General features: G+C 36.2%; 115 protein-coding genes, 1 tRNA gene and 1 other RNA gene (2 of these 117 running past the window's edge). 48 read left to right on the plus strand and 69 right to left on the minus strand.

From position 1 onward, the window contains the following. Positions 1-761, minus strand: partial view of a methionine aminotransferase gene (locus OQZ33_RS09075; RefSeq protein WP_265798729.1) — the 5' portion only. 385 nt of this gene lie to the left of the window's left edge; the window shows 761 of its 1,146 coding nt (coding positions 1-761); its start codon is at positions 759-761; its stop codon lies off the left edge, out of view. 326 nt (positions 762-1,087) lie between these two features. On the opposite strand from OQZ33_RS09075, the gene serC reads away from it, so the two are divergent. Together serC and OQZ33_RS09085 are read left to right on the plus strand one after the other, a co-directional pair. Then, positions 1,088-2,161: a 3-phosphoserine/phosphohydroxythreonine transaminase gene (serC, locus tag OQZ33_RS09080; protein WP_265798730.1), complete on the plus strand. Its 1,074-nt coding sequence runs from the start codon at positions 1,088-1,090 to the stop codon at positions 2,159-2,161. Between the two features lie 93 nt (positions 2,162-2,254). Next, positions 2,255-3,205 carry a D-2-hydroxyacid dehydrogenase gene (locus tag OQZ33_RS09085; protein ID WP_265798731.1) on the plus strand — a complete coding sequence of 317 codons (951 nt, stop codon included), beginning with the start codon at positions 2,255-2,257 and terminating at the stop codon, positions 3,203-3,205. A gap of 179 nt (positions 3,206-3,384) precedes the next feature. Here the strand turns inward: OQZ33_RS09085 and OQZ33_RS09090 are convergent, their stop codons facing one another. Together OQZ33_RS09090 and OQZ33_RS09095 are read right to left on the minus strand one after the other, a co-directional pair. Next, positions 3,385-3,912: a hypothetical protein gene (locus OQZ33_RS09090; protein WP_265798732.1), complete on the minus strand. Its 528-nt coding sequence runs from the start codon at positions 3,910-3,912 to the stop codon at positions 3,385-3,387. 223 nt (positions 3,913-4,135) lie between these two features. Beyond that, on the minus strand, positions 4,136-4,915 hold the full coding sequence (locus OQZ33_RS09095) for an SAM hydrolase/SAM-dependent halogenase family protein (protein WP_056848893.1): 780 nt from the start codon (positions 4,913-4,915) through the stop codon (positions 4,136-4,138). Between the two features lie 103 nt (positions 4,916-5,018). On the opposite strand from OQZ33_RS09095, the gene OQZ33_RS09100 reads away from it, so the two are divergent. From OQZ33_RS09100 to OQZ33_RS09120, 5 genes are all read left to right on the plus strand, one after another. Further along, positions 5,019-5,978 carry a PhoH family protein gene (locus tag OQZ33_RS09100; RefSeq protein WP_265798733.1) on the plus strand — a complete coding sequence of 320 codons (960 nt, stop codon included), beginning with the start codon at positions 5,019-5,021 and terminating at the stop codon, positions 5,976-5,978. Positions 5,979-6,125: 147 nt separating this feature from the next. Then, a complete protein-coding gene (locus OQZ33_RS09105) occupies positions 6,126-6,404 on the plus strand; it encodes a hypothetical protein (RefSeq protein ID WP_265798734.1) in 279 nt (92 codons plus the stop codon). Positions 6,405-6,527: 123 nt separating this feature from the next. Next, positions 6,528-7,472 (plus strand): phosphoribosylaminoimidazolesuccinocarboxamide synthase, encoded by a 945-nt coding sequence (locus tag OQZ33_RS09110; protein ID WP_265798735.1) that lies wholly within the window; start codon positions 6,528-6,530, stop codon positions 7,470-7,472. A 35-nt stretch (positions 7,473-7,507) separates the two neighbouring features. Next, entirely contained in the window at positions 7,508-7,885 is a 378-nt protein-coding gene (locus OQZ33_RS09115) for an STAS domain-containing protein (protein WP_056848896.1), read from the plus strand. Between the two features lie 69 nt (positions 7,886-7,954). Then, positions 7,955-8,860 (plus strand): ribonuclease Z, encoded by a 906-nt coding sequence (locus OQZ33_RS09120; RefSeq protein WP_265798736.1) that lies wholly within the window; start codon positions 7,955-7,957, stop codon positions 8,858-8,860. A gap of 186 nt (positions 8,861-9,046) precedes the next feature. On the opposite strand, the gene OQZ33_RS09125 is transcribed toward OQZ33_RS09120, so the two are convergent. From OQZ33_RS09125 to OQZ33_RS09135, 3 genes are all read right to left on the minus strand, one after another. Then, positions 9,047-10,000 carry an MlaD family protein gene (locus tag OQZ33_RS09125; protein ID WP_056848898.1) on the minus strand — a complete coding sequence of 318 codons (954 nt, stop codon included), beginning with the start codon at positions 9,998-10,000 and terminating at the stop codon, positions 9,047-9,049. Positions 10,001-10,170: 170 nt separating this feature from the next. After that, positions 10,171-10,947, minus strand: a complete 777-nt coding sequence (locus OQZ33_RS09130; protein ID WP_265798737.1) for an N-acetylmuramoyl-L-alanine amidase family protein — start codon at positions 10,945-10,947, stop codon at positions 10,171-10,173. Positions 10,948-10,967: 20 nt separating this feature from the next. Continuing rightward, entirely contained in the window at positions 10,968-11,831 is an 864-nt protein-coding gene (locus OQZ33_RS09135; protein ID WP_265798880.1) for an N-acetylmuramoyl-L-alanine amidase family protein, read from the minus strand. A gap of 74 nt (positions 11,832-11,905) precedes the next feature. Here OQZ33_RS09135 and OQZ33_RS09140 point away from each other — a divergent pair, with 74 nt between their 5' ends. From OQZ33_RS09140 to trxA, 4 genes are all read left to right on the plus strand, one after another. Next, complete coding sequence (locus OQZ33_RS09140) at positions 11,906-14,563, plus strand: putative LPS assembly protein LptD (protein WP_265798738.1); 2,658 nt, start codon at positions 11,906-11,908, stop codon at positions 14,561-14,563. A gap of 3 nt (positions 14,564-14,566) precedes the next feature. After that, positions 14,567-15,820, plus strand: coding sequence for a competence/damage-inducible protein A (locus tag OQZ33_RS09145; RefSeq protein WP_265798739.1), 1,254 nt, complete (start codon positions 14,567-14,569; stop codon positions 15,818-15,820). 47 nt (positions 15,821-15,867) lie between these two features. Further along, entirely contained in the window at positions 15,868-17,217 is a 1,350-nt protein-coding gene (locus OQZ33_RS09150) for a dihydrolipoamide acetyltransferase family protein (protein WP_265798740.1), read from the plus strand. Between the two features lie 115 nt (positions 17,218-17,332). Beyond that, the gene (trxA, locus tag OQZ33_RS09155) at positions 17,333-17,629 is read left to right on the plus strand and encodes a thioredoxin (RefSeq protein WP_056848903.1); all 297 of its coding nucleotides are present in this window, start codon (positions 17,333-17,335) and stop codon (positions 17,627-17,629) included. Here trxA and pdeM read toward each other — a convergent pair whose 3' ends face one another. The 4 genes from pdeM to OQZ33_RS09175 form a co-directional block, all read right to left on the minus strand. After that, positions 17,630-18,268 (minus strand): ligase-associated DNA damage response endonuclease PdeM, encoded by a 639-nt coding sequence (gene pdeM, locus OQZ33_RS09160; RefSeq protein WP_265798741.1) that lies wholly within the window; start codon positions 18,266-18,268, stop codon positions 17,630-17,632. Positions 18,269-18,331: 63 nt separating this feature from the next. Continuing rightward, complete coding sequence (locus tag OQZ33_RS09165) at positions 18,332-20,809, minus strand: ligase-associated DNA damage response DEXH box helicase (protein WP_265798742.1); 2,478 nt, start codon at positions 20,807-20,809, stop codon at positions 18,332-18,334. Positions 20,810-21,060: 251 nt separating this feature from the next. Continuing rightward, complete coding sequence (locus tag OQZ33_RS09170) at positions 21,061-22,659, minus strand: ATP-dependent DNA ligase (RefSeq protein WP_265798743.1); 1,599 nt, start codon at positions 22,657-22,659, stop codon at positions 21,061-21,063. Next, positions 22,656-23,732, minus strand: a complete 1,077-nt coding sequence (locus tag OQZ33_RS09175) for a ligase-associated DNA damage response exonuclease (protein WP_265798744.1) — start codon at positions 23,730-23,732, stop codon at positions 22,656-22,658. The genes OQZ33_RS09170 and OQZ33_RS09175 overlap by 4 nt, the downstream gene beginning before the upstream one ends. Before the next feature lie 132 nt (positions 23,733-23,864). Here OQZ33_RS09175 and OQZ33_RS09180 point away from each other — a divergent pair, with 132 nt between their 5' ends. Beyond that, positions 23,865-24,476, plus strand: coding sequence for a SatD family protein (locus OQZ33_RS09180; protein ID WP_265798746.1), 612 nt, complete (start codon positions 23,865-23,867; stop codon positions 24,474-24,476). After that, complete coding sequence (locus OQZ33_RS09185) at positions 24,476-25,186, plus strand: DUF3307 domain-containing protein (protein ID WP_265798747.1); 711 nt, start codon at positions 24,476-24,478, stop codon at positions 25,184-25,186. The genes OQZ33_RS09180 and OQZ33_RS09185 overlap by 1 nt, the downstream gene beginning before the upstream one ends. A gap of 211 nt (positions 25,187-25,397) precedes the next feature. On the opposite strand, the gene OQZ33_RS09190 is transcribed toward OQZ33_RS09185, so the two are convergent. From OQZ33_RS09190 to trpS, 15 genes are all read right to left on the minus strand, one after another. Continuing rightward, on the minus strand, positions 25,398-27,569 hold the full coding sequence (locus OQZ33_RS09190; RefSeq protein ID WP_265798748.1) for a S9 family peptidase: 2,172 nt from the start codon (positions 27,567-27,569) through the stop codon (positions 25,398-25,400). Between the two features lie 94 nt (positions 27,570-27,663). Next, positions 27,664-28,347, minus strand: coding sequence for a DUF4412 domain-containing protein (locus OQZ33_RS09195; RefSeq protein ID WP_056848912.1), 684 nt, complete (start codon positions 28,345-28,347; stop codon positions 27,664-27,666). 22 nt (positions 28,348-28,369) lie between these two features. Then, the gene (locus OQZ33_RS09200) at positions 28,370-29,146 is read right to left on the minus strand and encodes an enoyl-CoA hydratase/isomerase family protein (RefSeq protein WP_265798749.1); all 777 of its coding nucleotides are present in this window, start codon (positions 29,144-29,146) and stop codon (positions 28,370-28,372) included. Between the two features lies 1 nt (position 29,147). Further along, the gene (locus OQZ33_RS09205) at positions 29,148-31,235 is read right to left on the minus strand and encodes a ComEC/Rec2 family competence protein (protein WP_265798750.1); all 2,088 of its coding nucleotides are present in this window, start codon (positions 31,233-31,235) and stop codon (positions 29,148-29,150) included. Between the two features lie 3 nt (positions 31,236-31,238). Then, positions 31,239-33,269, minus strand: coding sequence for a helix-hairpin-helix domain-containing protein (locus tag OQZ33_RS09210; RefSeq protein WP_265798751.1), 2,031 nt, complete (start codon positions 33,267-33,269; stop codon positions 31,239-31,241). Then, a complete protein-coding gene (locus OQZ33_RS09215; RefSeq protein WP_265798752.1) occupies positions 33,259-34,059 on the minus strand; it encodes a hypothetical protein in 801 nt (266 codons plus the stop codon). Before OQZ33_RS09215 ends, OQZ33_RS09210 begins: the two co-directional genes overlap by 11 nt. A gap of 164 nt (positions 34,060-34,223) precedes the next feature. Continuing rightward, positions 34,224-36,023, minus strand: coding sequence for a membrane protein insertase YidC (yidC, locus tag OQZ33_RS09220; protein WP_265798753.1), 1,800 nt, complete (start codon positions 36,021-36,023; stop codon positions 34,224-34,226). Positions 36,024-36,043: 20 nt separating this feature from the next. Next, entirely contained in the window at positions 36,044-37,660 is a 1,617-nt protein-coding gene (locus tag OQZ33_RS09225) for a CTP synthase (protein WP_056848918.1), read from the minus strand. Positions 37,661-38,033: 373 nt separating this feature from the next. Next, positions 38,034-39,305: a hypothetical protein gene (locus OQZ33_RS09230; RefSeq protein ID WP_265798754.1), complete on the minus strand. Its 1,272-nt coding sequence runs from the start codon at positions 39,303-39,305 to the stop codon at positions 38,034-38,036. A 53-nt stretch (positions 39,306-39,358) separates the two neighbouring features. After that, positions 39,359-39,898, minus strand: a complete 540-nt coding sequence (locus OQZ33_RS09235; RefSeq protein ID WP_265798755.1) for a hypothetical protein — start codon at positions 39,896-39,898, stop codon at positions 39,359-39,361. A 46-nt stretch (positions 39,899-39,944) separates the two neighbouring features. Next, on the minus strand, positions 39,945-40,508 hold the full coding sequence (locus OQZ33_RS09240) for a DUF3575 domain-containing protein (protein WP_265798756.1): 564 nt from the start codon (positions 40,506-40,508) through the stop codon (positions 39,945-39,947). 56 nt (positions 40,509-40,564) lie between these two features. Beyond that, positions 40,565-41,332, minus strand: coding sequence for a 3-deoxy-manno-octulosonate cytidylyltransferase (gene kdsB / locus OQZ33_RS09245; RefSeq protein ID WP_265798757.1), 768 nt, complete (start codon positions 41,330-41,332; stop codon positions 40,565-40,567). A 2-nt stretch (positions 41,333-41,334) separates the two neighbouring features. Continuing rightward, a complete protein-coding gene (locus tag OQZ33_RS24295; protein ID WP_265798758.1) occupies positions 41,335-41,535 on the minus strand; it encodes a DUF5808 domain-containing protein in 201 nt (66 codons plus the stop codon). Between the two features lie 112 nt (positions 41,536-41,647). Next, positions 41,648-42,262 (minus strand): deoxynucleoside kinase, encoded by a 615-nt coding sequence (locus tag OQZ33_RS09255; protein WP_265798760.1) that lies wholly within the window; start codon positions 42,260-42,262, stop codon positions 41,648-41,650. A gap of 91 nt (positions 42,263-42,353) precedes the next feature. Next, positions 42,354-43,352, minus strand: coding sequence for a tryptophan--tRNA ligase (gene trpS, locus OQZ33_RS09260; RefSeq protein WP_265798761.1), 999 nt, complete (start codon positions 43,350-43,352; stop codon positions 42,354-42,356). 267 nt (positions 43,353-43,619) lie between these two features. On the opposite strand from trpS, the gene OQZ33_RS09265 reads away from it, so the two are divergent. The 6 genes from OQZ33_RS09265 to OQZ33_RS09290 all read left to right on the plus strand — a co-directional run bounded on the left by OQZ33_RS09265 (position 43,620) and on the right by OQZ33_RS09290 (position 46,621). Continuing rightward, a complete protein-coding gene (locus tag OQZ33_RS09265) occupies positions 43,620-44,270 on the plus strand; it encodes a lysophospholipid acyltransferase family protein (protein WP_322975032.1) in 651 nt (216 codons plus the stop codon). Beyond that, positions 44,267-44,557, plus strand: a complete 291-nt coding sequence (gatC, locus tag OQZ33_RS09270) for an Asp-tRNA(Asn)/Glu-tRNA(Gln) amidotransferase subunit GatC (RefSeq protein WP_265798763.1) — start codon at positions 44,267-44,269, stop codon at positions 44,555-44,557. The genes OQZ33_RS09265 and gatC overlap by 4 nt, the downstream gene beginning before the upstream one ends. Positions 44,558-44,611: 54 nt before the next feature. Next, positions 44,612-45,370, plus strand: coding sequence for an ABC transporter ATP-binding protein (locus OQZ33_RS09275; protein ID WP_056848927.1), 759 nt, complete (start codon positions 44,612-44,614; stop codon positions 45,368-45,370). Positions 45,371-45,436: 66 nt separating this feature from the next. Further along, positions 45,437-45,985 (plus strand): cob(I)yrinic acid a,c-diamide adenosyltransferase, encoded by a 549-nt coding sequence (locus OQZ33_RS09280; RefSeq protein ID WP_265798764.1) that lies wholly within the window; start codon positions 45,437-45,439, stop codon positions 45,983-45,985. An 85-nt stretch (positions 45,986-46,070) separates the two neighbouring features. Continuing rightward, positions 46,071-46,292: a DUF2795 domain-containing protein gene (locus tag OQZ33_RS09285; RefSeq protein WP_010603503.1), complete on the plus strand. Its 222-nt coding sequence runs from the start codon at positions 46,071-46,073 to the stop codon at positions 46,290-46,292. Between the two features lie 170 nt (positions 46,293-46,462). After that, positions 46,463-46,621, plus strand: a complete 159-nt coding sequence (locus tag OQZ33_RS09290; RefSeq protein ID WP_131557824.1) for a lmo0937 family membrane protein — start codon at positions 46,463-46,465, stop codon at positions 46,619-46,621. 98 nt (positions 46,622-46,719) lie between these two features. On the opposite strand, the gene OQZ33_RS09295 is transcribed toward OQZ33_RS09290, so the two are convergent. Both OQZ33_RS09295 and queA read right to left on the minus strand, forming a co-directional pair. Further along, on the minus strand, positions 46,720-47,385 hold the full coding sequence (locus OQZ33_RS09295; RefSeq protein ID WP_265798765.1) for a 2-C-methyl-D-erythritol 4-phosphate cytidylyltransferase: 666 nt from the start codon (positions 47,383-47,385) through the stop codon (positions 46,720-46,722). A 71-nt stretch (positions 47,386-47,456) separates the two neighbouring features. Further along, a complete protein-coding gene (queA, locus tag OQZ33_RS09300) occupies positions 47,457-48,506 on the minus strand; it encodes a tRNA preQ1(34) S-adenosylmethionine ribosyltransferase-isomerase QueA (protein ID WP_265798766.1) in 1,050 nt (349 codons plus the stop codon). A 199-nt stretch (positions 48,507-48,705) separates the two neighbouring features. Between queA and OQZ33_RS09305 the strand changes: the two genes are divergently transcribed. Beyond that, complete coding sequence (locus tag OQZ33_RS09305; protein ID WP_265798767.1) at positions 48,706-49,950, plus strand: ABC transporter permease; 1,245 nt, start codon at positions 48,706-48,708, stop codon at positions 49,948-49,950. Between the two features lie 179 nt (positions 49,951-50,129). Here the strand turns inward: OQZ33_RS09305 and OQZ33_RS09310 are convergent, their stop codons facing one another. Continuing rightward, positions 50,130-51,326, minus strand: a complete 1,197-nt coding sequence (locus OQZ33_RS09310) for a pyridoxal phosphate-dependent aminotransferase (protein ID WP_265798768.1) — start codon at positions 51,324-51,326, stop codon at positions 50,130-50,132. 112 nt (positions 51,327-51,438) lie between these two features. Between OQZ33_RS09310 and OQZ33_RS09315 the strand changes: the two genes are divergently transcribed. Both OQZ33_RS09315 and OQZ33_RS09320 read left to right on the plus strand, forming a co-directional pair. Next, positions 51,439-52,425 carry a cation diffusion facilitator family transporter gene (locus tag OQZ33_RS09315; RefSeq protein WP_265798769.1) on the plus strand — a complete coding sequence of 329 codons (987 nt, stop codon included), beginning with the start codon at positions 51,439-51,441 and terminating at the stop codon, positions 52,423-52,425. Next, positions 52,412-52,855, plus strand: coding sequence for an NUDIX domain-containing protein (locus OQZ33_RS09320; protein ID WP_265798771.1), 444 nt, complete (start codon positions 52,412-52,414; stop codon positions 52,853-52,855). Before OQZ33_RS09315 ends, OQZ33_RS09320 begins: the two co-directional genes overlap by 14 nt. A gap of 8 nt (positions 52,856-52,863) precedes the next feature. On the opposite strand, the gene OQZ33_RS09325 is transcribed toward OQZ33_RS09320, so the two are convergent. The 7 genes from OQZ33_RS09325 to OQZ33_RS09355 form a co-directional block, all read right to left on the minus strand. Beyond that, complete coding sequence (locus OQZ33_RS09325) at positions 52,864-53,295, minus strand: SRPBCC family protein (RefSeq protein ID WP_265798772.1); 432 nt, start codon at positions 53,293-53,295, stop codon at positions 52,864-52,866. Positions 53,296-53,318: 23 nt separating this feature from the next. Continuing rightward, on the minus strand, positions 53,319-53,735 hold the full coding sequence (locus tag OQZ33_RS09330; protein WP_265798773.1) for a VOC family protein: 417 nt from the start codon (positions 53,733-53,735) through the stop codon (positions 53,319-53,321). Between the two features lie 89 nt (positions 53,736-53,824). Next, positions 53,825-54,205 carry an MmcQ/YjbR family DNA-binding protein gene (locus OQZ33_RS09335; protein ID WP_265798774.1) on the minus strand — a complete coding sequence of 127 codons (381 nt, stop codon included), beginning with the start codon at positions 54,203-54,205 and terminating at the stop codon, positions 53,825-53,827. Positions 54,206-54,339: 134 nt separating this feature from the next. Next, positions 54,340-55,713, minus strand: a complete 1,374-nt coding sequence (locus OQZ33_RS09340) for an exonuclease domain-containing protein (protein WP_265798775.1) — start codon at positions 55,711-55,713, stop codon at positions 54,340-54,342. A gap of 167 nt (positions 55,714-55,880) precedes the next feature. Next, positions 55,881-56,510, minus strand: coding sequence for an autotransporter outer membrane beta-barrel domain-containing protein (locus tag OQZ33_RS09345; RefSeq protein ID WP_265798776.1), 630 nt, complete (start codon positions 56,508-56,510; stop codon positions 55,881-55,883). A 10-nt stretch (positions 56,511-56,520) separates the two neighbouring features. Beyond that, positions 56,521-56,883, minus strand: a complete 363-nt coding sequence (locus tag OQZ33_RS09350) for a response regulator transcription factor (protein WP_056848937.1) — start codon at positions 56,881-56,883, stop codon at positions 56,521-56,523. A gap of 109 nt (positions 56,884-56,992) precedes the next feature. Next, complete coding sequence (locus OQZ33_RS09355; RefSeq protein WP_265798777.1) at positions 56,993-57,730, minus strand: LytR/AlgR family response regulator transcription factor; 738 nt, start codon at positions 57,728-57,730, stop codon at positions 56,993-56,995. 315 nt (positions 57,731-58,045) lie between these two features. On the opposite strand from OQZ33_RS09355, the gene OQZ33_RS09360 reads away from it, so the two are divergent. From OQZ33_RS09360 to idi, 4 genes are all read left to right on the plus strand, one after another. After that, a complete protein-coding gene (locus tag OQZ33_RS09360; protein WP_056848939.1) occupies positions 58,046-58,324 on the plus strand; it encodes a hypothetical protein in 279 nt (92 codons plus the stop codon). 166 nt (positions 58,325-58,490) lie between these two features. Continuing rightward, entirely contained in the window at positions 58,491-59,378 is an 888-nt protein-coding gene (locus OQZ33_RS09365) for a MerR family transcriptional regulator (RefSeq protein WP_265798778.1), read from the plus strand. 1 nt (position 59,379) lies between these two features. Beyond that, on the plus strand, positions 59,380-60,216 hold the full coding sequence (locus OQZ33_RS09370) for a phytoene/squalene synthase family protein (protein ID WP_265798779.1): 837 nt from the start codon (positions 59,380-59,382) through the stop codon (positions 60,214-60,216). 4 nt (positions 60,217-60,220) lie between these two features. Further along, the gene (gene idi / locus OQZ33_RS09375) at positions 60,221-60,763 is read left to right on the plus strand and encodes an isopentenyl-diphosphate Delta-isomerase (protein ID WP_265798780.1); all 543 of its coding nucleotides are present in this window, start codon (positions 60,221-60,223) and stop codon (positions 60,761-60,763) included. 155 nt (positions 60,764-60,918) lie between these two features. Here the strand turns inward: idi and OQZ33_RS09380 are convergent, their stop codons facing one another. Genes OQZ33_RS09380 through OQZ33_RS09390 form a run of 3 tightly spaced genes read right to left on the minus strand, consistent with a single transcriptional unit; the run spans position 60,919 to position 62,265 of the window. Continuing rightward, positions 60,919-61,662, minus strand: a complete 744-nt coding sequence (locus OQZ33_RS09380) for an endonuclease (protein ID WP_265798781.1) — start codon at positions 61,660-61,662, stop codon at positions 60,919-60,921. Further along, positions 61,655-61,858, minus strand: a complete 204-nt coding sequence (locus OQZ33_RS09385) for a KTSC domain-containing protein (protein ID WP_265798782.1) — start codon at positions 61,856-61,858, stop codon at positions 61,655-61,657. Before OQZ33_RS09385 ends, OQZ33_RS09380 begins: the two co-directional genes overlap by 8 nt. A 26-nt stretch (positions 61,859-61,884) precedes the next feature. Beyond that, the gene (locus OQZ33_RS09390; protein ID WP_265798783.1) at positions 61,885-62,265 is read right to left on the minus strand and encodes a hypothetical protein; all 381 of its coding nucleotides are present in this window, start codon (positions 62,263-62,265) and stop codon (positions 61,885-61,887) included. A 105-nt stretch (positions 62,266-62,370) separates the two neighbouring features. Here OQZ33_RS09390 and OQZ33_RS09395 point away from each other — a divergent pair, with 105 nt between their 5' ends. The 4 genes from OQZ33_RS09395 to OQZ33_RS09410 all read left to right on the plus strand — a co-directional run bounded on the left by OQZ33_RS09395 (position 62,371) and on the right by OQZ33_RS09410 (position 65,774). Next, positions 62,371-62,559, plus strand: coding sequence for a hypothetical protein (locus OQZ33_RS09395; RefSeq protein ID WP_265798784.1), 189 nt, complete (start codon positions 62,371-62,373; stop codon positions 62,557-62,559). 97 nt (positions 62,560-62,656) lie between these two features. Beyond that, positions 62,657-63,448, plus strand: a complete 792-nt coding sequence (locus tag OQZ33_RS09400) for a HipA family kinase (protein ID WP_265798785.1) — start codon at positions 62,657-62,659, stop codon at positions 63,446-63,448. Then, positions 63,426-63,809, plus strand: coding sequence for a DUF3037 domain-containing protein (locus OQZ33_RS09405; protein WP_265798786.1), 384 nt, complete (start codon positions 63,426-63,428; stop codon positions 63,807-63,809). Before OQZ33_RS09400 ends, OQZ33_RS09405 begins: the two co-directional genes overlap by 23 nt. Positions 63,810-63,863: 54 nt before the next feature. Beyond that, a complete protein-coding gene (locus OQZ33_RS09410; RefSeq protein WP_265798787.1) occupies positions 63,864-65,774 on the plus strand; it encodes an AAA domain-containing protein in 1,911 nt (636 codons plus the stop codon). A gap of 527 nt (positions 65,775-66,301) precedes the next feature. On the opposite strand, the gene OQZ33_RS09415 is transcribed toward OQZ33_RS09410, so the two are convergent. Next, on the minus strand, positions 66,302-68,152 hold the full coding sequence (locus tag OQZ33_RS09415; RefSeq protein WP_265798788.1) for a DNA topoisomerase 3: 1,851 nt from the start codon (positions 68,150-68,152) through the stop codon (positions 66,302-66,304). 165 nt (positions 68,153-68,317) lie between these two features. Between OQZ33_RS09415 and OQZ33_RS09420 the strand changes: the two genes are divergently transcribed. Further along, the gene (locus tag OQZ33_RS09420) at positions 68,318-68,761 is read left to right on the plus strand and encodes a hypothetical protein (protein WP_265798789.1); all 444 of its coding nucleotides are present in this window, start codon (positions 68,318-68,320) and stop codon (positions 68,759-68,761) included. On the opposite strand, the gene OQZ33_RS09425 is transcribed toward OQZ33_RS09420, so the two are convergent. Then, positions 68,758-69,537: a murein L,D-transpeptidase catalytic domain family protein gene (locus tag OQZ33_RS09425; RefSeq protein WP_265798790.1), complete on the minus strand. Its 780-nt coding sequence runs from the start codon at positions 69,535-69,537 to the stop codon at positions 68,758-68,760. The genes OQZ33_RS09420 and OQZ33_RS09425 overlap by 4 nt on opposite strands. A 209-nt stretch (positions 69,538-69,746) precedes the next feature. On the opposite strand from OQZ33_RS09425, the gene OQZ33_RS09430 reads away from it, so the two are divergent. Continuing rightward, complete coding sequence (locus OQZ33_RS09430) at positions 69,747-71,195, plus strand: SDR family oxidoreductase (RefSeq protein WP_265798791.1); 1,449 nt, start codon at positions 69,747-69,749, stop codon at positions 71,193-71,195. Positions 71,196-71,337: 142 nt separating this feature from the next. Here the strand turns inward: OQZ33_RS09430 and OQZ33_RS09435 are convergent, their stop codons facing one another. Then, positions 71,338-73,245, minus strand: a complete 1,908-nt coding sequence (locus OQZ33_RS09435; RefSeq protein ID WP_265798792.1) for a DUF3857 domain-containing protein — start codon at positions 73,243-73,245, stop codon at positions 71,338-71,340. 1 nt (position 73,246) lies between these two features. Next, positions 73,247-75,220, minus strand: coding sequence for a DUF3857 domain-containing protein (locus tag OQZ33_RS09440; RefSeq protein WP_265798793.1), 1,974 nt, complete (start codon positions 75,218-75,220; stop codon positions 73,247-73,249). Positions 75,221-75,401: 181 nt separating this feature from the next. Between OQZ33_RS09440 and OQZ33_RS09445 the strand changes: the two genes are divergently transcribed. Together OQZ33_RS09445 and OQZ33_RS09450 are read left to right on the plus strand one after the other, a co-directional pair. Beyond that, complete coding sequence (locus OQZ33_RS09445) at positions 75,402-76,355, plus strand: 3'-5' exonuclease (RefSeq protein ID WP_265798794.1); 954 nt, start codon at positions 75,402-75,404, stop codon at positions 76,353-76,355. Positions 76,356-76,382: 27 nt separating this feature from the next. Next, positions 76,383-78,248 (plus strand): M1 family metallopeptidase, encoded by a 1,866-nt coding sequence (locus tag OQZ33_RS09450; RefSeq protein ID WP_265798795.1) that lies wholly within the window; start codon positions 76,383-76,385, stop codon positions 78,246-78,248. A gap of 35 nt (positions 78,249-78,283) precedes the next feature. On the opposite strand, the gene OQZ33_RS09455 is transcribed toward OQZ33_RS09450, so the two are convergent. The 3 genes from OQZ33_RS09455 to OQZ33_RS09465 form a co-directional block, all read right to left on the minus strand. After that, the gene (locus OQZ33_RS09455) at positions 78,284-78,787 is read right to left on the minus strand and encodes a hypothetical protein (protein WP_265798796.1); all 504 of its coding nucleotides are present in this window, start codon (positions 78,785-78,787) and stop codon (positions 78,284-78,286) included. A 113-nt stretch (positions 78,788-78,900) separates the two neighbouring features. Further along, on the minus strand, positions 78,901-79,410 hold the full coding sequence (locus OQZ33_RS09460; protein WP_265798797.1) for a hypothetical protein: 510 nt from the start codon (positions 79,408-79,410) through the stop codon (positions 78,901-78,903). A 98-nt stretch (positions 79,411-79,508) separates the two neighbouring features. Then, positions 79,509-80,099: a hypothetical protein gene (locus OQZ33_RS09465; protein ID WP_265798798.1), complete on the minus strand. Its 591-nt coding sequence runs from the start codon at positions 80,097-80,099 to the stop codon at positions 79,509-79,511. Positions 80,100-80,244: 145 nt separating this feature from the next. On the opposite strand from OQZ33_RS09465, the gene gatB reads away from it, so the two are divergent. From gatB to OQZ33_RS09490, 5 genes are all read left to right on the plus strand, one after another. Beyond that, positions 80,245-81,702, plus strand: coding sequence for an Asp-tRNA(Asn)/Glu-tRNA(Gln) amidotransferase subunit GatB (gene gatB, locus OQZ33_RS09470; RefSeq protein ID WP_265798799.1), 1,458 nt, complete (start codon positions 80,245-80,247; stop codon positions 81,700-81,702). Continuing rightward, the gene (locus tag OQZ33_RS09475) at positions 81,702-82,814 is read left to right on the plus strand and encodes a TlpA disulfide reductase family protein (protein WP_265798800.1); all 1,113 of its coding nucleotides are present in this window, start codon (positions 81,702-81,704) and stop codon (positions 82,812-82,814) included. Before gatB ends, OQZ33_RS09475 begins: the two co-directional genes overlap by 1 nt. Before the next feature lie 103 nt (positions 82,815-82,917). After that, positions 82,918-83,607: a response regulator transcription factor gene (locus tag OQZ33_RS09480; RefSeq protein ID WP_029274338.1), complete on the plus strand. Its 690-nt coding sequence runs from the start codon at positions 82,918-82,920 to the stop codon at positions 83,605-83,607. A 263-nt stretch (positions 83,608-83,870) separates the two neighbouring features. Beyond that, positions 83,871-84,593, plus strand: coding sequence for an RluA family pseudouridine synthase (locus OQZ33_RS09485; protein WP_056848962.1), 723 nt, complete (start codon positions 83,871-83,873; stop codon positions 84,591-84,593). Between the two features lie 26 nt (positions 84,594-84,619). Continuing rightward, positions 84,620-86,410: a chloride channel protein gene (locus OQZ33_RS09490; RefSeq protein WP_265798801.1), complete on the plus strand. Its 1,791-nt coding sequence runs from the start codon at positions 84,620-84,622 to the stop codon at positions 86,408-86,410. A gap of 58 nt (positions 86,411-86,468) precedes the next feature. On the opposite strand, the gene OQZ33_RS09495 is transcribed toward OQZ33_RS09490, so the two are convergent. The 10 genes from OQZ33_RS09495 to OQZ33_RS09540 form a co-directional block, all read right to left on the minus strand. Further along, on the minus strand, positions 86,469-87,872 hold the full coding sequence (locus OQZ33_RS09495; RefSeq protein WP_265798802.1) for a sigma-54-dependent transcriptional regulator: 1,404 nt from the start codon (positions 87,870-87,872) through the stop codon (positions 86,469-86,471). 406 nt (positions 87,873-88,278) lie between these two features. Then, positions 88,279-88,656, minus strand: an RNA gene (gene rnpB / locus OQZ33_RS09500) — RNase P RNA component class A. 47 nt (positions 88,657-88,703) lie between these two features. Next, positions 88,704-89,126 carry a c-type cytochrome gene (locus tag OQZ33_RS09505; protein ID WP_265798803.1) on the minus strand — a complete coding sequence of 141 codons (423 nt, stop codon included), beginning with the start codon at positions 89,124-89,126 and terminating at the stop codon, positions 88,704-88,706. Between the two features lie 93 nt (positions 89,127-89,219). Beyond that, positions 89,220-89,870 (minus strand): SCO family protein, encoded by a 651-nt coding sequence (locus OQZ33_RS09510; protein WP_265798804.1) that lies wholly within the window; start codon positions 89,868-89,870, stop codon positions 89,220-89,222. Between the two features lie 157 nt (positions 89,871-90,027). Beyond that, positions 90,028-90,483 carry a hypothetical protein gene (locus tag OQZ33_RS09515; protein ID WP_265798805.1) on the minus strand — a complete coding sequence of 152 codons (456 nt, stop codon included), beginning with the start codon at positions 90,481-90,483 and terminating at the stop codon, positions 90,028-90,030. 9 nt (positions 90,484-90,492) lie between these two features. Beyond that, positions 90,493-91,470, minus strand: coding sequence for a transporter (locus OQZ33_RS09520; RefSeq protein ID WP_265798806.1), 978 nt, complete (start codon positions 91,468-91,470; stop codon positions 90,493-90,495). Then, positions 91,433-92,470 (minus strand): cytochrome-c peroxidase, encoded by a 1,038-nt coding sequence (locus OQZ33_RS09525; protein ID WP_265798807.1) that lies wholly within the window; start codon positions 92,468-92,470, stop codon positions 91,433-91,435. The genes OQZ33_RS09520 and OQZ33_RS09525 overlap by 38 nt, the downstream gene beginning before the upstream one ends. Before the next feature lies 1 nt (position 92,471). After that, positions 92,472-93,242: an MbnP family protein gene (locus OQZ33_RS09530; RefSeq protein WP_265798808.1), complete on the minus strand. Its 771-nt coding sequence runs from the start codon at positions 93,240-93,242 to the stop codon at positions 92,472-92,474. Between the two features lie 199 nt (positions 93,243-93,441). Next, a complete protein-coding gene (locus OQZ33_RS09535; RefSeq protein ID WP_265798809.1) occupies positions 93,442-93,813 on the minus strand; it encodes a hypothetical protein in 372 nt (123 codons plus the stop codon). A gap of 250 nt (positions 93,814-94,063) precedes the next feature. Continuing rightward, positions 94,064-95,800: a phospho-sugar mutase gene (locus OQZ33_RS09540; protein WP_265798810.1), complete on the minus strand. Its 1,737-nt coding sequence runs from the start codon at positions 95,798-95,800 to the stop codon at positions 94,064-94,066. A 249-nt stretch (positions 95,801-96,049) separates the two neighbouring features. Here OQZ33_RS09540 and OQZ33_RS09545 point away from each other — a divergent pair, with 249 nt between their 5' ends. Beyond that, positions 96,050-97,363, plus strand: a complete 1,314-nt coding sequence (locus tag OQZ33_RS09545) for an aspartate kinase (RefSeq protein WP_265798811.1) — start codon at positions 96,050-96,052, stop codon at positions 97,361-97,363. 318 nt (positions 97,364-97,681) lie between these two features. Then, positions 97,682-98,836 carry a diaminopimelate decarboxylase gene (gene lysA / locus OQZ33_RS09550; protein WP_265798812.1) on the plus strand — a complete coding sequence of 385 codons (1,155 nt, stop codon included), beginning with the start codon at positions 97,682-97,684 and terminating at the stop codon, positions 98,834-98,836. An 81-nt stretch (positions 98,837-98,917) separates the two neighbouring features. On the opposite strand, the gene OQZ33_RS09555 is transcribed toward lysA, so the two are convergent. The 4 genes from OQZ33_RS09555 to OQZ33_RS09570 form a co-directional block, all read right to left on the minus strand. Next, the gene (locus OQZ33_RS09555) at positions 98,918-99,130 is read right to left on the minus strand and encodes a hypothetical protein (protein ID WP_056848975.1); all 213 of its coding nucleotides are present in this window, start codon (positions 99,128-99,130) and stop codon (positions 98,918-98,920) included. A gap of 49 nt (positions 99,131-99,179) precedes the next feature. After that, positions 99,180-99,860, minus strand: a complete 681-nt coding sequence (locus OQZ33_RS09560; protein ID WP_265798813.1) for a hypothetical protein — start codon at positions 99,858-99,860, stop codon at positions 99,180-99,182. A gap of 173 nt (positions 99,861-100,033) precedes the next feature. Continuing rightward, complete coding sequence (locus tag OQZ33_RS09565; RefSeq protein WP_265798814.1) at positions 100,034-100,414, minus strand: SRPBCC domain-containing protein; 381 nt, start codon at positions 100,412-100,414, stop codon at positions 100,034-100,036. Positions 100,415-100,436: 22 nt separating this feature from the next. Beyond that, positions 100,437-101,627: an acyl-CoA dehydrogenase family protein gene (locus OQZ33_RS09570; protein WP_265798815.1), complete on the minus strand. Its 1,191-nt coding sequence runs from the start codon at positions 101,625-101,627 to the stop codon at positions 100,437-100,439. A gap of 117 nt (positions 101,628-101,744) precedes the next feature. On the opposite strand from OQZ33_RS09570, the gene OQZ33_RS09575 reads away from it, so the two are divergent. Beyond that, on the plus strand, positions 101,745-102,107 hold the full coding sequence (locus OQZ33_RS09575; protein WP_265798816.1) for a dihydroneopterin aldolase: 363 nt from the start codon (positions 101,745-101,747) through the stop codon (positions 102,105-102,107). Between the two features lie 169 nt (positions 102,108-102,276). Here the strand turns inward: OQZ33_RS09575 and OQZ33_RS09580 are convergent. Together OQZ33_RS09580 and OQZ33_RS09585 are read right to left on the minus strand one after the other, a co-directional pair. Then, positions 102,277-102,348 (minus strand) — tRNA-Ile (locus OQZ33_RS09580). 7 nt (positions 102,349-102,355) lie between these two features. Beyond that, positions 102,356-102,517 (minus strand): hypothetical protein, encoded by a 162-nt coding sequence (locus OQZ33_RS09585; RefSeq protein WP_265798817.1) that lies wholly within the window; start codon positions 102,515-102,517, stop codon positions 102,356-102,358. Between the two features lie 337 nt (positions 102,518-102,854). On the opposite strand from OQZ33_RS09585, the gene OQZ33_RS09590 reads away from it, so the two are divergent. Next, positions 102,855-104,153: a DEAD/DEAH box helicase gene (locus OQZ33_RS09590; protein ID WP_265798818.1), complete on the plus strand. Its 1,299-nt coding sequence runs from the start codon at positions 102,855-102,857 to the stop codon at positions 104,151-104,153. Between the two features lie 135 nt (positions 104,154-104,288). Here the strand turns inward: OQZ33_RS09590 and OQZ33_RS09595 are convergent, their stop codons facing one another. The 3 genes from OQZ33_RS09595 to OQZ33_RS09605 all read right to left on the minus strand — a co-directional run bounded on the left by OQZ33_RS09595 (position 104,289) and on the right by OQZ33_RS09605 (position 107,566). Then, positions 104,289-105,569: an OmpA family protein gene (locus OQZ33_RS09595; protein ID WP_265798819.1), complete on the minus strand. Its 1,281-nt coding sequence runs from the start codon at positions 105,567-105,569 to the stop codon at positions 104,289-104,291. Positions 105,570-105,821: 252 nt separating this feature from the next. After that, positions 105,822-106,352 (minus strand): RNA methyltransferase, encoded by a 531-nt coding sequence (locus tag OQZ33_RS09600; RefSeq protein WP_265798820.1) that lies wholly within the window; start codon positions 106,350-106,352, stop codon positions 105,822-105,824. Positions 106,353-106,414: 62 nt separating this feature from the next. Continuing rightward, complete coding sequence (locus tag OQZ33_RS09605) at positions 106,415-107,566, minus strand: galactokinase (protein ID WP_265798821.1); 1,152 nt, start codon at positions 107,564-107,566, stop codon at positions 106,415-106,417. A gap of 73 nt (positions 107,567-107,639) precedes the next feature. On the opposite strand from OQZ33_RS09605, the gene OQZ33_RS09610 reads away from it, so the two are divergent. Then, positions 107,640-108,686 (plus strand): aldose epimerase family protein, encoded by a 1,047-nt coding sequence (locus OQZ33_RS09610; protein WP_265798822.1) that lies wholly within the window; start codon positions 107,640-107,642, stop codon positions 108,684-108,686. Positions 108,687-108,688: 2 nt separating this feature from the next. After that, on the plus strand, positions 108,689-109,084 hold the full coding sequence (locus OQZ33_RS09615; RefSeq protein WP_265798823.1) for a DUF1398 domain-containing protein: 396 nt from the start codon (positions 108,689-108,691) through the stop codon (positions 109,082-109,084). A gap of 76 nt (positions 109,085-109,160) precedes the next feature. Here the strand turns inward: OQZ33_RS09615 and OQZ33_RS09620 are convergent, their stop codons facing one another. The 4 genes from OQZ33_RS09620 to ribD are packed head-to-tail and all read right to left on the minus strand — an operon-like array spanning position 109,161 to position 112,577. After that, positions 109,161-110,021 carry a nucleoside phosphorylase gene (locus OQZ33_RS09620; RefSeq protein ID WP_265798824.1) on the minus strand — a complete coding sequence of 287 codons (861 nt, stop codon included), beginning with the start codon at positions 110,019-110,021 and terminating at the stop codon, positions 109,161-109,163. A 35-nt stretch (positions 110,022-110,056) separates the two neighbouring features. Continuing rightward, positions 110,057-110,671: an IMPACT family protein gene (locus OQZ33_RS09625; protein WP_265798825.1), complete on the minus strand. Its 615-nt coding sequence runs from the start codon at positions 110,669-110,671 to the stop codon at positions 110,057-110,059. Next, positions 110,658-111,524, minus strand: a complete 867-nt coding sequence (locus OQZ33_RS09630; RefSeq protein ID WP_265798826.1) for a DMT family transporter — start codon at positions 111,522-111,524, stop codon at positions 110,658-110,660. The genes OQZ33_RS09625 and OQZ33_RS09630 overlap by 14 nt, the downstream gene beginning before the upstream one ends. After that, positions 111,525-112,577: a bifunctional diaminohydroxyphosphoribosylaminopyrimidine deaminase/5-amino-6-(5-phosphoribosylamino)uracil reductase RibD gene (gene ribD / locus OQZ33_RS09635; RefSeq protein WP_265798827.1), complete on the minus strand. Its 1,053-nt coding sequence runs from the start codon at positions 112,575-112,577 to the stop codon at positions 111,525-111,527. A gap of 80 nt (positions 112,578-112,657) precedes the next feature. Between ribD and prmC the strand changes: the two genes are divergently transcribed. Continuing rightward, positions 112,658-113,539, plus strand: coding sequence for a peptide chain release factor N(5)-glutamine methyltransferase (gene prmC / locus OQZ33_RS09640; protein ID WP_265798828.1), 882 nt, complete (start codon positions 112,658-112,660; stop codon positions 113,537-113,539). On the opposite strand, the gene xerD is transcribed toward prmC, so the two are convergent. Further along, positions 113,514-114,413, minus strand: coding sequence for a site-specific tyrosine recombinase XerD (gene xerD / locus OQZ33_RS09645; protein WP_265798829.1), 900 nt, complete (start codon positions 114,411-114,413; stop codon positions 113,514-113,516). The genes prmC and xerD overlap by 26 nt on opposite strands. 60 nt (positions 114,414-114,473) lie before the next feature. Between xerD and aroQ the strand changes: the two genes are divergently transcribed. Further along, complete coding sequence (gene aroQ, locus OQZ33_RS09650) at positions 114,474-114,893, plus strand: type II 3-dehydroquinate dehydratase (protein ID WP_265798830.1); 420 nt, start codon at positions 114,474-114,476, stop codon at positions 114,891-114,893. An 11-nt stretch (positions 114,894-114,904) separates the two neighbouring features. Beyond that, positions 114,905-115,343, plus strand: partial view of a TlpA family protein disulfide reductase gene (locus OQZ33_RS09655; protein WP_265798831.1) — the 5' portion only. The gene runs 284 nt beyond the window's last position; the window shows 439 of its 723 coding nt (coding positions 1-439); its start codon is at positions 114,905-114,907; the stop codon falls past the right edge of the window.

A 115,343-nucleotide genomic window follows, 5' to 3' on the forward strand; every position in this document is an offset into this window, starting at 1 on the left:
AATTCTTTTGTAAGTACCTCGGGCGCTAAGCAGTAACCTAATTTCCAGCCGGTAGCATGTAAAAGTTTACCGAAAGACGCGATAACGAAGCTCCGCTCACGCAATTCCGGAAAAAGCATTACGCTTTGATGTTTCTGCCCATCATAAATTAAATGTTCATAAACCTCGTCGCTCAAAATCAGAATATCCGTTCCGTTAATTAATTTGATCAACGATTTCATATCATCCGCTGATAAAATGCTGCCAGTTGGATTATGAGGCGAATTTAAAATAATCATTCTGGTACTCGAAGTGAACAGCTTCTTCACCATTTCCCAATCAATAGTATAATTAGGTGGATCCAGTTCGTAAGTTTTTACTAATCCTCCCAAGAGTTTAATAGTAGGAGCATAGCTGTCATAAGCGGGCTCAAAAATAATTACCTCATCACCAGTATTGATTATTGCTGCAAGCGCAGTAAATATAGCTTGCGTACCGCCAGCGGTAACGGTTATTTCTGTATCAGGGTTATATTTAATATTGTATAGGGTCTCGACTTTTTCAGCAATAGTTTCTTTAAGTAAATTATTGCCAGGCATTGGGGCATATTGGTTGAAACCATCTTGCATAGCTTTGTTAACCAAGTCTGTCAGTACTGGGTCGCAAGTATAATCAGGAAAACCTTGTGATAAATTAATGGCATTATGTTCCGCTGCAAGTTTAGACATTACCGAGAAAATGGTAGTGCTTACACCAGGAAGTTTCGATTGTATATTCAACATGTTATAAGCGAAAATAGTAAAAAAAACATTAACTGTGTTAAATGGTATAGGGTAGGTAAAACTTAAAACCTTTGATTGGTGTCATCAAACGTTTCCGATAATAACAATCCTTTAAACAACAGGAGGATGTTTTATCGCAATGTCTAAGAAAATTCTATTCGTTTTAGATTAAGGGTAAACATCGTCTTTGCAAATTGCCAAAACAGCAATAAATCAGCTTATTTGGCTCAATTTTTTAACAAAATGTGATTTTTTTGGATAAGATTTTTTAGGCATAACTGCTTTAAAAATTTTACATTTACCGCCATAATCATTTATATAATAAGATGAAGCATAATTTCGGCGCAGGCCCTTGTATTTTACCTCAAGAAGTGTTTAAACAAGCTGCACAGGCAGTTTTAGATTTTAACGATGGATTATCAATTTTAGAAATTTCGCACAGAACAACTGAATTTGAGGCAGTTGTTGCTGAAGCTGATAAGTTGGTTAAAGAGTTATTAAATGTGCCATCGGGTTATTCCGTTTTATTTTTGCAAGGCGGTGCAAGTTTGCAATTTGCAATGGTACCCATGAATTTATTGGGCGATGGACAAACAGCAAGTTATTTAGATTCGGGTGTTTGGGCTACCAAGGCGCTAAAAGAAGCTAAATTTGTTGGTAATGTGAATGTTGTTGCATCATCCAAAGATTCGAATTATACTTTTATTCCAAAAGATTTCGAAATCCCTGCTGATAGTGCTTACTTTCACTATACTTCTAATAATACCATTTACGGAACTGAGCTATTTAATGTTCCTGAAACGAGTGTTCCAATCGTTTGTGATATGTCATCGGATATTATGAGCCGCGTAATTGATGTATCGAAGTTCGATTTAATTTATGCGGGTGCACAAAAAAATGTCGGTCCTGCAGGTTTAACCATTGTGATTGTTAAAGATGAGATTTTAGGCAAAATCGATCGTAAAATTCCGTCGATGTTAAACTATCAATCGCATATTGATAATGGTTCGATGTACAATACGCCTCCAGTTTTTTCAGTGTACGTTTCATTATTAAACCTTCGTTGGTTAAAATCGAAGGGTGGCGTTGCAGAGATCGAAAAAGAGAACAAGCAAAAAGCCGAAGCACTCTACAGAGAAATTGACAGAAACCCATTGTTTAAAGGTACCTGTGCTGTAGAAGATCGTTCTAAAATGAATATTTGTTTCGTAATGGAAAACCCTGAACTGGAAAAACCATTCCTAAAGTTTGCAGAAGAACAAGGGATTATTGGTATTAAAGGACACAGAAGTGTTGGTGGTTTCCGAGCATCGATGTATAACGCACTTCCTATTACCAGCGTTCACGCTTTAATTGATGCAATGCAATCATTTGAAGAAAAACAAGCAAAATCAAATTAAGATTTAAATTATACCGCAGATAAGCTAGGGTAAGTACATTTCTGTTATTAAGATCTGTGTAATCTAAAAATCTGTGTAATCATAGAAGTAACAATGATTAAAATATTAGCAAACGATGGGATAGACCCAATCGGAAAAGAACTACTGGAGAAAGCAGGTTTTCAGGTTGATACCGAAACCATTCCTCAAGATCAATTGGCTGAAGCTTTAAAAAACTATGATGCCATTACGGTTCGTAGTGCAACGAAAGTTAGAAAAGAGTTAATTGATGCTGTTCCAAATATCAAATTGATTGGTAGAGGTGGCGTTGGTATGGATAATATTGATGTTGACTATGCCCGTAGTCAAGGTGTCGCGGTGGTAAATACGCCAGCCGCATCTTCATTATCAGTTGCCGAACTGGTTTTTTCTCACTTATTCACAGGCATAAGATTTTTACAGGATGCCAACCGTAAAATGCCTGTTGAAGGATCTACTCAGTTTAACAACCTTAAAAAAGCATATGCTAAAGGAACTGAGTTAAGCGGAAAAACAATCGGAATTATAGGTTTTGGCCGCATTGGTCGTGCTACGGCAAAAGTGGCTTTAGGTTTAGGGATGAATGTTTTAGCTTACGATTTGTTTCCATCAGAATCTGAAATTACTTTGGAGTTTCAGGGCGGAAAATCGGTAAGTATTCCAATAAAAACAGTTTCACTAGATGAAGTAATTGCTGGTAGTGATTTCTTAAGCTTGCACACCCCATTTGCTGACAAACCAATTTTAGGTACAGAAGAGTTCGCTAAGATGAAAAATGGTGTTGGAATCGTAAACTGCTCTCGTGGCGGAACTATCGATGAGCCAGCTTTAATCGAAGCCTTAAATTCAGGTAAAGTTTCTTTCGCTGGTTTAGATGTTTTTAATAACGAACCGACACCTTTAGCAGAAATTTTAACTCATCCAAAAATCTCATTAACACCGCATATCGGTGCATCAACTAACGAAGCTCAAGAACGTATTGGTACGGAATTGGCGACTTTGATTATTGAGCATTTTAAGAAGTAATACAGTTTGCAGAGTTACTAACTTTTAAAAGTTAGTAACTCTGCTCTATTTCTCAATCCAAAGCTTTGGTTAACACCCAATAGCGGTAACTCAGTATCGCTTTTTGAAAAGTGGTCAACTTATTCGGATCCTTTTTTATTAAACTTGGCAAGATTGCATTATTTATCTTTACCAAAACTTTAAATACTGCCTTTCTCATACTTTTTATATCGCTGTAGTTTCTTATTGAAGAAGTAAAATCCGCCAGCCATTATCAGAATTAAGAATATGATAAAATAGGTTGATAAGCCTCCACCATTTTTTTTGGACAGATCGCTGTTTAGTTTTTCGTTTTGATCTTGAAGTTTCTTAATGGTTAACATATAGTTTTCAATTCTTTCTTGCGAATTGTCGGCTACAGCAACCTTCTTTTGATTCTCCAGATCCTTGTAATCCATTAAAACCTTCAGCTCTTTGAAAATATTATTATCCGTTAGTACAACCTGGCGTAGAATTTCATTCGAGTTTTTTATATCCTTTTTAGTTTGCCAGCCGAAGATTCCTGTGCGTTGATTTAAGCTTTCATCATATTGACCAAATTTTGCACTTCTTTCTGCAAGTAGTGAATTAACCTTAACGCGTTGAGCTGCATAAGATGCTGTATCTTGTTGAGCAAAAGTTTGAAAACTTATGAATAGGATGGAGAGTAAATAAAAATATTTCTTCATGTGGTAATAAACGTGAAAAGAGTAGAAGTTGTTTGAACGCTTTGTTTATTGGTTCATTTGTCATTAGTTCATTGGTTGCAAAGTTTCGTAATTGAAAGTAGTAATGCAATCTTGCAACGATAGGCTACAGCAGTTTATGTTGCTTCTTGCCTCGCAAGGATGATCGAGATTGTTTGGCTTGAGAAGTGAATCTTTTGGCTTTGTTCTTTAATCTTTCATCTCTTTAGGGATGGAATTCAACCCTAACGATATCGCCTAGGTGCAAACCGAGCAAACCGCTGGCTTTGCCTTTATTTATTGCAATTTCTAAGTGGTTGCTAATTCCAAATAAGCATAGCTTTTCTCCTTCCTGAACTTCGTTGTAATGCCAGCTTAACTGGGTGATGGTTTCGCTCTTTCTAAAATACAATGTAAAATCGCGATTCTTCTGAATTCTGGTAAAAAGGTCTTTGGTGATGTTAGTAATTACGTTACAAAAAGTATCGATGTAAACTACACTCCCACGAATGATATCACGCTCAATAACAGGATGTAAAAGCATCTTTTGCTCAATTTCTGCTACAGGTAAACCGATGTCCTTCAGTTTCCCGCCTTTTGCCAAATGGGTTGCAGCTTTCACAAAGATATCAACCAATGGGAAGTGAAGATATTTCAAATCCTGCATAATATTTAATTCTACAACATCTTCCGGAACATCATCAAAAAGCAATGAAAAAATACCATTATCAGCGCCAACGAAATAATGATCACGGTGTTTAACGGCAATATACTTGGTGTTTTCACTGTACACTGAATCTATTCCAATCAAGTGTACCGTATTCTTCGGGAAATATGGATAAGCATTCTTTAAAACGAATGCAGCATAAGAAATATTAAAAGATGGAACTTCATGGGTAATATCAACTAAGTTAACGTTAGGCATAAGACTTAACAGACTACCTTTAAGGGCGCTCTGGTAAAAATCTTTTGAACCTAAATCTGTTGTTAAAGTAATTATACCCATTAAAAATTCGTTATTATTGCTTATTCTTGTGTAGAGGCGTAAGCGTCTGCAAATATTCAAATTTTAATTAATATACCCCGATAACTTTTTAAAATACTACAGTTTGAACGAATTAAAATTAACTCTGGATACCGTAAATCCTGCTCACTTTTGGGGGGCAAATAACGAGAATTACGAAATGATTAAAGGTGCTTTCGCGAAATTAAAACTGGTAGCGAGAGGGAGCGATGTTAAGGTTCTCGGTGATGAACAGGAACTTAAGGCATTCGAAGAGAAGTTTAACCAGCTGGTGGCTCACCTTGAAAAATATAGCTCATTAACCAATAATGATGTTGAGTCTATTCTAGGCGCAAAGGCTGCCGGCGTTGCAAAAAAAGATGTAGAGCAACCAACTGGTGGCGGTGGAGAAGTAATAGTTTTCGGCACTAACGGCTTGTTGGTGAAAGCAAGAACAGCCAATCAGCGTAGAATGGTAAGCAGTATTGCTAAAAACGATATTCTTTTTGCAATCGGTCCGGCGGGAACTGGTAAAACCTACACTGCGGTTGCGCTAGCTGTAAGAGCGCTAAAAAACAAAGAAATTAAGCGGATCATTTTAACTCGACCGGCGGTTGAGGCAGGAGAGAATCTCGGTTTCTTACCTGGAGATTTAAAAGAGAAAATCGATCCTTATTTACGTCCACTTTACGATGCCTTGGATGATATGATTCCGGCAGAAAAGCTAAAGTTTTATATTGAAAATAGAACCATCGAGATTGCGCCATTAGCTTTTATGCGTGGTCGTACATTAGATAATTGCTTTGTGATTCTGGATGAAGCGCAAAATGCGACAGACATGCAGTTGAAGATGTTTTTAACGCGTATGGGGCCGACGGCTAAATTTATTGTTACAGGTGATGTTACACAAGTCGATTTGCCAAAAAAACAAATGTCTGGCTTGTTTAATGGATTAAGGATTCTTGAAGATATTAAAGGCATCGACATCATTTACCTAAGCGGTGAGGATGTTGTCCGTCATAAATTGGTTAAAGATATATTGAAAGCTTACGGCGATATTCAGTAAGATAGCGGTTGCGAAGGTGGTTGTCCCTTTGGATTTGTTTCAGGGAGTTGATAGCATGAAAGGTGCTGAAATAAATTCAGCATGACGATGAGGAAAAGCTAGATATTATTTATTGTTCTTCAATAAAACTTCAGTTAGATTAATTTTATGGAAACTATTAGCCTTCAAAATGATTTAAAATTTTCGCTTGAGAAATTGCCTCACACCATAAGACTAATCATTTCAAAAGATGACGAAGAATGGGTATGTCGAAAGGAAAAGCTTAAAAAGCTATTTGAATTTACAGAAACTCAGGATGAGTATCTTTTCAAAGGAAGACTGCAACTATTCAAATCAGAAGATAAAGTTAATATTAAAGTTAAAAACGAATTTGTCGCAACGGTTTTAAAAGACGACTTTATCAGAATATTAAACAGATTGAAATAATTTTAACCTGATAGCCAACCGAGCTATCAGGTTTTTTAGTGACTATATTTTTAACTCTTGACTCCAGACTTTCCGACTTCGGACTCCAGACTTTCAAGACTTTTTTACTATTTTTATCGCCTCATGAAAGCACAAAAAGAAACAAACTTCAAATTTCCAAATCAGAGCAATTTTTATAAGGGTAAAGTACGCGATGTGTACACCATAGCTGATAAATTAATGGTGATGGTCGTTTCAGACCGGATCTCTGCATTTGATGTAGTTTTACCCGAAGCCATTCCATTCAAAGGCCAGGTTCTAAACCAAATTGCAGCCAAATTCTTATCTGCAACACAGGATATCGTTCCAAACTGGGTTTTAGCTGTTCCAGATCCAATGGTAACAATCGGTCGTATTTGCGAACCCTTCAAAGTAGAAATGGTAATAAGAGGGTATCTGGCTGGCCATGCGTGGCGTGAATACAGTGCAGGAAAACGTTCTGTTTGTGGCGTTTCTTTGCCCGACGGCCTAAAGGAAAATGATAAACTACCTCAGCCAATTATCACCCCAACAACCAAAGCATCTGTTGGTCACGATGAAGATATTTCAAGAGAAGATATCCTTGCAAAGGGAATTGTATCATTGGCTGACTATGAAAAGTTGGAAGAATATACTTACGCTCTATATCAGCGTGGAACAGAAATCGCTGCGAAAAGCGGATTAATTTTAGTTGATACTAAATATGAATTCGGTAAAGCTGATGGCGTAATCTACTTAATTGATGAAATTCATACTCCAGATTCGTCACGTTATTTCTATGCCGATGGTTACGAAGATCGTCAAAAAGCCGACGAACCTCAAAAACAACTTTCAAAAGAGTTTGTGCGGAAATGGTTGATCGAAAATGGCTTTCAAGGTAAAGATGGTCAGGTTATTCCAGAAATGACTCCCGAGATAGTTAATTCAATCTCAGAACGATACATAGAACTTTATGAGCATATTGTTGGAGAAAAGTTTGTGAAAGCTGATGCTGATTCTATTTCAAGTCGTATAGAAAGCAATGTTACAAAGGCTTTGGAAACGCTTTAAATTTTTATACATTAGTAAAATAAAGATTAGAAGAGATGAAATTTTCAGTTGACAAACACGATAAATACGTAACCTTAAAGTTAAAAGAACCTAAGTTTACAAATGATAATTCACCAGGTTTAAAATCTGAATTATATTTACTTAATGCCGAGGGTTTTAAGAATATCATTGTTGATTTGAGCCATGTAAAAGAATGCACTGATGCGCAGGATTTAAGTTGCTTATTAGTAGGTGACAGACTTTGCAAATCTGCTGGTGGATTATTTATCGTAACTGGTATTAATGATGAAATTGCACCAATTATAGAATTATCAAACATATTTCAATCTGTAACGTTTGTTAATACATTAGAGGAAGCTACTGATTTCATCTTTATGGATGAATTGGAAAAAGAGTTCAGAGGCGCAAAATAACATACTTATAAATACAACACTGGCCTCGTAGTTTTCAAAAACCTACGAGGCTTTTTATATCAATAGAATATGAAATTTGAGGTTACAATTCTTGGAAGCAGTTCGGCAACTCCTGTTTTTAATAGGAATCCATCAGCGCAGCTTTTAAATTGTAATGAAAAATTTTATTTAATTGATTGTGGTGAAGGTACACAACAGCAGCTCACTAAGTACAATTTAAAAGCGGCAAGAATCGACCATATTTTCATTAGCCATTTGCATGGTGATCATTATTTTGGTTTGATCGGTTTACTTTCTAGTTTGCATTTAAACGGCAGAACAAAGTCAATGCAAATTTTCGGACCGAAACCACTTTTAGAAATTTTAGAGATTCAGTTTAAGTACTCAGATACGATTTTAAGATATCCGTTAGAATTTTTTCCCATCGAAGCAGACGTATCAAAGCAAATATTTGAAAATCAGGATTTGATTGTGGAGACGATTGTACTCAATCATCGCATTCCGACAACAGGTTTTATTTTTAAGCAAAAGCCAAGACAACGTAAGCTGATTAAAGAGAAAACAGATGAAATTCCGATGGCTTATTACACTGCCTTGAAAAAAGGAGTCGATGTTGAATTGCCTGATGGACAGATTCTAAAAAGTGAAGACTATACTACGCCTGCAGATCCGCCGAGATCTTATGCTTACTGTTCTGATACGAGGTATGATGAACGCTACTTTTCAAGTATTAAAGGCTGTGATACTTTATATCATGAAGCTACCTTTATGCATGAGCTTTTAGATAGGGCAAATGAAACTCACCATACTACTGCGTTGCAAGCAGGAGAGGTGGCTAAAATCAATGGAGTGGAGAAATTGCTGATCGGTCATTTTTCATCGCGATATAAAACGCTTCAAATGTTATTGGAAGAGACCCAATCTGTTTTCGAAAATACTGAGCTAGCCGTTGAGGGAAGAACATTCCAGCTGTAAACCAAAAGAATTTTTTAAACCTTATTGCAGCGGTATCCTTTTAACTTTTTCTGTTAAAAGATTTAGCGGAAAGAAGGAACGAGCTTAAATAGTTGTGAGGTGCTACTTCAATTGCTTTTCCAAATATTTCAACGAAAAAAGCCTTGCAACTTAAAATTGCAAGGCTTCACACTTTTATAGAATAGACTATTTGTCCTTTTTGTTTCCACCACCAAATACTGAGAAATGAACGTAGCGCTTAGGATTTGCTTTCAAATCTATCATCAACTCGTCCAGATTTTTAGATGCATTATTTAAATTCTGATACATTTTATCATCATTTAATAATAGTCCCAAACTCCCTTTTCCGTCTTTAATACCAGAAATTACACTTTGTAAATCGGCAATAGCATTATTGGCATTATCTAACGTTTGTTTAAAATTAGCAGCAGCAAACTTATCTGTAACGGTATTTATATTGGTTAGTATATCGCTAATTTTTTGATTGTTATTGTTTAAGTTGGCAGTAATCCCTTCAACATTCTTAAAAATAGCTTCTATTCGGGCACTTTCTGATCCTACTAAACCATCAACTTTTTTCGAAGTTGTTTCTAATGAAGCTAAAGTTCCTGCAATACTATTAAAGCTTTTATCAACATTTTTCTGGAAATTCGGATTTAAGATAGAATTCACACTACTTAAAATAGAGTCCATCTTGCCAATAATTAATTCTGCTTTCTTTTGTACAGGTTGAACTTGTTCCATCAAGCCTTTTTCTACGTTGGCGTTTAATGTGTAGCCATCTTCAGCCATTTTTTTTGAGTTACCTAACGACATTACAATCGCCTTGCTACCTAAAAGGTCTGTTCCCTCTAATCGAGCAATACTATTTTCTGGAATATCATATTTGCTATTAATACTCAAAGTAGCCAAAATTGTTCCGCCAGGTTCTAGCTGCAGTTTAGCAACCCGGCCGATCTGGTATCCATTGATTAAAACGGGTTTAGAAACGGTTAATCCGTCTACTCTCGTATACCTTGCAAACAAGGTAGTTTCGCTAGAAAAAATGGAATTACCTTTTAAAAAATTGTATCCTATTATGAGTAAAGCGATGGCAAATGCTGCTAAAATACCTACTTTGGTTTCGTTTTTAATCTTCATGAGTGTTTATCTTTGACGGATACAAGCGGTAAAATTAGTAATTATTACTTGTCCGAGGCGTAATTCTTTAATTTATCGTGCAAATATATGTTGTTATTACATAATGCTTACACAGTTATTTTTGTTTGGTGAATAAGTGGTTTTATACAATTTAAAAACTAATTCTACGATTATTTTACCTCAACAGATTTTTTGTAGCTTTTAATTGCAGCCAATATCGAATCTGCAATTTCATTCTGACCTTTTTCAGAGTTGATGTATTTCTCTTCTTCTTTATTCGATATAAACCCAACTTCAGTTAACACGGCTGGCATTCCACATCTTTGAAGCACCAAAACTCCCTGTTCTTTAACCCCCCGGCTTGCTCTTTTATCTCTGCTGATGTAACTTGTTTGAATGAGTTTCGCAAATTTAATGCTTTTATCTCGAAACGTATTTTTGAGTAATGATAAAAGAATGAACGTCCCCGGATTGTTTGGATCGTAGCCATCGTATTTGCTTTTATAGTTTTTCTCCAGTTTAATATCGGCATTTTCTCTAATCGCAGCATCTTGTTCCTTTAATCTATGGGATCCTGCAACAAGTGTTTCGGCACCTTTTATGTGTTTATTTCCGGGAGGCATCGAATTGCAATGAATGGAGATAAAAAGATCAGCATTGGCATCATTGGCTATTTCAGCCCGTTTATATAAGTCCACATCAACATCCTTCGTTCGGGTGTAGATTACTTTAACGTCTGGTAATTCTGCCCTTAACTTTGCGCCTAATTTAAGGGCAACTTTTAATGCAATCGCTTTTTCGGTAGAAAAACTCCCAGATGCACCGGGCTTTTTACCTCCATGGCCAGGGTCGATAACAATTGTCTTAATTTTATATCCTTGAGCAATAGAGTGGCTTGGGATGAAAGGAAATATTAAAAGTAGAAAGGCTAGAAGTTTGATCTTCATTTTGATAGGGATGGGGTAGATTAGAAAGATGTTTCGGCAATACGTTTATAGTTTTTAATCGCTTTAATTATTCCATTAACAATTTCTGTTTGACCTTCTGCGGAGTTCATATAATCTTCCTCATCGGGATTACTTACAAAACCAATTTCAGTTAAAACTGCAGGCATTGATGCTCTCGCTAATACTGCCAAACTTTTTTCCTGCACGCCGCGGTTAATTCTGCCAGCATTGATATATTCTTGCTGTAAAAGCGACGCAAATTTTAAACTTCTTTCTCTATTGGTTTGTTTCATCAAAGAAAGCATAATGTCATTCTCAGGTGTATTGGCAATAAAACCTTCATAGTTTTTCTGATAATTATCCTCTAAAAACATCGAAGCATTTTCCCTTTTGATTACTTCATCTTGCTCTCCTAAACGGCCTGTACCAGATACAAAGGTTTCCGTGCCCCGTGTAGAGGTACTTTTCGAAACGACAGAACGGTAAACAGGAACTTTTCTACCCTTAACTTTTTTATAATAATCAACCACTTTCGATACCCTTACCGGCATATCATTCAAGTGAATAGATATAAATAAATCAGCTTTTGCATTATTAGCGATGTTGATGCGTTCGTACAAGGGAATGAAAACGTCAGTTTGCCTCGTGTAAATTACTTTAATGTCTTTTATACTATCTTGAAGTGCTTTACCCAAGTTAAGTGCTGTTTTTAAAGCAACATCTTTTTCTTTAGAATAAACACCATGCGTGGCGCCATCCTTTCCTCCATGACCAGCGTCGATTACGATTGTTTTAATTTTATATTCTTGCGCAATGGCTTGATTATCAATTGTATTGAATAAAGTAATACAAATAATAAATGTTAAAATGGTTTTAAGATACATCAATGGTATATTTTTCACTAATTTTGAACGTTTTTGATTAAACATTTGTGCAAAAATAACATTCAAATACGAATTTGAAACTTCTTACTAGCTCTATTTTACTAATTTCTGTCATTTTATTAACACATGGTGTTGGTAAAGCTAACGCATTTTCTTCTTTTTCATTGCAACAAATAATCCAGCAAGACACATCAAAAAGAGATACATCGAAAAAAGCATCTCCAAATAATAGTGGTTTGGATCAAAAAGTAGAGTACCGGGCCGATTCAGTTCGTTTCAGCAAGAACAAGAGTATTATATACATGTATGGAAACGCCAGGGTAAATTATGGCGACTTCGAACTCGATGCAGATTATATCCGTTACGATTCGCAAAATAAACTGATTTTTGCCAGTGGAAGAACGGATTCTAAAACCAATAGATACGTTGGTAAACCGATATTTAAATCGGGAACCGATGGTTCTGCAATAGCCGATTCACTTTATTATAATTCTGAAACTACTAAGGCAAAAGTTTACGGTGTATTTTCTGAGCAGGAGGGTGGCTTTTTCTCCGGCGGACAAAGTAAAAAACAAATTGATGATGAGTTGCACATTAAAAATGTGATGTACAGTACCTGTAATTTGCCTCATCCTCACTTCGGGATTTTGATTACAAAAGGTATTGCCACGGAAAAGCAGATTATAAGTGGACCAATGTACATGGTTTTTGAAGGTGTACCTACGCCTATAGGTTTACCATTTGCATTTTTTCCTAAACCTAATAAAAGAACTTCAGGCATAATTTTACCAAGTCCCGGCGAGGATGCAACACGTGGTTTCTTTTTACAAAATGGGGGTTATTATCTTGGTTTAAACGATTACTGGGACGCTAAATTGCTGGGAAGTATTTACACGAATGGTTCTTACGAGACCAATTTGACCAGTAACTACATCAAAAGATATAAATTTAGCGGAAACATAGGTATTAGCTACAACAGTGTGAAAAACGGTTTAGAGGGCACTGAAGCTTTCGAAAATCCGAATAAGGATTTTAGCATTAGGTGGTCGCACTCGCAAAACGCAAACGCCAACCCCGGAACAACTTTTAGTGCCAGTGTTAACGTTACTTCAAGTAGCTATTACACCAATAGTCCTGCTAATTTGAACTACGATTTAAATGCGATTGCAAACAATACCACCAATAGTAGTATCAGTTATTCCAAAACTTTTTCCAACAATATGAATTATTCGTTATCGATGACGAGTAATCAGACCTTGCGCACAAGGGATGTATCGATTAGGTTACCCGATGCAACTTTTAACGTGCCAACTTTTAGTCCATTCGATTCAAAAACTCGCGTGGGGGAGCAAAAATGGTATCAGAAAATTACCATTGGATATGCTTTACAAGGAACGAATGCCATAGATACAAAGGATAGTTTACTGTTTCAAAACGACGGTTTAAAGCGACTGAGATCTGGTTTCAGTCACAGCATTCCCATCAACATGTCGTTTACAGCCCTAAAATATCTAAACTTCTCTTTGGGTGGTAGCTATAACGAGGTTTGGAATTTTCAACATATCAATAAAAGATTTACAAGTTTCGATGATGGAACCTATACAGAAAGGATAGATACTTTAAGCGGCTTTAAAAGAGCCGGAAGTTATAGTCTTTCTACCAGTATGTCTACCAAAATTTATGGTCAAAAGAAGTTTAAGAATCTGGGGAACATTATGGCTATGCGCCATGTAATTACACCTAACGTTTCATTTAATTATTCGCCAGATTTTACTAAAGCAGGTAGAGGTCCGTTTTTGGCGGCAATTGATCAAAATGGTAAAGAAATAAGAGATACTTATCAGCAGCCGTTAACCTATTCTGTTTTCCAGGGGATGGCTTATCAAGGTTCTTTTCCAGGCAAGGCTGCCGCTATCGGTTTCGGTGTAGATAATACGGTGGAATTAAAAGTTAAATCGAGCAAAGATACCACTGGTACCGGAGAGCGAAAAATTCCAATTATTCAAGGTTTAAGTATTTCTGGTTCTTATAATTTTCTGGCTCCGAGAAATAAACTTTCTACCTTGAGTTTTAACGGTCGTTCTCAGTTTACAGATAAATTAGGAATTAACTACAATGGTACGTTCGATCCTTATGATTTAGATGAAAGTGTAGATCCTGTCACCGGACAAAGAACCTTTACGCGAAGCAATAATTTCACCCTGAGGAGAGGTGGCCGCTTAGCCCGACTAACTAACATCGGATTTTCATTCGATTACAGCTTAAATCCGGATGCCTTGAAAAAGAAAAATGAAGCCAATGATAAATTGAGCGAAACTGCAAAGGAAAAAGGCTTATCGCCATTGCAATCAGAACAATTGGCTGCCATCAGCAGAGATCCAAATGCTTTTGTAGATTTCAATATTCCATGGAATTTCTCATTCTCTTACAGTTTTCAATACAGTAACGATTTTGGCGTAAGTACAACAAGTAATACGCTAAACTTTAATGGAGATTTTAATCTGACACCTAAGTGGAAATTTACTTTCAATTCGGGTTACGATTTTCAAAATAATGGGTTAACACCAATGAACATAGGAATTTACCGCGACTTACATTGTTGGGATATGAGTGTGAATTGGGTTCCTTATGGTGCTTATAAGAGTTATTCTGTAACATTAAAAGTTAAGGCCTCAATTCTTCAAGATTTAAAATTGAGCAAAAGACAAGGTTTCTACAATACATACCAGTAAATTATGCTAGCTGAAATTATAACCATTGGCGATGAAATTCTCATCGGTCAAATTGTTGATACCAATTCGGCCTGGATGGCTAAACAATTAAATTTAATTGGCGTTTCGGTTAAACAGATTACATCAGTTTCTGATGATGAACAACATATTTTATCTGCATTAGCTGATGCTGAAACCAGAGCAGATATCATTTTAATAACCGGCGGTCTAGGTCCGACGAAAGATGATATTACCAAGAAAACTTTGGCAAAATATTTCAATATGGGTTTCAGAAACGATGCCGGAGCCTTAGAAATGGTTCGTCAGATTTTCGAGAAATTCAAACGCCCTTTGTTAGATATTAACATTCAGCAAGCTGATGTACCAGATGGTTGCGAAGTGATCGTTAATAAAAACGGAACCGCTCCATGCATGTGGTTTGAGGAGCACGATAAGATTTTTGTGTCAATGCCTGGAGTTCCGTACGAAATGATGTATTTAATGGACGATGAAGTACTGCCAAGAATTAAATCCCGGTTTAAGTTACCGTCAATTGTGCACAAAACTATTCTTACTGCTAATATTGGAGAATCCTTTTTAGCGAAGGAAATTGAAGAAATCGAAGATAGTTTGCCGCCGCATATTAAGCTTGCATATTTACCTAAATTAGGCCAGGTACGTTTGCGTTTATCTGCCAAGGGCGATAATGAATTGACCTTGAAGGCTGAAGTTGAAGTTTATGCTCAACAGATTATCACAAAAGTTAAAAAGTTTGTTGTAATTGATGAAGATCTCCCGCTCGAGCAGGCCATTCTCAATCTAATGAAATCGAAAGGTTTAACCTTATCTACTGCAGAAAGTTGCACCGGTGGATATATTGCCCATTTGATTACTCAACATCCTGGCTGTTCATCTGTGTATTGGGGTGGAGCTGTGGCCTATGCCTACGAACTGAAAGAATCGATTCTGGGCGTGAAAGAAGTTACCTTATCTAAATTTGGTGCGGTGAGTGAAGAAACGGTTACCGAAATGGCCGAAGGCGCAATTAAACATTTCAAAACTGATTATGCTATTGCAGTAAGTGGTATAGCCGGACCCGATGGTGGTACCGAAGATAAGCCTGTTGGAACCGTGTGGATTGCGATTTCATCAACGAATAAAACAGTTGCTAAAGTGTTTAATTTCAGTAACAAACGCCTTCAAAACATCGAACGTTCGGCTGCATCAGCATTAATGATGTTATTAAATCTACTTAGGGAAGACTTTTACAACGAATAAAAACTGTATTTTTGTCGCAATACCAATATATAATACTGTAATTTAATATGGCTCAATACGAACTATTGTTACCAAAAATGGGTGAGAGTGTTGCCGAAGCAACCGTAATTAAATGGGTAAAACAAATTGGAGATTCAATTGATTTGGATGACACAATTTTGGAAATTGCAACAGATAAAGTAGATTCTGAAGTACCTTCACCTGTTGCCGGTAAATTGGTAAAGCAATTATTTAAGGAAGATGAAGTTGCCCAAGTTGGTGATGTAATTGCCATTATAGAAACTGAAGGTGGTAACGACGTTAAAACCGAAGAAGCTGCTCAACAAATACTTGTTGTAGAAGAAGAACAACCTCAAGACATTCCAGGCTTAGCAGAATTACAGCAAGAAAAAACTTCTGAAGTGCAAGCTGATTTTGCTTCTTCAGACCGTTTTTATTCACCTCTGGTCAAAAGCATTGCTTCTCAAGAAAATATTTCCATTGAAGAACTCGATTCAATAAAAGGCTCTGGTGCAGATGGCAGGCTCAACAAAGATGATTTATTAAATTATATTTCAAACAGAAATGGTGGGCAAGCGAATGCCTCAACAACCAATTTGAATGTTTCCAATCAGCCATATGCTGAACCTATTGCCGCATCAAAACAAGCACCGGTTGCAACTAAAACATCAACAACATCAGTTTCTGGTGGCGATGAAATTATTGAAATGGATAGAATGCGTAAACTTATTGCCGACCATATGGTGATGAGTAAAACGACATCTCCGCATGTAACTTCATTTGTTGAGGCCGATGTGACGAATATGGTTTTGTGGCGCAACAAAGTGAAAAATAGCTTTGAGAAACGTGAAAATGAGAAAATAACATTTACGCCAATTTTTGTTGAAGCAGTAGCAAAGGCCATTAAAGATTTCCCAATGATTAACGTTTCTGTTAACGGAACGCAAATTATCAAGAAACGAGATATCAATATTGGTATGGCAGCGGCTTTGCCAAGCGGAAACCTCATTGTTCCTGTGATAAAAAATGCCGATCAGTTAAATTTAGTTGGTTTAACAAAAGCCGTTAACGATCTAGCTGCAAGAGCCAGGATTTCAAAACTTAAACCGGATGAAACACAAGGTGGGACTTTCACATTAACAAATGTTGGTTCATTTGGAAACGTGATGGGTACACCCATTATAAACCAACCGCAAGTTGCTATTTTAGCTGTAGGCGCCATTAAAAAGAAGCCTGCAGTTTTAGAAACTGAACATGGTGATGTTATTGCAATTCGCCACATGATGTTCCTTTCATTGTCTTACGACCATAGAGTTGTGGATGGTTCGTTAGGAGGGATATTTATTAGAAGAGTGGCTGATTACCTGGAAAACTGGGATTTTAACAGAGAGATTTAATTAGAACAAAAAGAAGTCAAGTTTTGAAAAACTTGACTTCTTTAGTTTAAAACCAAATCACGTTAATGCTGTTTTTTGACTAACGACTAACGACTAACGACTAACGACTTAAATTATGGCTAAGTTTTCAGAATTAATAAATGGAGAGAAACCAGTTTTGGTAGATTTTTTTGCTGAGTGGTGTGGACCTTGCAAAATGATGAAGCCCATTTTAGAACAATTGAAATCCCAGGTTGGCGACTCCGTTTCGATTATTAAGGTTGATATCGATAAAAATCAGGCTGCAGCGGCTGCATATTCTGTTCAAAGTGTACCTACTCTAATGTTATTTAAACAAGGAAAACAAGTTTGGCGTCAAAGTGGTGTTTTGCAAGCTTCGCAATTGAAACAGATCATCGATTCTCATTCTTAATTATACTTCGACTACTTTATTGGGCGTAACCGCAAATATTTGCTCATTAGTCTTCGGGTAAATGTTATAAAGGCCTGTAAACGTACTGAATGCTGGCAAAACTGCGTACTCTTTTCCAAAGAAGAAACATGGAAATTTTAAACGCTGTTTTGCTTTACCCACCACAGTAACACCAGGATGAATGTGGCCACTTATCGGATACAATTCTTCTTCGGTACATTTTGGAGCATCATGAATAAAGCAAAAAGGCCCTAAACAAAAACTTGGTTCATGTATTTCAATTTGCATTGATTCATAATCAGCATTTGCTAACCTATCATGGTTTCCTTTTACAAGCAAGAAAGTGAGTTCGCTAAATTGCTTTTTCCATGCTGCAAACTCATCGATATCGGTATTTAAACCATGATGAAACATATCACCATTAATCAATAACGTTTTGGGTTTGTACTTTTCAACGAGCAAACCTAATCGCTGTAAATCATTTTGAGCGATGGTAGATGGTACTTGTACACCAGCAGAACGGAAATGTGCAGATTTACCCAAATGCAAATCGCTAATGGCTAAAAGTTGATGTTGTGGTAAGTATAAAGCCCTTTCTTTATCTAAAATCAGTTCTTCTCCGTGGCTTGTGATTGTCATTATTTTTATCTAATATAGTCTGTCATTGCGTACCTCGCAATCACGAAACAGTAAAAGGGTAATTTACTTAAATTTCTCCGATTCAGCTTTCATCCTTGCAATTCGTTGTTCCAATTCTTCCGAACTCATATTTTCCCGTAAACTATCAACCTTAATCGGAAATGATAATGGTGTAAAACTCTGAGGATGGGTAATGATTACCTCACTATTTTGAATTCTTTCTAACGCGGCAGCCAATCTTGGCTCTTCCAACTGCTGATAAAAAACTTCATCGTATGCCTGGCGCAAAAGTAAATTATGTTTATCGTAATCGCTAAAAACATTAAAAAATAAACCTGCAGATGACTGGAGATGTTTATTGGCAACATATTTACCAGGATACCCCTGAAAAACCAAACCTGAAATGCAGGCAATATCGCGGAACTTTCTTCGAGCCATTTCTGTTGAATTGATACTTAGCGTAATGTCTTCTGTTAAATTTTTTGGCGAGAAAACTTCGTAAGCGATAGATTCATCCATAGGAATTTCGGTTTCGCTTAAGAGCTCAAAACCATAATCGTTCATTGCAATAGAAAAACTTATCGGCAAAAGCTTGCTCAAACGGTAGGCTACCAAAGCCGCCAAAACTTCATGAACTAAACGCCCTTCAAATGGGTAAGCAAAAAGATGAAAACCTTCTTTGTTATTAATCAATTCAATTAACAATTCATCATTGCGTGGTACATGAGAACGCTTTTCTTGCAAAAGAAATAATGGATACACAGAATCCAATTCTTCATCGTTATGGGTTTTATCCAATGCCTCATTATATTTTTTCCGCAATACCGAACCCAAGTTTGAAGACAAAGGCAAACGGCCACCATTCCAACTTGGAGAAATGGCATTTTTTTGTTTACTCACGCGAACAATTACCGTCATATCTTTAACATGAACAAACTCCAGAACCCGACCGGCCAAACGGAAATTATCGCCGGCTTTTAAGCGGGTAACAAAATATTCTTCTACCATGCCGATATACCCGCCGGAAAGAAATTTTACCTTTAACATCGCATCACTTACTATAGTACCGATATGCAAACGATGTCGCATAGCCAGCTGTCGGCTCTTAACTTTCCACAATCCGTCTTCATCTTTCGTTACCTTTTTAAACTCATTATAAGCACCTAAGCTATCGCCACCTGAAGTAATAAATTGCATTACCCAAGACCATTCCTCTGGCAAGATTAATTTAAAAGCGTGGGTATTTTTGATTTCCTCATAAATGATCTTGTCATCAAAGCCATCTCCAATAGCTAAAGTAACCAGGTACTGAACCAGAGTATCGAAAACCATAATGAACGGCTCACGGCTTTCTATATTATTGGTTTTGGCCGCTTCTTTAATTGCTGCTGCTTCTACTAATTCTAAAGCATGTGTCGGCAAAAAATAGATCTTCGAAACCTCATGGGGTGAATGCCCCGAACGGCCGGCACGTTGTAAAAACCTGGCAACACCTTTAGGCGAACCCACCTGAACAACGGTATCAACAGGTTTAAAATCTACACCTAAATCCAAGGATGAAGTCGCAATAACAGCCTTCAGTTGCCCCGTATGTAATGCGTCCTCAATCCAGTTTCTGAGTTCAAAATCTATTGAACCGTGGTGAATAGCAATCCTTCCTGCCAATTCGGGTTCGATATTTAGCAAGTGCTGGTACCACATTTCCGATTGCCCGCGGGTATTGATAAAAATAAGAGTGGTTTTGCTTTTCTCAATAATAGGCAGAAGTTTGTAAGCCAGTTTTAAACCCAAATGCCCGGCCCAAGGCAGGGTTTCAATATCATCGGGAAGAATGGATTTAATGATGATTTTCTTTTCTAGGTCGGCCTTGATAATGATTCTTTTCGCCGTTTCATCAGGCTCCAAAACATCCAAAGCCTCTTCAATATTTCCAATGGTCGCCGAAATTCCCCATACTCTTAAAAACTGATTTTTTTCCAATTTTTGCAAACCTTTAATCCGGGAAATAGCAAGTTCTACCAATACACCACGTTTACTTCCCAACAATTCATGCCATTCATCTGCTACTATGCATTTCAGGTTTTTAAATAAAGTTGAAGAGCCTTTTTGTGCCAGCAAAAGATGCAAACTTTCAGGTGTAATCAATAAAATTTCGGGCATCGATTTCTTTTGTTGAACTTTCTCTGCCTGCGATGTATCGCCGTTTCTTACTCCAACATGCCAATCTAATTCAAGTTCGGTAAGTGTTTCACGCATCGCTCTTGCAATATCTTTAGCCAGGGAGCGAAGTGGGGTAATCCAAATGAGTTGCAAACGGTCTTTTGCTTTTTTATTGCTTAATTCTGATGCATTTAGCGCCTCTATGGCTATGGCCAAAAACAACGAAAATGTTTTACCAAATCCTGTTGGAGCATTCACCAATCCGCTGTAACCGTTTAAGTAGTTTTGCCAGGCATCTTCCTGAAATTTAAATGGTTTACGACCATTGGCTTTAAGCCATTGCTTAATTTTTTTGTAGCCTTTGGTTTTCGTTTGGTCCATGTATAATTGTAATTCTAAATTTTTAACTTGAAAAGCAATTTCAGTAATTCTTTGGTAGCATTAGTCCCGCCATTTGCTACAATTCCCGATGAAAAATCGGGATATTTTCGCTTCTGTCGGGTTTAAAATAGTAAGGTAAACCTAAGTAAAATAAACCTGACAGGAGCGAGCACGAAACCCGATTCTTTTAATCGGGTGAGTAAAGTGTATGGCAGGGCTTTCGGTTCCGATAAACACAGAAACCTGATTTTCTAATCATTTATAAACGTTGATGCTAACAACTGTCGCAAATCATCTAATGTGTTAATTTCAGCAGCTTTTTTATCTTTCCGCCATCTTAAAATCCGTGGAAAACGGAGTGCCAAACCAGCTTTGTGTCTTTTACTTTCTGCAATTCCCTCAAATGCAATTTCGAAAACAAGTTCAGGTTTTACGGTTCTCACTGGTCCAAATTTTTCTATTGCATTTTTGGTTACAAAAGAATTCACTTCTTTAATTTCCTTATCGGTTAGGCCAGAATAAGCCTTTGCAATAGTAACCAGGTTTTCGCCATCGCGAACGGCAAAGGTATAATCGGTGAAAAAATTTGCTCTTCTGCCACTACCTTTTTGGGCATAAATCATCACTGCATCAACGGTATAAGGATTTATTTTCCACTTCCACCAATCGCCACGTTTACGACCACTGTGGTAATGTGAACTCAGTTTTTTAAGCATAATTCCCTCACTGTTAATTGAACGTGAGGTTTGTCTTAACTCCGCTAATTCCTCCCAGGTTTTACACTTTATAACTGGTGATAGAATTACAGCACTTTCATCTAAACTACCAATTAACTGCTCTAATATTTTTCTTCTTTCACTAAGAGGATGTTCGCGAAAATCATTTGCCTCAAACTCCAGAATATCGTAAACGAAGAAACCAATAGGGGCGTCTTCCAGTTGTTTTTTACTGATCGTTTTGCGGTTCAAACGTTGCTGTAAAGTACTAAAAGATAAAACCTGCTTGTCCTGTACCGCTAGTATTTCACCATCTAAAACTGCACCATCTGGCAAAATATTAATTAAAAAATGTAGTTCTGGGAATTGCTCTGTTACCAATTCTTCGCCTCTGCTCCATATAAATAATTCACCATTTCTTTTAACAATTTGTCCGCGGATACCATCCCATTTCCATTCGGCTTGCCATTCGGCAATATCGCCTAACTTTTCTGGCTCTTGCTCCAAAGCATAAGCAAGGCAAAAGGGATACGGCCAGGAGTTATCTGTATTTACATGTGCCCCATTAATCAGCTCGGTAAAAGTAATTTCATAAGGATTCCACTTGCCCATAATGCTATGCATAATTTGGGCACTATCCAAACTACTTTGCTTGGCCAGGGCATTCACCAGCATCTTATTGGAAACCCCAATTCTGAAATTGCCTGAAATAAGTTTATTGAAAATGAATCGTTCTTGTGTTTCTAAGGTATTCCAGGCATTTAAGATGAAATCTTTTTTAGTTTCATCATCTTTACCTTCCAAATCGTGCAAATTTTCAATCCATTTATGTAATTGAATATCTGAAGTTTTCTCTGCAGGCGGGAGGAGCAGGGCAATGGTTTCACTTAAATCGCCCACGTTCGAGTAACTTTCAGAAAATAACCATTCGGGTGTTTGTGTAATTTCTATTGCCCAATATTTAAGCAATGCTGATTTAATTGGTCGACGGGGCTTTTTACCTGTGAACAGGGCGATGACCCAAATCTTATCTTTATCATCGGCAAAATTAAAATAATCTACTAATGCAGCAATTTTGTCATTGGTTTTATTGCTCAATTCAAGCTGCTGAATGAGTTTTGCAAATCTTTTCATTCTGCGCTTATGTTTTCAGTTTCTTTCTTTTGATTCTCTCCGTCAGCAAGATCAACTTTATTTTCTTCATCGTCTTCTTGCCCAAACTTGGTCATTACTTCTTCTGATTCAATGCCCTCATCATTTAAAAACCGACTAAAAGCGGCCGTGAAACCATGGGTAACATAAACTTTTTCTGCGCCGGTTGCAGTAATGGCATCCATTAGCCCTGTCCAATCGGCGTGGTCACTGAGGGCGAAACCCGCATCGGCACTTTGCCAGCGACGGTGTGCCCGAACCTGCATCCAACCTGAGCAAATACCAGTAACCGGATGGGATAAATTCTTAATCCATCGGCTATCACGCATGGCTGGTGGCACAATTACAATTCCCCTCTGTAATTCATCCTTGGTAGTTTCGGGTGTAATTCTAATCGTTTCTGGCAAGTTTACACCAGCATTGATAATTACTTCATTTAGGTTTGCGATACTATTGTGAACATAGATAGGAACACTGCCCGCAAGATTTTTAATTAAACGTTGTGCTTTTCCTAAACTATATGCAATTAATACACTTGTTTTTTGTTGTGGAATATTATCGCTAACCCAACTTTTAATTTTATCGAAAACGAGATCTTGTTTTTGCCATTTATACACAGGTAAACCAAAAGTGCTTTCAGATACAAATGAATGGCATTTTATGGGTTCAAAAATATCACTGATCCCATCATCTTCAGTTTTATAATCGCCGGAAATAACACAGATTTCCCCTTTATATTCTAATCTAACTTGTGCCGAACCAATGATATGGCCTGCAGGATAAAATGAAATATTTACACCGTTACGAACGATGCTTTCGCCATAATTAAGGGTTTCTACATTTAAATCTTCGCTAATGCGGCGTTTAATTATAGGCTTTGTTAAGGTGTGGCAGAGGTAATGTTTATTTCCAAAACGTACATGGTCGCTATGGCCATGTGTGGTTACGGCGTAATCTACAGGCCACCAAGGATCTACATAAAAATCTCCTTGCTTGCAGTAAATACCTCTTTTTGTAAATTCTATTAATGCCATGAGTACTAAACAATAAATCATGCTATAAGTTTTAAATCAATATCGGGTAATTAGCCGATAATTTAAAATATCGGGTAATTACCCGATAAATAGAAATATCGGGTAATTAGCCGATAATTTTTGGAATATGATTTAATAATCCGATATTGTATTATGATTTGTATTATAACAGGTGATATAATAGGTTCAAGAAAGATAAAGGATAGCTGGTTATTGAGCTTAAAAAATGCTTTAAAAGTAGTTTCAAAGCAGAATAATAAGTGGGAGATTTATCGTGGGGATAGCTTCCAGGTAGAGGTAGAGACAGAAAATGCTATCAAAACTGCAGCTTATCTAAAAGCTTGTATCAGAATAAATAAACCTGCAGATGTGAGGATGGGCATTGGAATCGGTGATATAAAAAGCAAGCGTAAAAAACTTTCAGAATCAAGTGGAGATGCATTTGTAAACTCTGGAGCAGCTTTTGATAGCTTAAAACAAGCAAAAGTTAATCTGGCTATTAAAACTGACTTCCCTGATTTCGATGAAGAAATTAATGTTATGATTAAGCTGTCTTTAATTGCAATGGATAGTTGGGGAATAGTTGCTGCAGAAATGGTCAAACTGGCATTAGAAAACGAAAATGTGTTGCAAAGTGAGCTAGCCGTGCTTTCAGGCAGAACCCAATCTTTGGTAAGTGAGGCTTTAAAACGTGCTCATTATTCTGAATTGATGGAGATGGATAAATTATACCGTAAAAAATTGAACCAAACGCTTTCGAAATAATGGAGATCTATTTAATTAAAATCATTATAGCGCATTTAGTTGGAGATTTTTTTCTGCAACCTAATTCATGGGTGAAAGATAAGGAAAGAAAGAAGCTAAAATCAAGCAAATTATATCTACATGTCCTGGTTCATATAGGATTAATTTTTGTTGTTTTTTTAAGCTTTAATGTTTGGAAAATAGCTTTATCAATCGGTGCCTTGCATCTCATAATTGATGCCTTAAAATCGATCTTTCAAACAAATAAAAATGCCAGAATCTTATTTTTTGTTGACCAGCTTTTGCACTTCAGCTCTATTGTATTAGTATGGAATTTTTTCTATAATGGTTATTTAAATATCAGTTTTATAAATGAAACGCACACGTGGATTATAATTTCGGGCGTTTTATTTTTGACTATGCCAACATCCATCATTATGAAAGTAATTATTGCCAAGTGGTTACCAGAAAGCGACGATGAGAGTCCGAAATCTTTGCAGAATGCAGGGAAATATATTGGTATTTTAGAGCGGACATTGATTTTTGTTTTCATCCTCACCAATCACTTTGAGGCTGTAGGTTTTCTGTTGGCGGCTAAATCTATTTTCCGCTTTGGCGATTTAAAAGAAGCACACGATTTAAAATTAACCGAATATGTACTAATTGGTACCTTGCTGAGTTTCGGAATCGCCATAGTAGTTTCACTAATAATTATGGGATTGATAAAATAAATTTTCCCTGCCGGATGTTAAGCTTTATGCTAAGCTAACATTAAGGAGAATGCAGAACATTGCATTTTAAATCCGATTGAAATGTAATACTTTTTTGAGAAACCTCGCAGGTTTTTAAAACCTGCGAGGTTGATTTTTACAAAAAAGATTAAAATGAAAAGCGGGGCTATCGAAACCGATTCCCCGCTAAATTGCTTTTCAAATATCAATTCTATTTTGTGCCTGGAGGGCAGTTATCTTTCAAAAACTTAGTATAAGTGAGCGATAAATGTTCACTCGTTCCATCGCCCTCAGAAATACTGTGCGTACGATTTGGATAGCTCATTAATTGGAAAACCTTTCTGTTTTTAATCAATTCGTTAATTAACATTTCGGCATTTTGATAATGAACATTATCATCGCCAGTACCGTGAATGTAAAGTAAATTACCCTTCAGGTTTTTGGCATAAGTAATAGGAGAGCCCTTAACATAAGCTTCTTTGCTTGGAAAAGGAGTGCCCATATAACGTTCCTGATAAATATTATCGTAAGTTAATTGGTTACCAACAGCTGCAATGGAGATACCTGTTTTGTAAATTTCAGGATATTGAAACATTAAGTTTAAAGTGGATGAACCACCGCCACTCCAGCCCCAAACGGCAACACGATCTTTATCCATAAATGCATTTGTAGCCAGCAGTTTTTTTGCGGCCATGGCCTGATCGCGGATATTAATTACGCCAATGTTTTTGTAAATACCCTTTCTCCAGGCTGCACCTTTAGGAACAGGCGCACCACGATTATCCATAGAAATATAGATATAACCATCTTTGGCCATATCGCCGGCATACAGCGGATTTCTACCCGCTCCATAAGTATCAGAGGCTGTTGGAGAAGCAGGTTCGCCATAAACATAAAATACTACAGGGTATTTTTTATCGGGATTAAAATTATCTGGTTTTTTCATCCAACCATCCAATTCAACACCATCTTCTGTAGTTACTTTAAAGAATTCTACTTTATTTTTAGGTGCTTCTTGTTTTGATAATTGGTTAGTAATGCTACCATCCATGGTGAATGGATTGCCTGTAGTAAAATTCATCCATTCGGTTACCGGCCTTACTGTAGCGCTATTGTAGGTATGACGAGCGAAAGCTGCATTAGGGGAAATATCATAGCTGTGCGTGCCAGGAAGCAGGATAGATGGCGTAACTTGTTCTAACTTGCCCTTACCATCAAGCTTGGTTTTATACAAATAACGTTGTGTGGCATTATTAGGCGAAGCGATGAAATACAAATAGTTATTTTTATCGTCGATTAATTTTACATCGACAACATCGTAATTTCCTTTTGTTACCAGCGTTTCTTTTTTTCCATCACGACTAATTCTATAAAGGTGTGCCCATCCATCTTTATCAGATAAAATGGTAAACTCCTTATTGTCATTTAACCATTTCCACTCATCTTGGGCATCAATCCATGCTTTTGCTTTTTCGGTATAAATGGCTTTAGCAGCGCCACTGGTTGCATCGCAAATAAATACAATACTTTCATTTTGCTCGCGATTTAATTGTTGGAGAATTACCTCATTGCTATTTGGAACCCATTGCATCCGAGGAATATAATGTTGAATATTATCGCCAGGGATATTTAACCAATTGGTTTTAGCAGTATTTACATCGACAATACCAACTTTACAAGCTGATGGATTTTCGCCCACTTTCGGATATTCTACAGGAATGGTGAAGGGATAAATCGAATCGGTATTATTAATCATTAAAAAATTCTTGATTTTAGTAGCGTCGATTTGCCAATAAGCAATAGATTTTCCATCAGGACTCCATCTAAAACCATCTCTGCAATCGAATTCTTCCTCGTAAACCCAATCAAAAGTGCCGTTAATCATTCGGTCTGTTCCATCGATTGTTAAGGCCTTCATGTTAGTCCCGTCAGTATTTTCCACATACAAATTGTGTTTGCTTACATAAGCAACCTTACTACCATCGGGCGATAACTTTGCAAACATCAACGATGATGCAGGCTTGTCTTTACCTATTTGAGTGATCTTATTCGCTGTTAAATCAGCCAACCAATAATCGCCACGTGTATCGTAACGCCAAACTTTTTTACTATTGGTGTAAATCAAAGCTTTAGTTCCATCGGCAGAAAGTTGAAAACTACGAACTGCAATAGGGGCATCTTTTCCAGAAGGCGTTAAAAGTGCCCGGGAAATAATCGTTTTTTTCTCACTTTTAGGTAGCGTAACAGAAACAATTTCTCCGCTGGTAATTTGATAATAAGAATTGCCATCTTTTGCCCAATTTATGCCTTGAGCTTTTGCATCAACAAGTGCACAAACGGCAATGCAAACAATTGAAAGTTTGAGTAATAAGTTTTTTATCATAGAAAATTAGTCATAAAAAAAGCTTTTTAACTTTTGGGCTAATTTAAATAAAAGCCGGCAGTTAAAAAGCCTTTGATTGTAAGATATAAGTTAGTTATTCTCCGCCACCTTGCATTTTCATTAATTCGTCCATAGTTACTACTTCGTAACCTGCCGGAACGTCTTTCGAAATTGCACCCACTTTACCTTCAGCAATTGATTTTAATGTTGTTGTAGTTTCGATACCGCGTTGAACCATTGTAAACTTTACTGGAAATGCACCTAAACCTGGGAAATAGTTTTGAGAACCTACGTTCGGAAGTTCTACATCTTTTGTTGCCCATAATTCGTGAGCGCCACCTTTATCATCTTTAAATGTATATTTTTCAGCATTGTAACCACCTACAGTTTGTTTTTCGCCAGTTGCTTTGAAATCTGAAAACTTAGCGATTGCACCCATAGCTTTTTCTACATCTTCTTTTGATTGTTTTACGGCGAATTGTTTTTGAGCGATAGGCACATCAATTAATAATAAACCAGTTTTTTCGTTGTTATCAGAAACGATACCAATTAAAGCAGGACCTTGTTCCATTTCAATTTTAGTTAAACCATTATTGAATTTAACTTTCATTTCTGCAGGTGGTTCCTGACCACCCATTGCAGCTTTTTGCTCATCAGTTAATTTATATTCCAAGCCGTAAGTAATCGTACCTTCAGCAATTTTTTTTTGCGCATGTGCGATTATTGCACCACTAACTAAGATTAAAGCGACAACGCTTGTTTTGATTGATTTTAACATGTTTTTATTTAAGTTTAGTTTTTTACCAGTTAATTTTTTCTTTATTTAAAAATGAAGCAATTCCTTTTTTAAAATCTTCACTTTCCCTCACTCTAGCATTTATTTGTACTGCAAATTCCAAGCTTTTCTCCAGTAAGGGATTTGTTGTTTGGTTAATTAGCTGTTTTGTGATCATCAACGAATTACCAGAACTCCCGCCACACAAACGTAGTGCAAATTCTTTAACACTTCGATTAATTTCTGCTGAATTTGTTACATAATTTATCAATTTATATTCCAAAGCTTCCTGAGCTGTGAAGGTTTTTCCAGTTAGCAATAATTCTTTAGCTATAGTTTCGTTTACCTTTTGCTTCAAAAAACAAGAAACGATAGCCGGTACGAAGCCGATTTTAACTTCTGTATAGCCAAAACTGCTTTCAGGGGTGGCGAAAATAATATCGCATATTGTGGCTAATCCGCATCCTCCGGCGATTGCATGTCCCTCTACCTGTGCAATAACGATTTTCGGAAGATAATAAATGGTTGTAAAAAGCTTTTTTAAGTTGTTCGAATCTATAACATTTTCTTCAAAGGTATTTTGTTGTAATTGTTGAAGATACTCTAAATCTGCACCCGCACTGAATGAACCTCCATTGGCGTTTAATACGATTACTTTAACCGCATCATCTTCTGATGCGTGAATAAATTTCTCAGTTAATTCCAAAATTAATTGAGGATTTAGTGCGTTTCTTTTTTCGGGTCTGTTGAGGGTTATGGTGGCAATTCTTTCTTCCACACGGTACAAAACCAGGTTTTCCATGTTATTGGGTTAGGTAAACCAAATATGCAGGATTTTTCTTTAAAATATGAGCTTCTATTTTATTATTCTCCGCAAATTTTTTAAAGGTTGCTATTTTATAATCTTTATTTGTAGCGTCGATAATTAAATGTCTAAATGTTAATTCTTTAGGAAGATTTTGCAAATTGTATTTGTTATTAGCTGTTAACCAAACGCTTGAAAATTTACTATCGATTACTATCTTTTTATAATTAAGGTGTTCATCAATCAGTAGAATATTGTACTTATAAAATACAATTTGGTTATCTTTTTTAATGAAATTCTTCGAAACGGTGTCTCTTTCCAAATTGGTAAATCTAATTGCATTAATCTGAGATTGTTGCAGTGCGGGCTCAATAAAGAATTCGTAATTTCTATCGTCTGAGCTTAAATCGGTAAGTAAAATTGCGGTTTTACCATCAATAAATGCAGCTGCATAATTTTTTCTTAAGGTGAAAAAGATAATTTTCTTCTGATGGATAGCCGTCCAATCATTATAAAGGGTAATTGCAGAACAGGCGACATAAATCAACGCGGAAAAGATATAAAATTTAGCACTCTTACCGACAAGCCCGTAAATCAATAAGCCCAAAGCAATACTCATCAAGATTAATTCTGGAAGAGTAATCCATACCGATGAAAAAGTAGAAAATGGTAAATCGGCAATCCGTTTTAAAACGGTGTTTGTAGTAACGATTATCCATTCAAAAATTGGGGAAATTTTATCTATAAATGGAACTAGAATAGCAATTCCTAAAACCATAATAAAAATAAGCGGAATAGAGATAAACAAATTCCCTATTAAAAAATAGACAGGAAACTGATGGAAATAATAAATACAAAGCGGAAATGTAACCAATTGTGCCGATAGAGAAAGTGCAATCAATTGCCAGACTTTATTCAGCCATTTATTTTTAACGTAAATCCATTTGTAAATCTTTGGTTGAAGATAAATTAAACCAAAAACGGACAGGTATGACAGTTGAAAACCAACATCCCAAATTAAGAATGGATTGTAAATCAGCTGGCAAAATGCCGCAAATGCTAAAGTGTTATATCCGTTTTTATTTCTGGCGAAAGTTTTAGCTGTGATGAAAATTGTGATCATAATCGTCGCCCGGACGACAGATGGAGATAAACCTGTAATTAATGAATAGCCGCAAATCAGACTACAGATGAGGATAAACTTTAGAATTTTAAGTGAACGTTTTTTGTCCAGAAAAGCTAAACAAAAATCTAGCACAAAGAAAATTATCGCCACATGACTACCGGAAACAGAGAGTGCATGTATCGTTCCAGTTTTAGAATAAGCTGCTAGCGTTTCCTTACTTAAATCAGCCCGATATCCTAAAATGAGTGTCGATGCAACTGCAAAAGCTTCATCATCTTTTATTAGTTTTCGGTATTTTGCCACCTGCTTTTCCCTCAAATCCAAGGCAAACTTTATAATCGGATTTCCAGTATTTCTATTAGTTTTAAGCAAGTGCTTTTGGTTGATAAATGTTTGTTCGTAAACGTTTTTGCTGGCCAGCCACCTTTTAAAATCAAATTCAGCGGGATTATATGGGGGTTCAACTTCCAGATATTTTGCGGACACTATCAACTCATCACCATATTTTAATTTTACTGGGCTTAGGCTATCTACCTTCAAAGCTAGCAATAATTGTCCGCTCAGCTTAACGTGGCTCGAATTCTCGTAACCCGAAACTACGTTTGCCGTAAACCTTAAAATATCATTTGTTTGCTCGGGTTCATCATTTATCCAAATTTTTAAGTAAGTATATTTCTTTTTGGCGAAGTAATCTTGCCTCAGCTTGTGATTATTTAAGAGGCATAGTAATCCTCCCAGTATAAAAAAGAAAATAAAAATTAAAGATCCTGTTATGCCTTTAAACTTATAGCCCTTAGCCTTTTTGTAAATTATGTTAATAGTTAATAAAAAAATGAAAATCACTACCAACGTAATCTCAGTAATCAAAATCATTCTTTGCGTTGCGATGAAGTAAAAAATGCCAATCCCAATTAAAAAAGGAATTAGAATCCTTGCGAAAATATATTCTGCTTTAAACATATTTTAAAATTGATACCTCAACTGAATTTTTATCTCTGATTTTTTATTGCCTTGTATTTCGTCCAAATATGAACCAACTGTTTCTACATTTTTATAAACAAACATGGCGTATCTTGCCCAAATATTTAATTTTTTAGCAAGGTTATATTTCAGGTTTAAGTAAGTCCTGAAACCTTTTCCACTGTACATTCCGAAGGCAAAACTATATAGCACATCATCTTCGTAGGCATAAATCCGGCTGTTGTAACTTGGTGTGTTGAAATATGCAATTCTTAGATTTCCGGTGACTTTAGAAAACATCGGAGAGTAATCTACATCCTGGTAAATCAGATAGCCAAATTCACGATTTGCTTCGCCTTTTTTATATTGAGAAACTTCCATTCGGTTTTGAAAGCTCCATTTTTTATTGAGTTGCCAACTCACTTCTATGCGGTAGCCTTCTTTCTTAACATCATCCAAAAAGTTAATCGGGACATCCAAATCGGTGTTTTGTTGTTTGTGTTCAGTTTTAAATCTTGCTAAAAATTTAAAGGTTTTGCTCGGGGTGTAAACCGCCTGACTTAAGATTTCGTAGCCTTTCGATGGTGCATCTACACGATATTTTAACCAAGGAAATTGGAAGTAATCGCCATAAATGGCGAACGCCCATTTTTTGTTTGGAGTGATGTTTAAGCCTGCATACAATCCTTTTTCGTTTATCGCTTCGCTTGCCTCAGCCAATGCCTGATTAAAAAAATTATGATAATCCTTTTCATAATTCCGATACGTTATTGCAGCAGAAACTATAGGAGAAAGACTGATTAAAGCACCATTAACATAAGCTAAACTGCTATTTAAACTTTTTCCAACTTCACCAAAGAAGTAAATATTTTCGTAGGTATAATTATAATAGGCACCCAAATTTGTTAATGAATTTCCTGTAAAACTAAACCGATCGTAAACCGCAGTTTGTGTAATGAAACTATTTCCGTATTTACTATGATAAGCAATGGCACCAAATCCAAATTCATTTTTGGTATATTGAAGTGCTGCTCCATAAACCTGTTGAGTCAAAGAATTTTTGTTTTCGATTTCTGTCGGTGTTCTGTGGTAACCACTTTGATTAATTGTTGCTTGAACTAGATTGCCATCAAAATCTAGCTCCTGACTTGCATCAAGATTTCTAAAAGAGACGAAAGGAGTAATGTCAATATTTTTGTAAAGATTAATTGTCGCGGATGCACCTCTTAAAAATGAATATTCATTAGCTGAAGTATAAGGACGCAAGCCCAAATCTTTTTTTGCCACGCTGGTAACATCTGGCCCTTTACCAAAGGCAAACCCCGACCACATGGTAACACCTTGTCCGAATTGTAAGGTGTAATCTCCAATTACTAACTTTTTAACTTTACCTAATTTAAATAATGCAATATTTCCAGAGTAGAAATCAAATGGTTTACCAACGAATTTTTCACCAGCATCTTTATCCAGGGTGATGGCGGCTGAAACAATTGTTCCATAATGGTAACGATAGCGGGCTTGAAACTTTTCTGGAGATCCTAAATATCGGTTTCCGGGTAAATCTGTAAAACCTTTTTGCGTCTGCAAAGTTTGTGCAAAACGCATCACTAAATCATTCTCTCCTAAAGTTAAGATATTTTTGAAGCTAAGTTTTTCGTATTCTGTTGCAACACTCAAAGTAACAAAGGGTAACAAACTCTCTACAGTTTTGATATCAAATGCATCAATACTTTGAAGCTCCAATACATTAACAAAATCTCCGTTATCTTTTAAATAGGAAAAGAAGTTACTGATTTGAAGAGGAGACAAAAACACAAGCGTCTTCAATTCTTCCGGCGAAGTTTTGTTAAGATTAATTGGATGCTTTTTATATCTCGTCAGCACCTCAATTAGTTCAGTCATATCATAATCGTCAGGAAGATTTTCTGCTACACTTTCCAAAATATCTCGAACATCAACTTCTTGCTCAGCAATTTGAGCGTTTGCAATGAAACCCGTCACTACAAATACCAATGTTATAAGTCTAAAACGCATAAGCAATTGCAATTTGGGGTGCATAACCAAGGTTGGCATCATAGGTAGTTGCCATATCAAACAAGAACTTTTTATAGTTTAAACCGAATCCAGCATATTGCTTAAAAGGTTTTGCACTTAAACCACCGCGTAGGCTCAATAAACTGATAATTTTATAATCGATACCCAAGCTAACATCAATCGATTCATCAAGTTTTTTACTGATAGATGTAGCAATTAATACCTTATCAGAGGCCAGATAACTTGCAACAACATTAATCGATGTTGGAATTTCTATTAATATTTCAGTGTTGCTGAATTTTTGTTTTGATGGATTACTTAAAAATGCTCCGAAAGTAAATTCATTATTAAAATGGTAAAGCGCCCCAACATCTAATGAAAAACCTGTTGAAGCATCATAATTCGCAATTTTAAGTTGATGATAGTTTGCGTTAAGGCCGATTGATAGTTTGTTGCCAAATTTTTTGGCATAAGCAAAACCAATTTTGCTCTCATTGTATTCTGAAAATCCGTAGCGTTGGAAACTAAGTCCAACAAAATTGTTTTTTAAAGGTAGAACAGCAACTAGCGCTTGTGTACTAATTTCATCACTAAAAAGAAGTTTAATGTAGTTTAAGGCAATGGTTGGCTGCTCGAGCGAGGTTATTCCCGATGGATTTGACTGTAGCGCCCAAACATCGGTAACGGCGGTGCCACTGTTGCCCATGGCAGTAAGCCGAGGACCCAGACTGTTTTGACCGAATAAATAAAAAGGCGTAAGGGAGATTAACAATACATTCCATATTTTCATTTGAGGGCGTTAAACCAGTAAATAAAAAATAGGGAGGATTGTGTTTGGTTATTTCAATTTAGTGAAATTAAATTAGAATTGATAACTATAATATTTTTAAAATTCTCAGTAAAAATAAAAACCTCGACTGTTTTCACAATCGAGGCTCTTTTATAATCATTTAATTATTTTTTTGCCTGTTGTTGCTGACGCATGTAATCATCTAAACGTTGTTGAAACTTAGATTTCTTCTTTTTCTCATCAGCTGGTCTTGCTTTATTCTGTTGAATTAAAGCATGGATTTTATCATCATCTACCATTTTACGAATTAAGAACTGCTGTCCGAAAGTCATTAAGTTGGCCAAGAAATAATAATAATTCAAACCTGCCGGATAGCTGTTTAAAACGCCTAAGAAAATGATTGGCATGATGTAACCAATGTATTTCATTTGGCCAGTTGCACCTGAAACCTGATTGTTGAAGTAAGTCATGATTAATGTTGAAACCGTCATCAAAACACACATTAAACTCAAGTGATCGCCAATAAATGGAACTTTAAATCCGAATTTAATAAACTCATCATAAGTTGATAAATCTTTCATCCATAAGAAACTTTCTCCACGTAATTCGAAAAGGTTAGGGAAGAAGAAGAAGAAAGCCATTACCAACGGTAATTGTAAAACCATTGGTAAGCAACCACCAAGTGGATTTACACCAGCCTTTTTGTAAAGTTTTAAATATTCTTGTTGAACCAAGGTTGGATTATCCTCACCTACTTTGGCTTTAATTTCATCCATTTCTGGTTTCAATACCCTCATTTTAGCCATTGATAGGTATGACTTGTAAGTTAATGGAGATAACGCAACTTTTAATAAAATGGTTAATACCAAAATAATTAAACCGAAATTCCAGCCGAAGTTGTTAAGAAAATTAAATACAGGCAATACGATAAAACGGTTGATGTATTTTAACGGCCAGTAACCTAAATCTACTTGTTTCTCTAAATCGTAACCTTGATCTTTTAAAGCAGAGAATTTGTTGGTACCAAAGTAGAATTCCATGCTGTATGCCTGGTTTGCAAGATGCGCATAAGGTAATTGCATATTAGCATCATAAAATTTAACCTGACCAGGAGCTGTTGGGATTTTTACTTCTAAACTTCCTTTTTCGAAACCATCCTTCGAAATTAGCGTTGCAGAGAAAAAATGTTGTTTAAATGAAAACCACTGAATTTTTCCTTTTCCTAAATCTTCTTTTTCATCTTTTGATACACTTAAGTGATCAACATCACCATCTACATATTTATAGTATGGAGCCGAATAACGGTGCTCGCTTTCCAAAGATTTTTCTTGTTGTAGTAAGATAGTTTGCCAGTTTAAAGAAATGTTATTTCCGGCAATTACTTGTTGTAAGCCAACCAGGTTGATGTTAAAGCCAACTTTATTACTTGCAGCTTTTAAATCGTAAACATACTCAACATAAGCATTTGCGCCATAATTAGCACGCATGGTTACGGTATTACCAGCTTTAGTAGGAGTGAAGTATAAATCGTTAGTGTTGATTACTTTGCCAGCAGCATTTAAAGTTAAGCCAAATTTATTGGCATTTCCGTCAAATAATATTAGCGGCTTGCCAGCATAGGTTTTTTGTCCTTTAACTTCTACCGAGATAATTCTACCACCTTTATTACTTAGGTTGATTAATAATTTCTCATTCTCTAAAACTGTTTTTGCATCTATTCCTGTTATTGCAGAACCGAAAGGACCTTTTAAAGCCAAAGAATCTACAGTTGGTGTAGTTGCTACAGCAGTTGTGTCTTTTAAAACTGGTTTAATTCCAGCGTTTTTTAGTGAATCAGCTCTCTTTATAGAGTCGATTCTGGCATTTTCTTTTTTTATTTCAGCATCTTTTGGCCCAAAAAAGTAGAATGATCCCGCCAAGATGATCATAATCAGGAATAATCCTGTAAAGGTATTTCTATCCATTATATTTGTTTGTACTGCTTTTAATTCGTTTTCTTTTTCGCAAACTCCATCGCAGCGGCGACAAATTTAACAAAAAGTGGGTGAGGATTAGCAACTGTTGATTTTAATTCTGGGTGAAACTGTCCTCCAACGAAAAAAGGATGGTTTTTTAACTCTACAATTTCCACCAGATTTGTTTGTGGATTAATTCCAGAAGCAATCATTCCAGCATCTTCGTACTGCTTTAAATAATCGTTGTTAAATTCGTAACGATGACGGTGACGCTCATTTATGTGTGCTTTGCCGTAGATAGCAAATGCTTTCGTTCCTTTCTTAATGTCGCAAGGATATGAACCTAAACGCATGGTACCGCCCATGTTGACAATATTTTTCTGTTCTTCCATCATGTTAATCACAGGATTTTTAGAATCAGCTTCAATTTCGGTAGTATGCGCATCTTTTAAGCCCAAAACATTCCGCCCGAACTCAATAACAGCACATTGCATACCTAAACATATTCCGAAAAATGGAATATTATTTTCGCGGACGTATTTAATGGTATCAATTTTCCCTTCAATACCACGACTTCCGAAACCTGGTGCTACTAAAACGCCATGTAAGTGACCTAATTTTTCTTTTACGTTATCAGGAAAAATGCCTTCAGAGTGGATATATTCAACGCGAACTTTACATTCGTTTTTAGAACCAGCATGCACAAAAGATTCGATAATCGATTTGTAAGCATCTGGTAACTCCACATATTTACCAACCAAACCAATAGTTACATCAGCTGTGGGATTTTTTAAATGTCCTAAAAACTCTTTCCAGCTTTCCATATCTGGTTCGTTTTTAGTTGGGAGTTTTAATTTAGCTAAAACCGTTTTATCCAACTGTTCTTTCATCATCAACAACGGAACATCATAAATAGTAGACGCATCCATAGATTCGACTACGGCGTTGATGTTAACGTTACAAAAAAGAGCAATTTTTTTTCTCAAATCAGAACCTAAGTGATGTTCAGTACGACAAACTAAGATGTCTGGCTGGATACCGTATTCCAATAATGCCTTAACCGAATGTTGTGTTGGTTTAGTTTTTAATTCGCCCGCAGCAGCTAAATAAGGCACTAATGTTAAGTGAATTACAATCGCATTTGAACTTCCTTCTTCCCATTTAAACTGACGAACAGCCTCAATAAAAGGTAGAGATTCAATATCACCAACGGTTCCGCCTAGTTCAGTAATAACGATATCGTAATCACCACTATCGCCCAAAATACGCATGTTGCGCTTAATTTCATCGGTTATGTGGGGCACAACCTGAACAGTTTTACCCAGATATTCACCTTTACGTTCTTTGTTAATTACGTTTTGGTAAATACGGCCAGTAGTAATGTTGTTTGCTTGTGAAGTTGGAACGTTCAAGAAACGCTCATAGTGACCAAGATCCAGATCGGTTTCGGCACCATCTTCAGTAACAAAACATTCGCCATGTTCATAAGGATTCAGTGTTCCTGGATCGATATTGATATAAGGATCGAATTTTTGAATGGTTACACGGTAGCCACGTGCCTGTAAAAGTTTAGCTAAAGATGCGGAAATGATGCCCTTACCCAATGAGGAAGTAACACCGCCCGTAACAAAAATATACTTAGTCATGTTTGTGATTTTTTACGGCAAATGGTAAATATTGCCGCTTTTTGTACGGGATACAAAGGTAGGAAAATTCCTTGTTTCTGCTGATTTAAAATTTAGATATTTTAAAAATGATAATGTGATGTTTATCAGAAAATTAGAGATGACTCATCTTCAATTTTTTATAATATGGAAAGCGAATCCTACGTTATTAGTTATTCTTAGCCGTGTTTTTCCTGACTATCCAGTAGGCAATTTTCATATTTTTTAGTTTTTAGCAAGATCAGTTAGATCTATCGATAGCGCTGTTTACAAATGTGAAAGTTTGATAACATTCCAATAAGCTAAAAAAGATTGGTAATTGGGATGTTAACTGTTTTACAACATCCGTTGACCTTTACAAGCAGCGTATTACACTTACGCTTGTCAATTTATTATCCTTATCATAAGAATAGGTTTTCGTCGATCTATCTTTAGCAGTGTAAGTTACAGATATGAAATTCAAGCCTCCAGTTCCATTTCTCCCAATAAAGGTTTGCTTGTTCTTTTCTCTAATAATTTCATTTTGAAGATCAAGCCTTCGGGGATTTAGGCTGTAGGATTTGAAGCCAGAGAAAATAGCATCAGAATCATTTTTATAACTATAAATCATTTCGCTATCTACTTTTCCTTCTCGAATGATACGTCCAAATTTGTCATAAATGTAAGTGATGTCCCAAATGATGGATTGATCGGATCTTTTGGATAACCTACGAACGCATTGCATTTGATCATTTAAAAAGAACGTCTCTAAAGAATAAGGCCTTGAACCACTGAAGCTAATGGTGTGGTATTTATCTTTCTCATAAATAAAAACGGTCGAATCGGTACTTTTTTCATCACCACTAACAATCTTTTTGATTAAGCCATTTTGATCTCTCAAATACTTCGAATATCCACTCGGCTTACCGTTCATTGTATTGTCCATCGATTGCATGATGTTATTTTTATCATAAACATAGTTGGCGCCATAAGGAGATTTAGTCGTCATTAAACTATCGCCAAACATTTCAAACACTCTATTTGTACAAGTCATTTTGGGACTTCCGTCTTCATAAGTATTACTGTAGTGTACTGAACTCGCATTTTTAATTAGCCTTTGAGCATACGATTGATCGGTTACGAATTTTATTTTTAAAACACCTTGCATTTCTTTAACCGCATCTTTTTGATCTCGTTCATCGAGCGTTTTAGGAACCAAATCATCAGCACTACCAATATTGAGGTAAGTTTTTATAGTTTTCAAATATTGGTCTGGATTGAGAACAAGTATTGGCTTGTCTTTTCCATTGGAAACAATCATTCCAAATTGTCGTTTAGTATTTGGTCTGTAAAAAACAAATTTTCCATTGGAGTTACTATATTCTACAACATGCTCTTTTCCAATGTCCAAGATCGGGAAGTTGCTATAAACCGAACCAAAATAGGCGTTGACTTCTTTTTCTTTTTGCTTATGATTTTTCCAACTATCACTTCCATCATTTACACCAAAAAACATCACACTTGGCGCATGGTCATTGATACTAACTGCAGCTTTTTCGTTAGCTGGTTTTTCTTTTAAAAATACACTTTGCGCATTACTAAGCACAGCACAAAAAACAAAATAGCACAACAAAACAGCTCTTCTCATATTAGATTAGTTTAATAGGACATAGGGATGTTGTACGAAGAATAGGGAGTTTTTTAACAGCAGTTATAGTAGATTTTTACCTTTTTTTCTTTTTCGCTCCAGGCGATATAGAGATTTTTTTCTTTACCTAAACGGTACTTGAAGCCATTTAAGCCAGATTTTTTAAGCTCTTCGTAGAGCGCTTTATCCGGAACATACTTGTCAGGCTTGTCTTCCGGCATCACTGCAGGCTCGAGAAAATTATCTTCAGCAAAAAAATCATCTGCGATGGTTTTTAAGAATACAATCTGCGCTTTTTCTTTTGATAAATCAAGGTTTGGATCTGTATTTCCTAACAAATCCGTTCCTTTTAGTTTTACGTTATAAATTTCTTTTCCATCAAAATTTTTAATGGTAAAGGTTAAAACCATTTCTTCCGGTTTCCTGCCAGTCAGCTCAATTTTAAAAGTATCGAGCTTATTTAGATCAGAAAATGATTGAGCTATACTTTGATTTACATTCTTAAACTCTATAGAATCGTTGTTTTTCTGTTTGTCAGTTTGGCAAGCATATAACAATAAGGCAACGGAAAGTAGGAGCAGCAATTTTCTCATTTCCGAAAATACAAATTTTAAGTTTTTATAAACAATTAAATTATAATTAGAAGCTATAGCCTACTGATAACCATAATTGGAAATCCAAATAACCTTTCGGAGCAGCTCTATCTTGAAATGTTTCTAAGTTGAAATATTTGCCATAACCTAAGCCTGTAGTGGTTTCTATTAAAAATCTTTTGGTTGGGAGATATAAAAAGCCCAAAATCATCCCTGAACGAATTGAATTCGCCTTGAAATTTCTGTTGTTTCCAAACGATAAAAATCCTGTAGGATGAACATAGGCATTGTTTGAAACGATGGTTTTGTTCAGGTTTCCAACATACAATCCCCAAAAGGGAGTGATCTCTTTGACCTCAATATCATAAGCATACATTTTCCCTCTGAGCAAAAAACCACTAAACTTGTAGTCTCTACCCCAGTTTAATTCGCCTGATGAATAGGAAAGCTCCAGACCGTATCTCTGGCGAAAGGTTTTCTCAATAGAAAAAGATGGCTTTTTAGCCAATAAATTTAACAAATTGGATTTTATGGAGATACCGATAGGTTCTTGAGAACTAGCCGTTTGAATAATTAGAAATGATATAAAAATGATTACAATCTTTTTCAACGATTCAAATTTTGAGGGTATTAAATCATATTTAAGTGTAATTTAAGAATATTATTTTATTCTCGCTTCAAAGCCGCTAATAAGTTATTCAACTTTAATAAATCCTCTGGAGTATCTATTGCAACCGTTTCTAAATCTGTAACTTTTGTTTGAATATAAAAACCATTTTCAATCCACCGCAATTGCTCCAGGCTCTCTGCAATTTCTAATGATGATGGTGGTAGTTTGGTAATTTCTTTCAATGATTCTGTTCTATATCCGTAGATACCAATATGCTTATAAAACTGATGTTTCTCTGCCCAAACGCCTGGCTCGCCATTTCTAATAAATGGTATCGGACTTCGGCTAAAGTACATTGCTCTGCCGTTTACATCAATCACCACTTTCGGGCTATTTGGATTGTAAATGCTTTCCTGGCTTTGGATGGGTTTAATGAGCGTGGCCAACTGAACTTTATCCTCAATAAAACAACTTGCTAATAAATCTATTTGGCTAGGCTCTATAAAAGGTTCATCGCCTTGTATGTTGATTACAATATCGAACCCGGGAATTTTATCAATCACCTCGGCACATCGATCGGTACCGCTTTGATGCTGAGCAGATGTAAACACAAACTCACCGCCAAATCTCTTAACCTCATCCGCTATACGCTCATCATCTGTAGCAATGACTACTTTCGATAAACTTTTTGCTTTCAGCGCTTGCTCATATACACGTTGAATCATGCTTTTTCCTGCGATATCCACTAAAGGCTTCCCCGGAAATCGGGTAGAAGCAAACCGGGCAGGAATAATACCTATGGCTAAATTTGCACTATCAATCATGTTTATGGTAGGTTACTTAAGATATATGCTAAAATAAAAATTAGCGTCAACACAACGTAAGACAATGGATGAGCAAAATTCAGTGTCCAACCTAAAATTCTGATCCGCTTGTGCACAAACAAACGTTTATCATTTCGATTGAAATAAAAAATGCCAAGTTTCCAATTCGAATAGTTCTCGTGTGCAAAATTTTTTTCCGTCATCTTTATAATATAACTAAAGCGATAAACAAAAACAAATTTTAAGTAAAAAATGGCTTGTTCCTCAATACATCAGGGTGAAGATGTATTTGAAAATTCAATCTAAAAAACAAAATTAAAACAGACCGTTTATTTCAGCTTCAATTGACTGAATAACAGCACCTAAATCTTCTGGATTGTTGGTGAAGTCCAGTTTGTCTTTATCCAGAATTAATAGTTTACCCAAGTTATAATTTTTGATCCACGCTTCGTATTTTTCATTTAATTTAGATAAATAGTCAATCCGAATGCCTGCCTCGTACTCGCGGCCACGACGTTGGATGTTATTTACCAACGTAGGAACCGACGCTCGTAAGTAGACCAGTAAATCAGGTGGCTTGATGAAAGAAGTGATGTTATCAAATATCGCACGATAGTTGTCATGATCACGAGTGGTCATCAGCGCCATATCATGCAGGTTTTCTGCAAAAATATGTGCATCCTCATAAATGGTTCTATCTTGAATCACATTACGTTTATTTACTTCAATATCAGTAATTTGTTGAAAACGACTGTTGAGGAAATAAATTTGAAGATTAAAGCTCCAACGTTTCATGTCACTATAAAAATCTTCCAGGTAGGGGTTGTTGTCAACCGCTTCATACAAAGCTTCCCATCCATAATTCTTGGCGAGTAAACCCGTTAAAGTCGTTTTTCCGGCGCCTATATTTCCTACAATTGCTATGTGCATATATGTCTAGATATGAGATATGAGATATCAGATATGGAGTCGAGCATTGTCTCAAATCTCATATCAATCTTCTCAAATCTATTTAAAATTACTAAAAACTTTTAAAACCGATTAAACTACGAACCTCTCTGATGGTTTTCTGAGCACTTTCCCGGGCTTTTAATGCACCGTGTTTAGCAACCTGCCTTAAATAAGTTTCGTCTTTCGAAAGTTCTTCAATACGTTCTCTTATAGGGGAGTTAAATACAATCATATCTTCAGCCAGTTGCTTCTTCATATCTCCATAACGGATTTGCATTTTATTGTACAATCCATCAAAATGCTCAATAGTATCAGGCGTAGAGACAATTTTCATCAAATCAAAAAGATTTTGAATCGCTTCTGGTTTTTCCTGATTTTCTTCTGTTGGTCCGCTATCGCTCACTGCTCTGGCTACTTTCTTACGGATAATTTCAGGGCTATCAGATAGATAGATACAGTTTCCATCACCATCTGATTTACTCATTTTGCCTTTTCCTTCCAAACCAGGTACTTTAACTAAATTTTCAGCATAATTAAACGCAAAAGATTCAGGGAAAAAATCGGCGTTATACATCCTGTTAAAACGGTTGCCGAAGTTACGGGTCATTTCTAGATGTTGTTCCTGGTCTTTTCCAACCGGCACTTTAGTAGCTCTGTGAATAAGAATATCTGCAGCCATCAAAGTAGGATAGGTTAATAAACCAGCATTTACATTATCCGGATTAGATCTTATCTTTTCTTTAAAGGAGGCGCTTCGTTCTAATTCTCCTAAATATGCATTCATATTCAGATATAAATAAAGCTCCGAGACTTCTGGAACATCAGATTGAACATATATGGTGGTCTCTTCTGGATTAATTCCGCAAGCTAAATATTCTACTAATACATGGCGAACATAACCATGCAAATCACCCGGAGTAGGATGAGTTGTTAATGAATGTAGATCGGCAATAAAAAAGTAGCAGTTATAATCATACTGCATTTTTACAAAATTGGTTACCGCACCAAAATAATTTCCTAAATGTAGCTTTCCAGTTGGCCTAATGCCACTCACCACTGTTTCTTTCATAATGGCACGAAATTAAAAATAAAAAGCAAGCAACGTATACGATATAATCAATTTTATATGAATAGATTTTTTCGGCTTAATTTGATGGATCAACCTTTTGCTATTCATATTATAAAATAACCAATCATTTAATTGGTGGTGGCTAATCAGTATTTGAAATGATAAAGTATTTTATATTTTTGATTATCTATGATTCACTTTCTAAGGCAAGTACACCGAGTATGGTTTTTATTTTGGATAATTTTCTTCTTTATCCTTTTTTATCCAATGTATTACCTCACATCTCGTAATCCAAAATATTACTCCATTTTAAATCTTTGCAGAAAAGCCAATAGTTTCTGTTGCAGTTTGCTTTCCGGTGTTTGGTACAACTATTATTACGAGGAAAAACTAAATTACAAGCAAACGTATATTTATTGTGCCAACCACTCTTCGAATTTGGATATTATGGTGTTTTGTATCATGTGTCATGGTAAATTCCATTTTATGGGCAAAGATGAATTGTTAAATAATCCTGTTTTAGGAATTTTCTTTAAAACAATTGATATTTCGGTAAACCGTGATAGTAAAATTTCTGCCTTTCGGGCATTTAAAAAAGCTGGTGAAAATTTAGAAAAAGGAATGAGCTTAATTATTTTTCCCGAAGGAAAAATAGATGATCATTATCCGCCACGGTTGGGCGAATTTAAAAATGGTCCTTTTCGTTTAGCCATAGATAAAAACATTTCGCTTGTGCCGGTCAGCATTACCAATGTTTGGAAAATTAACTGGGATGACGGCGCCAAATATGGAAGTAAGCCAGGAATTTGCGATATTTACGTCCACAAACCGATAGACACATCAAAGTTGGCAGACGTTGATTCTGATTTGTTAAAGGAAAAGGTATTCCAACTCATTGAAAGTGAACTAGTAAAATGAATTTAGACGCAAAAACCATTTATAAAATTGCCGATTTGGCCAGAATTCATATTGATGAAAAGGAAGTTGAAACCCTAATTCCTGAAATGAACAAGATACTTTCGTTTATGGAAAAACTCAACGAACTCGATACCTCAACCGTTAAGCCTTTAGTTTATATGAATGAAACGACTAACGCTTGGCGAGAAGACGTTGTGAAACAAGAGATATCGACGGCAGATGGACTTAAGAATGCCGCAAAACATACTGAGCAATTTTTTATGGTTCCAAAAATTATCGAAAAGTAATTTTGTTACTATTGTAACATCTTACCCTTTACGCTTGTCTAAAAACGAAAAAACATGGAGAAACCACTTATTACCATAAAAGAAATTGGCCGTAAATATGTAATCGGATCAGAAGTTATCCATGCTTTAAAATCAGTTTCTTTAGACATTAATAAAGGCGAATTTGTTGCGCTTATGGGCCCTTCAGGTTCGGGAAAATCAACCTTGATGAACATATTAGGCTGCTTGGATACGCCATCAAGTGGCACTTACATCTTAAACGGAACGAATGTGAGCCAAATGACTGATGATGCATTGGCCGAAGTTCGTAATAAAGAGATAGGATTCGTTTTTCAAACTTTTAATCTTTTACCTCGTTCTACAGCGCTGGATAACGTGGCTTTACCTCTAATTTATGCTGGAAGTAGCAAAAAGGACCGCGAGGCTAGGGCGGCAAAGGCATTAGAAAATGTAAATTTAGGTAACCGTATGGATCATAAACCGAACGAGTTATCTGGAGGTCAACGCCAACGTGTGGCTGTAGCACGAGCTTTAATAAACAATCCATCTATTATTCTGGCCGATGAACCAACCGGTAACCTGGATACCAAAACCTCAATAGAGATCATGGGTCTTCTGGAAGAAATACACAGTAAAGGGAACACGATTATCTTGGTTACTCACGAAGAGGATATTGCGCAACATGCTCACAGGATCGTAAGAATGCGTGATGGTTTAATTGAGAACGATTACGTGAATACTGATATCAAAAATGTTTCTCCACGCCTGCAAGCTTTAAATGATAGTGGCAGCGATTGGGAAAAAATAAATTAACCCCTAAATCCCCTAATGGGGACTTTTAGGATTTTGTATAATAATTCCCCTGTAGGGGCTAGGGGTATGAAAATCTACACTAAAACTGGCGATAAAGGACAAACCTCATTAATTGGTGGTACTCGTGTCCCGAAATATCATTTACGCATAGAAACTTATGGAACAGTTGATGAGCTAAACTCTCACATAGGGTTAATCATGTGTCAGGATATCGCTCCCGAATACAAGAAATTATTGAAAGAAATTCAGGATAGGTTATTCACAATAGGGGCAACGTTAGCGGCAGATCCAGAAAAATCGAAGATGAAAATTCCTGATCTACATGAAACTGATATTATTTTATTAGAACAGGAAATGGATTTAATGAATGAAGTGCTGCCTCCTTTAAAGCACTTTGTTTTACCAGGCGGAAATACTACTGTTTCTTACTGCCAGATTGCCAGATGCGTTTGCAGAAGGGCAGAACGCTTAACTGTTGAGCTTGCAGAAAAAAGCTTTGTAGACGAAAAAGTTAGCGTTTATCTAAATCGCTTGAGTGATTATTTGTTTGTTTTGGCACGAAAACTGAACATGGATTTTAGCGCAGAAGAAAACATCTGGATACCTCGTATTTAATGGTGGAAAAATAAGTTTGTTTTGCTCAAAAATTTTAATATACTTTGCGCATTGTTAAGAACAAGAATTTAATTGAATTGAAGATATGTATTGGACATTAGAACTAGCATCGCACTTGGAAGACGCACCTTGGCCTGCAACTAAAGATGAATTAATTGATTATGGTATCCGTTCTGGCGCACCAGTAGAAGTTATTGAGAACTTGCAAGCGTTAGAGGATGATGGCGAACCTTACGAAACTATTGAGGAAATTTGGCCAGATTATCCAACTAAAGAAGACTTCTTCTTTAATGAGGATGAATACTAAATTTTATAAAGCATAAAGAAACCTTTCGCAAAAACGAGAGGTTTTTTTATGACTTCTTTACAACGAAAAGGAGTTTGATTATCAACCAATTAAAAATATAATTTACATTTTTTAAACAAAAGTATTCTAGCTGTGTTAATACATCAACATTTACTTAAAAAATTAACACTATGGGAAATTTATTGTATTTAGTCGCAGTAGTATTGGTTATACTATGGGTGATCGGCTTCGTGTTCCACGGCTTTGGCGATGTGGGTAACATCATTCACGTTTTATTGGTAATCGCAATTATTGCAATCTTGCTTAAAGTTATAGGCAGAGCAACATAAAATATGTTAAGCGAACATTCATCAATTTGTAGCGTAAAATCTTAAATATTGATGAATTAGAAAGGGTGTTTCATTATTATGAAACACCCTTTCTTTTATTAACGCTTTAACAAAAGTTCTGCTAACTCTAAATCAACAGGATAGGTTATCTTAATATTATTTCTTTCGCCTTCCAAAATGTGAATAGCTTCACCAATAGCCTCAACAACGCTGGCGTCATCAGTAAAACTCACCGAATAATCTTGTCGGTAAGCCTCTTTTAAAATTTTTAAACTAAAGGTTTGAGGCGTTTGTACCAGGAAGATTTCATTTCGTTTCAATGCCGATGTTTTATCGTCTTTAAACATTCTTACACTGTCGCTCGATTGAACAGCAGCAATAACGTTACCATGCAGTTCAGCCTCCTTAAAACACCCGTCAATCAATTTTTTCGAAACTAACGGACGAACGGCATCATGAATGGCAACAAAAGATTCTTCATTAATGGAGTTAATTGCATTTTTAACCGAATAAAAGCGTTCGGCGCCACCATCAATCACTTGGTGCGGTATCCTAAAATTGAACTCTTCGCAAAGCCTTTTCCAGTAGCCCTGTTGTTCTTTGTTTAAAACTAATAAAATTTTAGGTTGAGTATCGCTTTGCGCAAAAGCTTTTATGGTGTGCATTAAAACCGGGAGGTTTTTTAGCAACAAAAATTGTTTTGGGGTTTCCGTCTGCATCCGATTGCCAGAACCGCCTGCTACAATTATAGCGTAGTATTTCATTCGAGTATCTAGAGATTAGTATTTAGTACTTAGACCAATTTATCTAAATACTAAATACTAAGTACTAAAATCTATATAATTAGCATGGCATCACCATAACTATAAAATTTATATTTTTCTTTAACTGCTACTTCGTAAGCATTCATTACATTTTCATAACCACCAAATGCACTTACCATCATCAATAATGTTGATTCTGGCGTGTGGAAGTTTGTAATCATTGAATTAGCAATGTTAAACTCGTAAGGAGGGAAGATAAACTTGCTTGTCCAGTCATTTGCAGCCTTTAATGTTCTGTTTGCTGATACCGCAGATTCTATTGAACGCATTGAAGTCGTTCCAACTGCACAAATTCTTCTTTTTTCCTCTATGGCTTTATTTACAATATTAGCATCTTTTTGTTCGATGATAAATTGCTCTGAATCCATTTTATGTTTAGTCAAATCCTCTACCTCAACAGTCCTAAAGGTTCCTAACCCAACATGTAAGGTTACTTCCGCAAATTCTACACCTTTAAGCTCAAGGCGTTTCATCAACTCGCGACTAAAGTGTAGACCCGCAGTTGGAGCTGCTACAGCACCTTCGTGTTTAGCGAAAATGGTTTGGTAACGTTCTTTATCTTCAGCAGTTGCTTTACGTTTAATGTATTTCGGAAGCGGGGTTTCACCTAAAATTTCTACGTTTTTTCTAAATTCTTCGTCTGTTCCTTCAAATAAGAAGCGAATGGTACGCCCACGAGAAGTAGTATTATCAACAACTTCAGCAACCAATAAGTCATCGTCGCCGAAATATAATTTATTACCTACCCGAATTTTACGAGCCGGATCTACTAAAACATCCCATAAACGTAACTCTTTATTTAATTCGCGAAGCAAAAAAACCTCGATAGTAGCGCCAGTTTTCTCTTTATTACCGTATAAACGAGCAGGAAAAACTTTTGTGTTATTCAATATCATTACGTCTTTGTCATCGAAATAACCAAGCACGTCTTTGAAAATTTTATGTTCAATTTTACCACTGTCTTTGTGTAAAACCATCAAACGTGCTTCATCGCGTTGTTCGGCTGGATTGTTTGCAATTAGTGACTCTGGTAGATTGAATTTGAATTGTGATAATTTCATTCTTGATGAATTTTTTGAGGTGCAAAAATACGAATTTAATTTTTCTTTTTCGTATTTTATCAAACGTAATTACAGTATACAATGTTTTGGTTAATTAAATATTGAAAAATAAGTCGCTTAACTCAGAAACGCCACAAAATTAACTAGTTTTGAAAATGAGTTGTAACCTTTTTATATGCTGTGCATCTAACCATTAATTATGATAATCTTTAGGCTAATAGGGGAAAGTTTTCGTTTTGCTTTTGATGCACTACGCCAAAATAAAATGCGTACCATGTTATCGCTTCTTGCGATCACAATAGGGATTTTTACCATCATCGCTGTTTTCTCAGCAGTAGATACCTTTCGTGGTAAACTTCAGTCAAGTGTAGATAAATTGGGATCGAATACGATTTATGTTCAAAAATGGCCTTGGAGTTTTGGCGATAACTACCCTTGGTGGAAATACATGAACAGACCACAGCCTTCGCTTCGTGATTTTGCTGCTTTAAGAGAACGAATGGGGAACGCCCAGGGAATCACCTTTGAAATTTCGACGAGTGATAGGACAATAAAATACAGGAGTAATTCTGTTGAAGGGATAAATGTTTCTGCAGCTTCGCATGATTTTGATAAAACCTGGAATTTCGAACTTCAAGCCGGTCGTTATTTTACTGAAACCGAAAGCAATAACGGCTCACCTGTGTTGTTGATGGGTGCAGATGTCGCTGACGGATTATTTGGTGGAGATGACCCAATAGGTAAACAAGTACAAGTTTTAGGCAGGAGATTAACAGTTATTGGTGTATTTAAAAAAGAAGGTGAGGATATGTTGGGTACTTCTTTGGATAAAAATGTGAATATCCCTATAAATTTTGCCAAGAGCATTCTTGATATTCAAAATGAACGATATGGGCCACAAATTACAGTGCGTGGAAATGATAATGTTTCGCTTGAAGAAGTAGAAAGCGAATTGAAAGGTTTAATGCGATCTATCCATAGAATCAGACCTGGACAGGAAGAAGATTTCGCCCTGAATAAAACAACCATACTTTCCAATCAACTAGATTCGATGTTTACCATGGTAAATTGGGCAGGTTGGATTATTGGAGGTTTCTCAATATTGGTTGGAGGCTTTAGTATTGCAAATATCATGTTCGTGTCCGTTAAAGAGCGAACAAACATTATTGGTATTCAAAAATCATTGGGAGCAAAAAACTATTTTATTCTATTGCAATTTATCTTCGAATCTATCTCCCTATGTATTTTGGGAGGGCTGCTCGGACTTTTGCTGGTCTATTTGATTGCACTATTACTCGGAGCACTTACAGGATTTTATATTATACTGGGAGTAAACAACATATTACTCGGCATTTGGATATCTGTAATTATTGGAACGATATCGGGATTCTGGCCGGCATATTCCGCATCAAGATTAGATCCGGTTGAGGCCATCAGAAGCTAAAATGTTATTCGTCTTGAAGGAATTAGCCAAGACGGATCTTTACTGTCAGTTTCGACCTTTGCTATTTGTTATTCATATTATAATACGAAAACTCTAAAATTAAAAACCCTTCGCCAGATCATTTCTAGCGAAGGGTTTTATATATAAACTGAAAATTCCGAATTTCTAACTGCAAATAACTATGCTAGCTTGCCTAGTGCTTCTTTAATTCGTCTTAAAGCTTCTACTAAACTTTCATCAGAAGCTGCATAGGATAAACGGATATAATTATTGTTTCCAAAAGAATCACCACCAACGGTAGCTACGTGGCCAACGTTTAGCAAATACAGCGCTAAATCAGAAGAGTCTTTGATGATATTCCCTTCCGCATCTTGTTTGCCGAAAAATGAACTGATTTCTGGAAAGAAATAGAATGCGCCATCCGGAAGGTTTGTTTTAACACCAGGAATTTCGTTTAGTAAATTGTAAACCAATTCTCTACGACGAAGAAATGCTTCTTTCATGGCTAAAACACTGTCCAGACCCTGCTCATAAGCTACAATGCCCGCTCTTTGTGCAATTGAACAAGTTCCTGAAGTGGTCTGTCCCTGCAATTTATCATTTGCAGCAGCAATTTCTTTGTTTGCTGCAATATAACCTAATCTCCAACCCGTCATTGCGAATGCTTTCGAAAAGCCATTAACGATAATTACTCTATCTTTAATACTCTCAAATTGTGCGATAGATTCGTGCTGATCAACAAAATTGATATGCTCATAAATCTCATCCGACAGGATATAAATGTTAGGATGTTTCTCAAAAACCTTAACTAAAGCTGCCAATTCATCCTTGCTGTAAACTGAACCAGTAGGGTTACATGGCGATGAAAACATAAACAACTTCGATTTTGGTGTTATAGCAGCTTCTAATTGTTCAGGCGTAATTTTGAAATTGCTCTCGATATCTGTATCGATGAAAACGGATTTTCCTTCAGCTAAAACAACCATTTCGGAGTAGGAAACCCAATATGGCGTAGGAATAATCACTTCATCATCTGGATCTATCAAAGTTAAAATTACATTTGATAGCGATTGTTTTGCGCCGGTAGAAACTACAATTTGCGAAATATCGTAATCGAGATTATTTTCTGTTTTTAATTTGTTAACAATAGCTTGACGTAAATCTGGGTATCCTGGTACCGGAGAGTATCGGGTGTAGTTATCATCTAAAGCCTTTTTTGCGGCATTTTTAACGTGGTCAGGCGTATTGAAATCAGGTTCGCCAACACTTAAACTTATAATATTAACACCTTTTGAGGCCAATTCACGGCCTAATTTGGTCATTTTAAGTGTCGCAGATTCTGATAGATTGTTGATTCTTTTGGATAAGGTGCTCATGGTTAATTACTTTGAACACAAATATATAAACCAAATATTATTCTGCACTAAAAAAGGCATAGTTTTTCTCATTTAATTTGAGTGATAAGCGTATTTTTGTGAAAAATATCCCGTGACGATTAAAAAGCAAGCGATTATAATTTCATTAGTGGTTAGTATTTTGTTAATGCTAGCCAAATTTGTGGCCTATTTTATCACAGGTTCAAATGCCATTCTAACTGATGCAGCCGAAAGCATTGTAAACGTAATTGCTGGCAGTTTTGCGTTCTACAGCATCTATTTAAGTACGCAACCGCGAGATGAAAACCACCCTTATGGCCACGGAAAAGTAGAATTTTTTTCTGTCTTTGTTGAAGGAATTTTGATTCTTCTAGCAGGTATAATCATTATATTCAAATCATCTTACAATTTAATTTATCCTCACGCTGTCGGGCAGCTTTTACAGGGAACCATAATTATTGGGATCACTGGTTTAGTAAATATGATTGTGGGTTTATACCTGGTTAAAGTTGGGAAAGAGCAGCATTCTGTAACGCTCCAGGCAGATGGAAAACATCTACTTACAGATACTTATACTAGCGTAGCTATTGTTATCGGCTTAGTGCTTATTCAAATAACAAATATAATTTGGTTGGATAGTCTGCTTTCTATTATCGTTGGTTTTTACATTGTATATTCTGGCTATAAGTTAACCAGAAGTTCAGTTGGTGGGTTAATGGATGAAAGCGACTTTACCTTAGTGGAAGAAGTTGTTGATGTACTACAGAACAATAGGCATAACCCCTGGATTGATGTACACAATCTTCGTACGCAACAATACGGCCCTGATTTTCACATAGATTGCCACGTTACACTGCCTTACTATTTCGATCTGAATCAAGTTCATAGAGAAATTTCACAGATTGATGAACTTATTAATAAAAACGGAATTCGAAAGGCAGAACTATTTATCCATGCAGACCCGTGTTTGCCTGCGTGCTGCCATTATTGCCATATGAGCGAGTGCCCGGTGAGGGCAGAAGCCTTCAAAAAGGAAATTATCTGGACGCCTGAAATTGTGATCAAGAACAAAAAGCATTACGAAAATGAGTTACTTTAATGTACGTGTTTATGGTTTGCTAATTAATGCTAACCAACAGATTCTAATTAGCGATGAAGAGGAGTATGGCTTTCGTTTCAGCAAATTCCCTGGTGGTGGTTTAGAAATTGGCGAAGGTCTTACAGATGGGCTAAAGCGAGAATTTATGGAAGAATGTAATGCTGAGATAGAGGTGTTATCACATTTTTACACGACTGATTTTTACGAGAAATCTTCTTTTAACGATAGTCAGGTGATAAGTGTGTATTACCTGGTTAAAGAAAAGGCACCTTTACAACTTGCCTTTAAGACACAAATTTACGATTTCGATGCAGAAGGAGAAATTCTTCAAGCCTTTCGTTGGGTTTCGATAAGCGAATTGGATGTGAACGCAATTACCTTCAAAACGGACAAAACTGTTGCTGAACTACTAAAGAAAGCATTAAAATAGCAAGCAATTTACAGAACTTGTAAGAAATTTTTTAAGGCATCATTTACAAAGTAATTCCATTCAGCTTTGAAACTATCCTGTTGGAAATCTTTACCATTTTCGGCAAAGGTTTCAGCGCCTGTGTGGGTTAGTTTTAGCCTGGTATTGTTTCCCTGCACAAAGATTTCCCATTTTACTCTAGAGCTGCCTGGGTAGTTATCATATTTACATGAATAAGCAATTACAGCTTCTTCGTCAACTTCGGTGATCTCACAAAGATGTAAGTATTTTGGTCCTTCTTCAGCACCACCAATAAAGTCGAACTTGAATCCAATCCTTGGTTCGAACTTATCCGATTGAAAATACCATTGTTTAAGTTGGTTGTTATCTGTTAAGGCTTGCCAAACTTTATCAATTGGCACATTGTAAACGCATTCAACTATTAGCGGTTTAGCATCCATATGTTAAGATTTTATGACTTGAATTAACCCAAAGGCATTTTGCTGAAATCCATAAACAAAATGCTCCACCTTTGTCCATCAAGATCTATGAATCCACAGCCGTACATCCAACCATCTTTATAACCAGGTTCGCCATAAATAGAACCACCCGCTTCCACCACTTTTTTAGCCAAATCATCTACTTCCTCCGGACTCTCGGCATCGAATGAAAATAATACCTCGTTTCCAGAAAAATTTTCTGAAACTGCGCTACCGGCAAAACCCTCGTATAACGATTTCTTAAAAAGCATTAAAACCAGACCTGCATCACCAACCAGGAAGCTCGCACTATCTTCGCGAACACCATATTGCAAGTTTAATTTGAAACCCAGTTTAGTAAAAAATTCTTTCGATTTTTTTACATCTTTTACTGGAAGATTTATCCATAGTGATTTGATCATAGCTATAAAATTTTATTAAACTTAATCAGTTTTTCAAAAGAAAAAGAATGGTATTTAGGAAAATTTACCGGGTGAATTGAGACAATTTGTTACTTCTTAACAGCTTTCTTCTTATATTTCTTAGCTAAATCTTCCGGCGCTACGGCGCAATAAGAAAGTCGAACCGCATCATTAAGAACTTCGTCTTCTATGAAACTTAATTCAAAAATTGTCCATCCTTGTTTGCCCCAGCCTGCCTGTGCAGGATAGATTGCTGATGGGTCTAAATCCGAAAATTTGTTTTGATCTTTTGGCGATAATCTAAAAACTGCTTTTAAGTTTGAATTATCAATTGTAATAAAGATTTTATCGGCAACTTTAAATGAGTTTTTGTTGGCATTTGGTGTTTCTACTACGTCTTCAAAAGACAAGGCAAGTTCTCTAAAAGAATCTGGAGATATCATAATATGTGTTTTTAAAATAACCTTCAATCGAGTTATCATGAAGGATTTGATTTAGCAAACTTACATCAATTTAAGCTTTTAAATCTTTTTATATCTAAATCAAAAGGTAACGGATTGAAAGATAACTGATAAAATTAGCTCGTAAATTTCGAGAACCTAAATTACAATTTATATAGTTTCTGCGGAAATTCCGCAGCATGATTAAGAATTAAATTAAGAATATAACTGTTGGATTGATAAATTGACAAGTCGTTTTTGATAGGAGCTAGGCCATCTGCTAAATAGGTTTTATCTTTAAAATATCCCATTCCATAGAATCTTCCATTTTCTACCACAAGACAGCTGAGTTCTTCTGCCTCACGTCCGTCATCAACCAATGCGAAGCTGGGCTGTAAACTCTGGAGGTCAGCTAGCGCATTATTTAAACGTTTATTGTAAACGGCAACTGTTTCTATGCCGCTACAAACGCCAAAGCATTGTCCATTATCATGTGCCGTACATTTTGTAGCCGTTTTTTGAAGATAGCAGAGCTTAGCACAAAGTTGATATTTTTCAATTAGTTGATTCAAAAAATTGTAACCTTCTAACAAGCTATTAAAACTTTGAAGAGATTTATTGTTTGTCTTGTGCTTATCTATCGCCAACCTTAAATAACCATTTTGGTCTTCAAAAACATAAAGATCATACTTATGCTCATAACGTTTCATGGCTCTGTTATTTTCTGGCCAAAGTCTTTTAATCTCGTTCGCTTCTAAAATTAAAGCCATCAACTCGGTGCCGCAAACTACATAATCAACATTATAAATAGTACGTAAAAAATCTTGTCTTTGCTTATTTGGTTTGTTGCCAGTAAAGTGGCTTATCACTCGTTTTTTTAAGTTTTTAGCTTTTCCAACATAAACTATCTTTCCCTTGTTATCCTTGAAATAATATACGCCGGGTTGATTTGGCAACCTTAAAATTGAAGCACGATCTAGATGTGGAGGCAAAACCTGTTCTTTTGAACTCTTCTTTAACATTTCAGCAATAACACCTTCGTGATCGGTTTCTAAAAGCATATTAAACAATATACTGGTTGCATCGGCATCTCCTCCGGCACGGTGTCGATTTTGAATGGAGATATTTAACGCACTGCATAGTTTGCCCAAACTATATGAAGATTTTCCTGGGATAAGTTTTCTACTTAGCCTTACAGTGCAAAGTTTACGGCAGTTTAAATCATAACCCGCAGCCGCTAAATGATGTTTAAGAAAAGAATAATCGAAATTAACATTATGGGCTACAAAAACTTTTTCATTCAAAAGCTGGTAGATTTGCAATGCGACATCCTCAAAGTAGGGTGCTTCTGCTACCATATCGTTATCTATTCCTGTTAAAGCAGTGATATAAGCAGGTATAAATTGCCTTGGATTGATTAAGGTTGTATAGGATTCTACCACCTGATTTTCATCATGAATGTTTATGGCTACCTCAGTAATTCCATTTGCAGAGGCGTGGCCTCCCGTGGTTTCTATATCTACAATTGCGTACAACATCGGCAAATTTTCAAACACAAATCTATACTAAAATACTTAGTAATGAAAATAATTTTGAGGTATTTTTTGATCGTTTTTTTAGCGGTTTTCCATTTTTAGTAATGCTTTAAAACAAAACCAGCGACTACGTAATAACGCAATCGCTGATTAACTATTATTATATTTTGTTAAAGCTTACTCAATAATTTACTCAAATTAGGCTTAATACCCACGCTAACAGGAACGGTATTAAATACGCGATTCTGAATTTTACCAAAGCCATACATATAACTAGCCTCTACGAATAAGTTGGCGCCGCCGATATTGTATTCGATTCCGCCGCCACCTTCAGCAATACCTAAGCTATTGGTTTTATTTTCCATATTTACTTGCAATGTATTGGCATTAACACCAGCTTGAGGAGTCAAAATAAAGCCGCCACCTGCACCAGCGAATCCATAAAAAGCCCATTTATCTACTATTTTACGATACCCTAAGGCAATGTTTAATAAATAAGTAGTTGATCTGCCTTTCTGAATGGTATAAGTGTAACCGGGGTCGGCGATCTGTTGGTTAAATGTAAAAGCATGTAAACTCACCTTTGGATAAACGAAAAAGCCTCCGTTACCTACCGCTAAATTTACCCCAAGGGAAGTTGAGAATTTAGGTTTAAAGTAATCTGCTGTTTCGCCCATCGGGAATGCAAAACCAATTCCACTCATAGAATAAAGTTTATCAGGACGGTTACTTTGTGCGCTAGCTTTCATTGATATTGCGGCGCAAAGCAATATAATCGGGGTTAGTAATCTTGAGTTCATATATGGTTTTTTAATTAGCAATTAGCTTATTTACTTTTCGCAGTAAATCTGAAATGTTAAAAGGTTTAACTAAATAATCATCCGGATTTAGTTTTTGCGAGACGATGTAATTTTCATCATAACGGGCAGAGGCCATTATTACCGGGATATTTTCTGTTTCAGGATTTAGTCTTAGCTCTTTGAAAACTGCTCTGCCATCCATTCCGTTCAGCATAATATCCAGAATAATTAGATCTGGCATAAACTCTTTTATTGTTTTAAATATAAATCTTGGAGATAATAAAGGGTAAACGCTGTAATGCTCGGTTTCTAGTGCCATCTGAAAAACCTCCAAAATATCGGGATCATCATCAACAACTAATATTCTTTTCAAAACGGATCTTCAATTAATAAAAAATAGACTATCCCTAATACAAAGAAACATCAGGAATGTTTTAACCGCTATTAAAAATTTAAATTAAATTTCCCGATGGAATCAATTATCAGCTATCTTTCAAAGAATTGTTAGTTGCAAATTCGGTAAAAAGCAATTTGTGCGAATCTTCAATTGTATACAGAACGCCGCTAGCAAGCAAAATCTGGTTACCTAAAACACTTTTAATGTGCTTTTTAGAAATGATTGTATCGGTACTAATCTGAATAAAACCTGGGTGCGATCGCAACATATTAATCATCTTCGCGAAGTTTATTTTTGCACTTGATATAGATAGCTCCGTGGTAATAAAATTAATATTGTGTTTATGATCCTCGACAGCAATCAAATCCTCAAAATTTACTCTTACTAATTCGTCATTTTCATTATGTAATGGAATGTAAAAGTAATGGTCATTAAATATGGATAAAGTTTGATGGTCGGTTTTACCAGTAGGAAATAAGTTGTTAATGGTTTTGGTGAAGTTAAGAATAGAGTAGGGCTTCAATAGGTAAGCGTCTGCCTCAACTCGAAAAGCATCTAATGCATATCTCGGATGAGCTGTTGTAAAGATAAGATGCTTAGCCTTTTGCCTCAATAAGCCAGCGAGCTCAATACCAGAAAGTGCCGGCATCTCTACGTCTATGAAAATAATATCAACAGGATTTGCCATAGATATTTCTGCCAATGCCTGCAACGGTTCAGTAAAAGTTTGAACTAACTCCAGTTCGGGCAACTTTTCCATGTAAGCAATTAGATTTTCTAAGGAATGGGGATCGTCATCAATGGCGATGCAACTTATAGACATTTTGTGAGTTTTAGATGCTGCAAAATACAATTTAGAGTGATAAAATCGAAAAATAATTTATAATGTATTGGCAAGTAGTAGATTTAATTGTGTAGTGTTAATTTCACGGATATGAATTAATAAACTGCAAGCACATACATTTTATTAGAGGTATAAATATGCGATTAATAATAATAAATATGTAGTTTTAACATAAATGATTGATGTGATTTACAATTTATTGACCATTTGATAATATTTCGGATTTAAAACCGTAATAATCTTAAGATGATTTCTAAATACAACTCAGTAATTATCTGCCTAAAATACATTTCTATGAAAAACAGAACCGCCATCACTACTACGTTGAATAAATCTATCACCAGAAAAGTGATTGAATTGCAAGAGTTAGGATATGATTGTGATTTCCTTTTGCTTGCTAATGGTAATTTACTGTGTATTCAAACCAATCGGAAATACCCAATTAAATCGGTTTCGATAGAAACAATGGAACATGGTTATGATTTTTTTAGTCAAACATATAAACATGTTCACACCATTGTTACGGGAAATGGAGAGAGTGGGGTTCTGCTAACTGAGCGAGCCTACAATTGAGTTTTAATTAGCGTTTCGAGTGCTAAAATTCGCTAGTTTCGACTGAGCATTTCAACGGAGCTGCCTTGCCATTCTTGTGCTTCCAAATTGTAAATTTTGTTTTGGATAGAAAAAAACTATTCGACTTTCTTTTTGTTTAGATTTTATTGAATATATTTAAACAAAAATGACTTATACCATTTCAGATCTAGAGCAGCTTTCGGGCGTACAATCCCACACCATCAGGATTTGGGAACAAAGGTATAATGCTCTGAAGCCTATGCGATCGCAGGGTAATACTAGATTGTATGATGATGAACAGCTTGTAAAGCTATTAAACATCGTTAGCTTAAATCAAGTTGGTTTAAAAATTTCAAAAATCTGTAGTCTCTCCAATGAAGAAATAGAAGATCTTTTAGATCAACAATACGAGCATCAATCTGATGATGATTTGGCCGAGTTCTATCTTTCAAGGTTAATTAAGTTTGGTTTAGAATTTAATCACTTAGCTTTTAACAATCTACTCAACGATTGCCTGCAGATAATGGGTATTACCAATACCTACCGAAGGGTAACATACCCTTTACTTGTTCGTTTAGGATTGATGTGGAGAAAAGATGATATTTGTCCTGCCCACGAACATTTTATCAGCAACATCATAAGACAAAAACTCTTTGCCCAAATCGATAAAATAAGTACCACTAACCAGGATACTGCTACCTGGCTACTTTTTCTACCGGAAGATGAAGACCATGACATCGGTTTAATTTTCGCTTACTACCTGCTAAAACTAAATAATCACAATGTTATTTTTTTAGGCAATAGAACACCATTAGATTCTTTAAGCGCTGTAATTTCTACGATAAATATTGATCATGTTTTGCTTTTCATGGTTAAATCAAGAGCAGAAGAATCAACAAATAAATATATCCTTAACCTCACTAATAAGTGCAAAACTGCTAAAATTCATCTGGCAGGAAATGCAACAGTTATAAAAAAACTAAAAAATATTGATCATATCAATTGGTTTAAATCGCTTGATGAGTTCGAAAAATCAATACAAATCCCTATTTAACATGAAAGAAATTTTCGATCAACTATCGGCCAATTGTAGTAAACTCACCACCACTAGTTATAGTACCAGTTTTTCTTTTGGAATCTATTTTTTAGGTAAAGAGTTGCGCCAACCCATTTATGCTATATATGGTTTCGTTCGTTTAGCGGATGAAATTGTTGACAGCTTTCATAATTTTGATAAAAAGTATTTACTTGAAAAATTTAAACAGGACACCTTCGAATCTATCCAGTTAGGCATCAGCTTAAATCCTGTGATTAATTCTTTTCAGAAAGTAGTTAATGAGTTTAAGATTGATCATGAACTCATTCGTCTTTTTCTAAGAAGTATGGAAATGGATTTAGAGGATAAATTATACACGCAAGATTTATATGATGAATATATTTTGGGTTCAGCGGAAGTAGTAGGGCTTATGTGCTTAAAAGTGTTTACCAATGGCGATGAAAACGAGTATAATAGACTTAAGCCTTATGCGATGAAGCTTGGTTCTGCCTTTCAAAAAGTTAATTTTTTGAGGGATGTGAAAGCAGATCATCAGGCTTTGAACAGGAATTATTTTCCTAATGTGAATTTAGCGGCGTTCTGTGATAACGAGAAACGAAAAATTGAGCAAGAAATAGAGGAGGAGTTTAATGAGTCTTTGGTTGGCATTAAGATGCTCCCATTAAGTTCGAGAAATGGCGTTTATTTATCATATATCTATTATAAAAAGTTATTTAACAAAATAAAGGGATTGAGCGCAGAGAAAATTATGACTGAAAGAATAAGAATACCTAACCACCATAAGATTGGTTTAATGTTCGATTCTATGATTCGCCATAAATTAAATGTGATTTAGTTTAATGGAAGAACACGTAATCTTAGTTGATCAAAATGATATACCGCAAGGTAAAATGGAGAAATTAGAAGCCCATCAAAAAGGTGCTCTGCATAGGGCGTTTTCCATATTTATCTTTAATGATAACAATGAGCTTTTATTGCAGCAACGGGCCGAGGGAAAATACCATTCCGGTGGGTTGTGGACTAACACTTGCTGCAGTCACCCTCGGGAAGGCGAGAGCAATTTAGAAGCCACACAGAGAAGGTTAGGGGAAGAAATGGGAATGAGCTGTGATCTGACGTTTGCCTTCAACTTTCTTTATAAAGTTAAATTCGAAGATGGATTGACAGAGCATGAACTTGATCATGTTTTTTTCGGCAGATCTAATAAGAAGCCCGTAATCAATCTAGACGAGGTGATGGATTTTAAATACATGAACCTCGATCTGTTGAAAAAAGATATTGAATATAACCCAGAAAACTATACGATTTGGCTGAAAATATGCCTAGAAAAAGTAATTCAGCATATGGAATTCGTTGAAAATAAAAACGGGCATACAGCCTAAGCCATATACCCGTATCTAAATTAACGCTCTCGAGGACAAATATAGAAGTAGTTTATATAATTCCTAAAAGTTTAACAATTCTTTTACTTTAAGATTATAGTTCGCTGTGGTTCTTAAGAAATACAAAGCGAAGCATCTGTATTTTGTCAGAGAAATTATTTTTTAGAATAATTTCTCTGACAAAAATCGCATACATAACATTGCCTGTGTGTCTTCCCGAGTTCTTGTTTAGTAACCTGATGATCTGCAACGCACTTCTTCTGCAGATACACCTCCCAATGTTTACTCAATGTATTTTCCTTTTTCCAATCCAGAAAATCAAAGCTATATCGCTGGCTTTCTCTAATAATCTCTTTAAGTTTAGTTAGAGGAATATCTTCAATTTTACTAAGCGGATGAACTTTAGTTCTGTATAACACTTCGTTTTTTATGATATTGCCAACGCCTCCAAAAATCTTTTGATTTAATAATACATCGCAGATATAGGAAGATGCGGTTTCTTTCAACTTTTTTAGTGCCAGTTTGGGGTCCCATGATTTAGACATAACATCAGATTTCCAATCGTAATGTTCGCTAATATCGCCCTCAAGTAGGTCAATTTTACATGTGTAGAAATTTAGCTGATCATTTTTAAAGGAGAGTCCCAGTTTAACTGGTGTTTTTTTACTATCATTTATTAAATATGTTCCGAAAAGCATGAAGTGAATACGGACAGTAAAATCATCAAAACAAATTAAAAAGTGTTTTCCCCAGCTCTTGAAATCATTAACCTTTCGATGCAAAAGTCGGTCTTTATCAATAGTCGTCACATTTCCTATCACTTCCAAAACCTCAGGTTTTCTTAAGTGCAGTCCAGCTACTAAATCTTTTAATATCACAATTGATGGTCCTTCAGGCATTTGCTAGTTTTTTAAATGAGTAATGTTCTTTGATATAATAATTGAAATATTTGCCTTTTGATCTGGCGGCCTTGAACATTTCGAATACCTTCTGCGGCACACCTTCATATTGATAAACCATTCCAGAGACAAAAGTGATATTGAGTGCTTTCGCTTCTGGATTATAACTAAGATGATCTATAACGGATGATGGCATAAAAAGTATTTTCTTAACCCAAATTTTTACTCTCCCTTAAGTTCTGATTCTTCTTTGGCTGCTCGAATTTTCTCTTTCTTTAAGTCAATTCTTATAATATTGTATAGGCTCATGTATACATTTGCAATCCAAACAATTGCAAAGAACGCTATGATATATCCTCTCCAATCTGGATAGATAAGCGTGTATTTGGTAATCAACAGGATAATCAAGGTGATATAGTGGCTGAAACAATATTCGCAAGTGAACACATAAAAAAATTTCCGCTTGATTAGCTTGTCGCAATTTTTAGATCGATCAACACAAAATTCTCTCGCCTCTCTAAAAATTTCTTCTTTGGTAACCGTCCAGGCGATGCAAGCTACGGGGAGCGCTAAAACAAAAATGTAATAGATGTGTGGTTCCATGAAATTGAATTAATTTTAAATACAACCTTCAACCATCGAAAATGTTTAGATCCCGAAGTAAACATTTTCATGCTACAACTGTTTATTAATTCAAAAACCATAATTATGGAAAGATCAGAAATTGTATCTCTATTAGAGGTTATCAATCAGCAAGTAAGTTCTCCAATTTTAGGCGGGATGGAAGATGATTATGAGGTATTGGAAAGTATGGGCTTAGTTAAAATTAACAGGGAAGCTATACAATGGACAGCCGTGATGACGCCGGCAGGCAATGCTTATCTAGGGCATGATTAATTGACCGTATAGGTTAATGATATTAATATAAATCTTCTAAATTTGTGGCGAGGTTAGCACGTGACCTATTTTTATAATTGATGCGCTAATTAAGCTTATGAATGAAATTCAACTAAGAACGGTTAGTGTTACGCGGTATGTTACGCCTTTGCGAGAGGGCGGATCAATGCCCGCAATTGCTGAAGCCGACGATAATTTCTTATACGTATTAAAATTTCGTGGCGCCGGCCAGGGCACCAGGGCATTAATAGCCGAGCTAATTGGTGGCGAAATAGCAAGAATTTTGGGCTTACGGGTTCCGGAATTAGTTTTTGCTAATCTGGATGAGGCATTTGGAAGAACCGAGCCGGATGAAGAAATTCAAGATTTACTAAAAGCAAGTGTCGGTTTAAATCTTGCACTTCATTACTTATCAGGTGCCATAACTTTTGATCCAACAGTTACCACTGTTGATGCCAAACTGGCCTCGCAAATTGTGTGGTTAGATTGTTTTTTAACCAATATGGATCGTACATGCCGCAACACCAATATGCTTATTTGGCACAAGGAACTCTGGCTCATCGATCATGGCGCATCGCTATATTTTCATCATTCATGGCAAAACTGGAAAGAACAGGCTACGAGGCCGTTTTTTCTGGTAAAAGACCATGTTTTATTGCCTTGGGCATCTGAGTTAGATGTTGTTGATCAGGAATTTAAATCAATCTTAAATCCAGAAAAAATTCAGGCAGTTATCAACTTAATTCCGGATGATTGGTTGGAAGGGGAGACTAACTTTGAAAGCAATACAGCACACAGGAATGCCTACTCGTATTTTCTGGAAACCCGTTTAGCAAATTCTGAACTATTTTTAAAAGAAGCGCAGCATGCAAGAGAAATTCATATTTGAGTATGCCGTGATTCGTGTTATGCCTAGGGTAGAGCGTGAAGAATTTATTAATGTGGGCATTATTCTTTTCTGTGCAAAAAAGAAATTCTTGCAAAGCGTTTTCATTGTTGATAAAGTTAAATTAACTGCTTTTTCAGCTAAAATCGATATTGACGAAGTACAGGCAAATCTTTCTGCGTTTGAACGAATTAGTATAGGCGCAAAAAATGCTGGTCCGATTGGTCAATATGATCAGGCCTCCCGTTTTAGATGGCTTACTGCCACAAGAAGTACTGTAATTCAATGCTCAAAGGTACACCCTGGTTTTGCCACAGACCCTTATGAAACGATGATGAGGCTCCATCATGAATTGGTGTTGTAATTGCAAATTAGCCTCATTAATTATATATTCACTTATTTTCTTTAATCTTATCCGTTGCTAAAAGACTATTTTAAAAAGCTTCAAGATCTGCTTAATACAGAGCGTGAGGCAGATCTGCAATCCTATCTAAAGCTTACAGAAAATACTTCGCCTGCCGATCGCCGCTCCCTTGGGCTTACCTGGTATCCAATTGCTATCCGACATAATGAGATCGGAAGGGGCGATTATTTAACTGTGGAGGTAGAACGTACAACACATCAAGATTTTTCTCATCAATTTAGATTTGGATCTTCTGTTGTGTTATTCTCCAATCATGATCCAAAGGTAGATCAGCTAGAAGGAATAATTACCCACCAAACGGGCACTAGAATGAAAATCAACTTTCGGGTTGATGAATTACCAGATTGGACAAGAGATGGTAAACTCGGTGTCGATTTATTATTCGACAACAATAGCTACGATGAAATGCAAAACGCATTGAAACGAGCTTCAGTCCTTGCCGAAGATGACTCAGAAAATAAGCTGATCAGGATATTGACTACAGCTGAGAAACCATCGTTTCAGATTGAGGAAAAGTTTGTCATCCCTAGCACCTTAAATGGTTCGCAAAGGCTTGCGGTAAATAAAATTGTGACGGCTAATCATTTAGCAATTGTTCACGGTCCTCCTGGTACAGGAAAAACGACTACACTAGTTCATGCTATAAAATCATTAATCAAGCATAATAATCAAAAGATTTTAGTAGTTGCCCCTAGCAATACTGCCGTTGATTTATTAACGGAGAAACTTGCGCTGGAGGGGTTAAATACCATCCGTATAGGTAACCCAGCTCGGGTTTCAGAACGACTATTAACCTCGACTCTAGAACACAAAATGGCTGATCATCCGGATATGAAAACCATTAAATCGCTAAAAAAACAGGCCAACGAATATAAGAACATGGCCCATAAGTATAAGCGAAGTTTCGGAAAGGCTGAAAGAGATCAACGGAAAGCTTTATTTAATGAGGCGCATAAAATAGGGAAAGAAGTAGAAAAAATAGAACAGTATATTACTGATCATTTGTTTGATAAGGCACAAATTATCACTGCAACCTTAGTTGGTGCAAACCATTACAGCGTCCGCAATTTAAAGTATAATACTGTAGTGATTGACGAGGCTGGCCAGGCATTAGAACCCGCCTGCTGGATACCAATTTTAAAAGCAGAGAAGATAATCTTTGCAGGAGATCACTCTCAGCTTTCACCGACAATAAAATCCCAAGAAGCCGGAAGTAATGGCTTAAGAAAAACTTTATTAGAAAAGTTGATCGACATTCACCCTGAGTCAGTTGTGCTCTTGAACGAACAATATCGAATGCATCAGAACATTATGGGTTATTCCTCTAAAGTTTTTTATCAGAACCAATTAAATGCTCATCATTCTGTTGCAAATCATTTAATTTTTGACGATGACGAACCGCTTATTTATGTCGACACTGCGGGCTGCAGTTTTGATGAAAAACTAGATGGCACAAGTACCATAAATCCTGATGAAGCTGCTTTTTTAGTTAATCATCTCACCTCATTTGTGCAAGAAGTCACTTCCAAAAAGATTGATAATTTTCCATCAATAGCAATTATCTCACCTTATAAACAACAGGTACAATTTATAAAGACCTTAGTTGAAGAAAATGAAGCTTTAATTCCCCTAAAAAATAACATTTCGGTGAATACAATAGACAGTTTTCAGGGGCAGGAACGAGATGTTATTTATATCAGTTTAACCAGAAGCAATTCCGATGCAATAATTGGGTTTTTATCAGATACCAGAAGAATGAATGTGGCTATGACCAGGGCCAGAAAGAAATTGGTAGTAATAGGAGATAGTGCAACATTATCAAAGGCCAAATTTTATGCAGACTTTATTGAATATGCCGACAAATTGGGTGCCTACCATAGCGCTTGGGAATTTATAAATAGCTAACATGTTAGGTAATTTATTTTGCGTATAAATTATTACATTTCAGTAAATCATCCTGGATTTATTTTATCGCTTTAAAATTCCCTTAAACCATCAAGGTAGAAGACTGTGTTATATAAATCTCATTGTAAAAGATGATGGTTTAATAATTAATGGAAATGAAAGTAGGAATTAAAGTTTTAATTGCAGATGATAGTGATTTGATGAGGACGGTTATGAAAGGTCTTTTTTAAAAAATTTCTTGATAATCCAACTATCACTGAAACTACTTATTTACCAGATACATTTAAGTTGCTGAATCAAATCGAGTTCGATTTCTTGCTTTTGGATATCAATATGCCAAGAGGACATAGTAACCCTGAAACCATAGGAAAAGTTCATGCCATCTAACCTCAAGTTAAGGTATGCATGTTTACAGGTAACGATAAGGCTACTTTACAGCAACAATATAAAGATGCAGGGGCGATAGGTTTCATCCAAAAAGATGAAAACATGGTATCTCGTTTGAGCAAGGGTTAAAAAGCTTTCAATTAAGCTTTCTCTAGTTTTTTATCTTCTAGCCTTCCAGAAATACTGGCTCCCGCAATCAATAATTCGTCGGTAATCATTTTAGTGTATTCCGTAATTTCCGACTTAAAATCAGCCACAGAAGATCCCGATCGAATTTCTTCCAATCGCTTTTCCCATTGTCCGGTTAATTCAGCTTGTGCAATTTGCTTGTCTTTTACCACTTCGTAAACTGCTAAGCCTTTATTAGTGGGCAACAAATTACGTTTTTCGCGTACAATATATTCTCTGGTAATTAAAGTTTCAATAATTGAAGCCCGTGTTGCTGGGGTACCTAAGCCACTGTCTTTCATGGCATAACGCAATTCCTCATCCTCAATTTCTTTTCCACAGGTTTCAAGTGCCTTTAATAACGAAGCTTCGTTGTACATGGCTTTTGGTTTAGTCTGTTTTTCGAGCAAAGACTTTTCTAAAATAGGCAATTGCTCACCTACAACAACTTTAGGCAGCGCCGCATTGTCTTCATCTTTTTTATCTTCATCGGTTTCGTTAAAAACCGAGCGCCATCCTGCAGAGCGGATAACGGTTCCATTAGCAATGAAAGTTAAACCCGACTGGATAGTAATTTTGGTAATTTCCTTAAGGCATTCCTGGTGAAAGGCTTCAATCATCCTCCCAACAACCATATCGTAAACCGCTTGTTTATCACTGCTTAAACCATAGGCTTCTTCGCCGGTGGGCAATACGGCATGGTGATCGGTTACCTTTTTAGCGTTTACACTTCTTTTATTTAGGCTAGCCGTTTGAAGAAACTGTGCTTGTTTACCAAAATCATGATGATTAGTAAATTTCGAAATTAACGTTGGAACACCAGCAAAAACATCATCGCCAATATACCTTGATCCGGTACGTGGATAGGATACCAATTTACTCTCGTATAAATTTTGCAAAATATTTAAGGTTTGGTCGGCGGTAAATCCCTTCTTCTTATTTGCTTCCTGTTGCAGGCTACTCAAATCGTGCAAAAGGGGCGGTGGTTCTTTACGGGGTTTAGCTTCCACGGCTGTGATGTTTCCTCCCGTGGCAAAACCAGAAGCTACATCTTCTACCAATGCAAAAAGTTTTTCGGCTTCTTCTTTATCCTTATAGTTTGAGGTAGATACCGCCTTAAATTGCTGCTCATCCTTGATCAGTTGGATGGCTATTTGGTAATAAGTTTGGGGAACAAAATTTTTAATTTCCAGGAACCGGGCACAAATCATTGCCAGCGTTGGGGTTTGTACTCTGCCCAAAGATAATACGCTTCTGTTCCCGGCCGAGATGCTTAAAGCCTGTGTGGCGTTCATCCCCACCAACCAGTCAGATTCTGAGCGACAATGTGCCGAATTAAATAAGGTATCGTAATCTGTGCCAGGCTTTAGGTTTCTAAAGCCGTCTTTTATAGCTTCATCCGTTTGAGATGATATCCAGAGTCGTTTGAAAGGCTTTTTACATTTCAGATAATAATAAATATATCTAAAAATTAATTCGCCTTCCCGCCCGGCATCGGTTGCAACAATAATTTCGGTTGCTTCATCAAACAGGCGCTTAATGGTGTCCAACTGTTTTCTAACTGCCGGATCTTCTATAAAACCGTCTTTGGTTTTTACCTTTCTTACCGCTAACTTAAATTTAGCTGGCAACATCGGTAAATGTTGTTTTCTCCAACCAATAAAACCATAATCTTGGGGAGGTGCCAATTGAAGCAGGTGTCCGAAAGCCCAGGTAAATGAATAACCTTTACCTTCGATATATCCATCTTTACGGGTTGTTGCTCCGAAAACTTTAGCAAGTTCACGACCAACAGAGGGCTTTTCGGCAATAACTATCTTCATTAATTAGGCATATTTTTCAAGCTCAAAGATGACTAAAATATTCCTTTCAACCGCTAAAATTTTACTCACAGGGTAACCAGCTGAACTTAAACATTTTCGGCGTCAAGCTGTTTGGAATACATCGTTTAGTAACAATAAATCAATTTTTAAATCCAATATTAAAAAATGGAACAGATTTACGAATTAGTAGCATGCAGGATAAAAGTTGATTTGCAACCGGGCATAATTCGCGTATATAGTGATGCTGAATTGTGGCGCTTTTTGAATGGAAACGTTAACGAAAGATTTAATTTATTAGCACAAACGATTAAGAGTAATTACAAAAATCTGTTTCATAAGGATTTAATCATTTCCGATGACTCGCTAATTGTTGAAATATTGGTACATGTTTACTGCGATTATGTAGGGTTAAAGTTTAATAGCGTTATTAAAATAAAACCTCTGAACAATTTTGTAAAGAAGTTACTGGTGAGAGCAGAAATTGTAGACTGCGGCGAAAAGGAAAAAGACAGCAACCGTTGGGTATGGGATTTTTTGGCCCGGTTTAAACCAATATTTGTTAAGATGCTCCCTAAAAATTTAAATAACACCAACCTCAAAATGTACTAATCCATTTGGGCAGCCATCATATTATTTTGATTTAAAGCTGCATTAGCCGCTAGTGTTTCGTTTAAAAGAGAAGACTGATAAGTTTGTTCTGAACTATTTATAAATAAAACTGTCCGATCTGAAATGGCGTCAATTACTTTATTGGCGAGTTTAGTGGGCACAGCAGGACAGCCTTGACTTCTTCCTAATCTACCCAGTTTATTTATTGTTTCTTGCGAAACATAATCTGCCCCGTGTACAACAATCGCTCTATCTCTAGCTTTGCTATTAAAATTCTGATCCATTCCATTTAGTTTCAACGATCTGCCATGTTTTCCAAAATATATTTCTCCAGTGAGATAAAACCCCAAACTACTTTGATTTGAATTCTGAATATTCGAAAAATTAGATGGTTTATCTCCACCGCTATTCTGGCCATGTGCCACCCATGTATTTAAAATCAGTTTCTTTTTATCTATATCAATAATGTACAAGCGCTTTTTACGACTTTCCTGATCAAAATCTGCGATGGTTAGCACCGATTTGTCATGCAATAAGCCACGATATTTCATATTATAATAACCAGTCAATGCCTTCTTAAATACCTGCTCGCTCAAACCAACAGAATCCAAATCAGCCGTTTGATATAAATCTAAGATGTACTGATTATAAACGCTATCTGCTGCAAAATTTTTTGAAGATTTAGATTGGGATTGATCAGCTGCTTTAAAACTTGATCCAATAAGAGCCACACATAATAAAATAATAGAGGCAAAGCATAAAATGTATTTATTCATAAAGGGATGTTTGGTTTGATATTACGTATACGATAGATTGAAACAAATGTTGCCCGAAATTCATTGTAGCTTTAATAATACAGCTTGTTTGACTGTCAAATGACTTATGTATTTATTTTATAGCTAAGTGGAATACAAATTCTTTTACATCAATAGGAAAAGAAATAACAAAACAGTTTTTAAAGTGTTGTGAAATAAATAATCACTTGATGAAAATACTGCTCACTGGCGCAAACGGATACATTGGTACACGATTACTTCCTTTATTATTGGATGCTAAGCATCAGGTTGTTTGCATGGTGCGTGATAGCAGAAGGTTTGCCGCACAATCTGATTTGGTGGATCAGGTTCAGATTATCAATGGTGATTTATTAAATCCTGATTCTTTAAATGAGATTCCGGATGATGTTGATGCAGCTTATTACCTGGTTCACTCCATGTCGTCAAGCGACGAAGGGTTTTCTGATTTAGAAAAAAAATCTTCAGTGAATTTTGCTAGCGCAATAAAAAAAACAAAGTGTAAGCAGATCATTTATCTTACCGGTATTGCTAACGATGAACATTTATCCAAACATTTAGGCTCACGCCTAGCGGTAGAAGACGAATTAAAATCATCGGGCATTGCGTGTACAATACTACGAGCAGCAATTATTATAGGTTCTGGCAGTGCATCTTTTGAAATTATCAGAGATTTAACAGAGAAAATCCCGGTGATGGTGGCTCCAAAATGGGTAAAAACAAAATGTCAGCCCATAGGCATCCGCGATGTATTGGGCTATTTAACAGGTGTTCTCCACAACCAAAAAGCATTTAATGAAACGTTTGATATCGGTGGTCCGGATATTTTAACTTATAAAAATATGTTGTTGGGTTATGCAAAGGAACGCGGCTTGAAAAGGTGGATTATTACCGTACCGGTACTTACTCCACGATTATCATCATTATGGTTAAATTTAATTACACCTGTACCTTACTCACTGGCAAAAAGCTTGGTTGATAGCATGAAAAACGAAGTGATTTGTAAGGATGACAGGATTAAAGAGGTGGTGCCCAGGCTTTGCTTAACCTATGTCCAGGCTTTGCATTTGGCTTTTGAAAAAATTGACCAAAATTCTATAGTTTCCAGCTGGAAAGATGCCTTAAATAGGGGCTACCTGCAAACTGATTTTATGGATCAAATTAAAGTTCCACAAAATGGTACGTTGGAATATAAGGTAAAAATGCCCTTTGAACGCAAGGCGGAAGAGGTTTTTGATAATATTTGGAGCATTGGCGGGAGTAGAGGATGGTATTTTATGGACTGGCTTTGGCAGCTGAGAGGTTTTTTAGATAAAATTTTCGGCGGCGTGGGCACACGCAGAGGTAGAACCAGTAATATTGATCTTCAAGCTGGTGATGTGCTTGATTTCTGGCGGGTGCTTTTAGCCGACAAAAAGAATAAACGATTATTACTTTATGCCGAAATGAAAGTACCTGGCGAAGCCTGGCTAGAATTCAAACTGGTAGAATTTCATGGCCAGGCGTTTTTATCGCAAATTGCTACCTTCAGGCCGAAAGGTTTGTGGGGAAGGATGTATTGGTACGCCATGTGGCCATTTCATATTGTATTGTTTAAGGGTATGGCTAAACAGATTACTACTTTTCAGCCGGAATCTTAATCCAATTTTGTTAGCTTTGCTGCTTAAACGAAAAAAATGCCAAATCAGGACCACGATTATTCCTTCTGGACTAAATATAAACGCTTTGCAAGTACAGAAATTTTAATGTACTTAATTATGATTGTTGGGATTGCATTAGGTATTATTTTTTTAAGTTAAGGATCAACTTCAAATTATCGGCAGTATTTACGTCGGTCATAAACTTTGCGAATAAGCTATATTTTTCGGAAGGAAATGTTCCGTCGTTAATTTTGATTTTTCTGTAGTAAATGATTTTTCTACCCTCAACAGTTACCTTCGATTCATAAGACCCAAAATCACTTTCCAGTTTTTTATTCATCGGTAAAATAAAATCAGCTAATACGTTTTCTGGAATCGAATAAGTGATGGTGTCTTCATCAGTATAGCCTCTATTTATATAAACAGGAAGCTTTCTTACTTTTATTTCCGGAATATCTCTCGAGATATTAAAAGCATTTAACTGTAGATACATCTTATTGTTTTGCACTGGCGCATATTGACGGATATTAACTTTAACATCTTCTGTAATTTTCGGATTATCAGTTTTATCTCTTAAGTAAGTGATGTTTTCGAAATTTATATGATCAAGATTATACCAAATTTTAAGTGCTTTATGTTGCTCGGTTATTGATTTTTCGATGTTTGATTCATGATTATCGTATTGGGCGCCCGAAAAAACCGTTTGCATATTGCCTAGAGCTGTACCATCATCACTAAGACTCAAATTTACGTTTCTTATCTGAAGATTGTTTTGTACACTTAGTTTAGGTGTTCTAAGTAATTTTCCGCCTTCAGGAGTACAGGCAAATACCAGCCGGTCATCCGTAAAATCTCCTAAAAACCCAAAAGGAATTTTTTGATTCGTACATTCCAGCCAGGTCGTATCGCCTTTAAGTGGCAAACAGAGAATGATGTGATTACCCTGAGCCATATCTGCAAATTGAGGGTCAAGACTTATTTTTTCGCTTCCAGCTTCCACTACGCAATAATAAGATTCTATATCAACAGCTTTCAACATACTTTGCATGTAGTTTACAAGCGCTTTACAATCTCCATATCCTAAACGATCGACCTCACTTACCGCGATAGGCTGTAAACCACCGATACCGATTTGAACACTGATGTATCGCGTTTTATCTTGCAAATACTGATAAATTTTCCTGGCTTTATCTTTATCTGTTTTTTCATCCTTTGCCAAATCTTTCACCATCGTTATGGTAGCTGGCGGCAAGCTATTTCGCTGTTTAATCAGATCATCATAAACCCATTTCCCCAACTCCTCCCAATTTTGATAACTACCCTTGTGGTTGTAATAAGTAAACTGTTTAGGCGCAATTTGAATGCTTGTTCTATAAGTTTCGGGGTTAGGACTAAAGGGTTCACTTTTAACAGCTACGATATTGCTGGCTTTCCATACCATTTTCTTTTGCTTTTCATCTGTAGAAATCTCTGGTTCCATAGCATAACTAACAGTTTTTATGCGCACCTCATCAGTTGGTTTACAAATAAAAGTATAAGAACTTTTTTCCACCGAAACATCATCGCCACGCTTTGGGACCCATCTGGGAATAATTAAATTCTGTTTGTTACGAATTTCATAATTGTAAACGATGGTATACGGATATTGATTCACATTCGGCAGATAATGCTTTACGCGGCTATCTACGAACAAGGAAAAACCATCTGCTGCACTTACATCACTAAAGTCATTTTGCGTAAACTTGGTTATTGGTTTACCAACAGCATTGTAAACTTCACCCTTTATTGTTTTTATAGCGGTATTTTTATCATAGTTCAATACCAGCCTTGCTTCATCTTCTCCATTTTCGTTGAATACAGTAATCGCTTTCTTTACGGTTAACAATACGTTTTCCGGCGAACGCATATCAACCAATATTTGCTCATTTCTGATACAAGAGTTAGCTCTGTATTTGAGTGGTCCGGGGATTAAATCAGCATCGTAATTATCCTGTGAAAAAGCGGTGTCAATCAAAGTAAAAAGGCATATTATAATAAGTTTGTATTTCATATTATTCGCCTTTTCTTAATAAATATTCTACCTTTTGATTTTGGATTATTTTACTATAAAATTCCTTTAGAAATGGATACTCATCTGGCTGATAAACAGCGTTGTTAAATTGCAATATCTGGCTCAATGACAAGGTGTTATTATCCAATTGAGTTTGCAGCAGATACTTACCACCACCGTTGGGTAAGCCAATAGCCAAATTTTTTGGTTTTTCTACTAAATTATACTTTGCTGGCAGTTCGATATTGATGATAATCCTTTCATCAGATGCTGCACCCAAATCAACAGGATAAGTTCTGATATTTAAATTGAAAGGGTTTTTTGAAATAGCGTTAATAAAAAACGGACTTAAATAAAACTCATCTTTATTTGCTCCATCGTTCATGGTAAATTCTATTTCGTATTTTTCAGTAAGCGCATTTTCTGCACTGTCTAAATTGCTAATCACATGATCGGAAATCTTTATCTTAACCAACCGTTCGTCCAGTTTTTCTACAAATTCATCAGTAGAGGTGTATCTTTTAATTTCTTTCCTTTTGGCAAAAGCGGCATAGCCTTGATAAATAGTAGTTAATGTGCCCACTATTTTACCCTCGTTAGTGAGTTTTCCATTCAAAATGTAATTGGTTACTGTTTTCTGGCTTGCTTTTAAATCAATCCAATACGATGGTTTTTTAAGATTTATTACTCTACCCTGATCATTCATGCAACGTAAAGGCAGCAAACCGAAAGGCAGAAGTGGTTCGGTAGCATCGAGCATGTAGCTCTTATCACCAATGTTTAATTTGGCAACTACATAATTAAAATCGCTGATTACAGGATAAAGTTTATTTATCGTGCCATTCTCACGGGTAGATAGAATAACGGCTTCAGCATCAAGGTTTGCAGCAGAAAGTGCCGCAATTAGATTTAAATTCAAATCAGCAACGTTTCCCGATCTGTTATCGAAGGATTTCTTGATGTTTTCCGCACAATAAATTCCGTAATAGTTATCCCACTTAATTTGTTTTTTAATGTAGTTTAAAATGGCTTTCGCTTTAGTCAGATCGTCTGGTGCATCTTTAATTATAGAAGGGATAAGATCTTTATACATATCCTTACGCTTCATTTGTGATCCAAACGATTTATCGCTGGACAGTTCGTAATCAATATCTTTCCATGTTTTTGTGTACGATGTTTTGCCCCCGGACGGATTGGTAACATCAGAAAGTTCGAAATAAATAGCTGATTTAAAATTACTTGGAGCGGTCATATTATCTTCCTCAATGAATGCGGGTATATCTTTCATCAGGTAAGTAATTTTGGAGCAATCTATATTTGCGCCATTAATGCGCAAACATTCTTTAGCTAATTCAACCTTCTGATCGCTTAGCTTTTGATAACCCCTAAGGGAAACATTGTAATTGTAAATACCCGGAATGTAAACCAGATACTCACTGATCACCTTTGGTATTTCCCACTGAAACTCCCATGTTTTGAAATTAAACAGGTTTGGAGATTTTAACCTGTAGCTATATTCTATTATCGATCCTTCCTTCAAATTCGGTAGCGTAAATTTCAAAACCTTCGTATACTTTGATCGGTTCTCGAAAAATATAGCTTTTTTATCCATAGGTGTTGCAACAAACTTACCGTCAGTATAGTTAAACGTTGATGCGGTTAAATCGTTGATGGTTTCTTCCCGAGAATCATCCTTATACAAAGGCACTACGACATTTGCGTTTTCGAATCCCTCTTTGTTATAAATCTTGATTTTTACATGGTAATCGAAAATAAGTTCAAGCCTTCCTGTAGCATCATCGATATCTATCCTTGCTGTACCAAATTCTTTGAGCACTATTGCATTTGCGTTACTGTCAAGCTTGTTTCGGTCAAATTCGTAATCATCATAGGTAATGGCTCCAAAATTAAAGTTCTGAGCAAAAACCGGTATGTATGCGGAAATTAGTAAGAGAAAAAGTACTAGTTTTTTCATAGAGTGCGTCTTTAAATTTTGCAGCAATTTAAAGCTAGCATTTAATATTCAGAAATAATTTGAAAATTATATTTCGAATTTAATACGGTGTTTTACAAACAAATCAATCCTTTTTAGCACTTTTGGATAAACATAATTTTCGATGCAGTAAGACGCTGTATTCTTTCTCTTATTCAATAAAATGAAATTAAATTTAAAACGTCCATTAGCATTTTTCGATTTAGAAGCTACTGGTATAAATGTAGGTGCTGATAGAATAGTAGAAATTGCGATTTTAAAAGCATATCCAGACGGTAAAGAAGAGGTTAAAACCTGGCGTGTAAATCCAGAAATGCCAATTCCATTACAAACTTCTTTAATTCATGGCATTTACGATGAAGACATTGCAAACGAGCCAACGTTTAAAGTGTTAGCAAAAGAAATTGCCGAATTTATCGGAGAAAGTGATTTGGCGGGCTACAACTCAAATAAGTTTGATATTCCGATGTTGTTGGAAGAATTTTTAAGAGCTGATGTAGATTTTGATATGAACCAACGCAAATTCGTTGATGTTCAGAATATTTTCCACCAGATGGAGCAACGTACATTAAAAGCAGCTTATAAATTTTATTGCCAGGAAGATTTAATAAACGCTCATGCTGCAGAGGCAGATGTAATAGCAACTTATAAAGTTTTGCTTGGTCAGCTAGAGATGTACAAGGAAAAAGAATTTGAAGATAAACAGGGCAACAAAAGCATTCCTGTTGTGAATGATGTAGATGCCTTACACGTATTTACTAACATACATAAGCCAGTAGATTTTGCTGGCAGAATGGTTTATAATGATAAAAATGAGGTTTGTTTTAACTTCGGAAAACACAAAGGAAAAACGACCGAACAAGTTTTTGCTGTTGAACCAAGTTATTATGCCTGGATGAAACAAGGTGATTTTCCTTTATACACGAAGAAAAAACTGGATGAGGAATGGGCAAAATTTAATGCCAAGAAAAACGAAAACCGCACCCCAAAACCACAACCAACGGCTGCTGCGCAAAAGCCACAATATCAACAAAAGCCTCAGCAAAAACCAGATAAGCCTGCACAACCTATTAATAACGATATGCTTGAGCAGCTAAAGATGAAATTTGGTAAGTAAGCAGACGGTATTAAGGTTTGATTTAAAATGAAAGTGATTAAAATATTTAGCATTATACTTTTTTCTGTAGTATATGCAAAGGCTCAGGTTCAATTGCCTATTGAACCGGTTTTTCAGAATACATACAACAAAGAGACCCGTAGTGTTAGTGGAAAACCAGGGAAAAACTATTGGCAAAACTCTTCAAAATACGATTTAAAGGTTGATTTTAATCCCTCAACACGGTTGTTAAAGGGTAAGGTGGATGTAGTTTATATCAACAACAGCCCCGATACACTAAAAGAAATTTGGTTCAAAATCTACCCAAATTTGTATAAAAAGGGTTCGATCAGAAAATCAAAAATAGCAGATTCTGATTTGGGTGAGGGCGTACAAATTACAGCCGCAGCCCTAAACAATAGTCAGTTAGCGTTAGGGAGTTTGCAAATTGACGGCGCGAATATGCATATCATGATTCAACCGCTTTTACCTGGTAAAAGCATCAAGTTTAACTTCGACTACAATTATACTTTAAACAAGGGCTCGCACATTCGTACCGGACAAGTGGATGATGGCTCGCATTTTATAGCTTATTTCTTTCCTAGAATTGCCGTTTACGATGATGTGGATGGCTGGAACAAATATCCTTATACAGGAGCAGAAGAATTTTACAACGATTTCGATCAGTTTAATGCAGAGATTAAAGTTCCTGGTGGGTATGCCGTTTGGGCTACAGGCGATTTAAAAAATGCTAATGAAGTATTTTATAAAGAAATCGCCACTAGAATCGCTTCAGCAGAAAAAAATGATGGAATTGTAGATGTGATTACAGAAAAGGATTTGGCAATGAAACAGGTAACTAAGCCCAATACTTTTAACACCTTTAAATTCGAAGCCAAAAATGTTACCGATTTTGTGTTTGCTTTAAGTGATCACTATCTATGGAAATCAACCAGCTTGATGGTTGATCCAAAAACAAAAAGGAGAACCAGGGTTGATGCTGTTTTTAACGCTAAGCACAAAGACTATTATGAAGTGATTGATTTTGCTCGTAAAACTGTTGAATCAATGAGTTACAAATTTCCGAAATGGCCATTTCCATATAATCATGAAACGATTTTCGATGGTTTAGACCAAATGGAATATCCGATGATGGTTAATGATAAGCCAGTTGATAATAGGGAAGATGCGATTACTTTAACAGATCACGAAATTTTCCACACCATGTTCCCATTTTATATGGGTATAAATGAGACCAAATATGGTTGGATGGATGAAGGCTGGGCCACGATAGGTGAGTGGCTAATTTCACCAATGATCGATTCCACCATCGTTGATGAATATGGTATTCAGCCAACAGCAGCTTCATCAGGAAATAAAGATGATTCTCCCATCATGACATTAACACCTGACTTAAAAGGATCTGGAAGTTTTACCAATTCTTATCCGAAACCTGGTTTAGCGTATTTGTATGTTAAAGATTATCTTGGCGAGGAGTTGTTTACTAAAGCGCTTCACAACTACATCAACAATTGGAACGGGAAACACCCAATGCCTTACGATTTCTTTAACAGTATGAATGAAGGAAGTGGAAAAAATTTAAACTGGTTTTGGAAGTCATGGTTTTTTGAGGGCGGCGTTTTGGATATGGCAATTAAATCGGTGGATAAAACAGACACTGGTTATTCAATAAAAATTGAAAATAAAGGGATTAAAGCGTTACCGATTGATTTGGTGTTAAACTATGCAGATGGATCAAAAGAAACCAATCATAGTACGATCGCTGTATGGCAGGATGGCGCAAAGGAAGTGCAAATCGAAATTAAAACTTCGAAAAAACTGAATAAAGTAACAATGGGCAGTAGTCATGTTCCAGACAAAGTGAAAAGTGATAATACTTATAATGTAAACTAATCATAAAAAAAGAGGCTTAAAGCCTCTTTTTTTATTTAACGTCTACCATGTTTTTCTCTATGTCCTCTAGAAAATAAACTAGCATTAACTCTTTGATCGTGACGTCTATAATCTACGCGTTGTGGCCTGTAATGGTTTCGCGGTGCGTTATAACGACCCCTGTTTCCGCCGCCATATGATGAACGAAATACATTCTTATGGTTAGAATATCTAACTCTATGCGTATTGTAACTGCGATATGGGCTGTTTCCGTATACAACCACTTTTCTTCCACGGTGTAAATCATAGCCTCTATATCTAGCTGGTAAATATCTAGATCGAGTCCAGCGATTTCCATTTAAATAAACAAACTGGCGTTGCGGAACATAATAATAAGACTGTACTTCAGGTAAGTAATAGTAATTTACGTTTTGATAACCAACAGGAACCCAAGCCGGTTGCGCACCAATGTTAACATTAATACTTACCTGGGCGTTAGATTGATTTGATGTTAAAGCCACGATACCTACAATCGCGGAGATGATAAATAACTTTTTCATAATCGGTTCTATTTGTGTGTTTAATACAAATTCAAACGCTATGCCAAAAAATCTATTGTAACAGAGATATAAAAAAAGAGCTTCTTCGAAGCCCTTCCTTAATCACTTAACAATTATTTGTGTTTTCCCTTTCCGTTTCCTTTGCCATGGTTACCATTTCCTTTGTTCGCTTTACCGTATATTTTTTTCGCTTGTCCAGGTGGCATTCCATGTGGATGACCTTTTACCACGTAGTATTTGCTGTCGCGGCTATCTCTTATGACCAACTGACCTTTGTTACCTTTGAATTTTCCGTATTTAACCTTATCATTCTTAAAATTTAGATAAGGTTTTGGAGAGTTAATTACCACTTTATACCCATTGTATAAATCGTAATTTCCGTATCTCGATGGTAGATTGTTCGCAAAAACCCAGTCGTTTCCATTTAAATATACAAATTGCTTTTTCGGAACATAGTAGTAACTTTCCACATCTGGAAGATAATAGTAATCAACGTGATCATAACCAGTGGGTCCCCAAAGCGGCTGTGAACCAATATTTACATTCAAATTTACTTGAGCCTTTGCCGGCATGCTGAGGAACGAAATCATCATTACTACAGCTACTAAAAATAATCTTTTCATAATCGATTTAATTTGTGTTGATAGACCCATATTTCCAAAAGGCGTGCCACAAAAAAAGGGAGCTTCTTTCGAAACTCCCTAATCACAACTAAATCACGCTATTTACTTCTACCATTTGCTTTATTCCTATCTGGACGATCATTTTCTATTCTTCTATCGTTGCCACGATTGGCATTTTGAGCTGTTCTTGAGTTTTGATTTATTTTTACAACAGTTTTTTGTGTACGATTTTGGCGATTGCAATTATTACTCACCGCAACAGCTTTATAGTTGGGGTGGTTTTTCACCACATCATATTTACTATCGCGACTATCTCTAATCACCAATTGGCGGCCATTAAAGTTTTTAAATCTACTGTATTTAGCTACATAGACGTTATTTCTTAAATATGGTTTGGGTTCGTTTACAACAACTTTGTATGCTCGGTATAAGTTAAAATTTCTGAATTGACCTGGCAAACTGTTTGTCCAGACCCAATTGCCTTGATTCGAATAGATATATTGTTTGGATGGGACATTGTAATATGCATTGATATCCGGCAGGTAATAGTAATCTACATGATCATAACCTGTAGGCCCCCAAACTGGTTGTTGGCTAATATTAACGTTTAAATTAATTTGAGCTTTTGAATCATCTATGCTGAATAATGAAACCATCAAAACTGCAGCAAATAAAATTAACTTTTTCATAATGTTTTTTAATTAAAGGTTCCTTGTGTGTGTTAATTATTGAAATAGACAAAAGCATTTTCGCGTAGTTTAATTGAGGCAATTCGTTTTAACATTCTTTAACTATATTTGCCAGCTCAATAACATTTAAAGGCATCATTTATCTATGGGTTTAGGGACAACCGAAAACAATTACGAACTAGTTTCAGGACTGGAAATTCACGTTCAATTAAACACCAATACCAAAATATTCTCGGCCGATAGTGCATCTTTCGGGGCTTCGCCTAATCATAATATTTCAACTGTTTCATTGGCGTTACCGGGTGCTTTGCCTAAGCTAAATAAAGAGGTGGTAGCCAAAGCGGTTAGGATTGGCCTGGCCTTAAATTGTACAATCAATCAAACCAATCACTTTGATAGAAAAAATTATTTCTATGCCGACTTACCAAAAGGTTATCAAATTACACAGGACAATCAGCCAATCTGTGTACATGGCTTCCTTGAAGTTGAATTAGCTGATGGCTCAACGAAGAAAATAGGAATCAACAGAATCCATTTAGAAGAAGATGCAGGAAAAAGTATTCACGATCAGGATGATAACTATTCTTTAGTTGATTTAAATCGTGCGGGAGTTCCTTTGATAGAAATTGTGACGGAGCCTGATATTCGTAGCGCCGAAGAAGCATCAGCACTGCTTACTGAAATTAGAAAGTTGGTCCGCCATTTAAATGTGAGTGATGGAAACATGGAGGAGGGGAGTTTGCGTTGCGATGCAAATATTTCTATCCGACCGAATGGTTCCGCAGAATTTGGTACCCGTTGCGAAGTAAAAAACCTAAATTCTATGCGTAACGTACGTAGAGCAATGGATTTTGAATTTGGCAGACAAGTGGAGGTAATTGAGAATGGCGGCAAAATCATCCAAAGCACATTAAATTTTGATGCTGATAAAGGCACAACATCGCCAATGCGAACAAAAGAGGAGGCAAACGACTACCGGTATTTCGCTGATCCGGATTTGCAGCCTATTTTTATTTCTGATGATTGGCTGGCAGAAATCACATCGGCCATGCCCGCTTTACCAAATGAAATTTCGAAGCAAATGGTTGCCGAATTTGGTATTACAAAAGCAGACGCAGCTTTATTTGCAGAGGATTTGGATCTGTTAAATTATTTTAATGAAGCTTTACCAATTGTTAATACTAAAAAAACACTTATTAACTGGTTAATTGGCCCGGTTAGGGCTGTATTAAGCGAAAAGGGAATAACTATTAATGATTATAATGTTAAACCAGAACAATTAGCTGCTGCAATTAATTTGGTAGATGATAAAAAGCTTACACAACAAATCGCCATTCAGCAATTATTACCGGCTATTGAAACGGAACCAAAAGCTGATGTGACTAAACTTGCACAATCATTAAATTTACTGATTTCAGAAAACAGCGATGAATTAGGTGCATTTATTGATGAAGTGTTAGCCAAATATCCACAACAAGTTGAGGCATATAAAAAAGGTAAAAAAGGCGTTTTAGGCTTGTTTGTTGGCGATGTAATGAAGTTGGCAAAAGGTAAAGCAGATGCTAAAAAATTGAATGAATTAATACTAGAAAAATTAAAATAATGAGATTAAAAAATTTAAGTCTGATCGTATTAATTGCGATTGCTTTTACAGCATGTAAACCGAAAGATAGTTTTACAATTGACGGAACATTCCAGAACCCTGGAACAGAGAAGAAAGTTTTCCTATACGGGATGCAAAGCAGTCAAATGGTCGCCATCGATTCGACTAATTTATCCGAAAAAGGCGAATTTAAATTTATTCGTAAAACTCCATCTGTAGATTTTTTCCGTGTTTCAATAGGCAATCATGAATTTATGCTAATTGCCAAAAATGGTGATCAAATTAAATTAGAAGCTGATTTAACTGATAAATCAATGGCTTACAAAATATCTGGAGCCAATGAGGTTGAAAAACTATCAGAGTTAAATACCATTCGAAATAATTTCTCAAAACAAGCTGAAAAGTTGCAGGCGGATTTTGAGGCTAAAGTGGCTACTCAACCACAAAACAGAGCTGCGATATTAGAGGAGATGAAGCCTCAGTATCAGTCGTATATTAATCAATTGAACACGCAGATCATCAAGTTTGCTAAAGACAATAAAGGTACGCTTGCTAGCTTTTACGCGATGAATACGCTTAGTCCGCAAGAATATGAGGCGGAACTTGTACAATTTGCAGATGAAGTTAAAGATGAAATTAAAGGTAATGCTACGGTAGATACTTTTGTAAAACAGATGGCGTTATTGAAGGCTGTTCAGGTTGGACAGGTGGCTCCAGATTTTACTATGAATACGGCCGACGGGAAAGCAATTAGTTTAGCAGATTATAAGGGTAAATATGTTCTTTTGGATTTTTGGGCTTCCTGGTGTCAACCATGTCGTCAGGAAAATCCGAATGTGGTAAAAGCTTACAATAAATACAAAGTTAAAAACTTCGACATTTTAGGAATATCCCTAGATACTGATAAAGCTGCATGGTTAGGTGCTGTCAAGGCAGATGGTTTAGCCTGGAATCAGGTGTCTGAATTGAAAGATTTTAACGGAGAAACAGTTAAAAAATATCAGGTTCAGGCAATTCCTACTTCTTATATTATCGACCCGACAGGAAAGATTGCTGCTAAAAACCTCCGTGGAGAGGAGCTGGAAGCTTTTCTAGCTAAAACGTTACGTTAAAAGAAACTAAATGTTAAACTAATTTGAGTCGTTAACAATTTATTAACTTAGGCTTAACTAGAAATTACATCAGAGACAGTACTTTCGTAACAAATATTTAACTATGAACAACGCAGGTCAGAAAATATTAATTGTTGATGATGAACCAGATATTCTGGAACTGATTGAGTACAACCTAAAAAAAGAAGGTTACCAGGTTTTTACCGCTACTAATGGTCAGGAAGGAATTACTGTTGCTAAAAAAGTTCATCCAGATTTAATCATTTTAGATATCATGATGCCTAAAATGGATGGAATTGAGGCTTGCAGACTGATGAGGGCAATTCCAGAGTTTAAAAACACTTTTATGGTTTTCTTAACTGCCAGAAGTGAGGAATATTCAGAAATTGCGGGTTTTAATGTAGGTGCCGATGATTATATTGCAAAACCAATCAAACCTCGGGCTTTAGTAAGTCGCATTAATGCAATTTTAAGAAGGAACACAGGAACTGAAGAAGTATCAGAAAACAAATTAGAAATTGGCGATTTAGTGATCGACCGTGAAGCTTATTTAGTTTTTCAAGGCGGAAATAAAGTTGTTCTTGCCAAAAAAGAATTTGAGTTATTATATCTCTTGGCCTCTAAACCTGGTAAGGTTTACACCCGTGAATCAATCCTTAAAAATATTTGGGAAGATTCTGTTGTGGTTACCAATAGAACCATTGATGTTCACATCCGCAAACTTCGCGAAAAATTAGGCGAAACTTATGTATCAACTGTAAAAGGTGTTGGTTATAAGTTCGAGCTTTCTTAATAAAATATTAACCATAGATGGACACAGATTAACACAGATTCTTGCTGGTGATTAATCTGTGTCTTTTTGTTTGCATCATTTTGAGGCATGAAGCAATTATACCCTGCACTTACTAATCCAGAGCATTAAGATTACTCCATTACTGGCTATAAGGTGAAGTTTAATACGGCTTCCTTATCCGGGTTTATCCTTTTTATCTGTGGTTAAATTCTGAACCAATAAAATAAAATCCGTATTTTTGCGGCTCATTAATAGCACACAGTTTGAAGTACCCGAATTTTAAAGACCTTATTCTTTTTGAAGACAACGATTTTATTGTAATCAATAAACCACCATTTTTAGCCTCTCTCGATGAAAGAGGTGGTTCTGGGGAAACTAATGTATTGCGTTTGGCTAAACAATATAGCGATGATGCACAGGTTTGTCACCGTTTAGATAAGGAAACTTCTGGTGCTTTGATTATTGCTAAAAATCCTGAAGCCTATCGCCATGCATCCATGCAATTCGAACGCAGGAAAGTTGACAAAACCTACCATGCAGTAGTTGATGGCCACGTAATATTCGACAAGTTATTGGTTGATCTACCTATTCTGAATGATGGAAATAAAAACGTAACCATCGACAGAGCAGAAGGAAAAAGAGCAGAGACTGTGTTCGATTCATTAAAATATTATAAACATTATACGTTAGTAGAATGTAAACCGATTACCGGTCGTATGCACCAAATCCGTATCCACCTGGCTACGCAACGTGCTGCTATCGTGGGTGATGACATGTACAAAGGAAAACCTGTATTTTTATCATCAATTAAAAGAGGCTATAGATTATCAAAAGGTGAGGAGGAGCAACCGATTATGAAACGTTTTGCGCTCCATGCCCGACATTTAATTTTTAAAGGTTTAGATGATAAAGACATTGTAATCGATGCACCTTATCCGAAAGATTTTGCCACATTAATCAAACAGCTGGATAAATTTGACGCTTAAAATCAATAACCAGAAAATATAATAACATGTATATCAGATTTGTAAATTACCTTGATAAGATTAACCAATATAGAAAGTCAAAAATATCAAACCGTAATTTCCTAATCATACTTGCTGTTATTGTTGGTATTCTCGCTGGTCTGGCGGCCGCGGCGTTAAAGAGTTTAACACACCATATCGAAGAGTTTCTTCAATCAGACTGGCACTGGAAATATAAGTACTACTTATATTTCATTTTTCCGATGATTGGAATCCTGTTAACTGTTTTATACATCAAATATTTCATCAGAAAAAGCAAGTTTGAAACTGGCTTAACCCCGTTGCTCTACGCTATCTCCAAAAAATCAAGCAGGATAGAGGCGCATAATATTTATTCTCAAATCATCACTGCTGCAGTAACGGTAGGTTTCGGTGGATCAACAGGCTTAGAGGCACCAATTGTTACTAGTGGCTCGGCAATTGGATCTAACTTAGCACGTGTTTTAGGTTTATCCTATCGGGAAATTACCATGCTTGTGGCTTGTGGAGCGGCAGCCGGTATTGCCGGCGCTTTTAATAGTCCTGTTGCCGGAATCGTATTCGCAATCGAAATATTACTTCCTGAATTCACCATACCGGCGTTTATCCCATTGTTGTTGTCGGCTGCAACCGCCGCAGTAGTTGCACGTATATTTTACACCCAACAGTTATTTTTCCTGGTAACAGAGGGATGGCAAATTAACGCCTTATTTTACTATGTACTTTTGGCTGGATTAATTGGTTTGTTTTCAATTTATTTTACCAAGGCAAACTATGCTGTTAAAGGCCTTTTTTATAAAATTAAACATCCTTATACCAAAGTTATTATTGGTGGTTTGATGTTAGGGGCGCTAGTTTTTCTTTTCCCAACGCTTTATGGTGAAGGCTACATTACCATTAAAGGCCTCTTGAAAGGCGACTATTTAACGGTAATTAACAACAGTATCTTTTCCGATTACAGCAGCATTCCGGCAGTGGTTATACTTTTCACAATTGTAACCATATTTATGAAATCGATTGCTACCCTGGTTACTTTGGGTGCAGGAGGCAACGGGGGTACTTTTGCGCCGAGTTTAATCATGGGGGGATTAATTGGTTTTATTTTCGCTTACATGGTCAACTTATCGGGAATTGCCCATTTGAACGTTTCGAATTTCATAGTTGCAGGTATGGCAGCTGCTTTGGGAGCGATCATGCATGCACCATTAACAGGCATTTTTCTGATTGCCGAAATTACCGGGGGTTATATATTAATGGTCCCCTTAATGATAACTACTGCGATTTCCTATGCTATTAACCGTAGTGCGCAGAAACATTCTATCTATACGAAGGTATTAGCGGATAAAGGCGAACTGTTATCACACGAAGATAAAGACACAACAGTTTTGAATCAGATGAAACTAAAATATCTGATAGAGAAAAATTATCCTGCTCTCTATCTTAATGATTTAATTTCCATGAAGATGAACGAAATTGTTCAGTCGCATAAAAATATTTGTGCAGTTATTGATGAGTTAGGAGATTTTAAAGGGATTATCTACGTGGAAGAAATTTTCGGAGAGATGATTAAAGAGGAGCAGAAGGAAAGCCTGACTGTTTCACACTTAGTTCAGCAAGCTCCACTTACCATTAATATTGCTGATGATTTGAAAACAGTTCTGAAGAAAATGGAACAAGAAAATGCGTGGATTTTGCCGGTGATCAATAACGAAAACCAATATCAGGGTTTCGTTTCTAAAACAGCAATTTTCAATAAATACAGGGCTTTATTGATGAGACAGAATGATTATATGGGTTAATTTAAGTTGTAAGTTTTAAGCCCTAAAGCTCATCACTTACAACCTATAATTTTTTGAATTATTCTCTCTTCAAACCAAATTTTTCAATCTTGCTATATAAATGACTTCTTTGAATATCGATTTCATCCGCAGTTTTTGATACGTTCCAATTGTTTTTTTCCAGTTTAAATTTGATAAATTCCTTCTCCGCATGATCTTTATAATCTTGGAAATTATTAAAGCTATCGAAAGAAGAAGACATCCCTGAACCATTCGCAGAACTAGCAATTTGTGTACTTGTTGCCGCACCAATGTTCGTTCCGCCGCCTGGATTGGCGAAAGCACGTACATCATTTTCGGTAATCACCTTATCACTCAAAATAATCAAACGCTCAATCATATTGTGTAACTCACGAACATTACCTGTCCAGGGCAAAGCTTGTAATGCCGCCATACCTCCTTCGTTAATTTTTTTAACAGGCATGCCATAGTCATTGCAAATACTTTCCAGAAAATTCTGTGCAATCACTGGAATATCATCGGTACGTTCTGTTAAGTGAGGCACGTGGATGTTGATTACATTCAAACGGTGGTACAAATCCATACGGAAATTGCCGTCTTCAATCTCTTTTAATAAATCTTTATTGGTTGCCGCTAAAACACGAACATTGACTTCGATTTCCTTTTCGCCACCAACACGAGAAATCTTATGCTCCTGTAAAGCACGAAGCACTTTAGCTTGTGCAGAAAGGCTCATGTCGCCAATTTCATCTAAAAATAATGTTCCGCCATTTGCCAGTTCGAATTTACCAATACGTTGTTTAACAGCCGAAGTAAATGAACCTTTTTCGTGGCCAAACAACTCACTTTCAATTAATTCTGATGGAATTGCAGCGCAGTTCACCTCAATTAGCGGGCTATCAGCACGATTTGATTTTTCATGTAGCCAACGGGCAACCAGTTCTTTACCACTACCATTTGCACCTGTAATTAAAACTCGTGCTTCAGTAGGGGCAACTCGTTCAATCGTTTCTTTAATCTTTGAGATACTTTCAGATTCACCTAAAATTTCGCGGGTTTTACTTGCTTTACGCTTTAAAACTTTTGTTTCAGTAACTAAATTTCCACGATCTAAACCATTACGAACGGTAATTAGTAAACGATTTAGATCTGGTGGTTTCGAAATGAAATCGAAGGCACCTTTTTTACTGGCCTCAATGGCTGTTTCTACAGTTCCGTGACCAGAAATCATGATGAAAGGTAAGTCTGGTTTGATGATTTGTGCCTGTTCAAGCACTTCCATACCGTCCATTTTATTCATCTTGATATCGCAAAGAACCAAGTCGAAATTGGTTTTCTTGATCATTTCAAGGCCGTCGATACCATTATCGATATCTTCAACATCGTAATTTTCGTATTCTAAGATTTCGCGTAGGGTGCTTCGAATTGCCCGCTCATCATCAATAATTAATAGTTTGGCCATTTGGTATTCTTATTCTAATTGAAGTGCTAATATATAATTTTAAATTTATGTATAGTTTATTATACATTCAATTTAGCCTATAAACGAGAAATAGTGAAAAAGGTTTTAAGTTTTTTAGCGGAAAATAGTAGGTAGTATTTGATTGGATTATCCAATCAAATTATACTTTTTAGCGGAAGATAAATATGAAGATTGTCACTTCCATCAAGTTATTAACGCAATGCTGTCTAGTAAACAGCGAATTCTAACTCAATAACCTATCACCCTGGATTAAATAAGCTTTTGTATTATACAATTGGTAGTATTTTTCCGTGAATTTCGTGTCTCCGTGGCAACCGATAAAAATTGATGATAGAAAAGTTTGAGTTTTGGGGCATCACCTTGAATAATTTGCTTTTAAAAACAAAAAAAATGCAGGTCTATAAGCCGGGTTCTGTTTCCTGATTGCTCAGGATTTCTATCATTAATCCACTATAAACGTTGCCGTTTATCTCTAACGACCTACCCACTAACATCGGACGGGCAGCCCTACATGCGTTAGCCTATTTGGTCTTTCAACTCTCGGGGTTTACAAACCATTGCAGTCGCCCGCAATGCTCGTACGCTCTTACCGCACGTTTTCACCCTTACCTCGATTGCTCGGGGCGGTATATTTTCTGTTGCACTGATCCGTAATTCAGGTTTTCAATCCTGAACTCCTTTCCGTTAGAAAGCGAGATGCCCTGCGTTGCCCGGACTTTCCTCTCTCCCGATGAATCGGAACAGCGATAGAACAACCTGCATTTTGCGCAAAGATGGGCTTTTTAAGTCAAATTATTTGAAGAAGTTTGATTATTTACAATTTTGCAATTGTGTAGAAACCTGTGAGTAGGGAACAAAACCTTGATTATTCCCGAACGAATTGGTAACAAAAACCATTACCTGAGCCACATCGATATCTGCCAATTCAGGGAAGCCCGGCATTTTTTCCTGGTATTCTTTACCGTGAATGGTCATTTTTTCATCCGTTCCATTTCTAATAATGCAAGCAAGACGCTTTTTATTGGATTTTAAGAAAACTGAATCAGTTAAAGGAGGAGCGAGCTGACCTAAACCTTCGCCATTTTCACCATGACAGTTCTGGCATTTTGCTTTGTAAATATCTTTTCCATTAGACATATAGTTTTGCAAGTCGATCGTTTCCTGGTTTTGGCAAGAAACAATAATGGCGACAACTGAAAGTAAAAAAATGGAGTTAATGATGTATTTGCGCATGGATTTTTATTTAATGTCAACCACAGACAAGGAAAGATGAACACAGATTTAGTATTGTTATCTGTGGTTATCCTTTTTATCTGTGGTTAAAATTTATTTTTTATACTCTGCTAATAAAACCGGAATATCTTTTTTCAACTGTTCAACCTGTTCTTCCTTTGTGCCGTCATAAGCGCCGCGAATCCTGCGATCTTTATCAACCAGGACTAAATATCCCTGGTGAATATAACCATCTTTTGCTGTGCTATCTTCGCCAACCGCTACCAGGTAGTTTTTCTCCGCAAGCGTGTACACACTGTCTTTACTTCCATAAAGAAATTGCCATTTCGGTCCATCAACACCGAGTTTCTTTGCATATTTTTTAAGTGCCGAAGGTTTATCGTATTTAAAGTCAATAGTGTGTGATACAAACATCACATCAGGGTTGGTTTTAAATTCGTTGTAAACCGTCATCAAATTACGATGCATGGTTGGGCAGATGGTGGTACAAGAGGTAAAGAAAAAATCGGCTACATAAACTTTTCCGTCAGTAACGTTATTAGTCGTAATCACACTATCTTGATTAAGGAAAGACCAATTTGGAATGGTTTGATAAACCGTGTCTATCTTTTCAACACCTGCAGCATCTCTAACGGTTTCCGCATGTCGTTCGCCATAAAACGGAAGTTTCTTTTCTTGCTGACAAGATGAAAATAAGGTGATTGATAGCATACAAACGGCTATCGAAGAAATCAATTTATTCATGATGATTTTATTAAAATGTAAATATACAACCTCTAGTATAAAGGATGGGATTAATTGTTCTTTTGTTGCCAGTTCAAATCGTTTCCCGCCGATTGAATGAAATGCTTGATGATTTTATAAATGGTTTTTGCAAATCTTTCCATCAGCGGGAAAACAATTAGTGCTTATGATTTTTCATTTCTGTGGTTTCTACAGATTTGATATTGTAATTTTTCAAAACCGAATCTGATACCTTTGTTACTTGGATATACTGGTCTTCAATGGCTCTCACTTTAATCATCTGCAATTTGTAGTACGCCATGTTTTCTTGCTCATTTTTACCTCTAAAATCATCTTTAAAGAAATGCATCCAATCCATCATGCGCTCGTCAGCTTTGTTTAATTGATTAATCAGGTTAGCCATTTTAAGAGAATCTTCCAAAGATTTGATTCTTCCACTTTTCAGTATAGAATCTAATTTGATTCTGTTTTTCACTACTTTCTCCCCATCCATCATCAGTTTGTCGTGAATGTTTAGTACCTCTTTCTTTACCGCATTTGCATCTGGTTCTGTTTTACAAGCAGCGAAAAACAGAAGCATTAGGCCCAATTGTATTATTATGAATTTTTTCATTTTCGTTTTTTAAAAATTGTAAGTTATTCCTAAATGAACGCGTCCAGCGCTCATCGGGTGATCAGTTTCGGCTTCCCAAATATTTTTCTGTAAACCAGCATTTAAGGCCATGTTTTTGTAAAAAACATCTACACCTACGCCACCCATTAAATTATTCATTACATGTTCTCCGGTTTTAATACCCTGGTATTTTTCTCCGCCAGAATATTCATAGAAGAACTGTGCTGAAGGCATTACTTGTACATCTTTTCCAACGCTTTGGGTATAAAAAATATTCAGAAAACTGGTTGTGCTGTTTGCAATCCCCTCATCACGGCTATTGGTTCCATTCACTTTGTAGGAGGTGTTTAAACTTGCCCCAAACTTTCCTAAACCAACAATATAATTTAGGTATACAAATCCATCTGTACTGCCCGTTCCAGCCTGCATCAGAGATGAATATCGAATTCCTTCGTTATTTTTGAAATCGTTTTTCCCTGTGGGAAGTTTTACACCTATACCGGCAATTAACTGCTGCTTAAAGTTATTTTCCAATTGCTGTACAAGGTGATACCCTGCGTAAAGGTTTACATCACCTATGCCAGAAATAGATGAGGTATAACCATTGTATCTTTCGCTATTGGAAACATATGGTAAAATTGCATTAATTTCCAGGCGACTAATAATGAAATATCTCCCTCTAATTTCCATTGAACGATATAACTCATAATCTGCCTGATTTCCGGCGTGGCCAGTTATCGGTGAATTTTGTTCCCTTGCGGGGATAAAGAATTTACCTCCTGTAGGAAATAAAGAATGATTTTGACCATCATAACCGTTAAAAGAACGATAGCGATAAAGAAGACTAATGCTATTGCGGTTAAAATAGGGGGTAATCCCCATAAAACAGCCACAAATGTCGCAGGCGAATGTTTGGCTACCTACCAAAACAAATAGTAGAATTAATATTTTACGATTCACTATATAATGTATTTTTAATAAACTCATTGTCTGTTAATGTTTTTAGAAATGATTTGATTTGATCTTTTTCAGTATCATTTAACCTGATTCCGCCTCTCAAACTTTTATCTAGATTCGGGGAATTCTTCACTCCAGAATTATAATGTTCAAGCACCTCATCCAGATTATAAAATCGGCCATCATGCATATACGGACCCGTGTATTCAATGTTACGTAACGTTGGAACGCGAAATGTTCCAAAGTCGGCAGCCGCACCGGTTATATGCGAACGCCCTTCATCTAGACTAACCAAATCCAGCCCATTGCTTCGGTAAGAAAAATCGGTAAAGAGTGGCTCTGCATGGCAGGATGAACATTTTTCTTTAAATAAATTGTAACCTGCCAACTCCGTTGTTGTAAAAGTGAAGCCTTTTTCTTTTCGCATTATCTTATCATATTTGGAATTTCCTGATACCAAAACCCCCATAAAATGAGCAATCGATTTTAGTACTTTTTGCGAATTGATATCGCTAGAACCGAACGCTTTTTTGAATAATTCGGGATAAGGCTGTGTGTTTTGCAAAAACGATACAACTGTTTCTAAATCGGTCTTCATCTCACAGGCATCTGTAAAAGCATTTAAGGGAGATGTTTCGAGGTTTTTTACCCCACCATCCCAAAAGAAAGCCTTTTGCCAGGCCAGGTTGAAAAGAGGTGGAGCATTCCTTTTGCCCTGACAATTATCTACACCATGGCTCACTTTGTGATCAAGATTTGCAAATGCAGCAAACTGCTGGTGGCAACTTCCACATGAAATACTTTTGTTAGCAGATAACCGGGCGTCGTAGAATAATTTTTTACCCAATGCAAAACCCGCATTAGTCAGCTGGTTTTCTTCGAAATTGTATGCCGGCTCAGGAAAATTAGCAGGAATAGAAAATATTATTTTTTCCTCTTCTGGAGATATCCCTGCTTCTTTTTTGCTGCAGGCGTACATTAATGCAATGCTTAAGAAAAGCATTGCAAAAACGTTTAATTTACGCCTCATATTAATTGTGTATGTGGTCTAAACGGAATAACCCTTTCGCATAATTATTTGCTACTACAACGGAGTTGGCGCCGCCCATTGTAAAATTTAAGGTTGCAAAACTAACATCACTAACGCCTGTAAATAGGGATGCAGCATTTACAATAAAGTGCATATTGGGTTTGGCATCAGTTCGAATTCTTAACGGATTTGCTGCGTTAATTTCTGCTGAAAAAGTTCTAATGGTATTATTTGGATCGATAACACCACCAATATGGAAGGTGATGGCATTGTTCGTAGCTGTCGATTGTGGCGAAGTTCCTTCTAATTTTACAAAAATATAACCGCTATTCCAGGTCCAGAACATGCCGTTAATTGGATCCAATGCACCGGTTTGAGCACCAGCAAAATTTCTGGCATAATCAATGCCGATTGTATATTCGATTTTATCATAATCTCCAGTCGGAACATTATTTAAGGTGATCATCTTTGAGTCACTTTTCGATTCATCAATAAGAAAATAACTTTCTGGTATCAGATAAGTAGTTCCATCAGCTTTGCTTAACTTAATATTGCTGACATAATATTTGAATACGTTGATTTTGAAATCTTCGCCCTTAGCATTTTTGTAGTTTTTTGTATTTAGAGCTAATTCAGCACCATTAACCTGATGTTCGAATTCGATTGTAAAGCTTGACTTTGTATCTGCTGTTATTTCATCGCCGCTTTTTTTACAAGAGGATAAAAGCATAATTGGGCATAATAATGCCAATAGATATTGATGTAATTTCATTGTTTGAAAACTGGAATAAGTAATTAAATAATTGCTGTCATTCTGAATGCAATGAAGAATCTCTAACGTTTTAGCAGAAAACCAGCATTACAGCAGAAGAAAATAATTGTTATTAGCAATGAGATTCTTCGCAATGCTCGGAATGACAATAGACTAAACCTACGATGGCAAAGCCGCCGCATAGAAAAATAAAATTTACTTAAACCGTTTTCGGTGGATGAAAAATAGAAACAGAAAGGTCTTTAATTGGTTTTTCGAGATAACCCCGTTCTGATTTGATAATGAAGTATGGAATTTGATGATTGATAGCGGTAATCTGAAATTTTGGTTCAGCTTCTACAATTCGTTTGAGATTTTCTTGAGCTTGTTTGTTTTTGCTATCTAAGTCCTTTAGTTTTTTTGCTAAAAAACACTGTCCATCGCAATGTAATTCAGGATGTTCTTTATTAATACAGAATACACTCGTGATGTACTCTTTGTTCATTTTGTACCCAGAATAAACCACCAGTTGCATCGCTCCGTTTGAAACCGAGCAAATCACTAAAAGGTATATCAGGATTTTTTTGAACATTATATTTGCTGCAAAAGTATTAAAGAAAATGATTGAAGCAAAGAAAAGAAAGTCATTTTTAAAAAACGTTGATTGAAATCAACAGCAATGAATACCTAATAAAATTGGAATCCAGTGGAGAATCTTTTAATTACCAATAGTAAGATTATACTAAATGCCATTTATACCCGCCAGTTTCAACTGACGGGTATAAAAAAACACAGATGAAATTCTTCATCTGTGTTCATCTTTTTTATCTGTGGCTAAAAACCTAAGCCTGCAAATCGGCCATTACAGCTTTAATTTTATCACCCAGCTCTTCATTTACTTTAGCAAAATCCGATCGATCAGCCAATGGTGCATTTACGCTGCAGTAAAATTTAATTTTTGGCTCGGTACCACTCGGGCGAGCAGAAACGATACTTCCATCTTCAGTGATAAACTGTAAAACATCAGAAGTTGGATAATCCAATTTCGTTATTTTTCCGGTAGTTAAATCAGTTTCCTTGCTCAATTCATAATCTTTTAATACTGAGACTTTAGAACCACCTAGGGTTGCAGGTGGATTCTCACGGAATTTCACCATCATGGCTTTAATTTCTTCAGCACCGGTTTTACCTTTTTTAGTCAATGAAACTAAATCTTCTTTATACAAGCCATATTCAACATACATATCTAACAAAGCATTGTACAAACTTGCTCCCTTATCTTTATAGTAGGCCGTCATTTCTGAAATGAAAGCAGCAGAAACAACCGCATCTTTATCACGAACTAAATCGCCAATCAGGTAGCCATAACTTTCTTCACCACCGCCAATAAAATACTTTTTACCTTCTAATTCAGTCATTAACTGACCAATGTATTTAAATCCAGTTAAGGTATTGTAATAAGTAACATCCTTTTTCTTAGCGATCTCTTCAATAAGGTTCGAGGTCACAATTGTTTTCACAATAAACTGATTACCATCTAATTTACCGCTTTCTTCCCATGCAGATAAAAGATAATTGATCAATAAACTTCCAGTTTGATTTCCATTCAATAATACCCATTCGCCATCATTATCTTTAACAGCTATACCCACGCGATCTGCATCTGGATCAGTTGCCAAAACCAAATCAGCATCAATCTCTTTAGCTTTGTTCATAGCTAAAGTCAAGGCATCTTTTTCTTCAGGATTTGGATACACGACAGTAGGAAAATTACCATCAGGTTTACTTTGCTCTTCAACAATGGTTACGTTAGTAAAGCCAAATTGTTCCAATGCTTTTGGCACCAATGTAATTCCGGTACCATGGATAGGAGAGTAAACAATTTTTAAATCGTGCTGTCTTTTAATCGCTTCGGGTGAAATGGAAAGCGCAGTAATTCCATCTAAGTAAAGTTTATCTACAGCCTCGCCAATTAACTCAACATTGGCATCAACGCGATCAAATTTAACTTCGTCGATGCTTTTGATTTTATTTACTTCATCGATAACCAATTTATCATCAGGAGAGGTGAACTGTCCGCCATCTGCTCCATAAGCTTTGTATCCATTATATTCTTTAGGATTATGGGAAGCGGTAAGCATTACTCCACTTTTGCACCCGAAATGACGGACGGCAAAAGATAACTCGGGAGTTGGTCTTAATGCCTCAAAAAAGTATACGTGAATACCATTTGCTGAAAAAACATCAGCCGTAATTCCTGCAAAATAATCAGAATTATTTCTGCTATCATGAGCAATGGCTACGCTGATTTTCTCACCCGGGTATTTATTATTCAAATAATTTGCTAAACCTTGAGTGGCTGTACCAATAGTATATTTATTGATTCGGTTAGAACCGGCGCCCATTATGCCCCGCAAGCCACCTGTACCAAATTCAAGGCTTTTATAAAAAGCATCGGTAAGTTCTGTAGTTGCATTTTTATCTACAAGTTCCTGAATTTCAGACTTTGTTTTATCGTCGTAGTTTCCGCTTAACCACTGATTTATTGTGGTTTGTGTTGATTGATCAATTGATTGCATTGAGCTCTATTTTTAATTTAATATCTGGTGTTGAACAAATTTAATTGGATGAAGTTTTCTTAAAATATCGAAATTTTAACTAATCCAAATTTTATTTTGTTGAGGATGTTGCTTTTAAGCTGCTTTTGTTTATTTTCACGCCCCGATACAATTATAAGAAAATCCAGTATTATAAATGGGCCGATTGTAACTTTTTCACAATAATTGTAAAGTTCAGGCGGCTCATCCGGTTAACCAATTTATAAATAGATGAAAATATTAAAATTTGGGGGTACTTCTGTAGGTAGTCCCGAGCGCATGACGAAATTATTGGATATCATTAATCCAAATGAAGAACAGATTGTGGTTTTATCAGCAGTGTCTGGTACTACAAATAGTTTGGTAGAAATTTCTAATTATTTTTTAGCTGGGGATAAGAAGAAGGGGAGCGAATGTGTTGAAAATTTATATCAAAAATATAAGGATTTTGTAATTGAGTTATTGCCCGCTGCCGATTTTCAGGAGATGGGCAATGAGGTAATTGATTATCATTTCAGCTTTCTAGCTGTTTTAACCAACGATATCTTTACTTCAATTGAAGAGAAAGTAGTTTTGGCGCAAGGCGAATTATTATCTACTACTTTATATCATATTTATTTAAAGTCTATCGGTGTCGAATCAGTGTTACTTCCAGCATTAGATTTCATGAAGACTGATGAAGACAATGAACCTGATATTCCATTTACAACCAAACATTTAACGCCATTATTAGAAGCAAACAAAGGCAATAAATTGTTCATTACTCAGGGATTTATTTGCCGCAACAGTTTTGGCGAAGTGGATAATTTACGTCGTGGAGGAAGCGATTATACTGCTTCTTTACTTGGAGCAGCAATTTTAGCCGAAGAAGTTCAAATTTGGACAGACATCGACGGGATGCATAACAATGATCCCCGAATTGTAAAAGGGACAAAACCAATTGCGCAACTATCTTTTGATGAGGCTGCAGAATTAGCTTATTTTGGAGCGAAAATTTTGCATCCGCAATCTGTTTTTCCGGCACAGAAATATAAAATTCCTGTTCGTTTGTTAAATACCATGGAGCCTTCTGCCGCTGGTACTTTGATCACGCATAACAGCGAAAAGGGTAAAATCAAATCAATTGCAGCAAAAGATGGCATCACTGCTATTCGCATTCAATCTAGTCGGATGCTTTTAGCTTACGGTTTTTTACGTCGCGTGTTTGAAGTATTTGAGCGTTACAAAACACCGATTGATATGATCACCACCTCTGAGGTTGCGGTATCGTTAACTATCGATGAGACAGGAAATCTTTCAAAAATCATTAAAGAATTAGAGAGCTTCGGCACCGTTGAAGTGGATACTAACCACAGTATTGTTTGCGTTGTTGGCGATTTTGGCTCAGAAAAGCATGGTTTTGCAAGTCGGGTTTTGGAAGGGTTGAAACATATTCCTATTCGTATGATTTCTTATGGAGGAAGCAATTATAATGTTTCGCTACTCATATTGAGCGAGTACAAAACTGAAGCTTTAAGAAGTTTGCACAATAGATTATTTGAATAGCAAATAAAATGCACCCATAATCACCAGCAGGCCGATAAGGAAGTGAAAACCTAAAAAGTTTACTGGTAACAATTGATTTTTGTATTTCTTGTAAGAATTAAATAATCCTAACGAGATAATTAAAATGACAAAAATGGCTGCAATTATTTTCATTTTCTAATAAAGAATAAGAACAATACAATTAAAATAAGAACAAGAGAAAATCTAATTTTTCCATTGTATTGTTTTCGGGTGATGCGTCCATGCTTCAAATCAAGATAGTTGCCCCAGTAAATGAGTACAAAAAATAAAATTAAAACGATTATAAGGAATTTGAACATGTTCGCCGATAAAGATATATCAAAGTTTAACAATATAGAAACGCCTTTTTACTATTACGATACGGATTTATTGCAAAAAACGCTAAGCACTTGTGCTGAAGCCGCCGCACCCTACAAATTTCACATCCATTATGCTTTAAAAGCCAACTTCAATTCTGTTTTACTCGAGCAAATTAAACAGATTGGCTTTGGTGCAGATTGTGTAAGTGCCGGAGAGGTGAGAAGAGCTGTTGAAGTCGGTTTCGATCACAAAAAAATTGTGTTCGCTGGTGTCGGTAAATCCGATAAGGAAATAAATGAGGCTTTGGATTTGGATATCTTCTGCTTCAATGTAGAATCTATTCAAGAGTTGGAAGTTCTGAATGAGTTAGCAGCTGCAAAAGGCAAGACTGCACAGGTAGCTATCCGTATCAACCCTAATGTTGATGCCCATACCCACCACAACATTACTACAGGTTTAGACGAAAATAAGTTTGGAATCAATTCATGGGATTTACCACAATGTGCGGAAACCTTGAAGTTATCTAAAAACCTAAAATTTATTGGGATTCACTTCCATATCGGTTCTCAAATTACCAACCTCGATGTTTATAAAAACCTTTGTGTTCGCGTAAACGAATTCTGTAGTTGGTTTGAAGATAAAGGTTTCGTTGTCGAGATTTTAAACGTCGGTGGTGGTTTAGGTATTGACTATTATAATCCTGATAATCAAATCCCTGACTTCAACTCTTACTTTAAGATATTTAACGATTTCCTGGACGTAAAACCTAATCAGGAAGTTCATTTTGAATTAGGAAGAGCATTGGTTGGCCAATCGGCAGCTTTAATCACCAAAGCATTATATATCAAAAAAGGTAAGAAGAAGAACTTTGTGGTTTTAGATGCCGGAATGACTGAGTTGATGCGTCCTGCCTTATACCAGGCCTACCATAAAATTGAGAATTTAACTCGGGGTAACGGAAATGAAATCAAGTATGATATTGTAGGACCCATTTGCGAAAGCACCGATTGCTTCGGCAAAGAAGTGGAGCAACCAGAATCATTTAGAGGTGACGTTTTCGCCATCCGCAGTGCTGGTGCTTATGGTGAAGTAATGGCATCTAAATATAATTTAAGAGATGCGATAAGATCTGTTTACAGTAACGAACTATAGTTTCAAATTCATCATTGCGAGGCACGAAGCGATCTTAATCAGCAAGATAGATTGCTTCGTACCTCACAATGACATTTAACATTATTTCTTTTTCGAGGCCACAAGTACAACTACACCCGCAACTAAAACTATTCCACCAACATACGGCGGCCAGTTTACCGATTTTTCTTTGTCAGCTGATATCTGAATGGGTCCGGCATCAACTATCTTTTCTTTTTGAGTATATGAAAAACCCGTCCAAACGAGCATAATCACTCCAATTACAATTAAGATAAGTCCTATAGATTTGTTCATGATATTTTTAGTTTTAATAGCTGAACAGCAAACCTGAAATTATGTTTTATTAAAATGAATAGCCCAGTGTAATCTTACCAGAGTTGTTCATTAAATTGGTTCCTGAACCTAGAATTCCGTAAACATTTTTAATCTTGATAAAAAACGACAGGTCAGTTGCTAAGCCAGTAATTTTATCTTCGCTGTAATTAATGTTATTTCTTAAATCAATAGTGCTACCCACAAATAGGCGGAAACCATATTGTCTATCTGTATTTTTACGGCCAGACCAAATAATTTCTGTTGAACCACCCGTTGTAAAAAGTGCAGTTTTATCAGAAGCTATCGATAATGGATCGTTTTTACTTCGCACATCTTTTCTGAATGAAGCATAGCTACCTGCCTCATAAACAAAAGCACTTTCCCAATTCAAAATCCGAAATTCTGTATTTCCAGATTTTTCAGCTATTCCAATTGATGTGCGTAAACCAAAACCATAAAATCCTTGATCATGATATGCTTCGATAATCTTTCTTTGCGTGTTTTCGTAACCTCTGGAAGTGCCTCCAAAATATCCGAACCCGCCATAGGCGAAATTGAAATTCTTAACTACGTGAGACCGGTTATAGTTCAAATAGCCCATGGCCATGTCGCCAACATTATAAGGCAGACTGTTGTTGGCGAAACTAGCGCTAACGTAATTTTTTACTTTAACACTATCTTCCATCATCGGTTTTGGAAGGTAGGACATGTGGTTTGAACTAGCGGGAGGGGTATAAAAAACCGGCAGATTATTTACAACAACGCCACATGAAGATAATAATATGGTTGAAAGTATCGCAATAAAAATTATGGGATGTTTAGAGAGCAGCATAATTAGTTTGAAAATGGTTGATATGTATTTACAATTTATAAAGTTTAGTTTTATTCATCAAAAAAATCAACTAATCCGCCGATAAAATATTCTTCAATTCCTTCTGTGAAATCTTTATAATCTTCTTCTGGGATGTTTGTTTGTTTAAATTCCAACGACGTTCCTTTTTTATCTTCGTGAAGTTTAATCGTTACGATTGACGGTTCGGCATCTTCACCGAAATACCATTGCTGCACAATTTTTTTGTTTTGCTCAAACTCAAGGTTTTTTCCCACAATGTCGCCATCCCAAAATGAAAATTCTGTATCGGGCTTTTCTTCGAATTCAACTTCCGCACCCGTCCATAGTTTGATGCTAATGTCTTTTGTAAGTGCTAAATAAACTTCTTCAGGTGAAGCGGGGATGTAAGTGTATTTTTTGTAATCTCTCATTAACTTATATATTGTATCTGCATTATTTAAAAGCATTCAATCCGGTCACATCCATACCTGTAACTAATAAATGGATATCATGCGTTCCTTCATAGGTTACTACCGATTCCAGATTCATCATGTGGCGCATAATAGAATATTCTCCTGTGATTCCCATTCCTCCAAGCATCTGGCGAGCGTTTCTAGCAATATCCAAAGCAATCTCTACGCTATTTCTTTTTGCCATTGATATTTGTTCGGCTGTTGCTCTGTTTTCACTTTTAAGCACACCTAAACGCCAAACCAAAAGCTGACCTTTGGTTATCTCAGTAACCATCTCGGCTAATTTCTTCTGTTGCAATTGAAAACCTCCGATTGGCTTCCCGAACTGGATTCTTTCCTTTGAATAACGAAGAGCAGTATCGTAACAATCCATTGCTGCCCCTAAGGCACCCCAGGCAATACCATAACGTGCTTGATTTAAGCAACCGAGCGGACCTTTCAAACCACTTATTTCTGGAAAAACATTTTCTTTTGGAATTTGGACATTATCAAAAACCAACTCGCCAGTAGCTGAAGCTCTCAAGCTCCATTTGTTGTGTGTTTCAGGAGTTGAAAATCCATCCATTCCACGTTCTACAACCATGCCTCGAATTTTACCAGATTCATCTTTTGCCCAAACCACAGCGATATCGGCAAAAGGAGCATTGCTGATCCACATTTTGGCACCATTTAAAATATAGTGAGATCCCGCATCTTTAATATTGGTGACCATGCCACCAGGATTTGATCCATGATCAGGCTCTGTCAAACCAAAACATCCCATCATTTCGCCACTGGCTAATTTTGGTAAATATTTTTTTCGTTGCTCTTCACTTCCGTAGGCATAAATAGGATACATCACCAGCGATCCTTGAACAGATGCGGTAGAACGTATTCCAGAATCGCCGCGTTCAATCTCTTGCATTAATATTCCATAAGCCGTATAATCTAGGCCAGCGCCACCATATTCTACTGGAATTGTTGGCCCGAAAGCTCCTATATCAGCCAATCCTTTTATCAAATGTTTTGGAAATTCTGCCTTTTGAGCGTAATCTTCGATAATTGGGCTCACTTCCTTCTTAACCCATTCTCTAGCCGATGCTCTAATCAGTTTGTGCTCATCAGTAAGCAACTCATCCAATAGATAATAATCTGGAGCCTCATAAAGGTCTTTTTTCGACGATATACTCATTTAAAATTCTATTATTTGGTTAAGAAATCCGTTCATTTCAAAGGTAACAATTTACCGCAAGGAGCATTATATTCCTGAATAAAAAATTAATTTTGCTACATACAGAAACACACCTATATGAGTCATTTCAAACAAACCGTAGCATTAAAGGAAGTTAGTTGTTTTGCATTGCATGGCTGGTATCCGGAAGAACAAGTAATTGGAAATCATTTTATTCTTGATCTTGAAACTGAATTTACTCCATTGGTTATTGATGATGAGCTTGCCAACACAGTTAATTACGAAGATTTGAATACCATTATATTGGATGAGATGAAGAATACTCAAAAGCTCTTAGAGACAGTTTTAAACAACATCATATTAAAAGTAATCAAGCTTTACCCTTTTGTTGAAACTATAAATGTAAGTATCAAAAAACTTAATCCACCAATGGAAGGGCAAATTGGGCATTCTTTTGTAAAGCTGACTTACAATGCATAAAGCACAGTAACGTAGTTAATCATTTATCGGTGCTAGCCTATTAGTCTAGCTACTAAAAAGTTAGGCTATCCATCGCGGATAGCCTTTGCTAACAACAAAACAAATATAAGATAACCAAATCTTGCCTGATTGAGCAGAATCAGGTTTAAGTGCTATGAGATACACTTAGCGGCCTAGTGTTGGATTCGAACCAACATTTCAAAGTTTATAAAACCTCAACCTTCCCATCGGTCAACTGGCCAATTTCGTTAAACTGGTTTTAAGGATAAAAAATCTTTCATTACAATAATCTCTTCACGATTAATTTTATCTTCATCCTTTATTTGCTTAGCATCGACTGCCGTGATTTCGCTATAATAGCTAAAACTTGGATAGTCGCTGATTGCGGGATATTGAAAATATATTGACATATTCTTTGCCTTTAGTAGTTTAACATATTTTAGTTATCGATTCAACGTTCAACAAATATATAAATAAGTATATAATATCTATAGATTTAGTAGTTATTTTATTCGATAAAATTATAACTATTTGATATAGAATCATTTATTTTATTTCTCCTATGATTTATTCCGTTTTAGGATATACAAACTGAAAGAAAAGATTCCATTTTTAATCTTAAAGCCATAGCTTACAGGGCGGACTTAGCTTTACATATAATACATTCATTACTAAAGCCTGAATTCAATTTCTCAAAAGCTAATTATTTTAAGGATATTTGCATTTTCAAATATTAAAACGATAAGCGTGTCATTAGAGAAATTAAAGCTTAGTAAGCCACTTGTTGCAGCCATGACTGATGCAGGATTTTTAACTCCAAAAGAGATTCAAATCAGAACCATGAGCAGAATTTTAGGTGGACAAGATGTTATTGCGATAGCACCAGAAGGAGCAGGAAAAACAACAACTTATGTTTTAGCTACCTTAATGAAGTTGAAATATGCTTTCGAAGAAGCGCCAAGAGCTTTAATTTTGGTTCCAGATGCTGAACATGTTGATCATGTATTAGAACAATTCAAGTTATTAAACCGGAATAATACGTTCAGAATTCTCGGAATTGACAGTCGTGGGGCTGTTGAAACACAAATGAATGAGATTACCGATGGCTGCGATATTATTGTTGCTGTGCCCGATAGGGCTCGTGCCTTGTATTTGAAACTTGCCCTAAACACCAATAAAATTCAATTATTTATCGTAGATAATGCGGAACTGATTGTTAAAAAAGGCTTACAGCTTCCTGTAGTTGAATTAGCAAACAGTGCTTATAAGTCTCAACATGTTGTTTTTACAGAAGTATTCCACGAGAAATTGAATCACATGATTTCTCCCTTTATGAAAGATTCTGCAACAACCATAGAGGTTGATGAAATTGGTGAGCAGCAAGCAGAAGTTTATCCGCAGATGTTATATCAGGTTCCGAACTTCCGTACGAAATTGAATTTGTTAACACTTTTACTAAATGATGCTGAGTTTTTTGATAAAGTAGTTGTGTTTGTAAATACCAGATTAACAGCACAAACGGTTTATAAAAACTTCAATAATCCAAAAGAAGGCGAAATTAGTATTTACCGTTCTTTGTTTTTCGATGATAAGGGTTACGATGACATTGAAGACTTTAAGGAAAATCCTGATGCGAGAGTTCTTATTGTAGCTAATGAGAACCTAGGGGAGCTAGATATTCAGGGAATTCCATTTATCCTTCATTTAGAATTGCCTGAGCAAAAGGAAACGTTAATTCAACGTATTGTTAAAACAGGAGAAGAGGAAGTAGTTGCGATTACATTTTCTACTGATATAGAACTTGCTGAGGTTAAGAAGATTGAACAAGCCATTGGGCAGCGGATGGATGTTATGGAGCTCCCTGAAGATCTAAAAATAATGGATGCCGCCGCAAAACCAAAGAAAAAGAAAAAAGAGGAAGAAGAGGATGTTACCGAACGTGGTGCCGCATTCCATGAGAAAAAAGCAAGTAATTTAAAGAATTACAACTACAGTGCGGGTACGAAAGCCAAAATGACTTATAAGAATAAAAAAGGTTTATCTTAATTGTAAATCGTCATTGCCAGAGATCAGTTGCCTGTGTGATAGCATAGATTGCTTCGTGCCTCTCATTAACGAAAAATTTTAGACGCAAAAAGCCCCGATTTTCATCGGGGCTTTTTCGTATCATTTTACTATTGACTAGTATAATGTAAATTCTACACGACGGTTTTCTTGACGACCCGCTGCAGTTTTGTTTGTTGAAATTGGTTGATCAGGTCCGTAACCAGTAGCTTCAATTCTTGATGCGTTAGCACCTTGAGATACTAAATAAGCTTTAACTGATTCTGCTCTTTCTTTAGATAAACGTAAGTTTAACTCTCTACCACCAGTGTTATCTGTGTGACCAGCTAATTTTAAGCTAAAGTTTTTCTCTACTAATAAACCAGCAACTCTGTTTAATGAAGCATAAGATTTAGAACGGATAGTAGACTTACCTAAATCAAACTCTAAGTTTGAAATCGCATCTTTAACAACTTTACGATCTTCTTCAGTTATTACTTTAGTTTCTCTGATAATTTCGCGTTGAACTTTGATTGGGCAACCTGAACCATCAACTACAGTACCTGTTGGAGTTCCTGGGCATTTATCAAATTTGTTAGCTACACCATCATTATCATCATCAGCTAAATCTTTAGCATATTGCTCTCTGTCTCTGGCTGCATTTTGTTCTGCTGTAGATAATGCTCTTCTTAATTCAGCACTTTCTTCTGCACTTTGCTTACGTAAATCGGCAACAGCGCTATAGTTCTGCAATTGAGAATTTTCTTTGTTTCCTAAAGCAAACTCTAAACCTGCGTGAGCGTAAGAGAATCTGCTTTCATTATAAGCAGCTTTAACTGTTGGTGAAGATTTGATAAAATTGATATCATAACCTAAATCGATGTTAATACCTTTAGAAACACCAATTTTAAATCCAACTCCAGTCGGGATAAACCAACCTTCTCTATCAGCAAATACTTCTGTAGTTCCAATTTGTGAATCAGATGACATGTAACCAGCACCAGCTTTTACGTATGGAATTAACACTGCATTTTCAGTATTTAAACTAAAGTTTGCAATGTTTAAAACTGCTGTTAATGATCCAGACCAGTTAATGCTATTTTTTTGCTCTAAGTTTCCGAAAGCGTTAGCTGTTTTAACCTCGCCACGCAAGAAATCTGCTTGCAAGCCTAAAGCTGGTAAAATTTGTTTCTTAACAAATGCACCATAACCAATACTTTTAAATTCTCTTGCATCTACGCTTCCGCCACCTAAGAAAGTGTTTTGGCTTAAGATACCACCATGAGCACCAACGCTCCAGGTTCTTAATGATTGTTTACCAAATCTACTTGTTGTAGTTGGCGTTTCTTGTGCAAATAATTGTGATGATAGTCCTAATAAGGCAACCAACATTGTTGATTTTGTAATTCTCGAATTCATTTTTATTAATTTATAAATAATAGTCTCTTAACAGTTTTTTTATAATACTGTTTGGTTGCCTCTAAGAAAAAACCTTGCCAAAAAAGAGAAAATCCATTCAACCATCATTAAATCAGATGATTATAATTGATAAAATAATTCACAAAAATGTTACCTAAGAGCCCTTAGCGGGTTAAAAACTGTCTGTAATTGTATACATAGATTAGATTTTGATTAAAAATTAACTTTGCGATGCGCTAGTTTTACCAATAATTATAGTCTTAACTTCGCAAAGAAATCCCAGAATACAATACCTGCAGATATTACAATATTAAAAGAGTGTTTGGTTCCAAACTGAGGAATTTCGATACATTCATCAATGGTTGCCATCACTTCATCACTCACGCCATCAACTTCATTGCCAAAAATTAACGCATATTTTTTGTTGGGATCTGGCCGAAAACTATTTAGCATAGTACTATTTTCTGCCTGCTCAATGGCAACAATTTCATAGTCTTCAATACGTAAGGCATTGATTGCAGATAAAGTGTCAGGATAATAAATCCATTCTACAGATTGTGTTGCCCCTAAAGCAGTTTTTTCGATTTCACGATGTGGAGGTTGTGCGGTAATTCCACACAAAACAACCTTTTCCAGTGCAAAACCATCTGCTGTACGAAAAACAGAACCGACATTATGCATGCTGCGAACATTATCTAAAACCACCACGACTGGAAGTTTCTCTTGCGCTTTAAACGCTGCTATATCTGGACGATTGAGTTCGTCTAATTTTAATTTTTTCATTGTATTAACCGCAAATTTGCAGTTTATCTGGAAGATTATTATTATTGGCTATCTTAAATATTTCAGAGCCTTTTGGGGCCATCTCCAATCTCACTAATGTAAATCGCTGCAGGATAGCCGATTTTCCCCACATAATACGCTGTTAAGTGTTTGGCAAAATCTTCCTCATAACCTTTTTCAAGCAAAGCGATAGCACAACCGCCAAATCCAGCGCCAGTCATTCGGGCACCAATTACATGATCGTAAGTCAAACAAAAATCAACAACTGCATCCAACTCATCTCCGCTAACCTCGTAAAGCTCCTTCAATGATTTATGCGATGCATACATCAAACGGCCGAATTCTTCTAAGTTGCCGTTATTAAGTGCTTTAGCCGCAAGATGAACGCGGTCGTTTTCCTTTACCACATGTGTAGCTCTGTTCAGAATTGTCTCATCATGAATCAAATGACTATGTAGCGCAAACTTCTCTGCGTTTAGTTCACACAAATTGTGAAGCGTAATTTCCTCATTCAACAATCTTAAAGCTTCCTGGCATTCTGCAACACGTTCATTATATTTAGAATCAGCCAATTCTCGGGGCTTATTAGTATTGATAATAGCTAAAGAATATTTACCTAAGTTAAAATCAACCATTTTGTATCTCAGCGTTTCGCAATCAAGTACAATGGCTTTGTCCTTTTCACCAATTGCTACTGCAAACTGATCCATAATACCTGAGTTCAAACCGATAAAATCATTTTCAACCTTTTTGGCAATTTTGATTAGCTCCAGTTTATCATAGCCCAAATTCAAGTAATCGTTCAATGCAAATGCCGTAGCGATTTCAATTGATGCTGAAGAAGATAGGCCGGATCCGATTGGAATGTTACCGAAAAACAGAAAATCAAATCCATTGATTTCTTTTCCGTCCTTTAAAAACTCATTGATTATTCCGATAGGATAATTGGCCCACAAACTACCGTTTTTATCATGGATCTTATTGCTCTCTACATCAACCTGAGCTTCAAAATTTAAACTTTTAAACCTGAATTTGCCATCGTTATTTGAGGCAATAGCAACCCAGGTTCCTAATGTGATGGCGCAAGGCATTACTAGTCCACCATTATAATCTATATGCTCGCCAATCAGGTTGATCCTTCCAGGAGTGAAGTAAACTGCATCAGAATTACGATTATAATTTGCTAAAAAATTTTGCTCAAGTTCGATTTTCATTTGGTTAAAAATATTTATAAAAGCATTAATAATGCTATGTTTGTTACGAAACAAAAATCCTAAGTTACAATTTATGAGCGTTCAGCAAACATCAACAGGAAAATTTATTGATGGCGAAGAAGTTTTCGCACTCGAACTAACCAATAGCAAAGGCACTTACGTTAAGATTTTTAATTACGGTGCTATCATTAATAAATTTATAGTTCAAAATGCCAAAGGTGAGATGCAGGATATTGTATTAGGCTTTGATACTTTTGAGCAATATCTTGATCGTGAATATTTGAAGAACTATCCTTACTTCGGAGCGGTAATTGGTCGTTATGCAAATCGCATCAGAGATGGTCGTTTCAGCATTGGCGATGAGCTTTTCCAATTGGTTCAAAATGCTGGTGCAGCAACGTTGCATGGCGGCACAGTAGGTTTCGATAGAAAAGTTTGGGATATTGTTGAAGTTGAGGAAAATCAAAACTTGGTTACGTTAGAATATGAAAGTGAAGATGGCGAGGAAAATTTTCCAGGCAATTTAGTGATCTCTCTAACTTTTGAATTGACTGAGAATAATGAACTTATTTTAAGCTACGAAGCTGAAACAGATAAAGCTACTCCCATTAATTTAACCCACCATGGCTATTTTAACCTATCTCCTGATGGTGGAAATGTTGCTAATCATCAACTTCAAATTTTTGGGTCGAATTATTTAGAGCAAGATGATAATTATTCAGTAACTGGAAAATTAATTCCGGTAGCTGGAACACCGCTCGATTTTACACACTTAAAGGAAATTGGAAAAGATTGGGACCCTGAAGAAGGTTATGATCAAAGCTTTGTTCTTGATAAAATTTATGGTGATTTATCTCTGGCAAGTGAAACGAGCGAGTCAGAGAGTGGTTTAACTTTAAGTGTTTACACCACCGAGCCTGTTGCACATTTATACACCGCAAAATACGTTGATGTAAAAAATGGTAAAGGCGGAAAAGACTATCAAGCTTACAGCGCTTTTTGCATTGAAACCCAGCACCATCCAAATGGAATCAATATTCCTGAATTTCCAAGTACAATATTACAGCCTGAGGATTTATACACACAAACTACAATTTATAAATTATCACTAGCCAAATAAATATGTTTAGCCTTCAAGATATTAAAACCGCAGAAGCAAAAATAAAAACCGGTGCTGATTTCCCTCAGTTTATTAAAGAAATTAAAGAAATGGGGGTAGTCAGAAATGATGTTTATGTGGCTAACGGACTTTCCATTTATTTTGATGATAAAGACAATGCACAGCAGGCAAGTCCGCCGGAATATCCAGCGCTTATCATTAACGATGAGTCATCTGCAGATAAATTGGCGCATGCTTTAAAAATACATCAAAAGGGAGAAACCGATTATTTGACCTTCTGTAAGCAAGCTGCAGATGCTGGCGTAGAAAAATGGGTGATTGATTTGGGAGCAATGACTTGTACTTATCTAGATAGTGAGGGCAATGAATTGGTACAGGAGAAAATTCCAACTATTTGAAGGCTGGAAATAAAAATGGTGAGTTGCTATTTCGAGGAAAATAAATAATGCTATAAAACAGAATAAGCTAGCGTGACTAAATTCTTTCTAGCACCAGTTTAATAGCCTGCTCTACAATTTTATTAGGTTCTTTACTAAATTCAAAGTTTACGCGGCTTGCCAAAATTGCATTGATCGACAAGGCTTTATGTCCTAGTATTTTAGCCAATGCATAAATACCCGCTGTTTCCATTTCCAAATTGGTAATGCGATATTGATTGCTCTTGAAATTATTTATTAAACTTATGAAGTTAGGGACAGCATTCTCCGCTCTCACTACCCGTCCCTGTGGCGCATAAAATCCAGGAGCAGTAATGGTGATTCCTCGTGGTAAATCTTTTCCAATTGTATTTAGTAAAGTATCATTAGCAGCAGTCAAATAAGGATTGACGTTTTTCAAATGCTCAAAATATCTATTTATATCAGCCATTAAAGTTCTATCATCATTAGCAACTTCCTGAATATAATAGTTCATTAGGGCATCCATTCCCAAACCATAATTCGAAGCCAATATGGTACCCATCGGGATATCGGCCTGAACGGCACCAGAAGTACCTACACGGATAATATTCAGTGACTTAAGATCTTTTTTAACCAATCTGGTTTCAAAATCTATATTGACCAAAGCATCTAATTCGTTAAAAACGATATCTATGTTATCCGTACCAATACCGGTAGAAAGCACCGTTACCCTCTTTTTACCTACATAACCGGTATGCGTGATGAATTCTCTTTTCCCCTTTTTTAATTCTACTTCATCAAAATACTTACTTACTTCAGCCACCCGATCCGGATCGCCAACAGTAATTACTGTTTCTGCAACGTCTTCTGGCAATAAATTCAAATGATAAATGCTCCCGTCTGGATTGATAATTAAGTCGCTTTCGGATATTTTCATAATTGCATAGCTTAAAGTAAATTTTGTTTAGGCACTTAAGTGGTTTGGAGATATTTCAGTTTTACGTTACTTATCTTATCAAACTTACTTAAAACTTGATTCAATTGTGCCTTTCTCACCTCAAGTTTTAAAATGCAATTGGCATCGAAGTGTTGTTGTAGAATAATCAGGTTTTCCTCTTTAACCAGTTTCATCACATCATTCATCTGGAGATAATCAAAATATGCTTCGTACAAATCATTTATTGTTCTAGTAACAATTTTTGCAGAGGTAATCGCCTCTAAACTGGCATTTTTATAAGCATTTATTAAACCAGGAACACCTAGTAATGTACCACCAAAATAACGGACTACCACGATCACTACGTTTGTAAGATCGGCAGATAGTAAGCAATTCAAAATCGGTCTGCCAGCAGTGCCTGAGGGTTCGCCATCATCGTTAATACGAAAAACAGAACGATCGGGAGTTAAACGATAGGCATAACACCAATGTCTAGCCTTGGAATGTTCATTACGAAGATTTGCAATAATAGGCTTTACCTCATCTTCATTGCGGATAGGATAGGAGTAAGCGATGAATTTACTGCCTTTATCACGAAAAATTCCTTCTGAAGGATTTTCTATCGTTTTATAAGAATCATCGAACAGCATTTTGCGACAAGGTAATAAAGATGACAGCAGCAAGGGCTAACACGATTCCGAGGTAATTTATTTTTGTTAATTTCTCCTTGAATATGATTATTCCAATTAAACTTCCTACTACGATTACCCCCATATTCATTGCTGCAAAAACTGTTGATGGATTGCTGGACAAGGCTTTATGGGCTTTCATATAAAACAAAATGTTACCAAAATTAAATAATCCTAAAACCAAGCCGCAAGCCAAATTAACCAGCTGAGTTTTGATTTTTCTACTGATCATTAATACGATTACAATGATGAGCGAAACGATAAACGCTAGGCAAAAAATAACGAAGAGCGAGGTTGTGTATGGAAGTAATTTATATAAGGCAATTTGTTTGAAGAGTACATCTATAACACCAAAACCTATAAAAACCATTAATGGATAAATCCAATTTCCCTGGTTTTCCTTCTGATCAGTTTTTCGAAGGAAAGTTAAAACGATAGCGGGAAACCCGACTAATAAACCAATTATTTTTAGTTGATTAAAATCTTCACGGAATATAAAATAAGCAGCCAAGATGGGGATAAAAAGAGATAATCGCTGGGCGATATCGGTTTTTACGATACCGAGGTTTCTTATTGATGCAGCCAAAAGCAAAAATACCGAAGGCAATAATACTGCTAGCGATAAGTAAATTGACCAGGGAGCACTAGAATTTACAACAGCAACATCTGGCTTAAAGAAAATATAACATAAGATTAAAGCAGCAAAATAATTTACTGTAACTGCCTGAATGATATTGATTTGATAGCGTTTTGCCAATTTTAGCAATACGGCAACTGTAACGCTGCAGCAAATGCTTAATAGTATGTAAATCATTTAGTTGTGCTGATTAATATAGATGGATAGTTGATCAGAACCAACCCGGATTTGCTCTTGTAAACGACCGTTGATCACTGGCGAGGGAATGCCGTTGTTCCAACTGCCCTGAGAACTAAAAATTCTGGCTTCATCCCAGATATTAGCCTCCAGGAATTGCTTTAAAATATTCGCCCCACCTTCAACAATTACCGATTGCATATCCATCAAATAAAGTTGAAAGGCTATTTTTTGAGCCAGATAGAAGTGCATATCTTCCATTTGAATGTAGTGAACATTTCCAACCACATCTGTTTTAATTTCATTGAAGATGATGGTCTTAGCTTCATCATTAAAAATGTAGTTGTTTTGTGGAACGTCGAGATTCTTATCAATTACAAGGCGGGTGGGATTTTTTCCTGGCCACTCTCGTGCTGTGAGTTGAGGATTATCGATGATGGCCGTTTGCTTGCCAATTAAAATGGCATCCTCCTCTGTCCGCCATTGATGGGCCATTCTTTTGGCTAAAGCGCCACTAATCCATTTCTGGTGCCCATCATTGGTTGCAAAATACCCGTTTGCGGTTTCTGCCCATTTAAGGGTGATATACGGTCGCTGCTGCAGAATTCTTGTGAAAAATCTGCGGTTAAAATATTTGCACTCTTCCTCTAAAACACCACTTACTACTTCTATACCCGCATTTCTTAACTTCTCAATCCCTTTGCCATCTACCCCCGAAAACGGATCACGATTGCCAATTACAACTTTTTTCAACTGATGCTTTACAAATAAATCGGCACAGGGAGGGGTTTTACCAAAATGCGCACAGGGTTCTAAGTTTACATAAGCAATGGCTTGCTTTAATAATTCATCACTGTCATCGCCGTACTGATCGAAAACCGATTTTATAGCATTCGGTTCTGCATGGGCCTTACCAAATTCTTGATGATAACCTTCACCGATAAGTTTCCCATTATGAACAATTACGCAGCCAACCATGGGGTTAGGACTTACATTTCCAATTGCTAAGGCCGCCAGCTCTAAGCAGCGTTTCATGTAAAATTCGTCGGTCATTTGCGCAAAAATACTAAAAAATGAGCCATTAGCCTTACAAACATCATCGATATGGTTTCAAAAATATTAATTTTACAACGATGAAATTAGGAGAGTTAGAAGAGCATTTCAAAGAAGAATTAAGTCAACAATATGATGGTGATGAAGCCAGAGCGATGTTTAGTCTGGCTGCAGAACATGTTTTGAAATTTTCACCGGGTAAATTGCGCATGATGGGCGATAGTGTAATGGACTTCGTTCATCTCCAAAAAATGCTAAGTATCTTAAACGATTTGATCATTGGAAAGCCCATTCAATATATATTGGGCGAAACCCATTTTTATGGTTTAGTCTTTATCGTGAATGAAAATGTACTCATTCCAAGGCCCGAAACAGAAGAGTTGGTAGATTGGATTATTTCAGACCTTAAGCTTAAGCCAACTGACTCGATTAAAATTTTCGATATTGGTACGGGCTCGGGTTGCATTCCAATTACCCTAAAAAAGCACCTGTCGGAAGCATCAGTTTCATCCTTAGATGTTTCTACTGATGCACTCGAAGTAGCGCAAAAAAATGCGGTTCAGCTGAATACACCACTATCATTCATTCATGCGGATATCCTGAAATATTCAAGTGAAGAAAAATATGATGTAATTGTGAGTAACCCACCTTACATCAGAGACTTAGAAAAAGCAGGCATGCATGCTAATGTGTTAGATTATGAGCCACAACTGGCCTTGTTTGTTGATGATAATAATCCATTGATTTTTTATAATGCCATTGCAGATTTTGCCAAAACCAACTTAAAACCAACTGGTAATTTGTACCTCGAAATTAATGAATTTTTATCATCTGAAACTATAGAAATGCTTTCAGCTAAAGGATTTACAAGTATCGATTTGAGAAAAGATATGCAGTTCAAAAACCGAATGATTAAAGCGAGCTTTGATCAGGCAACTACGATCTCGGATGAAACTGTGTAATTACTTCCCGCAAGTAATCCCTGTCGATATGGGTGTAAATTTCAGTTGTTGTAATGCTTGAGTGTCCCAGCATTTCTTGTACTGCTCGTAAATCGGCGCCACCTTCTATTAAATGTGTTGCAAAAGAATGGCGCAAAGTGTGCGGACTAATTGTTTTCTTGAGGCCAGTAGCTACAGCAAGGCTTTTAACGAGATTAAAAACAGAAATACGGGAAAGTTTTGCGCCAAAGCGATTAAGGAAAATAAAATCTTCATTTCCCTTTTTTATCGTCATGTGATTGCGAACTTGATTTAAGTAGATATCCAGTAGTTTTAAAGCAACTCCACCAATAGGAACCAATCGCTCTTTGTTCCCTTTGCCAATAACTTTTATAAATTCAATCTGTGGATATAAGTTCGAAATTTTCAAATCCGTTAATTCAGATACCCTCAATCCGCAACCATAAAGCACTTCTATAATAGCTTTGTTGCGCATTCCTTCTGGTTTCGAAGCATCAATAGCCTCAATAAGACCATTGATTTCGTGAATATTCAGCATATCAGGCAACTTTCGACTAAGTTTTGGCGCTTCGATCAATGCCATCGGATCGATCTGAATGACCTCTTCCAACATTAAATAGGTAAAAAATGCTTTCATACCTGAAATTACCCGGGCTTGCGTACTGGCTAGCATACCCAGGTTATTTAACCAGCTGATAAATGATTTGATATCAGAGGCCTTTATATCCGTTAATTTGGGCTCCTCTTCCATAGCTTCGAAATACTGGCTCAACTTAGCGATATCATTCAGATATGCATGCACAGAATGGTCAGAAAGCGATCTCTCTAATTTCAAGTAAGCTCTAAATCCTTTAATATATGATTGCCAAAGCATGCTTTTATTTAAGATTTTTTATAACATTGCAACGTTACAACATAAAACCATTAATTGATCATGAAAATTCAAATAATTAACGGCCCAAATTTAAATTTACTTGGCGTTCGTGAACCTTCTATTTATGGCAATATCAGCATTGAAGATTATGTGAAGGAGCTTAAATTATTATATCCCAACATAGAAATAGCGTATTTTCAAAGCAATGTAGAAGGCGAATTAATTAATAAATTACATGAAGTTGGCTTTAGTTATGATGGGGTGGTGCTAAATGCAGGCGGTTATTCACATACTTCTGTAGCCATTGCTGATGCCATTGCTGCAATTAAAACCCCAGTTGTTGAGGTACACGTATCGAACATTTATGCCCGTGAAGAATATAGACATGTATCTTTAACCGGAAAAAATTGCCAGGGTGTGTTAACCGGGTTTGGAATGAAAGGTTATCGTTTAGCTATTGAAAGTTTAATAACAAGATAATACATCTCAAAATGAAAAAGTCAATCCTGTCACTTTTGTTTTTATTATTTATAAATTTTGGATATGCCCAAAACAAGTCCGTATCAAATTTGCAACCTGATGAAAAATCAATTGTGAAAGGGGAGGATGGCAAATTATATAGTTTTGATGATTGGAAACTGATGTGGTTCTCGGGTAGATACTCAGTAAAATCAACGAATACGACAGATAGTAATGGGAAGCCTGAATTTTTATTGTATAAATTAACTGAAGATCAAACAAAAGCAATGCTTTTCAGCATGCCTAAACCAAACGAAAGTTTGAGTTTCCCTGCTGGAAAACTTTTTAAGGGATTTAAGGTAACCGATTTGAACGGAAACCATTACGACTTATCAGAAATGAAAAATAAAATTATAGTTTTAAATTTTTGGTTTATAAATTGTCCACCCTGTAAGATAGAAATACCCTTTT

Origin of the sequence: Pedobacter sp. MC2016-05 (genome assembly GCF_026239735.1) — a bacterium.
Classification (GTDB): Bacteria; Bacteroidota; Bacteroidia; order Sphingobacteriales; family Sphingobacteriaceae; genus Pedobacter.

What these genes read in the sequence shown, in the direction of transcription:
- serC (WP_265798730.1), top strand. Translation starts at nt 1,088, where the DNA reads ATGAAGCATAATTTCGGCGCAGGCCCTTGTATTTTACCTCAAGAAGTG.
- OQZ33_RS09085 (WP_265798731.1), top strand. Translation starts at nt 2,255, where the DNA reads ATGATTAAAATATTAGCAAACGATGGGATAGACCCAATCGGAAAAGAA.
- OQZ33_RS09090 (WP_265798732.1), bottom strand. Translation starts at nt 3,912, where the DNA reads ATGAAGAAATATTTTTATTTACTCTCCATCCTATTCATAAGTTTTCAA.
- OQZ33_RS09095 (WP_056848893.1), bottom strand. Translation starts at nt 4,915, where the DNA reads ATGGGTATAATTACTTTAACAACAGATTTAGGTTCAAAAGATTTTTAC.
- OQZ33_RS09105 (WP_265798734.1), top strand. Translation starts at nt 6,126, where the DNA reads ATGGAAACTATTAGCCTTCAAAATGATTTAAAATTTTCGCTTGAGAAA.
- OQZ33_RS09110 (WP_265798735.1), top strand. Translation starts at nt 6,528, where the DNA reads ATGAAAGCACAAAAAGAAACAAACTTCAAATTTCCAAATCAGAGCAAT.
- OQZ33_RS09115 (WP_056848896.1), top strand. Translation starts at nt 7,508, where the DNA reads ATGAAATTTTCAGTTGACAAACACGATAAATACGTAACCTTAAAGTTA.
- OQZ33_RS09120 (WP_265798736.1), top strand. Translation starts at nt 7,955, where the DNA reads ATGAAATTTGAGGTTACAATTCTTGGAAGCAGTTCGGCAACTCCTGTT.
- OQZ33_RS09125 (WP_056848898.1), bottom strand. Translation starts at nt 10,000, where the DNA reads ATGAAGATTAAAAACGAAACCAAAGTAGGTATTTTAGCAGCATTTGCC.
- OQZ33_RS09130 (WP_265798737.1), bottom strand. Translation starts at nt 10,947, where the DNA reads ATGAAGATCAAACTTCTAGCCTTTCTACTTTTAATATTTCCTTTCATC.
- OQZ33_RS09135 (WP_265798880.1), bottom strand. Translation starts at nt 11,831, where the DNA reads ATGTATCTTAAAACCATTTTAACATTTATTATTTGTATTACTTTATTC.
- OQZ33_RS09145 (WP_265798739.1), top strand. Translation starts at nt 14,567, where the DNA reads ATGCTAGCTGAAATTATAACCATTGGCGATGAAATTCTCATCGGTCAA.
- OQZ33_RS09150 (WP_265798740.1), top strand. Translation starts at nt 15,868, where the DNA reads ATGGCTCAATACGAACTATTGTTACCAAAAATGGGTGAGAGTGTTGCC.
- trxA (WP_056848903.1), top strand. Translation starts at nt 17,333, where the DNA reads ATGGCTAAGTTTTCAGAATTAATAAATGGAGAGAAACCAGTTTTGGTA.
- pdeM (WP_265798741.1), bottom strand. Translation starts at nt 18,268, where the DNA reads ATGACAATCACAAGCCACGGAGAAGAACTGATTTTAGATAAAGAAAGG.
- OQZ33_RS09165 (WP_265798742.1), bottom strand. Translation starts at nt 20,809, where the DNA reads ATGGACCAAACGAAAACCAAAGGCTACAAAAAAATTAAGCAATGGCTT.
- OQZ33_RS09170 (WP_265798743.1), bottom strand. Translation starts at nt 22,659, where the DNA reads ATGAAAAGATTTGCAAAACTCATTCAGCAGCTTGAATTGAGCAATAAA.
- OQZ33_RS09175 (WP_265798744.1), bottom strand. Translation starts at nt 23,732, where the DNA reads ATGATTTATTGTTTAGTACTCATGGCATTAATAGAATTTACAAAAAGA.
- OQZ33_RS09180 (WP_265798746.1), top strand. Translation starts at nt 23,865, where the DNA reads ATGATTTGTATTATAACAGGTGATATAATAGGTTCAAGAAAGATAAAG.
- OQZ33_RS09185 (WP_265798747.1), top strand. Translation starts at nt 24,476, where the DNA reads ATGGAGATCTATTTAATTAAAATCATTATAGCGCATTTAGTTGGAGAT.
- OQZ33_RS09190 (WP_265798748.1), bottom strand. Translation starts at nt 27,569, where the DNA reads ATGATAAAAAACTTATTACTCAAACTTTCAATTGTTTGCATTGCCGTT.
- OQZ33_RS09195 (WP_056848912.1), bottom strand. Translation starts at nt 28,347, where the DNA reads ATGTTAAAATCAATCAAAACAAGCGTTGTCGCTTTAATCTTAGTTAGT.
- OQZ33_RS09200 (WP_265798749.1), bottom strand. Translation starts at nt 29,146, where the DNA reads ATGGAAAACCTGGTTTTGTACCGTGTGGAAGAAAGAATTGCCACCATA.
- OQZ33_RS09205 (WP_265798750.1), bottom strand. Translation starts at nt 31,235, where the DNA reads ATGTTTAAAGCAGAATATATTTTCGCAAGGATTCTAATTCCTTTTTTA.
- OQZ33_RS09210 (WP_265798751.1), bottom strand. Translation starts at nt 33,269, where the DNA reads ATGCGTTTTAGACTTATAACATTGGTATTTGTAGTGACGGGTTTCATT.
- OQZ33_RS09215 (WP_265798752.1), bottom strand. Translation starts at nt 34,059, where the DNA reads ATGAAAATATGGAATGTATTGTTAATCTCCCTTACGCCTTTTTATTTA.
- yidC (WP_265798753.1), bottom strand. Translation starts at nt 36,023, where the DNA reads ATGGATAGAAATACCTTTACAGGATTATTCCTGATTATGATCATCTTG.
- OQZ33_RS09225 (WP_056848918.1), bottom strand. Translation starts at nt 37,660, where the DNA reads ATGACTAAGTATATTTTTGTTACGGGCGGTGTTACTTCCTCATTGGGT.
- OQZ33_RS09230 (WP_265798754.1), bottom strand. Translation starts at nt 39,305, where the DNA reads ATGAGAAGAGCTGTTTTGTTGTGCTATTTTGTTTTTTGTGCTGTGCTT.
- OQZ33_RS09235 (WP_265798755.1), bottom strand. Translation starts at nt 39,898, where the DNA reads ATGAGAAAATTGCTGCTCCTACTTTCCGTTGCCTTATTGTTATATGCT.
- kdsB (WP_265798757.1), bottom strand. Translation starts at nt 41,332, where the DNA reads ATGATTGATAGTGCAAATTTAGCCATAGGTATTATTCCTGCCCGGTTT.
- OQZ33_RS24295 (WP_265798758.1), bottom strand. Translation starts at nt 41,535, where the DNA reads ATGACGGAAAAAAATTTTGCACACGAGAACTATTCGAATTGGAAACTT.
- OQZ33_RS09255 (WP_265798760.1), bottom strand. Translation starts at nt 42,262, where the DNA reads ATGCACATAGCAATTGTAGGAAATATAGGCGCCGGAAAAACGACTTTA.
- trpS (WP_265798761.1), bottom strand. Translation starts at nt 43,352, where the DNA reads ATGAAAGAAACAGTGGTGAGTGGCATTAGGCCAACTGGAAAGCTACAT.
- OQZ33_RS09265 (WP_322975032.1), top strand. Translation starts at nt 43,620, where the DNA reads ATGTATTACCTCACATCTCGTAATCCAAAATATTACTCCATTTTAAAT.
- gatC (WP_265798763.1), top strand. Translation starts at nt 44,267, where the DNA reads ATGAATTTAGACGCAAAAACCATTTATAAAATTGCCGATTTGGCCAGA.
- OQZ33_RS09275 (WP_056848927.1), top strand. Translation starts at nt 44,612, where the DNA reads ATGGAGAAACCACTTATTACCATAAAAGAAATTGGCCGTAAATATGTA.
- OQZ33_RS09280 (WP_265798764.1), top strand. Translation starts at nt 45,437, where the DNA reads ATGAAAATCTACACTAAAACTGGCGATAAAGGACAAACCTCATTAATT.
- OQZ33_RS09285 (WP_010603503.1), top strand. Translation starts at nt 46,071, where the DNA reads ATGTATTGGACATTAGAACTAGCATCGCACTTGGAAGACGCACCTTGG.
- OQZ33_RS09290 (WP_131557824.1), top strand. Translation starts at nt 46,463, where the DNA reads ATGGGAAATTTATTGTATTTAGTCGCAGTAGTATTGGTTATACTATGG.
- OQZ33_RS09295 (WP_265798765.1), bottom strand. Translation starts at nt 47,385, where the DNA reads ATGAAATACTACGCTATAATTGTAGCAGGCGGTTCTGGCAATCGGATG.
- queA (WP_265798766.1), bottom strand. Translation starts at nt 48,506, where the DNA reads ATGAAATTATCACAATTCAAATTCAATCTACCAGAGTCACTAATTGCA.
- OQZ33_RS09305 (WP_265798767.1), top strand. Translation starts at nt 48,706, where the DNA reads ATGATAATCTTTAGGCTAATAGGGGAAAGTTTTCGTTTTGCTTTTGAT.
- OQZ33_RS09310 (WP_265798768.1), bottom strand. Translation starts at nt 51,326, where the DNA reads ATGAGCACCTTATCCAAAAGAATCAACAATCTATCAGAATCTGCGACA.
- OQZ33_RS09320 (WP_265798771.1), top strand. Translation starts at nt 52,412, where the DNA reads ATGAGTTACTTTAATGTACGTGTTTATGGTTTGCTAATTAATGCTAAC.
- OQZ33_RS09325 (WP_265798772.1), bottom strand. Translation starts at nt 53,295, where the DNA reads ATGGATGCTAAACCGCTAATAGTTGAATGCGTTTACAATGTGCCAATT.
- OQZ33_RS09330 (WP_265798773.1), bottom strand. Translation starts at nt 53,735, where the DNA reads ATGATCAAATCACTATGGATAAATCTTCCAGTAAAAGATGTAAAAAAA.
- OQZ33_RS09340 (WP_265798775.1), bottom strand. Translation starts at nt 55,713, where the DNA reads ATGTTGTACGCAATTGTAGATATAGAAACCACGGGAGGCCACGCCTCT.
- OQZ33_RS09345 (WP_265798776.1), bottom strand. Translation starts at nt 56,510, where the DNA reads ATGAACTCAAGATTACTAACCCCGATTATATTGCTTTGCGCCGCAATA.
- OQZ33_RS09355 (WP_265798777.1), bottom strand. Translation starts at nt 57,730, where the DNA reads ATGTCTATAAGTTGCATCGCCATTGATGACGATCCCCATTCCTTAGAA.
- OQZ33_RS09360 (WP_056848939.1), top strand. Translation starts at nt 58,046, where the DNA reads ATGAAAAACAGAACCGCCATCACTACTACGTTGAATAAATCTATCACC.
- OQZ33_RS09365 (WP_265798778.1), top strand. Translation starts at nt 58,491, where the DNA reads ATGACTTATACCATTTCAGATCTAGAGCAGCTTTCGGGCGTACAATCC.
- OQZ33_RS09370 (WP_265798779.1), top strand. Translation starts at nt 59,380, where the DNA reads ATGAAAGAAATTTTCGATCAACTATCGGCCAATTGTAGTAAACTCACC.
- idi (WP_265798780.1), top strand. Translation starts at nt 60,221, where the DNA reads ATGGAAGAACACGTAATCTTAGTTGATCAAAATGATATACCGCAAGGT.
- OQZ33_RS09380 (WP_265798781.1), bottom strand. Translation starts at nt 61,662, where the DNA reads ATGCCTGAAGGACCATCAATTGTGATATTAAAAGATTTAGTAGCTGGA.
- OQZ33_RS09385 (WP_265798782.1), bottom strand. Translation starts at nt 61,858, where the DNA reads ATGCCATCATCCGTTATAGATCATCTTAGTTATAATCCAGAAGCGAAA.
- OQZ33_RS09390 (WP_265798783.1), bottom strand. Translation starts at nt 62,265, where the DNA reads ATGGAACCACACATCTATTACATTTTTGTTTTAGCGCTCCCCGTAGCT.
- OQZ33_RS09395 (WP_265798784.1), top strand. Translation starts at nt 62,371, where the DNA reads ATGGAAAGATCAGAAATTGTATCTCTATTAGAGGTTATCAATCAGCAA.
- OQZ33_RS09400 (WP_265798785.1), top strand. Translation starts at nt 62,657, where the DNA reads ATGAATGAAATTCAACTAAGAACGGTTAGTGTTACGCGGTATGTTACG.
- OQZ33_RS09405 (WP_265798786.1), top strand. Translation starts at nt 63,426, where the DNA reads ATGCAAGAGAAATTCATATTTGAGTATGCCGTGATTCGTGTTATGCCT.
- OQZ33_RS09415 (WP_265798788.1), bottom strand. Translation starts at nt 68,152, where the DNA reads ATGAAGATAGTTATTGCCGAAAAGCCCTCTGTTGGTCGTGAACTTGCT.
- OQZ33_RS09420 (WP_265798789.1), top strand. Translation starts at nt 68,318, where the DNA reads ATGGAACAGATTTACGAATTAGTAGCATGCAGGATAAAAGTTGATTTG.
- OQZ33_RS09425 (WP_265798790.1), bottom strand. Translation starts at nt 69,537, where the DNA reads ATGAATAAATACATTTTATGCTTTGCCTCTATTATTTTATTATGTGTG.
- OQZ33_RS09430 (WP_265798791.1), top strand. Translation starts at nt 69,747, where the DNA reads ATGAAAATACTGCTCACTGGCGCAAACGGATACATTGGTACACGATTA.
- OQZ33_RS09435 (WP_265798792.1), bottom strand. Translation starts at nt 73,245, where the DNA reads ATGAAATACAAACTTATTATAATATGCCTTTTTACTTTGATTGACACC.
- OQZ33_RS09440 (WP_265798793.1), bottom strand. Translation starts at nt 75,220, where the DNA reads ATGAAAAAACTAGTACTTTTTCTCTTACTAATTTCCGCATACATACCG.
- OQZ33_RS09445 (WP_265798794.1), top strand. Translation starts at nt 75,402, where the DNA reads ATGAAATTAAATTTAAAACGTCCATTAGCATTTTTCGATTTAGAAGCT.
- OQZ33_RS09450 (WP_265798795.1), top strand. Translation starts at nt 76,383, where the DNA reads ATGAAAGTGATTAAAATATTTAGCATTATACTTTTTTCTGTAGTATAT.
- OQZ33_RS09455 (WP_265798796.1), bottom strand. Translation starts at nt 78,787, where the DNA reads ATGAAAAAGTTATTTATCATCTCCGCGATTGTAGGTATCGTGGCTTTA.
- OQZ33_RS09460 (WP_265798797.1), bottom strand. Translation starts at nt 79,410, where the DNA reads ATGAAAAGATTATTTTTAGTAGCTGTAGTAATGATGATTTCGTTCCTC.
- OQZ33_RS09465 (WP_265798798.1), bottom strand. Translation starts at nt 80,099, where the DNA reads ATGAAAAAGTTAATTTTATTTGCTGCAGTTTTGATGGTTTCATTATTC.
- gatB (WP_265798799.1), top strand. Translation starts at nt 80,245, where the DNA reads ATGGGTTTAGGGACAACCGAAAACAATTACGAACTAGTTTCAGGACTG.
- OQZ33_RS09475 (WP_265798800.1), top strand. Translation starts at nt 81,702, where the DNA reads ATGAGATTAAAAAATTTAAGTCTGATCGTATTAATTGCGATTGCTTTT.
- OQZ33_RS09480 (WP_029274338.1), top strand. Translation starts at nt 82,918, where the DNA reads ATGAACAACGCAGGTCAGAAAATATTAATTGTTGATGATGAACCAGAT.
- OQZ33_RS09490 (WP_265798801.1), top strand. Translation starts at nt 84,620, where the DNA reads ATGTATATCAGATTTGTAAATTACCTTGATAAGATTAACCAATATAGA.
- OQZ33_RS09495 (WP_265798802.1), bottom strand. Translation starts at nt 87,872, where the DNA reads ATGGCCAAACTATTAATTATTGATGATGAGCGGGCAATTCGAAGCACC.
- OQZ33_RS09505 (WP_265798803.1), bottom strand. Translation starts at nt 89,126, where the DNA reads ATGCGCAAATACATCATTAACTCCATTTTTTTACTTTCAGTTGTCGCC.
- OQZ33_RS09510 (WP_265798804.1), bottom strand. Translation starts at nt 89,870, where the DNA reads ATGAATAAATTGATTTCTTCGATAGCCGTTTGTATGCTATCAATCACC.
- OQZ33_RS09515 (WP_265798805.1), bottom strand. Translation starts at nt 90,483, where the DNA reads ATGAAAAAATTCATAATAATACAATTGGGCCTAATGCTTCTGTTTTTC.
- OQZ33_RS09520 (WP_265798806.1), bottom strand. Translation starts at nt 91,470, where the DNA reads ATGAGTTTATTAAAAATACATTATATAGTGAATCGTAAAATATTAATT.
- OQZ33_RS09525 (WP_265798807.1), bottom strand. Translation starts at nt 92,470, where the DNA reads ATGAGGCGTAAATTAAACGTTTTTGCAATGCTTTTCTTAAGCATTGCA.
- OQZ33_RS09530 (WP_265798808.1), bottom strand. Translation starts at nt 93,242, where the DNA reads ATGAAATTACATCAATATCTATTGGCATTATTATGCCCAATTATGCTT.
- OQZ33_RS09535 (WP_265798809.1), bottom strand. Translation starts at nt 93,813, where the DNA reads ATGTTCAAAAAAATCCTGATATACCTTTTAGTGATTTGCTCGGTTTCA.
- OQZ33_RS09540 (WP_265798810.1), bottom strand. Translation starts at nt 95,800, where the DNA reads ATGCAATCAATTGATCAATCAACACAAACCACAATAAATCAGTGGTTA.
- OQZ33_RS09545 (WP_265798811.1), top strand. Translation starts at nt 96,050, where the DNA reads ATGAAAATATTAAAATTTGGGGGTACTTCTGTAGGTAGTCCCGAGCGC.
- lysA (WP_265798812.1), top strand. Translation starts at nt 97,682, where the DNA reads ATGTTCGCCGATAAAGATATATCAAAGTTTAACAATATAGAAACGCCT.
- OQZ33_RS09555 (WP_056848975.1), bottom strand. Translation starts at nt 99,130, where the DNA reads ATGAACAAATCTATAGGACTTATCTTAATTGTAATTGGAGTGATTATG.
- OQZ33_RS09560 (WP_265798813.1), bottom strand. Translation starts at nt 99,860, where the DNA reads ATGTCCTACCTTCCAAAACCGATGATGGAAGATAGTGTTAAAGTAAAA.
- OQZ33_RS09565 (WP_265798814.1), bottom strand. Translation starts at nt 100,414, where the DNA reads ATGAGAGATTACAAAAAATACACTTACATCCCCGCTTCACCTGAAGAA.
- OQZ33_RS09570 (WP_265798815.1), bottom strand. Translation starts at nt 101,627, where the DNA reads ATGAGTATATCGTCGAAAAAAGACCTTTATGAGGCTCCAGATTATTAT.
- OQZ33_RS09575 (WP_265798816.1), top strand. Translation starts at nt 101,745, where the DNA reads ATGAGTCATTTCAAACAAACCGTAGCATTAAAGGAAGTTAGTTGTTTT.
- OQZ33_RS09585 (WP_265798817.1), bottom strand. Translation starts at nt 102,517, where the DNA reads ATGTCAATATATTTTCAATATCCCGCAATCAGCGACTATCCAAGTTTT.
- OQZ33_RS09595 (WP_265798819.1), bottom strand. Translation starts at nt 105,569, where the DNA reads ATGAATTCGAGAATTACAAAATCAACAATGTTGGTTGCCTTATTAGGA.
- OQZ33_RS09600 (WP_265798820.1), bottom strand. Translation starts at nt 106,352, where the DNA reads ATGAAAAAATTAAAATTAGACGAACTCAATCGTCCAGATATAGCAGCG.
- OQZ33_RS09605 (WP_265798821.1), bottom strand. Translation starts at nt 107,566, where the DNA reads ATGAAAATCGAACTTGAGCAAAATTTTTTAGCAAATTATAATCGTAAT.
- OQZ33_RS09610 (WP_265798822.1), top strand. Translation starts at nt 107,640, where the DNA reads ATGAGCGTTCAGCAAACATCAACAGGAAAATTTATTGATGGCGAAGAA.
- OQZ33_RS09615 (WP_265798823.1), top strand. Translation starts at nt 108,689, where the DNA reads ATGTTTAGCCTTCAAGATATTAAAACCGCAGAAGCAAAAATAAAAACC.
- OQZ33_RS09620 (WP_265798824.1), bottom strand. Translation starts at nt 110,021, where the DNA reads ATGAAAATATCCGAAAGCGACTTAATTATCAATCCAGACGGGAGCATT.
- OQZ33_RS09625 (WP_265798825.1), bottom strand. Translation starts at nt 110,671, where the DNA reads ATGCTGTTCGATGATTCTTATAAAACGATAGAAAATCCTTCAGAAGGA.
- OQZ33_RS09630 (WP_265798826.1), bottom strand. Translation starts at nt 111,524, where the DNA reads ATGATTTACATACTATTAAGCATTTGCTGCAGCGTTACAGTTGCCGTA.
- ribD (WP_265798827.1), bottom strand. Translation starts at nt 112,577, where the DNA reads ATGACCGACGAATTTTACATGAAACGCTGCTTAGAGCTGGCGGCCTTA.
- prmC (WP_265798828.1), top strand. Translation starts at nt 112,658, where the DNA reads ATGAAATTAGGAGAGTTAGAAGAGCATTTCAAAGAAGAATTAAGTCAA.
- xerD (WP_265798829.1), bottom strand. Translation starts at nt 114,413, where the DNA reads ATGCTTTGGCAATCATATATTAAAGGATTTAGAGCTTACTTGAAATTA.
- aroQ (WP_265798830.1), top strand. Translation starts at nt 114,474, where the DNA reads ATGAAAATTCAAATAATTAACGGCCCAAATTTAAATTTACTTGGCGTT.